Raw genomic sequence first — 112,481 nt, forward strand, 5'->3', positions numbered from 1 at the left:
GACAGACCCAGCAGCAGACCGAGCAGCGTCGTCTTGCCCGCACCGTTCGGCCCGACCAGACCATGGATCTGACCCTGCGCCACATCCAGGTCCACACCATCGAGCGCGACGACCTCGCCGAAACGTTTCTCGATGCCGCGCGCCCGGACTGCCGGGGATGTGTCCATGAGTCCCTTCCTGACGGCCCTTCCTTCGAAAGCCTCAGGAACCTTAGGTGGGTCACACAACGTTTGGCATGGACAGCTGATTGAACGTTCGCGGAACGGATCGTCAAGGAGGGTCAAGAATTGGCAAGGTGTCCACAGAAGCGGCTTGCAACGGGCCTGGCTTGGGCAAACGTGCCGGGACCTGTCAGCTCAGGGACCCGGATCCCGCAACGGATTTTGCATGGGCGGGGTGGGGGAAACGATGTCGGTCACCCGGGCGGCCCGACAGCCGGCCGGCCGACCGGCCCGTGATGCCGGACCCGGTTCGGCATCACGCGCCGGATGTGGCCCTGCCCGGCTACGGGCGGTGTACGGCGAAGGTCCAGCGGTTGGCGGCCAGGGCGTCGTGGGGTTCCGGACGGGGGCCGCGGCCCAGGCGGTGGCTGTGGTCGAAGGGCGTACAGGTCTGCGTCTGCCAGCCGTGGTGGGTGAGATCGGCAGCCGAATCCGGCCTCGGGTCCGGGTCGAACAGGGCCAGGAGATCGATTCCGATGCGCTCGCGGGCCGCGGTGTAGACCGGGGAGTTGCGGACCGCCGCCGTCTCGGCGATCCGTTTCACCTCGTACGCGAAGGTGCTCCCGGCGGCGCTGTGGGCGGTGACGGCGGCAATGACGCGGCGTTCCGCGGCCGACGGGAGATAGAGGAACAGGCCCTCCGCCAGCCAGGCGGTCGGGCGGGCGGGGTCGAAACCCGCCGCGGTCAGGGCGTCCTGCCAGGTGTCCAGGCACAGGTCAGCGGCGATCGGCACGCGGCGGACGCGGGGCGTGGCCCCCAGAATGTCCAACGTGCGCTGCTTGAAGGCGAGTACCGGTTCCTGGTCGATCTCGAAGACGGCGCTGTCGTGCGGCCAGGGCAGCCGGAAGGCACGGGTGTCCAGTCCGGCGCCGAGCAGGACCACCTGGCGGATGCCCGCCTCGGCGGACTCCAGCAGGTGGTCGTCGAACACCCGGGTGCGCAGCCCGAAGTAGCGGCCGAGTCTGCCCCACAGCGGGTCGGCCTCCCCCTCGGGCACCTCCTCCGGGCGTATCGGCCAGCCCGCGCAGGCGGGGGCGGCGCGCACGAAGTGCCCGGCGTACTCGTCCCGGGCCAGCGCGTCCGGTCTGCCGGTCTCGATGGCCCGTGCCGCGGCCACCATGAGCGCGGTCAGCCCGACGCCTCCGTCGATGTCTGTCGTGTCCGGGACGGTAGCGGCCATGGCTCCGCCTCCTCCTCTTCGGGGTGTCGGGTCCATACGGCGGTGCGGTCGTACGGGGTGACGCGGGCGCCGTAGAGACGGCGCATGAACCGCAGGATCTGCTCATCTGGGGTGTGCAGTGCGGTGGTGCAGTCGCCGAGGACCGTGATGTGGAAGCCCTTCTGGAACGCGGTGCGGGCGGTGCTGTCCACGCAGACGTCGGTGAAGAGGCCGGCGAGGACCAGGTGCCCGGCGCCGCGGTCGACGAGGTGCCGCTCGAAGCCGTCGGAGAGGAAGGCGTCGAAGCACGCCCGCTTGGTGAACACCCGCTCGCCGGGTGCCGGTTCGAGCGGGGCGGAGAAGTCGGCGCCCCAGGTGCCCTCCAGGCATTTGGGCGGCCTGTCCCGCCGGGCTTCCCGGTGCCGCCAGGCGGGCCCCTGATGGACCGGGTCCCCGATGAAACGGACGTACACCACCTCGGTGCCGTGGGACCGGGCCGCCGTCACCGCGCGTGCGGTGTTGGCCACGACGGTGCCCAGCGCCGCCGGGTCGCCGGGGTACCGGGAGGCGGCGAGCGGGCCGGAGCAGAAGTCGTTCTGGAGGTCGACGACGACCAGGACCGTACCCCTGCGGCCGGCCGAAGCCGTAACCGGGAACGAAGGCGGGGACGAGGACGGAGAAGGCGAAGGAGCAGAAGAAGAAGACGAAGGAGAAGAGGGCGGAGACGGGGATGTCATGAGCCGGCCGCCGATGGTGCGGTGGACGCGGAAGCCCGCGCTTCCGCGCCGGGCTCCAGGGCGTCGAGCAGCTCGGTCACCACCTCCGTCGTCGTGTGGTGGCCGCCGAGGTCCGGGGTCCGGATGCCTGCCTGCCGGACGCGGACCAGGGCCCGTTCCGTCGCGGCCACCGCGCCGGGGCAGTCCGCGTACCGCTCGGCGATCGCCGCGGCGGCCCGTACGGTGGCCACCGGGTTGACCAGGTCGGGCCCTTCCAGGTCGTCGGCCGAACCGTGCACCGTCTGGTACTCGACCAGTCCGTGCACCTCCGGGTGCAGATGCACATTGCGGGTGCAGTGGTCCTCCTGGCGCCCGGCGCCGAACCGGTCGAGCAGGACGACGTGCATGATGTCCGCCCACTCGTTGCCCGCCACCAGGACCGTACGGTCGGCCGGACCGTGCGCGATCAGGTTCCGGTTGACCGTGTCCGGCTGGAAGACCCGTACGTCGATGCCGTGCCGCTCGGCGAACTCGCCCGCCCAGTCGTCCAGCGCGCCGTCCAGCAGATGGAACTTGTACGCCATGACGATCCGGTCCGGCCCCTCGCCCGGCCACTCCCGCCGGGCCCGGGCAAGCGCGTACTCCAGGACCTGCTCGGTGATCTCCCGGCTGAACTCCGTGACCCGCCGGACGTGTCCGGGCCGGTGCTCGTTGTCACCGGTGTAGAAGCCCTGCGCCTGGTCCCGGACCAGCAGCAGCCGGGCTCCCCCGGCGTTCAGCGCGTCCACCTTCACGGCCCGCAGCCGCTGCCGCACCAGGTACAGGGTCTGGGCGTTGATCGCCGTACGGAAGATCACCGGGGTGCCCGCCGCGCCCCGTTCGCGGACGAACCGTTCGTAGTGGTCGGCGTCCCGCAGGGTCAGCCGGCGTACCTCCTCGGTGCCGCGGCTCTCCCCCTGGGCGGCGCACGGCCGCAGGGAGAGGTACGAGTGGTAGGTGCGCGCCGAGCGCACCACGGTTATGTGGCTGCCGTACGAGCGGGCGAGCCGGTGCAGGACCCGTTCGAAGACCGCCGCGATCTCCGCACCCGTACCCCGGCCGACGGCCAGCCCGACGACGTGTTCCGCGCTGTTCATGACGCTCCCGGCAGCCGGCTCAGGCCGCCGAGCCGGACCCGGTCCCGGTGACCAGGTGGTCCCCGGGGATGCCCGCCTTGTCCGGTGCGTAGTAGTCCCGGATCCCCTCCACCCAGGTCGGCACCGGGATGCGGTCCTCGGCCGTGGGGCCGAAGGCGTCGAAGAGGGCGTCGATGTTGCCGGGTTCGAAGCCGATCGCCGTCATCAGGGCCATGAAGTCCGGGCGTTCGATGAGTCCGTCGCCGTCCGGGTCGCCGAGGGTGGCCAGGGCCTCGGCGAACGCGGTGATCGTGGCGTCGAAGCGCTCCGGCGAGAGCACGCAGGCGGTGTACTCCTCGAAGCTGATCACGCCGTCGCCGTTGGCGTCCAGCTCGGTCAGCAGCGTGGTCCAGTAGCGCTCGAAGGCGGCCCGCATGGCGTCCTTGGCCGCGTCGTCGGACCGGGATGCCACGGCGACCACCCGGTCGCCCATGAGCGTGAAGTCCTCGGCATCCAGAACTCCGTTGCCGTTCGCGTCCAGCAGGGAGAAGACGAGTGCGACCCGCTGGGTGGCCTCTGCGCGCATGACTTCGTGACCTCTCGTTACGCCGCGTCGCGGAGCGGGCGCGGACGCCGCCGGCACCCCGCTCCGTACGGCCGGACGTCGCCCGGCCCGAGGGATGGATGTCCCCGGGCCGGAGGCGTATGCGAGCGAGCCGTCCGGTTCCCCGAAAAGGCTGAACTGGTGTGCCTTTTCTGTGTGTTCGGGTTTCAGCGGCGGGCGGGTGCGCGGATGACGTGGTCGCCGTCGCCGAAGGGGAGCACGCCGCGGGTACGGACCTACCGGCCGCGACGGCCCCGGAGCCCGATCGAGCCTGAATGGATCAGCTCAGCGCGGCAGCCGGCAAGACCACCGCGCCGAGCGGCGTGCCGGCGAAACCACCGCCTTCTGACGGGCAGATCGCCGACATGATGCGGCTGTCAGCGCGCAGGACCCCGACTGGCCCTGTGCCGATGAGTGTGGTCGGCCGGAGGCGTCTGCGAGTGCCCCGTTACTCGCCGAGCATTGTTGGAGGGGCCCGCCGCGGCATAGTGCGCCCCCGCATCCTGGTTCAGGATCGCCTTCCTCCTCCGCTCGTACGCCAACCCGGCTTCCAGCCATTGGTCCGTGGCATTAATATGACTTGCCTGGACGTCCGCGAACCACTGCTGGAACTGCATCTGCAACTCAGCGGATCGCCCCTTCTGATTCGAAGGGTGCACCTCCGCCAAGCTCCGGTCGAGCGACTCTGCGGTGCTCTTGAAATGGTCACGCCAGCTTTTCGCATCAGATTCCATTTGCGTGGTTTGGCCATCCCATGTGTACTTGCCCGCACTCCTGTCTTTGTTGGCTGATTGCAAATCTTTGAGTTCGCGCATCTTGTTCCGTTGTTCTTCGGTGTAAAAACTCTTGGGGGGCACTGTTCTTGCCTCTCTTTCTGTGACCTGCGGCGGTGCGCAGCCGCCTCTGTGCTCGGCCTTCTGGTCGACAACGTGCGAGAAGCAGATCTGGGTTCAATCGGGGGCGGGGTCGGAGGCGAGAAGAACACGGCCCGCGGACCCGTGCGTCACCCGGCAGCGGTCCGGCCACGGGACTGCCATGCGCGACATCCGACAGCACAGCCGCCACCGGACCACGGACCACGGACCACGGACCACAACGCGGGTCAACCGACCGGGTTACGAGGCACCCTGCCGGCACGCTTCCCGCCGCCGCGGCCCGCCGCCGCCAGCGCCAGCGTGACCGCGAGAGATGCCGCCGCCAGCACCGTCATCGCCGTGCCGGGCGAGGTGAGTTGGGCCGCCGAGCCGGCCAGCGCGGCGCCCACGCCCTGCATGGTCAGCATGCCCGCCGAGTGCAGCCCGAGGGCGTGACCGCTGAGTTCGTCCGGAGTCAGCGCCATCAGTTGCTCCTGCTGCACCAGGCTCGCGCCGAAGCCCACGGAGGCCACGGCGACGCAGACCGCGGCGAGCGGGAGAGCCGGATGCAGGGCGAACACCGTGTACGGCACCGCGAGCAGCACGAGCAGCGGAGTCGCCAGCCGGGCCCGCACCCCCTGGGGCAGCAGCCTGCCGACGGTCAGGTCGCCGACGAGCATGCCCAGCGCCCCGCAGGCGAACAGGGTGCCCGCGGCGCTCGGGGCGTACGACACGTAGAGGGATTCGCAGCCGACGACCAGACCGTTGGGCACCCACAGGCCCAGATAGGTCAGGCGGCGCGGGCGGGTCGACCACAGGACCGCGTTGGTGCGCCAGGTGGCCGCGACCGAGGGGCGGCCGGTCGCCCGGGGCGGGCGCACGCTCAGACCGAACCGCAGCACGAGGGCCCCGGCCAGGTACAGCACGGTGGACAGCAGCAGCGAGGCGCGCGGGGAGAGGACGGCGACCAGGAGCCCGCCGACCGCGTACCCGGTGATCTGCATGATCCCGCTCATCATGTTGAACACCGACCGCCCCAGCAGATAGCCGTCCTTGCTGAGGATCTCGTTCAGCAGGCCCCAGCGGACCCCGCCGCCGAGGGACGCGACCAGGCCGAGGACGAGGACGACGCCGAAGACCCCGGCGATCGGCAGGCCGGGCAGCGCGAGGGCCGCCGTACCGGCCGCGAAGGCGAGGGAGATGCCCACCAGGGCGGCCCGTGGGCGCAGCCGGTCGGAACCCGACAGGAAGAGGGTCGCGCCCAGCACCTGGGCGAGCGACGGACCGAACATGCTCAGCGCGGACAGCAGCGGCGAGTCCGTCGCCCGGTACACGAGCGTGCCGAGGGCGAGACCGCTGACGGTCTGCGCGGCGGTGTGCGCGGCGGTGGAGAAGAAGAGGGGGGCGAACTCCGGGGTACGGAAGAGGGTCCGAAATCCCGGGCGGACGGAAGCCGCGCCGCCGGATACCGGGTCGGCGGCGGACATCGGGTCCGTGACGGAGATCGAATCCGAGGCGGAGACCGGGTCCGTGGCAGATACCGGGTCCCCGGTGGGGTGTGTTGCGCGGGCGGGAGGTTCGGTGCTGGGCATGGACGGAGTCTTGGGGGCGGGTGGCGCCGGCCGTTATTGTTTCGCTGGAGCGCGAAACGTCGTACGGGAGGAGGCAGCCGTGGGCTGGTGGCAGGTGAACGCCGACACGCTCGCCCGCAGCCGGTTCCTGCTCTCCCCGCTCGACGAGACCTTCGCCGCCCTGAAGCTGCTGCACGTGGGCGTGGGGGCGCATCCCGGTGAGACGGAGTGGCTGCGCACGCATCGGCCCGCGTACCGGGCCCGGCTGGCGGCCGACCCGGTCACCGCGCTGCTGGTGAAGGCGGGTCTGCCGCGGACGACCGCGCGGCGCCCGCGCGGCGCGGGCGGCGGATCGTGGGCCGGCCGGGAACCGGAGGGATGGATCGCGGACTTCCTCACGCCCCCGCCGCGCGACGGCGAGACCTTCGAGGAGGCCGTGGCCCGGGTGCGGGCGGCCCGCCCGGAGGCGGCGCGCGCGCAGCTGCGGGTGTCCCTCGGCGGCCCGGTCCCCGCCGAGCTGCACCGCGACGACCTGCCCGACCGGGCGGCCACCCTGCTGGAGTACGTCTGGGACCAGACCGTACGGCCGTACTGGGCCCGGCGCAGGCGCATCCTGGAGGCGGACGTGGCCGCGCGGACCGCGCAGGTCAGCCGGGGCGGCTGGGCGGCGGCGCTGGACACGCTCGTGCCGGGGCGCACCCGCTGGCTCGGCGAGAACCGGCTCCAGGTGAACCTGCACGAGTTCCCGCCCCGGGAGATCTCCGGCGCGGAGCTGGTGTTCGTGCCGGTGACCGTGCAGACGGGGTGGGTGTCCTGGGCGGACGGGGACCGGTACGCCGTGATCTACCCGTGCGCGGGCGCGCTGGCCGACGCCGGGGACCGGTCCGTGCCCGCGAGCCTGGGCGCCCTGCTCGGCGCGGCCCGGGCCGAGGTCCTGGTGCTGCTCGGCTCCCCGATGAGCACGACCCAGCTGACGGCGGTGACCGGGCAGGCGCTCGGGTCGGTCGGGCGGCATCTGAAGGTGCTGCTGGACGCGGGTCTGGTGACCCGGCGGCGGGCCGGGCGGTCGGTGCTGTACTCACGGGCCGCGGCGGGCCAGGTCCTCATCGAGGCCGGCGCCCCCGGACCCTCGGCCACCGTCCCGGCGCCCACCGGAGCTAGCATCCGGTCATGACGACCACAGATCAGAACAATTCCGTGCTGAATGTCGAGATCGGCGCCCTCCAGGGCGGCACCGCGGATCTGCCGCAGTACGCGGGCAGGGCCGTGCTCATCGTGAACGTGGCCTCCAAGTGCGGTCTGACGCCGCAGTACGCGGGTCTTGAGCGGCTCCAGGAGCGGTACGCCGCCCAGGGCTTCACCGTGCTCGGCGTGCCCTGCAACCAGTTCCTCGGGCAGGAGCCCGGCACCGCGGAGGAGATCACCGAGTTCTGTTCCGCGACGTACGGGGTGACCTTCCCGATGACTGAGAAGGTCGAGGTGAACGGGGCGGGACGGCACGTGCTGTACGAGCGGCTGACCGGGTTCGCCGACGCCGAGGGGCACAGCGGGGACATCCGCTGGAACTTCGAGAAGTTCCTGCTCGGCCGGGACGGCACGGTCGTCGCCCGGTTCGCGCCGCAGACCGAGCCGGAGTCGGCGGAGGTCGTCGCGGCCATCGAGGGCCAACTCGGCTGAACGGCTGCTGACCCCGCCCCTCGGGCAGGGCGGAGCGGACCGGCCCGCCGCCCACTGGGCGAAGGCCGAGGGGCGGCGGCCGGCGCCGTACGACGGAGAGCGGCGGCCGGCACCGTACGGCGGGAAGCGGAACGGCAGCGGGAAGCGGGAGAGCCGCGGGGAGCCGGAGAACGGCGGGGAGCCGGGGAGCCGGAGAGCAGCAGGAAACGGGACCGCCACGGGGAGCGGAAAAGGGGCGAGCCCCCTCGGCAAGGACGGCGATCTGGTCGAGAGGGCTCTGGGTCGAGCTTGTGCAGTTATGGCTTGTGCAGTTGTCGTCGGAATCCGGCAAGGTCAGGAAGGCTCCCTACGCCTTGACCGTTGCCACGAAGGCGTTCCACGCGTCGGCGGGGAAGGCCAGGACGGGCCCCTCGGAAACCTTGGAGTCGCGTACGACGAGTCCTGCGGTCGCGGGCGACTTGACCTCGACGCACGCGCCGTTCCCAGCGGAGTAGGAGGACTTCGTCCACGTCGCCGTGGCGCCCTGAAGCAGTGCCATGTTCACTCCTGTTGCGAGTTGCTCTGGTGTGATTCACGCCAACCCGGTCTTCCCGACTGGCGTGATCGACGCTACTCGTCAACTTCCGCGTCCGGAGGCGCCGTTCACCCGACCGGATGGCTTATTCGAGGAGTCGCTTCCGGTTATTCGGCAGCCCCGTGTACGATGCCGCGCCCTGCCCGGCACACCACTCAACTGGCGTACCTCTTCGCCGCATTCCAGATGAACTGCCGGGACTGTTCCACATTCAGGGACTGTGCCCGCAGATGTTCGTACATCACCGCGTACCGCTGGACGTCGTGAGCCTTCTCCAGGTACAGGTCGCTGGTGACGCCCTCCAGGTACACCACGCTGGAGTCGGCCGCGTCCGCGAACTCCAGGATCGCGTACTGCCCGTTGAGCCCGGGATGCGCCCCGACCTCGAACGGCAGCACCTGCACGGTGACGTGGGGCAGCTGGGACATCTCGATCAGATACTCAAGCTGCTCGTGCATCACGCGGTCGGTGCCCACCCGGCGGAGCAGCGCCGCCTCGTCCAGCACCACCCACAGGCGCAGCGGGTTGTGCTCGGCGCTGATACGTTCCTGTCGCCGCATCCGCACCTGGACCCGCTTCTCGATGTCCTCGGTCGACGTCTCCGGCAGCGCCCCCTGCACCAGGGCCTCCGCGTACGCCCGGGTCTGCAGCAGCCCGGTGACGAGCTGGGGTTCGTACACGCGCAGCGACTCGGCGTCGGTCTCCAGGCCGATGTACACGCTGTACGGGATGTCCCCGAACGCATGCCACCAGCCCTGCTGCCGCGAGTCCCGGGCCATCTCCATCAGCGAGTCGACGATCCGCTGGTCCTCGACCTCGTACACCCCGCACAGGTCGCGCACGTCACGCTGGCTGATGCTGCGCCGCCCGTTCTCCAGCCGGCTGATCTTCGACTGCGACACCAGCAGTCGCTCCGCCACCTCCTCCGCCGTCATGCCCTTGAGCTCGCGGAGCCTGCGCAGCTCCTGGCCCAACCGGCGTCGTCTGACGGTGGGATTGACATGGGACGCCACGGGTCGTGCACCTCCGGCTGACTGCCTGTACCTGGCACTTTGCGTATCTGCTGTTGAGCAGACTGCCACCAAGGTGCTTGCTACCGCTGGGAAACCGTGGATATACGGCGCGTACGCATCAGTTCAACGGCGCACGACAGACGGTCGAGCGGGGCGGCGAGACAGACAGTGTCTCACCACCCCGCCCCGACCAGCGGCTCCCGAACCGGGTCCGGGGACTGACGGTGCGGCATATGTTGACGCTGATGCTTGGCGCTGACGCGCCGCACGGCCGGGCGTCGCGCGGTGCCGTGGAACTGCGGCTCAATGGACCGCGGCACGCGCCATCGAACCGTGGTGCGGCTGCATCGGAACCCCGCGCGCGGGTTCCGCCCCCGGCCGGGCACCTGGTCCTGCCGGGCGGCCGGCAGGCGCGGTACCGCGGCGCGGCTGGACGGCCACACCGTTCTGGACGTCCATCACGGCGTGCGCCACGAGGCCGCCCATCGGGTCGTGCCTGATCAGATCCCGCAGCCGGGAACGGGACGAGCGTCCCTCGTTGCCCGGATACAGGTGCTTGCCGAGGCCGACCGCGTGCGCCAGGGCGGCGAGCGCCGCGGTCCGCGGGTCCGGCGGTACGCCGGTGCGGATCGCGCAATCCAGCCGGGAACGGATCTCCCGGCTGATGGCGGTGTCCGTCGCCTGGTAGCGAGTCGTCGGCAGCACCCCGCACATCTGACCCGGTACGGCATGCACCATGCCGCACCGCTCCAGATGTGACAGGTAGGTCTGGCGGAGCCCCAGTCGTGGCCCGCCGATCCAGTGGACGGCGCGTACCGGAGCGCCGCGCCTGCGCAGCAACTCCAACGCACTGTCCAGAGTCGGATCTCCTGTCGGCCGTGGTACCACCACGGCGATACGATCCCCGTCTGGGGCTATCCGTCCGGCCAGCGCCAGCTCCACTAGCTGTGCTCCGGCCAGACCGAGATCGAGCGACTGCGGCTGTGCAGTGGTACCCGTGGTCGGGTCCAGTGCCAGCAGCAGAAGCTCCTCCGGAATAGTTCTGCGGCTCCTGCCCATCCATGCCTCCCCGCGTGGATGAATGACAGGGTGACCCCTCTCACATTGGTCTGTCGAGAGTGCGTGACCGGTTCGTAAGGGAACCGGTAGGTATGTCGTTCTCGTCTACCGCTTTGGTTTGGTTCACACACAGGACACTGGTACATGGTTCGGACAGCGGCAGGGAGGCGTGGTCCGAGCGGGATTTGCGGTCAACAGCGGTCGGTTCGGCACACGCACGGAGGACGTGCGGCACATGAAGGAGGCATCGGTGGCGGGCGAGTCCCCCGACAGGTCGAAGCAGCGCGAGTCGTCGGCAGAGCAGACGTCGGGGAGCGGGGGTGCGGTTCCCGAGCCACGTGATCCCCGGTTCGCGGTGGCCCGCGAGTCGGAGTCGCGCGGGGGCGTGGACACGGTGACCAAGGTGCTGTCGGTACGGGAGGCTCCGGCCGAACGGGAGACTCCGGCCGACGACGGGAACGGCGACGAGCACGACGCCGCGCACGGCGACACGCACAGCGGCGAGAACAGCGGCGAGAACAGGTCGGGGGCGGCCGACGGCGGCTCCGAGACCGACGGAACGGGTGAGACCGGCCTGCGGGCGGCTGTGGCGGCCTGGGTGCGCCCCGGGGACTCCGCCGACGCGGAGCCCGCGGAAGACGCCGCCGAGTCGCGTCCCGGGGCCTCTGAGCCGGAAGCGGAGGGCTCCGTCGACATCCCGGCCCCCTCCCGGCCGGCCAACGCCCCTCAGGCGCCCACGGCCTCCGAGGACGAGACCGGGGCCCCGGAAGCGGAAGCGGACGTGGAACCGGACGCAAGTCCGATGGAAGACGCGGGTCCGGAGGCGGATGCGGGCCCGAACACGGGTCAGGCGGACGCCGGTCCGGACGGCGACCGCGAGGACGATGCCGGGCCCGCCGAGGGCAGCGCCGACGAGGACGCCGGCAACGGCTCAACGGCCGCCCGGGCAGGCGCCGATGACCCCGAGGACGGCGACAAGGCCCCCAAGGACGGCGGAAAGAGTCCCGACGGCGGCAGGACCGCCGAGGATGACGGCAAGACCACCGAAGGCGGCGACAAACCCGCCAAGGACAGCGGCAAGACCGCCGGAGACGGCGACAAAGCCCCCGAGGGCAGCGGCGACACCACCGGCGACGACGGCAAGTCCGCCGAGGACGACGGCAAGGCTGCCGCGCCCGTGCAGGATTCGCCGACCGCCGTTTTCAAGGCCGTACGGGCGCCCGAGAAGCCGCAGGTCGATCAGCCGACGACCACGCTCAAGGTCGGCGGCACCGGGAAGCCCGCCGCACCGGAGCCCGAGTCCGAGCGCACCAGCACGTTCGTCGCGCTCAAGCCCCTCGACGACCCGGCCGCCCGCAAGCCCAGGCCGGCCCCCGCCGAAGCCACCGCCCAGGCCCCCCGGCTCGGCCCCGAGCGCACCGCGCAGCAGCCGCTCCCGCCCAAGCCCCCGCTGGACCTGCTGGCCGAGTTGACGAACACGCCGCCGCCTCCGCAGACCCCGGTCCGCACGCTCATCCGCCGGGTCAAGATCTGGACCCCGCTGGTCCTGCTGCTCGTGGTCGTCTTTGCCGTCGTACAGGCTTTTCGCCCGCTGCCCTCCCCCCGGCTCGACCTCACCGCGCAGCAGACGTACACCTTCGACGGCGGCAAGGCGTCGCTGCCGTGGCCGTCCGCCGGGGAAGGTGCGCTCGATGTGCAGGGCATCGGCTCGTTCGGCTCGTCCGGCACTCAGCGGTCCGTGCCGATCGCCAGTGTGGCCAAGGTCATGACCGCGTACCTGATATTGCGCGACCACCCGCTCAAGGGCAGCGGCGAGGGACCGAAGATCAACGTCGACAAAAGGGCCGAGGACCAGGCGACCGCTGACGGCGAGTCGACGGTGGAGGTCCGCGCGGGCGACAGCATCACCGAACGGGAGGCCCTTGAGGGCGTGCTGATCGCTTCCGCGAACAACGTGGCGCGACTGCTCGCCCGGTGGGACGCGGGTTCGGAGAAGGCGTTCGTGGCGAAGATGAACGCCGCCGCGAAGGACCTGGGCATGACCCGGACGACGTACACGGACCCGTCGGGCCTGGAGAAGACGACGGTCAGCACGGCCGTGGACCAGGTGAAGCTGGCGAAGGCCGCGATGCAGGACCCCGCCTTCCGGGAAGTCGCCCAGATGATGGAGTACACCGACTACAAGGGCACCACGCACAGCAACTGGAACCGTCTGGTCGGCTCCAACGGCGTCATCGGCATCAAGACCGGCACCACCACCGCGGCCGGCGGCAACCTGGTCTTCGCCGCGGTCAAGGAGGTCGGCGACGAGACCAAGACCATCGTCGGTGCCGTGCTCGGCCAGGGTCCCGGCGGTGCGGACAACACGATCCTCAGCGGCGCCCTCGACGCGGCCGACAAGCTGATCCGGGCCGCGCAGGACGCGCTCCAGGCGGCGACGATCCTGAAGAAGGGCGATGTCGTCGGGTACGTCGACGACGGGCTCGGCGGCCGTACCCCGGTCGTGATCACCAAGGACGTCCCGGCGGTCGGCTGGGCCGGTCTGCAGGTCCGGCTCTCCTTCGCCGCCGACAACGTGCCGCACACCGCGAAGGCCGGCACGACGGTCGGCACCCTCACGGTGGGCGACGGTACGAGCGGCGCGGTGAAGGTTCCGGTCGCGTTGCAGCAGGATCTGGCGGAACCCGGCTTCACGGACAAACTCACCCGTATCACCTGATTCGCGGCGCCGTTCCGTCGGCGCACGCGGCCCGTGCCCGCCTCCGCTCTGCCCCCCGCACCCCGTCGCCGGGGCCCCCACCCGGGAGCCCCGCGGCGGGGTGCGTGCTAGCGTCACGAATCGGGGCAGGCCGCCGGTCAAGGGACACGGCCGCGAACTGGCCGCCAAGCAGCCGGAAACACTGGGGAACCCGGCCGAGAACGGAAGACGGGACACGGGGAGTGCCTTCAGGTGGCCACTGCGGAGCCGACACACGCCGACGACGCCGAACCGGGCCTGGGATCCGGCCCGCGAATACGCCCGCCCGCGACTGACCCGGACGCCCCTCCTCCGCTGGGCTCGGCTCCGACGGACGACATCCCCTCTCCCGCGGACGACAGCTCCGGCCCCACGGCCGACGGCTCCCGCCGCATACCCGACAGCTCCAGCCCCGCAGCCGCCGACTCCACTCCCCCAGTCGCCGACTCCGCCCCCGCAGCGGCCGACTCCGTCCGCATAGCCGACGGCCCCGCCCCCGCGGACGGCCGCGCGTCCCGCCGGGCCCGGCCGGCCGCCCTCGCCGAACCCCTGCGGCAGCGCCTGCTCCGGCATCCCGTGCTGTCCGTCACCGCACTCGCCGGTGTGCTGCACGTCATCTGGTTCTTCTCCTTCGCCAACAGCGGCGGCGACCTCGCGGCCCAGGACGCGTGGGCCGAGTTCGTCGGCCGGCACCCCGACTCGGCGTACAACCTCGCCTGGTACGGCGGCATGCACCCGGTGTCGTACAGCGTGGTGTCGCCCTACCTGATGTCGGTCCTCGGCGTCCGTACGACGATGATGATCGCGGGGACCGTGTCGGCGGGCCTGCTGACCATGGTCCTCATCCGCAGCCGGTCGGTGCGCAATCCGCTGTGGGCGGGACTGGCCGGGGTGTTCGCGCTGATCTGCAATGCGGTGTCGGGCCGGGTGACCTTCGGTCTGGGCACGATGTTCGCGCTGGGCGCGGTCGCGGCCGTCCACTGCTGGCCCTACCGCTGGCGTCACAAACGGTGGGCGAAGGCCCTGGCCGCGGCGCCGCTCGCGGCGCTCGCCACCATGGCGTCGCCGGTCGCGGGCCTGTTCGTGGGGCTGGTCGCGGTGGCGCTGTTCCTCCAGAAGCGGCGGCCCGGCGCCTGGGCGCTGGGGCTCGCCCCCGCCGCGGTGGTCGCCGTCTCGGCCTGGCTGTTCCCGTTCTCGGGCACCCAGCCGATGGGTTTCGGCACGGTGATCCTGCCGCTGCTGTACGGGCTGCTCTGTGTGTTCGTGGTGCCCAGGTCGTGGCAGACGGTGCGGCTGACGGCCGCGGTGTACAGCCTGGCCGTCGTGCTGGTCTGGCTGGTCAGTTCGCAGATCGGGTCGAACATCACGCGGCTGGCGATGCTGTTCGCGGGGGTGGTCCTGGTCGCGGCGCTGCCCTTCGCGGTGCCGCGGTCCCGCAAGTGGTACGTGATCGTCCTGTCGTTCCTGGGGTTCGTCGGGTGGGTCGGCTTCAAGTCGGTCGACGACATCGTGCACACCACTCCGGCGGCGTCGTGGGCGCGTGAGCTGGCACCGCTGGTCCACCAGTTGCAGCAGGTCGGCGCCGAGAAGGGCCGGGTGGAGGTGGTCCCGGCCCGCTCCCACCGGGAGGCGTCCGCGCTGGCGCCGTACGTGAACCTGGCCCGCGGCTGAACCGGCAGGCCGACATGGAGCGCAATCCCCTCTTCTACGACGACACGCTCAACTCGGCGAACTACCACGAGTGGCTGCAGCGCTGGGCCGTGCACTTCGTCGTGCTGCCCAAGGGCGAGCCGGACGGCGCCGGCGGCGAGCGGGAACGGGAGCTGGTCCAGCGCGGGATGCCGTATCTGACGCAGATCTGGGGCGACGCCACCTGGCAGCTGTTCCGGGTGACGGACCCGGCGCCGCTCGCCGAGCCCGACGCGGTCGTGCAGCGCGCGGAGCAGGGCGAGATGACCATCGAGGTCCGCCGGGCGGGCAGGATACTCATCCGCATCCCGTACTCGCCGTGGCTGAGCATCGTGGACGCCGACGGCAAGAGCCTGAAGCCGCCGCAGGAGACGGAGGCGTCCAAGCACCGCGCCAAGGATCTGCCGAAGACGTACGACAACGTCAACGGCTGTCTGCTGGAGACGACCGAGGACGCCCAGGGCGACAAGTGGACCGCGCTGCTGGCGCCGCGGGCGGGGACGTACCGGCTGGCCTCGCCGTACCAGCTGCCGCGGGGCACGCCCTGCCCGGACGAGCTGAAGAAGTGACGGCGGCCCGGGCACCTCGGCGGCACCGCACCCTTCCCAATCTGATGGTCCGTCAGCTAGACCTGAGGTATGACTGACGACGCGGTGCAAGCTGACGGAACCCGCAGTCACCTGTATGCGGAACTGGCCGCCGTCGGCCCCTACGGGGCCGATCTCGGGCACGCGCTGATCACCATGGTCGAGCCGCACCCCGGCCACGAGCACGGGTACAACCGGTGGTACGAGGACGACCACTACATCGCGGGCGCCATGGCGATGCCCTGGATGTACGCCGGGCGCCGGTGGGTGGCCACCCGCGAGTTGCAGTTGCTGCGCTACCCGCAGGAGTCGGCCGTCGCGCAGCCCGTCACGGCGGGGTGCTACCTCTCCACCTACTGGATCACCGCGGGCCGCTACGCCGACCACATGCGGTGGACCGTCGGCATCAACAAACGCCTCAACCGGGACCATCGCGTCTTCCAGGACCGTACCCACGTCTTCACCGCCTTCCAGGACCACGCGACGACCGTCTACCGCGACGGCGGCCGGGGACCGCGGGACGTGCACGCCCTCGACCACCCCTACGCCGGGCTCGTCGTCCAGGTCGTCGAGGCCGGCTCGCCGGACGGCCGGGCGGACCTGCTCGCCTGGCTGCGCGACGACCACCTGCCGAAACGGCTGGCCGGCTCGCCCGCGGCCATGGTGACCGTCTTCACGCCGACGCCGCTGCCGCTGGACCGGATGACCTACGTCAAACAGGTCGAGGGCGTCGGGACCCGCCTCACCCTGCTGTGGTTCCTCCAGTGCGATCCCCGCGAGGTGTGGCAGGAGCACTTCACGGACCTGGACACGGCGGTCGCCGCCGGCGGGCTGGGCCGCGTGGAGTTCGTCGCACCGTTCCTCCCGACGGTCCCGGGGACGGACCGGTACGTCGACGAACTGCGGTGAGCGGTGGCGGGCGGCGTCCTCCGCCGTGAACCGCGCGGACACCCCGGGTGCACCGGCGGCAACGGTGGGCATCATGGGGGCATGGCCGATCACCTGTCGCCCGCGCCGTCGCCTGCGGTGCGGCTCACCCGATACACCCGTACCGAGCAGCAGGAGATCCTCGGCGACGGCGAAGATCCTTTCGGGGTCGCGCACGTGGGCCTCACGTGGCTGCCCAAGGAGGACCATTTCGGTATCAGGCTGGGCGGCCGTCTCGTAGCGCATGCCGGGCTGGTCCGGCTGCCCGTGTCGGTCGGCGGTGCGCGCGGCGAGGTCGTGGGCGTCGGCGGAGTGGCCGTCGCCCCGGAGGTGCGGGGGCGCGGACTGGCGCGCGAGGTCGTCGCGGCGGCCCTGGACCAGGCGCGGACGCTGGGGCCCGGGCATGCGCTGCTTTTCTGCCGGGACCCCCTGGTCCCCTTCTACGGGCGGCTCGGCTGGCGGGCGTTGGACCAGGACGTCCGGGTCGAACAGCAGGAGGGTCCGGTGGTGATGCCGCTGCGGACCATGGTCACGCCGCTGCACGACGGAGCGGTCTGGCCGACCGGCGCGGTGCGCCTGCTCTCCTTCCCCATGTGACCGAGGTCCGGGCCTCCTCCCTTTCTTGCACCGCCGGTCCCGGCGCCGTCCTTTCCAGCACCCCCTCTTCCGTACTCCCACCCCCGCCCATATTCTGACGCACCGTCAGGTTCGTCCGGGCCGGGGCGGGCCGGGAGAGGGAGGAGGGTCGTCATGTCGCTGCTCGCGGGCAAGACCGTCGTGGTGTCGGGGGTGGGAGCCGGACTGGGACACCAGGTCGCGGCGGCCGTCGTACGGGACGGGGGCAACGCGGTACTCGGGGCGCGCACCGAGGCGAATCTCGCCAAGAGCGCGGCGGAGATCGACCCGGCGGGCGGGCACACGGCGTACCGGGCGACCGACATCGGCGACGAGCGGCAGTGCGAGGCGCTGGCCGGGCTGGCGCGGGAGCGGTTCGGGCGGATCGACGCCTTGGTGCAGGTGGCCGCGTGGGACTCGTACTTCGGCGGGGTTCAGGACGCGGACTTCGCGACCTGGCAGTCGGTGCTGGACGTGAACCTGCTGGGCACGCTGCGCATGACCCGGGCCTGCCTGCCGGCCCTGAAGGTGTCCGGCGGTGCGGTGGTGTTCATCGGGACGCAGTCGGCGGTGGCGGCGCCCTCGCAGGTGAAGCAGGCCGCGTACGCCGCCTCGAAAGGGGCGCTGACCAGCGCGATGTACTCGCTGGCGCGGGAACTCGGGCCGCACCGGATCCGGGTGAACACGGTGCTGCCGGGCTGGATGTGGGGGCCGCCGGTGCAGGCGTACGTGCAGTTCACCGCGCAGACGGAGGGGGTGCCGGAGGCGGAGGTGCTCGGCCGGCTGACGGAGCGGATGGCGTTGCCGGAGCTGGCGACGGACGGAGACGTGGCCGACGCGGCGGTGTTCCTGGCCTCGGACCGGGCTCGGGCGATCACGGGGCAGTCGCTGCTGGTCAACGCCGGGGAGCTGATGCGCTGAGCCTCATTGTCCGACTTCACCTCATGTTCAGGTACGTGAATCAAGGTCAGTAAGCCGAACATCTTTACCTGCCCTTGACCTTCCGTCGACTTGTCGTGCCCTCCTCAGCACACCCACGATGAGCGGGCACTTCGCGGCCTTCCCAGTCCCCACTCCGCTCATGCGAAGTGCCAGCCAGCTGAGCGGGGTTCACAAGGCGGACCCTGGAAGGGGGGCACATGAACGGTCTCGACTGGGCCGTGCTCATCGCCTACTTCGGCGTGATGGTCGCGATCGGCGTGTGGTCGCACAAACGCGTGGACAATGTGAGCGACTTCTTCACGGCCGGCGGCAAGATGCCCTGGTGGCTCTCCGGCATCTCGCACCACATGTCGGGCTACAGCGCCGTGATGTTCACCGGGTACGCGGGCATCGCCTACACCTACGGCGTCACCTCCTTCGTGACCTGGTCCTTCCCCATCGCCCTTGGCATCGCGATCGGTTCGAAGCTGTTCGCGCCGCGGATCAACCGGCTCCGCTCACGGCTGCACGTGGCCTCCCCGCTGGAGTACCTGAAGAACCGCTACAACCTCCCCACCCAACAGGCGCTCGCCTGGTCCGGGATGCTGCTGAAGATCGTGGACGTGGGCGCCAAGTGGGCCGCCATCGCCACCCTGCTGTCCGTCTTCACCGGCGTCTCGCTGAACCAGGGCATCCTCATCACCGGCGTCATCACGGCGGTCTACTGCACCATCGGCGGCCTGTGGGCGGACGCGCTGACCGAACTCGGCCAGTTCGCCATCCAGTTGCTGGCCGGCATCGCCATGTTCGTCGCGGTCGTGGTCGAACTGAGCGACCGCAACATCGGGTTCCTCGGTGCCTGGGACGAGCCCGCGCTGCACGGCCACGGCAAACCGCTGGTCGGCCCGTACGGCACAATCTTCCTGCTCGCCTTCCTGTTCATCAAGCTGTTCGAGTACAACGGCGGCATGCTGAACCAGGCCCAGCGCTACATGGCGACGAACAACGCGCGCGAGGCGGAGCGTTCGGCGCGGCTGTCCGCGGTGCTGTGGCTGGTGTGGCCGGCCGTCCTGTTCTTCCCGATGTGGATGTCGCCGCTGCTGGTCCACGCGCAGAAGCCGGACGGCTCCGACTCCTACGCCCTGATGACCGAACAGCTCCTCCCGCACGGCCTGCTGGGTCTGGTCATCGTCGGCTTCTTCTCCCACACCATGGCCATGTGCTCCTCCGACGCGAACGCCATCGCCGCCGTGTTCACCCGGGACGTGGCACCGGTGCTGTCCGCCCGGGCGCGTGGCTGGGGCGAGCGTTCGGGCCTGATCGCGGCACGCATCACGACCGTCGTCTTCCTCGGGCTGTCCATGGCGGTGGCCACCCAGGTCAACTCGCCGGCATTCAAGGACATCATCACCGTCGTCATCAAGTGGGTCGCCGGTCTGATGGGGCCGATCGCCATCCCGATGATGCTGGGTCTGCTGCGCACGTTCCGCAGGTCGGGCCCGACGGCCGCACTCGTCAGCTGGGCGGCCGGGCTGCTCGCCTTCTGGCTGGTCAACTACCCGATCAACTGGAGCGTCGACGGCGGCGTCCCGCTCCAGTACCAGGTCTCCATCCCGCTGGCCGTCTCCCTGGTGCTGTACATCCTCATCGGCTACCTGAGGCCGGAGGACACCCCGGAGCGGATCGCGATCATCGAGCGGATCAACACGGACGACGACAGCACCGCCGGCGCCCTGCCCACTCCCGCACAGGCGGGCGACGACGTGCTGGGCACACCCGTCGAGGACTGACCCTCAGCCCCTCGGGTACCGGGCCAGCCAGCCCGGCGAGGACCCGGCGGGCCCGTGCAGTGCGGGCCCCTGGGTCATCTCCATCGCGAAGTCGTCGGCCAGTTCCAGGATCGTCCGACGGCCCTCCAGCTCGGCCAGCCAGGCCGGCGGGAGGGCCGTCTCGCCGTGCAGCGCGCCGAGCAGCCCGCCGGCGAGCGCGCCCGCCGCGCCGGAGGGGCCCGCCTGGTTCACCGCCAGGCACAGCCCGTGCCGTACGTCCTCCCCCACCAGCGCGCAGTACACGGCGGCGGCCAGCAGCCCGTCCGCCAGGCCGTCCCCGGCCAGCTCCTCCACCCGCGCCGGGCTGGGCATCCCCTGCCGCACCGCGCCGAGGGCGTGCTGCAGGGCGGCCGAGACCGCCTCGTGGCCGGGGCGCGCGGCGAGCAGGGAAAGGGCCCGCTGGACGGCGCCGTCCAGGTCGTCGCCGCGGGCCAGCCCGTGCACGATCACCGCGTACGCGCCCGCCGCCAGATACCCCGTGGGGTGGCCGTGGGTCTGCGCCGCGCACTCCACGGCCAACTGGACCACGAGCTGCGGTTCCCAGCCGACCAGCAGCCCGAAGGGCGATGACCTGACCACCGCCTCCGGGCCCTGCTCACCCGGGTTCTTGGGCTTGTCCAGCGTTCCCATCTGCTGGTCCCCGAAGCCGGCCAGCAGCGCCCGCGACGGATCCCGCCGGGCGTACAGCCACTCCTCCCGGGCCAGCCAGCCGTCCTCCTCGCGGCGCTCGTCCGGGCCCCACTCGCGCTGGGTGACCGCCCAGCGCAGATACGCCCGGTGCAGATCGGTCGGCGGATGCCAGGCGCCGGTGTCCCGGCGGACCTGGGCGCGTATCAGCCCGTCCACCGTGAACAGCGTCAGCTGGGTGTGGTGGGTGATCGCGCCGCGTCCGGCGTCGGAGACGGCCAGGTCGGCCAATCCCTCCGCGCCGTGCGAGGAGCGGATCTCCTCCAGCGTGAGCCCGTCGGCCGGACTGCCCAGCGCGTCACCGAGGGCCGACCCCAGGAGGGTGCCGCGCACCCGGCTGCGGAAGTCCTGTTGTTCGGCACGGCCCCAGACCACACCGGCTGTCGTACCCACCCAGACCTCCCACGGCACCGACCGCACGCACGACAGCTCAGCACTTTAATCGACCGCGAACGGTCCGTTCAGGGGGCGGAACGGGCGGAACGGTATGCGGCAAGTGACAGGTATGGCGGGGCCGTCCCGTTTTGCCGTCCCGTCCGCACGGCGCCGGTACGCCGAAACGCCCCTCGGCCCCGGCCCGCCACGGTGAGACCTTCGTCACTCCCGGCCGCGCGGCCCGAACCGCACCCCGTGCCGAAAGATCTTGCCCGGCGTGCAACGGGGAACCCGCCTGCCCCGTATGAGGGGTGACCAACGGCAAGGGCCCCGCGAGAGAGAGTGCGTATCCGTGAAATCTGCTTCCGAGCGGGACCACGAGTTCACCGAGTTCGTGCGCGTTCGGCGCACGGCGCTCGTGCGCGTGGCGTCGCTGCTGCTCTCGGGCGACCAGGCCAAGGCGGAGGACGTCGTGCAGGTGGCGCTGACCCGCCTGTACCTGGCGTGGCCTCGGGTGCGTCCCGACACGCTGGACGCGTACGCGCGGCGTTGCGTGGTGAACGCGGCGATAGACGACCGGCGGAGTCTGTTCCACCGCCGCGAGCAGGTCCGGGCGGAGCTGCCCGACGTCGCAGCCGTGGAAGCCCCGTACACGGACCGGAGCGCGGTGCTGGCGTTGCTGGCGACCCTGCCGAAGCGCATGCGGGCGGCGGTCGTCCTGCGTTACATCGAGGGGCTCAGCTCCGCCGAGACGGCCGCGGCGCTGGGTTGCAGTGAGGGCACCGTCCGGAGCCAGAGCGCCCGGGCCCTGGAGCGCCTGCGCGCGCGCCTCCCCCAGCCCTCGCACCACCCCGTCTGATCCACCACGCCGTCCGGTCCACCGCCCCATCCGATCGACCACCTCCTTCATCCGCCATCCCATCCACCACCCCGTCCGACCGGTGCGAACCCGTCCGGTCGATGTGACGAACAAGAAATTGGAGCACTGACGTGCAAGACGTGACGAATGTTCTGAGCACCCTGCGCGGCACCGATGACGTCCCGGCCGACGCCGAGACCGTCGCCGCCGATGTCACCCGCGGGCAGGGCGCGCTGGTCCGCCAGCGGCGTCGCCGGGTCGCGGGCGTCGCCGCCGTGGCCGCGGTCGCCGCGGTGGCCACCATCGCCGTGGGCACCGCCGGCCAGTCCGGCGGCCGGTCCTCCGGCCAGAGCGTCGCGGCCGCCGGCCAGCGCAGTGGCCAGTCCTCCGGCCCGAGCGTGGCGGCGGACCAGCAGAAGACGCCCCACCTGCAGCTCGCCGCGTACCACGGCCCTCAGCCGGCCGGTTTCACGGTCACCACGGTTCCGGCGGGCTGGAAGGTGACGTCGTCGAGCACGAGCGTGTTCGTGGCCGTCCCGCCCGGCACGCACAACCCCAAGCCGGTTCATGGTGTCACCGACCTCAGCAGCGGGATCGCCGTCATGCTCCAGGGAATGTCGCGGCTGCCCGCCGACGCGTCCGTCACCAAGGTGACCGTCAAGGGCAAGACCGGCTCGCTGGGCCTGACCGAGGACAAGGGCGCCAAGTGGCTGGTCTACCCGGACAACGCGGGCCACAACGTCCTCGTCCAGACGCCCGTCAAACTGGGCCTCACCGACAGCCAGATCGTCCAGTTCGCGGAAGGCGTCACCGTCACCAGCGAGGCGCAGGCGGCGGTGGGCTGAATCCCGGTGGGTCCGGGGCGCGGGTCCTGTTCCTCCCGGCGGCCGAACGCCACCGGCGCGGAGCGGCCGGGGGTTGCGCCCCCCGCGAGCGGGCCACGGGCGCTACGCGTCCGGAGGTACGCCCCCTGCAGGCGTGCCGCACGGGCTGAGCGGCAGGAGGTATGCCCCGCGCGGGCGTGCCGCCTGCGCTGAGCGTCAGGGGGTATGTCCCGCGCAGGCGTGCCGCCCGCGCCGAGCGTCAGGGGGTACGCTCCGCGCGGGTGGCGGCCTGCTGCTCCCGCGCCCTCGGGTAGTCCGGCCTGAGTTCCAGCGCGCGGTCCAGGTCGGCCACGGCCTCCTCGTAGTCGGCCAGGTCGCCGCGGGCCATGGCGCGGCCGAGGTGGGCCGGGACCAGCCCGGGGTCGAGCGCGACGGCCCGGTCGAACTCGGCCAGGGCCGCCGCGTGTTCCCCGCCGCACCGCAGTTCCCGGCCGCGCACCACGTGGGCGTGGGCCCGTACCGGTGCGTCGAAGTCGGCCCGGCGCAGCAGGAGAAGCAGCGCGTCCGGCGTGCCCCCGGCGGCCAGGGCCAATGTCAGGTCCTTGCGGAACGTCGCACTCAGGGCCGGGCTGGTCCTTCCCGACGTGGCCCGAGCCACCGACAGGAGAAGCCCCCCGGATTTATCCGGTGGGAGGAGTCACTCTGGCTCAATGCGTACGGGACGTGCCCGGGCCGGCCGGGAAGGAACCGGTCATGTCCACCACCAACACCACACCCACCGCCGGCCCCCACAGAACCGCCGGCTCCGGGGCGCTGACAGCGGCCGCCGGCCTGCTCACCGGCACCGTCGCGCTCTACCTCACGCTCGTCGCCCTCGGGAACGTCGCGGACTTCGGTACGAACCAGCAGTTCGTACGACATGTTCTGGCCATGGACACGACGTTCCGGGACGTGGACCTGATGGGCCGGGCCGTCACGAGCACCGGGCTCCAGGACGCCGCCTATGTCGCGATCATCGTCTGGGAGTGGGCCGCGGCCCTCGTCCTTCTCGCCGGTACGTGGCTGTGGGCACGCCGTGACCACGGGCGTGCCCGGCAGGTGTCGACGTACGGGCTGCTGATGGTGATGCTGCTGTTCGGCGCCGGGTTCGTCGCGATCGGCGGCGAGTGGTTCGCCATGTGGCAGTCCAAGACGTGGAACGGCCTGGACGCGGCGACCCGGGCGTTCCTGATCAGCGGGGTGGTACTGGTCATAGTGCAGCTACCGCTGCGGGACGCCGGGGCGGCCAAGGGGCGCTAAGTGCCGCAACAGGCAACGGCACTAGCGGACGACGACCACCGGCGTCTTCTCCGTCCCGAACGCCCACAGCTTGGTGCCGTCCGCCTTGTGCAGCCGGATGCCGCTGGTCTGCTTGCCGGCGGCCGGCGGCGGGGAGGACCCGTCGACGGCGTTGGAGAACGCGATCGACAGCCCCGCCTTGTTGGCGAAGTACAGGATGTGCTCGATCGGCACACCGTCGCCGCCGGTGGTGGCATCCGACCGGCTGGAGACCGCAAAGGTGCCGAGGTCGGGGCTCACCGTCCCCGGCCACACGGCGAAGGTGCCGGTCGCCTTCCCCTTCGCGTCGGCCAGCCAGATCCGCTTCTGGCCGAGCGAGTAGACGATACGGCGGCCGGTGCCCGAGGCGGCCGGCAGTGCGGGGGGCGCCGTCCGCGTCGGTGCGGGCGCCGGGTGCGCGCTCGCCGACGCCGAGGCGGCGGGCCGGGCCGCCGCCGTGGGGTGCGCCCCCTGGTCGGCCTGGACGGCGAGAGTGGTCACGGCCACGGTCGCCCCCACCGTCAGACCGGTGACCCAGACCCACGAGGGCAGTCGGGCAGGCACGGGTACGCATCTCCTCCGCTACGGGCCCCCGTCGCTCGGGGGTCGGATCATCGTACTGTGACCTTCTCGCCCGGCCGCTCCCCGAGGGGCCCGGTCCCCGGTCGTTCCAGCGGTCAGTCCAGCACCGGCAGCAGCTGCGGCAGATGCCCGTCGGAGGCCGCCGCCGCCCGCTGCCGCTCCTCGGGCACCTCCCCGTACAGGGTGGTGCGGGGCTTGGCGGGGCGGCCCGCCGCCTCGGCCACCGCGACCAGGTCGCGCACCGACTTGTACGAGCCGTAGGAGGAGCCCGCCATCCGGGAGATGGTCTCCTCCATCAACGTGCCGCCCAGGTCGTTCGCACCGGAGCGCAGCATCTCCGCCGCACCCTCCGCACCCAATTTGACCCAACTTGTCTGAATGTTCGGGATGTGCGGGTGCAGCAGCAGCCGGGCCATCGCGGTCACCGCCCGGTTGTCCCGCACCGTGGGGCCCGGCCGGGCGATGCCCGCCAGGTACACCGGCGCGTTGGTGTGGACGAACGGCAGTGTCACGAACTCCGTGAAACCGCCGGTCTCCTGCTGGATGCGGGCCAGCGTGCGCAGGTGGCCGAGCCAGTGGCGGGGCTGGTCGACATGGCCGTACATCATCGTCGAACTCGACCGGATGCCCAGCTCGTGCGCGGTCGTGATCACCTCGATCCAGGTCGCCGTGGGCAGCTTGCCCTTGGTGAGCACCCAGCGCACCTCGTCGTCCAGGATCTCGGCGGCCGTACCGGGGACGGAGTCCAGCCCGGCGTCCCTGGCCGCCGTCAGCCACTCCCGGATCGACAGGCCGGTGCGGGTGGCGCCGTTGACCACCTCCATCGGCGAGAAGGCGTGCACGTGCATCCCCGGGACGCGTTCCTTCACCGCTTTCGCGATGTCGAAGTAGGCGGTGCCGGGCAGGTCGGGGTGGATGCCGCCCTGCATGCACACCTCGACCGCGCCCACCTCCCACGCCTGCTGGGCGCGGTCGGCGACCTGGTCGAGGGAGAGGGTGTAGGCGTCGGCGTCCGTACGGCGCTGGGCGAACGCGCAGAACCGGCAGCCGGTGTAGCAGACATTGGTGAAGTTGATGTTGCGGGTGACGATGTAGGTGACGTCGTCGCCGACGGCCGCCCGGCGCACGTCGTCGGCGATCCGGGTGAGCGCGTCCAGCGCGGGGCCGTCGGCGTGCAGCAGGGCCAGCGCCTCCGCGTCGGTCAGCCGGGTCGGGTCGTCGGCCGCGGTCGCCAGCGCCGTCCGCACGTCCGTGTCGATCCGCTCCGGGACCATCCCCGGCGCCGCCGCCTCCCGCAGCGCGCCCCAGTCGCCGTACACCTCGTCGAAGTCCTCGCGCCGGTCGCCGGTGCGGCCCTCGGTGTCGATGGTGCGGTGCAGGTCGGTGCGGCCGGTGGCGGTGAACGCCTCGTCGGGCTCCTGCCAGGGCAGCCCCGCCGGCCGGACCCCGGAGCGGGCGAGGCCGGTCTCCGGGTCGGCGAGCGCGGCCACGTGCGGCCGCAGCCGCGGATCGAGCCAGGGCTCGCCGCGCCGCACGAACTCCGGGTACACGCACAGCCGCTCGCGCAGTTCGAAGCCGGCCGCCGCGGACTTCGCGGCCAGTTCCTCGATCTGCGGCCAGGGCCGCTCCGGGTTGACGTGGTCGATGGTGAGCGGCGAGACCCCGCCCCAGTCGTCGATGCCGGCGCCGATCAGCCGCTCGTGCTCGGCGTCGACCAGGTTCGGCGGGGCCTGGAGGCAGGCGCTCGGGCCCATGAGGTGCCGGGCGAGGGCGACCGTGGCGACCAGCTCGTCCAGTTCGGCGTCCGGCATGCCGCGCATCGCCGTGTCCGGCTTGGCGCGGAAGTTCTGGATGATCAGCTCCTGGATGCCGTGGTAGGCCCGGGAGACCTTCCGGAGGGCGAACAGCGACTCGGCCCGCTCCTCGTACGTCTCCCCGATGCCGATGAGGATCCCCGAGGTGAAGGGCACGGAGGAGCGTCCGGCGTCCTCCAGGACCCGCAGCCGCACGGCCGGTTCCTTGTCCGGGGAGCCGTGGTGCGGGCCGCCCGGCTCGGACCACAGCCGGGTGGCCGTCGTCTCCAGCATCATGCCCATGGAGGGCGCCACGGGCTTCAGCCGCTGGAAGTCGGTCCAGGTCAGGACGCCCGGGTTGAGGTGCGGGAGCAGGCCGGTCTCCTCCAGGATGCGGATGGAGACGGCGCGGACGTAGGCGATGGTGTCGTCGTAGCCGTGCGCGTCGAGCCATTCACGCGCCTCGGGCCACCGGTCCTCGGGCTTGTCGCCGAGCGTGATCAGCGCTTCCTTGCAGCCGAGCGCCGCGCCCTTGCGGGCGATGTCCAGGACCTCGTCCGGGGACATGAACATGCCGTGCCCGGCGCGGCGCAGCTTGCCGGGGACGGTGACGAAGGTGCAGTAGTGGCACTTGTCCCGGCACAGCCGGGTGAGCGGGATGAAAACGCTCTTGGAGTAGGTGATGACGCCGGGCCGGCCGGCCGCGTCGAGCCCGGCGTCCCGCACCCGGGCAGCGGACGCGGCCAGATCGTCGAGGGCCGCGCCCCGCGCCTGGAGCAGCACGGCCGCCTCGGAGACGTCGAGGGCGACGCCCTCCCGGGCACGTTTGAGGGCGCGACGCATGGAGTTCTCGGTCGGGCCGGTTGTCGTGCCGGTTCCGGAGGTCTCGGAGGTCGTCATTCTTTGAGCATACGTTCGGACTCCGCTGGTCAAGCGGGGCCCGAGGCAGCTTCATGCCGCGCCGACAGCACCGTTCGTTTTCAGTCATGAACCCAGGGGAGGGGACCGGTCTCGGCCAGTCTCACCGCATCACGAACTTCCGCCGCAGAGTTTGCATCTGGAACTCATGAAGAACGCGCACGGCACCGACGGCCCGCCGGCCGGGGCACCTCTGCGGAGGAACTGTGCGCGGGAAATCCGAAGACGGCTCTACCGTGTGGAGGAATCATGAGGCCCACGAGGTCCTTGCGTTTGCGTGTCGGCGTCGGCCTTGCTGCCGGTATGGCGGCGATCGCCATTCCGCTGACCAGCACCAACGCCTTCGCCGCCGATCCCCCCGGGGCCGGCTGGGTCCCCATCGGCGCCGAGGCCTACCCCTCGAAGGCGGCGTGCGAGGCGACGGAGCTTCAGTACGCCCATGAAGCCGGATACAACGAGGTGTGGTGCGACGACAGCAAGCGGATCATGCCGATCTACTACCGCTGACCTCGCCGCCCGGTCTTCGCTCAGCGGGAATTCGCCCCGCTGACGTCGCGCCGAGAAGGTCCGCTGCCCCCGGTGTGCCGCACCAGGGGCAGCGGGCTTCCCGCCCGGGAACTGCGACCCGCGGCACCCTCGCCGACTCCGCCCGACCGGTCACGACGGGACGCACCCGTCCCCGGCATACATCTGGACGCGCACCATATGGTCGAGTTCCGCGATGCATGGACCACAGGCGTACACATCGCCCGTCGCGCCCGGCGTGGTCACCGAACCGACCCACAGCACGGCCACGCCCGTACGACGGCAGTACAGCCAGCACGTCCCCGCCACCCAGGCGTTGCCGTCACCGGGTCGCGCGGCCAGCGGCCAAGCGTCGCGCCACCGCCGCTCCGCGGCCGGGACGAACATCACGGCTCGCGCCCGGCCGGCCGTACGCGCGCGACCAGTTCCGGCGGTGCGACCGGCTCCGACGACGGACACAGCACCGCATAGTCACCGAAGTCCCGCCGGTAGCGCCGGTGCCCGGTCTCCTGCGTGTGCTGGCGCTGCCACTCCTCGACCGGCCCCGGGGCGCTGTACGTACCGGACCGCGCCCCGCACTCGGACTCCTCCCCGGACACACAGCGCGCTTCGTACTCCGGTTCCGCCGTCTGGTCCTGCACGATGGTGAACGGCACGTAGCGGAACACCCGCCGGGTCACCGCGCCGCCCCCTGCTCCCTGCGTGCCGCCTCCTTCACGTGCAGGAAGCCACCGGCCTTCTCGATCTCACGGGCCACTTCGTCGTACTCCTGCGGAACGGACGAGATCATCGAACGCCACGCCGTGAGCACCGCCCCGGCCTCCCCACTCCTGACGCACTCGACGGCACACCCCAACCCGGCACGCCCGTGCGGCGGCAGCAGCCCCGCGCGCTCCTCGATCACATCCGTGATCTCCCACCCGAACGCCTCCGCATACTCCGTGCACTCCTCGCGAGGCGCCGCGAAGTCCGTGCGGGGAGCACCGCACAGGTAGATCACGCAGCGGAACCGCTCGATCTTCGCGGCCACCACGGGTACGTCAGCCTCCCCCGGGAAGACTCCCGCCGCCGCGTCGGCGAGCGCCTGACGCCTCCTCAGATCACGTTCGGTCCGACGGACGCCGGTCCGTCCCTGCCTCTGTCCACTCTCGGTGCTGACCATGCGTCAATCGTGCACACACGATCACTGACAGTGAAGAGACGAGGAATACCACCGGTCGAGGTTGCCCGACCCGCACCCGTACGTTCCGTAGTACTCACACGATCAGGACCCACGCGGTCAGGGCTCACACGATCAGGGGCACGCCGATCAACTCGCCGATCCTGCGGACGCGCGCCGTCGAGACCTTCGCGAGGCGCTTCCCGATGACACCGGGCAACGCCTGATGCCTGACCCACTCCGGGGCGTCGAGGCCCACCTCGACCAAGGTGTCCCCCGCCTGGTCGTGAAGGCCGGCTGCGCACTGGGCGAGGGCGACGTCGAGTTTGTAGCGGTTGCGGGCGAGTTTGGGCATAGAACTCGGTAGTTCTGTGCGGGATGCCAGACTGAGCGCTTTTCCGTAATTCCCGAGCGCCACGGCGATTCCCACGGCTTCCGTGTTCGCCGCTGTGGGACCGAAGTGCGTGCCGTACAAGGCCTCGTCACGACCGAGCCTCGCCGCTGCCGCATGCGCCTGTGACAGATAATCATCGGCTGATACGGCGTCCCCGCTTCGCGAGGAGGCCACGGCCGCGGAGATCATCAGTCGCCCGTACGCGAGGAGTCGAGGGCGGGATGCCTTGCTGAAGGACGGTTCGATCTGCATGGCCGCACGCTCCGCGACGGCAATCGCCCGGGGAACCTTTGCGCTGCGGAGGTGAATCCATGACAACGTCGACTCCAGGAGCGCGGACAGCACGACGTCTCCGGAATCCTGTGCCAGGCGACGAGCGGAGGTGAGAGCGCTCAGCGCGAGGTCACGCTGCCCCAGCAGAATCGCGGCCGAGGAAGCAAACTGGTAGGTGCTCGCCAGAATCGCACCCAGTTGTTCGCTCTCGCGGCCCGTCACCTGCCCGTATCGTCTGCTTCCTTCGAGCAGCACCTTGGCGACGAGTTCGCTCAACTCGGCGTAATCACCCCGCCAATAGGCAGCACAGATTCGATCATGAGCAGCAGACAGCTCGGTCAGCGTGCTCGGTTCCGCGATGCCTTCCCAGTCCCCCAACGCACTTTCGTGCACCGCGTCGGAAAGCCGCCGCAAAGCGGCCCTGGTGTCCCGGTTCGTTCCCCGTCGCGGCGCCTGCTGCCCCAGTATCACGGATACGTCCGTGTTCAGCGCGTGGGCGAGTTTCAGCAGCGAACCCACGGACAACTCGCCGCGGCCCTGCTCGGCCTTCTGCACCAGGGCGAGGGACAGCCCCGCAACATCGGCGAGCCCCTGCTGTGTCAGATCGGAGCCCCGCAGGTGCTTGATGCGCTCACCGTTCGTCAGGTCTGCCCAGTTGCTCACGGTCACCTACCCCAGTGCGTTTGCTCAGGCTGCTGTACTTCGATGGTAGGGCCCGACGTACGGAAGCCAGGAGCGAACGGACACCGGCATCGGTCCGAGCGGGATCCGACCAGCCTTCAGGGTGAACTTGCCAGGGAGCTTCCGCCCTTGGAGCTGGGCTGCGCTCGAAAGCCGTCTTGACGCTCACGGCCGCCGGAGGTGAAGGTCGTGGAACGTCATGGAACCCACACGAGGGCGGAGGCAGTCATGACCTTACGGTTCATCGCAAAGGATCCGAACACCAACGGAACGCAGTGTCCAACGGCCTGGGTGGACGACGAAGCGAAGGAGATCGTCATTCAGGGCTGGAAGGCCGGGCAGACGCTCTTGGCAGAGTGCCTGGAGACGGGCCCGGTCCCGGAGTCGGAAGCGGTGGTGAGGCTCCCCATCCGCATGGTGCCCGTTCTGAGGGAGGCGTGCGATGTCGCAGACCGACTTGGCGTTCACTGACCTACTCGCCAACACTCACCACTCGGCCGTCCACTTGGAGATGCGCGACTCCTACGGGATCCAGGAGGAAGGGGCCGAGTTCGAGCGGTGGCGATCGGGCTGGCGGCCCGATCCCGACCCGAGCACCTGGTGGAACGACTTCCACACCTGGGTCCGCGACGCGACGGCCCGAGGGGTTGAGTTCCGCCGCGCCCGCATCGTGTCCGAGCCGGTGAGCGAGTACATCCGCTATGAGCACGCCTGCACGTACCAGAACGTGGCAGCCGGGGAACTGGTCCGCTGGCTACCACGTCGGAGGGCATCGGACATTGCGCTTCCCGGGAACGACTTCTGGCTCTTTGACAGTCGTTCGATCCTGTGGAACCACTTCACCGGTGAGGGCGGTGCCGTCGGCCCTGAACTGGACGAACGACCCGAAGTGGCCAAGCTGTGCGCGTCGGCGTTCGATGCCGTGTGGGAGCGCGCGGCACCGCACGAGGTCTACCGGATCCGATAGACAGAACGTCCGTACATGCCCGCGTCCCCCTCATCAAGCATTCAGGCTGCCCGCAAGGCGGTCGCCGACCGGCTCCGGGAACTCCGCAGGGACGCGGGACTGACCGGCCAGGCACTGGCCGAGAGAGCCGGTTGGTACAAGTCCAAGGTGTCCCGGCTCGAAAACGCCGTGACCCCGCCCTCGGACGACGACATACGCCGATGGTGCGCGGCCTGTGAGGCGGCAGACCAAGCCGCCGACCTGATCGCGGCGGCCCGGTCGGCCGACAACATGTACGTGGAGTGGCGCCGGGTCCAACGCACCGGCCTGCGCAGGCTCCAGGAGTCGTACGTCTCCCTGTACGAGCGCACGCGGGTGTTCCGGACCTACTGCGCCAACGTCGTCCCAGGCGTTCTCCAGACACACGAATACGCTGCGAACCTGCTGCGCTCCATCAGCAGGTTCCACGAGACGCCGGACGACGTCGCGGATGCTGTGGACGCCCGCCTGGCCCGCTCGGCGCGCGTCGTGCGAGCGGGGGACCACCGGTTCGCCCTGCTCCTGGAGGAGTCGGTCCTCCGGCACCGCGTGGGGAATGCGGAGACGATGGCCGGCCAACTCGGCTATCTGCTGTCCGCCATGGCGTTCCCGTCCGTCTCCCTCGGTGTGATCCCGTTCTCCGCGGAACGCCGCATGTGGATGATCGAGACCTTCACCGTCTACGACGACGACCAGGCCGAAGTGGAGTTGCTGACGGCCCGGGTGAACGTGACCGCGCCTACGGAAGTCCGCCAGTACCTGAAGGCATTCGCGGAGTTTTCCCGGCTGGCCGTGTACGGAGCCGAAGCGCGCGGCCTGATCACTTCGGCCATCGACGCCCTGGAGTGATCCGCGTGGAACTCTGCGGAACTTCCTTCGTGCAGGTCTGCCGCCCTCCCTAACGTGACTGTCACGGATGTCCCACCGGCTGAGGTGCAAGGAGGAGAACGATGAAGGTACGTATCGGGCCGGCCGCGCAGGACGGCGACGTCGGAGACGACGACCACCCGGGTCAGCCGTGGCAGCCCCCGCAGGACCCGCCGAGTCCCGACGGTTCGAGCCCGAAGGGTGACGGGAAGCACCGCAAATGACACCTGACGTTCTTCGTACGGACCGCCCCGGCCGCAAGGAGCTGGGGCGGGTCCTCATGGAATCCGGCGCGTTGTCCCCGGGCTGGGCCCCGACGTTCGCGGCCGTGGACCGGGCGGGGTTCCTCCCGGACCGGATGTGGCCCTACGACATGGCGTCCCGGGCGAGCGTCACCGTCGACAAGCAGGAAGACGCGGATTCCTGGTACGCGGCGGCGGACAGCAACGTCCCCATCGTCACTCAGTGGGATGACGGAGTCCGTCCGTTTCGTGGCCCGGGGAAGCTGTCCACCAGTTCGTCGTCCATGCCGGCCACGGTGTATTCGCTGCTCCAGGACCTGGCGGTGGAGGACGGCGCACGGGTACTGGACGTGGGCACGGGCACCGGCGAGACGGCCGGCGCACTGGCCCATCGCCTTGGGTCCGACAACGTGACGACCATTGAGGTGGACGGGACGGTCTCCGCGGCGGCCGGTGAGCGGCTGCACCAGCTGGGCCTGTTCCCGGAGGTGGTCGTGGGGGACGGGTTCGAGGGTCGTCCCGGCTCGGCGCCGTACGACCGCATCCTGGCCACGGCAGGGGTCCGGGAGATCCCCGGCGCCTGGATCGGGCAGACCCGTCCCGGAGGGATCATCCTCGCTCCGTTCGGCACCCACTACGGCAACGCGGACGCCATGATCCGGCTGGTGGCCGACGGTGATGAGGCCGAGGGACGGTTCACTCGCCGCGTGGAGTTCATGAAACTCCGGACGCACAGAGGCCCCAAGGTCGTCCCCGGGGACTACCTGTCGGCAGGCCCCCTGGAAGACGCCGACAGATCCAGGACCCCCCTGACCGAGCGACAGTTCCTGACCGGTCAGTGGTCCGACCTGCCGTTCGTGCTGGGTCTGCGGGTGCCCGCCTGTCGCCAGGCTGTGGCAGACAGGCGCGACGACGCGCGTCCGGTGTGGTTCTACAGCCTCTCTGACCTGTCGTGGGCGTGCGTGATGTTCCGGGATGGGCAGGCGGAGGCACAGGTCTGGCAGTCAGGCCCGCGTCGTCTCTGGGACGAGGTGTCCGGCGCCTACCACTGGTGGCGGAGCCAGGGGTCCCCCGACGTGACGCGGTTCGGGCTCACCGTCACGCCGGATGGCCACCGCGCCTGGGTGGACGATCCGAATGGCTCGTGGTCCCTCTGATCACCGCAGCGCCATGCCGTGAGCAGCGGCTACGTGGCCGTGATCGGCCGCGATCTCCCCGACCACTACCGGTCACGTCTGCCGGACGGGGTGAACCTGGGGCCGGACGAGCGGTTGGTCGTCATCCCGGGCAACATGCTGAGTGCAGCGAAGGCGGACATTCCTGATGCTTGATCTCCTCGCCCCTGAACACCCTGACGAGCTGGGCAAGCGGCTTGCACGCGAGGAGTACAAGCGGGACTTCCGGGAGCGGCGGGCGGCGATCCGCGATGGCGTGGCCTGGAAACTTGAGCGGTTACAGCACTTCGAGGAGACGAACGACGCCAGCCGGGAGGCACTCCGCCAGGGGGACTGGCCTGCTGTGCTGCGGCTGTTCGAGGCCGAGCGTGACGCCTTGGTTCGACGGGCCCGGGACGATGCGGCGCGAGGGGCGGTCTTCCACCGCATTCGGGTGGTCGAGACGCCGCTGACACCGTACGTGCAGTGGGAGTTGCACTGGCTCCGGCTGAGCGCGGAATGCGGGCATCCTGTGCGCGTGCTGCCTGCTTCCGCCGTCGCGGCGGCCGAGGCGGATGCGCAGCTACCGGAGCTGAATCTGCTCGATGGACGGACTCTCTACCGGGTGCTGTACACCGAAGCCGGCCGACCGGACGGTGCAGTCCGGTTCACCGACCCCGACACGGTGCGGAACTGGTCGGAATATCTGGGGGAGCTGTACGGGGCTGCCGAGGACATCCAGGCGTACTTCGACCGCGCCGTGGCCGCCCTGCCCCCGCCACTCCCGGCCTGACCAGGCTGCTTGCTGACCACCGGGTCTGATCGCCCACGGGGGCCCCTCTCCGCCCCGCGCCCCCCGTCAAGCGGCCGAAGCCCCGCCGAAGAATTCGATCAGTTCCCGGCTCAGCTCCCCCGGGCGTTCCTCTGCCAGATAGTGGCCTGCTCCGGGGAATTGGACGAAGCGGATGTCCCTGGCCCGGTGCTCGTTCGACGCGCGGGAGAGTTCCAGGAAGTTTCCGCCCGGGACCAGGACCGGCATGGTCAGTTCGGGGAATCGGGTCGCTTCCTCGATGTCCTGTGAGAGCGTCCGGTACCAGCCGGCGACCGCCCGGATCGCCTCGGGTGAGTCGTACGCCCGCGCATAGATCGCGCGGCTTTCGGCGTCGATGGCCCCCGGATCACCGGCGATCTTGTCGGCGTACCAGTCGATCAGGATGCGGTACCGGCCGGCGAGCAGGTGCTCGGGGAGGCCGTCGAGCTGGTTGAACCCGAAGTGCCAGGCGTTGGCCTCCGCCGACGCGGGCAGCACCGGCAGGGCGGCCAGTACCGGGTCGGGTGCTCCCGGGTCCCACATCGCCAGCTTCGCCGTGCTCTGTGGATGGGTGGCGGCGAAGAAGTACGCGATCCAGGAACCGACGTCCTCGCCCGCGATGTTGACCCGGTCGTGGCCGAGGTGCCGGACGAGTTCGTAGACGTCCTGGGCCATGTTGGCCTTGCCGTATCCCGACTCGGGTTTCTCCGATTCGCCCATTCCCCGGTACTCGCAGACGATGACGCGGAAGTGCTCCGCGAGGGCGGGCAGCATCTTCCGGTACTGCCACCAGGTGCGAGGCCACCCCGGGAGCAGCACCAGCGGGTCTCCCGAACCGCCCGTCACATAGTGCAGTCGCACCCCGTTGACGTGCGCGTAGGCGTGTTCGAAGCCGTCGAGCCCGGTCGACACGTTCGCTTCCTTTCTTCGCGGCTGGAACCGGCGGCGCCGTGCGGTCGCGGCGCCGCGCGGGCAGGCGGGCAGGCGGGCAGGCAGGGCGTCCCTCAGGATCCGGCAGGATCCGGCAGTTGCTCGGTGGCGTAGCGCACCATCAGTTCCGCCATGGGTGTCGGCCGGAGTTCCTGGACGGACGGGGCCACCCCGGGCGCGGCGGGTGTCGACGAGGCGACCAGGAGTTCTTCTATGCCGCCGGGGGTGAAGAAGAAGATCATCCGGGCTGCGTGGTACCCGCGATTGATGAAGCGGTGCCTGGTGCCGCGGGGCACGAAGAAGAATCCGCCCGCGCCTGCCGTGATCCGCTCGTCGCCGTTGAGGAACTCCAGCTCGCCGGAGAGCAGGTAGAAGGCTTCGTCGTGGTCGTTGTGCACGTGCGGGTCCGGTCCGCCGCCTGGCGGAACGGTCGCTTCCAGCAGGGCCAGGGACCCGTTGGTCTCCTCGGCCCCGACCTTGAGGGTGTAGGTGTCCCCGGCGGCCCAGATGTGCTTCCCTCCCCCGGCGGGGACGTAGACGGCGTTCCTCTTCGTGTAGCGCGGGTCGGACGTGTGCGGGTCCACCAAGCTCACGGCGCTTCCTCCTCGACGGACGGCGAGTTTTGTAGCGATCGCTAGCAAACTATGGGCCGACTGACGGCACGTCAAGGCCGCAGGGCGGGCCGATCCCCGAAAGGGCGCACGGGAGTTGGGTTAAAGCCACCGTGTTACGGTGGCCGGATCTGCTGGAAAGGTAGTGAATCGCCATGCCAGGTGGCCGTCCGCGCAGGTACGACCCGGATACCGCGCTGGACGCGGCCATGCTGGTCTTCTGGGCCCGTGGCTACGAAGGCACGTCCATGTCCGACCTGACCGCCGCCATGGGCATGAGCACCCCCAGCATCTACGGGGCCTTCGGCGACAAGGAGACGCTGTTCAAACGCGTCGTGGAGCGCTATCTCGCCGGGCCCGGCGGATATCTGGAAGCCGCCCTGGAGCAACCGACGGCCGCGGCGGTGGTCCGCACCCTCCTGGACTCCGCCATCGACACGGTCGCCGGTGAGCACACCCCGCACGGCTGCCTCACCGTCCACGGCGCCCTCGCGGTGGGCCCCCGCTCACAACCCGCCCAGCAACTCCTCGCCCACGTCGGCAGGAACAAGGTCCAGCTGCTGACCGACCGGCTCCAGGCGTTCCGTGACTGCGGCGACCTCCCCCCGCAGTGCGACCCCGCCACGCTGGCGCAGCTCCTCATCACCGTCATCCAGGGTCTGGCCGTCCAGGCGGCCTCCGGGGCACCCCGGGAAGCGCTGCACCGCATCGCCGACCAGATGTCGGCCCTGCTTCCCCCCGGGACCCGCCCGACAGCCCCGGCATGATCCGCGGTGGGGCGCAACAAGCCCCGCCCCGCACCTCAGCCGACCCTCACCCGGCCCTCACACGGCGGCCCTCACACAGCGCCGGTGACAGGCGCCCCCAGCAGCGCGCCGTACGCGTCGAGGGCCCGCAGCACCTCCGCCTCCCCGGCCGACGGCAGTTGCACCACCGTCTCCTCGATGCCGAGTTCCGCGTAGTGGGCGAGCTTGCCGGGGGTCGGCTGGACGGCGTACGGCACGACCTGGAGGGCGGCCGGGTCGCGGCCCGCGTCCGTCCACGCCGCGCGCAGCACGGGCAGCGACTCGGTGAGGCCGCGCCCGCCGATCGGCAGCCAGCCGTCGGCGTACTCGGAGATGTGCGCGAACAGCTTGGGCCCCGCGGCCCCGCCGACCAGGGTGCGCGGGCCGGTCACCGGGCCGCGCGGCTGCTGCGCGGGCTTGGGGTGGGCGTAGCTGGCCCGGACGCTGCCGAACTCCCCTTCGTAGGCGGTGGGTTCACCGGCCCACAGCGCCTGCATCAGCCGCATCCGGTCGCGGATCAGTTCCCTGCGGGCACGCCACCGCACACCGTGGTCGGCGGCCTCCTCCACGTTCCAGCCGAAGCCGACGCCCAGGGTGAAACGGCCGCCGGAGAGGTGATCCAGGGTCGCGATCTGCTTGGCCAGGGCGATCGGGTCGTGCTGGGCGACCAGCGTGACGCCGGTCCCCAGGCCCAGATGGTCGGTCACCGCGGCGGCCTGCCCGAGCGCGACGAACGGGTCGAGGGTGCGGCCGTACTCCCGCGGCAGTTCGCCGCCCGACGGGTTCGGGGTGGTCCGCTCGACCGGGATGTGGGTGTGCTCGGGCAGGTACAGCCCCGCGAAACCGCGCTCCTCCAGTTCCCGGGCGAGGCGGACGGGCGTGATGGTCTCGTCGGTGAGGAAGATCGTGGCGGCGATACGCATGCCCCATCTGTACCCGGGCCGCCGCCATCTGTCCATACCGACCGGTCGGCATTCGGTCGCTCCCGGCCCGGCACCGCCCGCCTCGGAATGGCAGGCACCCGACCGCGATCGATCCCCTTCCCTTGTCCCGCGGTTCACGAGCGTGTACGAGGGTGACGCGCGACCCCCCACACACACCACGGCAGCCACCCGCGACGCGAGGGAGAGCAGCATGTGCGATGAGGACCACGGCGGCGGACCCGGCCTGGGCCGACGCGCCCTGTTCGTGACGGGAGCCGCGGCGGCGCTTACCTTGGGAAGCGTGAGTTTCGCCGCAGCGGACGGACAGCAGGAAGAGACCAGGACCGTGCGCGGCACGCTGCCGCCCGGCGCCCCCGACTTCGTCCACGTACCCGTCGAGGTGCCCTCCGGAGTGCGGGAACTGAAGGTCTCCTACACCTACGAGAGACCGTCGGTGCCGGCCGGTGTCCAGGGCAACGCGCTCGACATCGGCCTGTTCGACCAGCGCGGCACCGACCTGGGCGGCGAGGGCTTCCGGGGCTGGTCGGGCGGCGCCCGCACGGAGTTCTTCGTCCGGGCGGACGACGCGACCCCGGGCTATCTCCCGGGCCCGGTCGCCAAGGGCACCTGGTACGTCGTCCTCGGCCCTTACACGGTGGCGCCGCAGGGCCTGGCCTACGAACTCACCGTCACGCTGACCTACGGCCCGCAGGGGCAGGCGGTGCGGCCGGTGTATCCGCCCGAGCGGGCCAAGGGGCGCGGCCGGGCCTGGTACCGGGGCGACTGCCACCTGCACTCCTGGCACTCCGACGGCCGCCGCACCCCGGCCGAGATCGCGGCGCTGGCCCGGGCCGCGGGCCTGGACTTCATCAACTCCTCGGATCACAACACGCACTCGGCGCACGCGCACTGGGCGGACGCGGCGGGCGACGACCTGCTGGTCATGCTGGGCGAGGAGATCACCACGCGCAACGGCCACGTGGTGGCCCTCGGCACCGACCCGGGCACCTTCGTCGACTGGCGCTACCGGGCCCGGGAGAACCGGTTCGGCCGGTTCGCGCGGCAGATCCGCAGGTCCGGCGGCCTGGTCGTGCCGGCCCATCCGCACGCCACCTGCGTCGGCTGCGGCTGGAAGTTCGGCTTCGGCGAGGCGGATGCGCTGGAGGTGTGGAACGGCCCCTACACCCCCGACGACGAGGTCACCCTCGCCGAGTGGGACAACCAGCTGGTGGCGTCGGTGCGGGAGAACCGGCGGTGGCTGCCGGCGATGGGCAACAGCGACGCGCACCGCAACCCGGACCCGGTCGGCTCGCCCCAGACGGTCGTCCTCGCCGACGACCTGACCCGCGAGGCCATCCAGGAGGGCATCCGCGCGGGCCGCTCCTACGTCGCCGAGTCGAAGGACGTCACGATGACGTTCACGGCCACCGGCGGACGGGCCCGGCAGGCGGGCATCGGCGAGCGCCTTGAGGTGGACCCGGACACCCCGGTGACGGTCCGTCTGGAGGTCTCCGGCGCACCGCGCTGCACGGTCCGCCTCGTCACCGACGAGGGTGTCCTGCTGACCGGCGACCCGCTGCCGGTGAGCGGTTCGGGGGTCGTCCAGTGGCGGACGACACCGTCGTACGCGGCGTACGTACGGGCCGAGTTGCGGCACGAGACGGCGGCGGGCCCGGTGCCCGGCGCGCTCGCGGGCTTCACGAACCCGATCTTCCTCGGGCGGGTCTGAGGCCGAGTGCGGCGGCGGGGAGCCGGCTCGTGCGACGGGCCGCCGAGTACGGCCCCGTCACCCGGAGGCGGCCCCGCCGCCGCACTCGGCCCACAGCAACTTGCCGCCCTTGGACGCGCCCAGCTCGCGCAGCACCGACGCGCCCCAGGCATCCGCACAGGCCCGCACCAGGGGCAGCCCGCGGCCGTGCTCGGCGTCCGGCGGGGGCAGGGCCAAATCCGCGTTCGAGAAGCCCGGCGGGACACGGGGGTCCGTGTCCCATACGGCCACCCGGAGGCGGCCGGGCTCGGCCGAGCGCACGCGAAGGGCGTACGGCCCCTTGGTGTGGCAGTGCGAGTTGGCCAGCAACTCCGCCGCCAGCAGCTCCGCGGTGGGAGTGAGTTCGGGCATCTCGTGGGCGGCGAGAATCAGCCTCAGGGCGCCCCGCGCGATTCCCGGTGCGCGTGGATCGTGCGGAAGATGCAGGGTGTAGTTCCAGGGCGGGGATACGGTGGCCATCGGAAGTCTCCGGTCACTGAGGGGGGGGTTGGACAGGTGCCTGGTGTCTCTGCCGTGGCGTCCCACGGTGCGCTTCCAGGTGGGGCGCCCAGCAATGACGATAGAGGCATCGCAAAGCTGCTTTGCGAGCTTTCGAAGAATCTCAGCCCTATCTCCCTCGTGTGGGTGACGAGTTCGCCGTACGCCGATTAGAAAGGAGTCGTTATGGCGTCAAGGCCCGCGCCAACGGCCCGACGCATCCGACTCGCTGCTGAGCTGCGCAAACTCCGCGAGCGGGCAGGCCTGAACTCCACCGAGGCCGCACAGATGCTCGGCACCAGCTCGGGTCAACTCAGCAATGTGGAGTCAGCCAGGTTCGGGGTGAGCCCCGAACGCGTCAGAGCAATGGCCAACGTCTACTCGTGCACGAACCAGCCCTACGTCGATGCCCTTGTGGACATGGCCGGCGAGAAGACGCGTGGCTGGTGGTGGGAGGCCTACCGCGAGGTGCTTCCGTCAGGGTTGCTCACCCTCGCCGAGTTGGAACACCACGCGACGGCCATCCGTACCGCCTTCACCGCGCACGTCCCCGGCATGCTCCAGACCGCCGAGCACGCCCGGGAGATCTTCAGCAAGGCGATCCCGGCTCCTACACCGCCGGAAGTGGAGCACCGCGTCTCGCACCGCGTCAAACGTCAGGACGTGGTGTTCCGGAAGAACCCGAATCCGTACAGGACCGTCATCCACGAAGCAGCCCTGCACATGCGGGTGGGCGGCCGACGGGTGGCCCGCGACCAGCTCAGGCATCTGATCAGCATGAGCCTGCGGGACCACATCACCATTCGGGTACTTCCCTTCGACATCGGGGCCTTCCCGGGGTCGGGCCAGTCCATCAACTACCTGTGCGGTCCCGTACCTGAACTGGACACCGTGCAACTGGACCAGTTCCACGGTCCCCTGCTGGTCGATGCCGAGGCCCACTTGGAAAAGTACCGACGGCTGCTGGACGTGGTGGAAGCCTCTGCACTCAGCCCCGAGAAGTCCCGAGACCTGATCCAGGTCATCACTCAGAACCTGTAGTGGAGGAACCGGTATGTCCACGCGCCACTGGCAGAAGTCGTCCTACTGCCAAGAAGGGGAAGCCTGCGTCCACATATCCACCACCCCCGCCGCCGTCCACCTCACCGACCGCCCCACCCCGCCCCGAACCGTCCTCACCACCAGCCCCGCCGCCTTCACCGCCCTCCTTCACGCGCTGCGGACCCGCGCGCCCCTGGCCCCGGCCACCGGACGGTGATCGGGCCCACCCGTCGCGTCCCGCCGTTCCGCCGTCCCGCCGCCTCCCAGGAGCCCCCGTGTCCGAGCAGACCAGCCGTTCCGAGCTGAAGCACCGCATCGTCACCCGCTTCCAGCGTCATCTGGCCAATCCGCTCACGCGGCGGCTTCCGTTGCAGACGGTGCTGGAGACGACGGGCCGGACCTCGGGCCTGCCCCGGCGGACGCCGGTGGGCGGGCGGCGGGTCGGCGACTCCTTCTGGCTGGTGTCGGAGTTCGGCCTGAAGTCCCAGTACGTACGCAACATCCAGGCCGATCCCCGGGTCCGGGTCCGGATCGGGGGCCGCTGGCACACCGGCACCGCACATCTCCTCCCGGACGACGACGCCCGGGCCCGGCTGCGCCGTCTGCCCCTGCTGAACAGCACCGCGGTCCGTGCCTTCGGCACGGACCTGCTGACAGTCCGGGTGGATCTGACGGGGTGAACGGCCCGCCCTCCCCCGTCACTCAGCCCGGCCAGACCAGCGCCTGGACCTCGCTGTAGGCGTGCAGGGCGTAGGAGCCGACGTCCCGGCCCACTCCGCTGCGTTTGAAGCCCCCGAACGGCGCCTCCATGTTGCGGCCGACGGTGTTGATGCCGACCCCGCCGGCCCGCAGCCGCCGCGCCACCCGGAACGCCCGGGCCACATCGCCGGACCAGACGTAGTCGAGCAGGCCGTAGTCGCTGTCGTTGGCCAGCCGGACGCCCTCCTCCTCGTCGTCGAAGGGGATCACCGACACCACCGGGCCGAAGATCTCCTCGCGGGCCGACCGCATGTCGTTCGTGCAGTCGGCCAGCAGGGTCGGCGCCACGTAGAAGCCGTGCTCCAGCGGCGGCCGTTCGCCGCCCGCCACCACCGTCGCGCCCTCCTTGCGGGCCAGTTCGACGTACGACTCGACCCGGTCCCGGTGTTCGGCCGAGATCACCGGCCCCACCACCGTGCCCGGCTGTGCCGGGTCGCCCACCTTCAGCCGCGCCGCGTACGCCGCGAGCCCGGCGACCAGCCGGTCGTACACCCCGCGCTGCGCCAGCACCCGGGTCGGCGCGGTGCAGATCTGCCCGCTGTAGAAGGAGAACGTGGTGCCGATCCCGGCGACCGCCGAGGCGAGGTCCGCGTCGTCGAAGACGAGCGCCGCGCCCTTGCCGCCCAGCTCCATCAGCTGGCGTTTCATCGTCCGGCCGCACACCTCGGCGATGCGCTGCCCGACCGCGGTGGACCCGGTGAAGCTGACCATGTCGACGTCGGGCGAGTCGACGACCGCCTCGCCGACGGCCACCGCGCGCCCCGAGACGACGTTCACCACTCCCGGCGGCGCACCCGCCTCCTGCAGCGCGCGGGCCATCCGGTACACCGACAGCGGGTCCTGCGGGGCCGGTTTCACCACCACCGTGTTGCCCATCGCGAGCGCCGGGGCGACCTTTCCGGCCGGGTTCGCCCACGGGTTGTTGTAGGAAGTGATGCACGCGACGACGCCGACCGGCTGCCGCACCGCGAGGGCGCCCAGCACGGCGGCGGGACCCATCGGGCCCGCCTCGTTGATCTGCGGCTCGATCGCCCACTCGGCCGGTTCGACGCGGGCGTAGCGGCGGAACCGGGCCGTCGCCACCGCGACCTGCATGCCGCGCGCCGTCCCGGTCGTGGCGCCGGTCTCCGCGCGGGCCAGGTCGGCGTACGGGACCAGCCGGCCGCGGATGAGGTCGGCGGCCCGCGCGAGCACGGCGGCCCGTTCCTGCGGCGGCGTGCGCGACCAGGGTCCGGCCGCCTCGCGGGCCGCCGCGCAGGCCGCCCGCACCTGGTCCGCCGACGCCTCGGGCGCGAGGCCCACGGTCCGTTCCGTCGCCGGGTCGGTCACCGGGTAGTGGCCGGCGGCGGGTTCGACCCACTCGCCGCCGATGAACAGCGGCTGCCGGTCGTCCGGGCCGCTCGCCCCATGCCCGCCCTCCCGGCTCACCGCGTGCTCACCGTCTCGGTGTCCCGGCCCGAGCGCAGTACCCGGCCGGGCACCGCCCCGCTCACCTTGTCGTCGCGGATCGCCTCCACGCCGTTGACCCACACCGCCCGGATCCCGATCGCCCTGGAGTCCAGGCGCGGGCTGTCACCCGGCAGGTCGTGCACCAGGGTGGCCTGGCCCGCGTCGATCCGCTCCGGGTCGAAGAGGACCAGGTCCGCGTGCCAGCCCTCGCGGATCCGGCCGCGTTCGCGCAGCCCGAACAGCCGCGCCGGGTCGTCCGTCAGCATCTTCACCGCTGTCTCCAGGCCGACCAGCCTGCGACCGCGCAGGCAGTCGCCGAGGAAGCGGGTGGTGTACGGGGCCCCGCACATGCGGTCCAGGTGGGCGCCCGCGTCGGAGCCGCCGAGCAGCACGTCCTCGTGCTGCCAGGTCTGCGCCCTGAGCGTCCAGGAGGCCGGGTCGTTGTCGGTGGGCATCGGCCACAGGACCGTACGCAGGTCGTCGGCCGCGCAGATCTCCACCAGGCACTCGAAGGGTTCCTGGTCCCGTTCCCGGGCCAGGTCCTGGACCACCCGGCCGGTCAGTCCGCGGTTGTGTTCGCTGTAGGTGTCGCCGATGACGTACCGCCCGAAGTCCGTCAGCCGCCGGAAGACGCCCGCCTCCTTGGACTGGGCACGGCGCAGCATCTCCTCCTGCACCCCGGGGTCGCGCAGCTTCGCGATCCGTTCGGGCACCGGCAGGCCGAGGATCTCGCCCCAGCCGGGGATCAGGTTCAGGGCGCAGAAGGTGCCCAGGGACATGTTCATCGGCGTGAGGATCGGCATGGTCAGCGCGACCACCCGGCCGCCCGCCGCGCGGGCCCGTTCGCTCGCGCTCAGCTGCCGCGGCACCCGTTCCGGGACGGCCGCATCGACGGTGAGGACGTTCCAGTTCAGGGGCCGGCCCGCGGTCGCGCTCAGCTCCACGAACAGATCGATCTCGGCATCGCTGAACTGGTCGAGGCAGCCGGCCACGATCGCCTCGATCTGGGTGCCCTCGTGCTCCCCCACCGCCCGGGCCAGCGCCAGCAGTTCGGCGGGCCGGGCGTGCCGGGACGCCACCGGCTGTCCGTCGCCGTCGGCGTGCGAGGAGGACTGGGTGGTGGAGAAGCCCCAGGCACCGGCGTCCATGGCCTCGTGGCACAGCCGGACCATCTCGGCCAGTTGCTCGTCGGTGGGCTGGCCGCCGACCGCGTCCGGGCCCATGACGTGGCGGCGCAGTGCGCAGTGGCCGACCATGAACCCGGCGTTGACCGCGATCCGGCCGTCCAGGGCGTCCAGGTACTCCTTGAAGGAGTGCCAGCTCCAGGGCGCACCCTCCTCCAGCGCCACCAGGGACATGCCCTCCACCCTGGACATCATCCGCCGGGTGTAGTCGGCGTCCTGGGGGCGCCCGGGGTTCAGCGGCGCCAGGGTGAACCCGCAGTTGCCGGCGGCCACCGTGGTCACCCCGTGGTTCAGGGAGGGGGTCGCGTACGGGTCCCAGAAGAGTTGGGCGTCGTAGTGGGTGTGGGGGTCGACGAAGCCTGGGGTGAGGACGAGGCCGGTGGCGTCCTCGGTGCTGCGGGACTCCTCGGTGACGGTGCCGACGGCGGCGATCCGGCCGTCCCGTATGCCGACGTCGGCGGTGAACCCGGGCGCACCGGTCCCGTCGACGACGGTCACGCCCTTGATGACGTGATCAAGCATGGGGCTCCCTTCTCGATTGCGGGGCGGCGTCCTCCCTGGCGGGGCGCGGGGAACCGGGGTCCCCCGTTCTTCGGGCGAAGCCGAGAACCGGGGGGAGCGGCCGGCCTCACGCAGGCCGCACCCCGCCACGGCGCTCACCTCGGGTCCCGGAACCGGGACCAGCGATCACGCCGCCGCCCGGAACCGCGACGTCCGGTGCACCGGGTCCGTGTCGATCTTGGGGATCACGTGCTCCCCGATCAGCCTGATCGACTGGAGCGTCTCCTCCTTCGGCACGCCCACCGGCAGCCCGAAGCTGATCTGGTCCGCCCCCGCCTGCTCCCAGCGCTTGCACTGGCTCAGCACCTCGTCGGGGTCGCCGCAGATGAGCAGTTCCTCCTCGATGAGGACCTCGACGAACTCGGCGGTGTACTCCGGCAGCGTCTCCGGCCACTCCGGGAAGCCCTCGGGCCGCGGGAAGGTGTCGTGGTAGCGGAAGACCAGCGAGGGCAGGTAGTGCAGCCCGCCGTTCACCGCGATCTCGATCGCCTCCGCGTGGGTCGGCGCGCAGATGGCGGTGGTCGTCACCATCACGTTGTCGTTCACGAAGTCCCCGATGGGTTCCGCGTTCACGATCGCCGTCTTGTACTGGTCCAGCACCCATTCCATGTCGGAGACCTTCTGGACGCTGAACCCGAGGACGCCGAGGCCCTTCTTCGCGGCCATGGCGTACGAGGGCGGGGAGCCGGCCGCGTACCACATCGCCGGGTGCGACTTCCCGTACGGCTTGGGGAGCACCTTCCTGGGCGGCAGCGACCAGTGTTTGCCCTGGAAGCCCTGGTACTCGTCCTGGAGCCACATCTTCGGGAACTCGGCGATCGTCTCCTCCCAGATCTCCTTCGTGTAGTTCATGTCGGTGATGCCGGGGATGAAGCCGAGGATCTCGTGGCTGCCGGCGCCCCGGCCGCTGCCGAACTCGAAGCGGTTGCCGGTGAGGTGGTCGAGCATGGCGACCTTCTCGGCCACCTTCACCGGGTGGTTGACCTGGGCGAGCGGGTTGAAGATGCCCGAGCCGAGGTGGATGCGTTCGGTGGCGTGGGCCAGGTAGCCGAGGTAGACGTCGTTGGCGGACAGGTGCGAGTACTCCTCCAGGAAGTGGTGCTCGGACGCCCAGGCGTACTTGAAGCCGGACTTGTCCGCCTGAATGACGTACTCGGTCTCCTCCATCAGCGCCTTGTGCTCGGCAAGCGGGTCGGTCTCGGCGCGTTTGCCCACGTATCCCTGTACAAAGAGCCCGAATTCCAAGGAGGTTCACCGTCCCCTGTCGTCGTCCCTGTCATCCATTTCTGACGATCCGTCAGATATGGCTTGCCGCCGACTGTGGCACCGGCGGCCCGGACCGTCAAGAGGCTGACGGCCAGTCAGCCAAGGCTGTGCGCGTGGTCGGGCTACGGCTGTGCGGGCGCTCAGCCACGGCCGTGCGGGTGCTCAGATGACCGAGACCCCCGCCAGCCAGCCGCCGTCGACCACGAACGGCTGCCCGGTGACGTACGAGGAGTCCGCGGAGGTCAGGAACAGCGCCAGCCGCGCCACCTCCTCCGGGCGTCCGATCCGCCCCAGCGGTACGAGCTTGCGGTACAGCTCGTCCAGCGCCCGGCTCATCTGTTCCGCGTCGGCCGTGGGATCCAGCTGCGCCGGGTTGGACATCGCCGTGTCGATCGCGCCGGGGCAGACCGCGTTGACCCGGATCCCCCGGTCCGCCAGCTCCAGCGCGGCCACCCGGGTGAGCCCGAGGATCGCGTGCTTGGTGGCGGTGTACGTGCCCACCCCCGCCATCCCGGTCAGCGCCGCGTAGGACGCGGTGTTCACGATCGTGCCCCCGTCCTCCAGCACGGGCGCGACCGTCTTGATCCCGAGGAAGCAGCCGACCTGGTTGACCCGCAGGACCTGGAGGAACTCCTCCAGCGGCGTGTCCACCAGGGTGTTGAAGCGCAGGATGCCGGCGTTGTTGACCAGCCCGTCGACATGCCCGTACGCCTCCTTGGCCGCGGCCACCGCCGCCCGCCAGCCGTCCTCCTCGGCGACGTCGAGGTGGACGTACAGCGCGCCCAGCTCCTCGGCCACCGCCCGCCCCTGGTCGTCGAGGACGTCGGCGACGACGACCTGGGCGCCCTCCGCCCGGAAGAGACGGGCCTCCTGCTCGCCTTGCCCGCGTGCCGCGCCGGTGACGATGACGACACGTCCGTCCAGCTTGCCCATGCCTGCTCCTCCTGCTGTTAGAGGTCGGGGGCCACGTCCGCGCCGAACGCGGCCATCTGGTCGGTCAGTTCGCTGCGGCTGCGGCAGCGGAACCGCACCTGGATCTGGTCCACACCGATCGCCCGGTAGGCCCGCAGCGACTCGGCCAGGGCGTCCGGGGAGCCGCTGAGGGTGCGGCGGCCGACGTCCCAGGCGGGACGGCCGACGTACAGCGGTTCGGTGATGGCGCCGACGGTCAGCGGCGCCTCGATGCCCGCCTCGGCGCGCAGCCGCCTGAGTTCGGCGATCAGCTCGGGCAGCCGGCCGCGCGGATCGCCCTGCGGCAGCCAGCCGTCGCCCTTGAGGGCGGCCCGGCGCACGGCGGGCGGCGAGGACCCGCCGACCCACACGGGCACCCGTTCCTGGGCGGGCCTGGGCCGCTGCCCGAGCCCCTCGAAGTCGAAGAACTTCCCGTGGTGCACGGGGTACTCCTCGGGCCCGAGAGCGGCCCGCAGGGCGTCCACGCACTCGTCGAGCACGGCCCCCCGTTGCCGGAAGTCCGCGCCCAGCACGGCGAACTCCTCCGCCACGTGCCCGGCGCCCACGCCGAGGACCAGCCGTCCGCCGGAGAGGTGATCGAGGGTCGCGTACTGCTTCGCGGTCAGCAGCGGGTGGCGCAGGCCCACGATCGCCACATGGCTGAGCAGCCGGGTGCGGGTGGTGACGGCGGCGAGGTGGGCGAGCGTGGCCACCGGGTCGTACCAGACCGTGCTCATCGCCGGGGCGAGCCGGCGCGGGATGGCGACGTGGTCGCAGGAGGCGATGTAGTCGAAGCCGGCCCGGTCCGCGGTGCGGGCGATCTCGACGAGGTCGGCGGGCCCGGCGTCGGCCTCCCAGCTCTCCGCGTAGATGGTGCTCTGCGACTGCACGGGCAGCTGGATGCCGTACGCGAGGCCCGCCGGGGACCCGGTCACCGCGGGCCCGCCCAGCGGCCGTCCGCCGCAAGCCCCAGCAGGTCGATCGCGTTGCCCCGTACGATCCGCTCGACGACGTCGGCCGGCAGGTGGCCCATCTGGGCCTCGCCGACCTCGCGGGACTTCGGCCAGGTGGAGTCGGAGTGCGGGTAGTCGGTCTCGTACAGGACGTTGCCGACGCCGATCGAGTCGAGGTTGCGCAGCCCGAAGGCGTCGTCGAAGAAGCAGCCGTAGACGTGCTCGGCGAACAGCTCGGACGGCGGCCGGTGCACCTTGTCGGCCACCCCGCCCCAGCCGCGGTTCTCCTCCCACACCACGTCGGCGCGTTCCAGGATGTACGGGATCCAGCCGATCTGCCCTTCCGCGTACATCACCTTCAGGTTCGGGAAGCGCTCGAACTTGCCGCTCATCAGCCAGTCGACCATCGAGAAGCAGCAGTTGGCGAAGGTGATCGTGGAACCGACGGCGGGCGGGGCGTCGGCGGAGGTGGACGGCATCCGGCTGCTGGAGCCGATGTGCATCGCCACCACGGTGCCGGTCTCGTCGCAGGCGGCGAGGAACGGGTCCCACTCGTCGGTGTGCACCGACGGCAGGCCCAGGTGCGGGGGTATCTCCGAGAAGGCGACGGCCCGCACCCCGCGGGCCGCGTTGCGCCGCACCTCCTCGGCGGCGAGCCGGGCGTCCCACAGCGGGATGAGGGCGAGCGGGATCAGCCGGCCGCGGGCGTCGGGCCCGCACCACTCGTCCACCATCCAGTCGTTGTAGGCGCGCACGCACAGCAGCGCGAGGTCCCGGTCGGCGGCCTCGGTGAAGGTCTGCCCGCAGAACCGGGGGAAGGTGGGGAAGCAGAGCGCGGACTGCACGTGGTTGACGTCCATGTCGTCGAGCCGCTGCGGCACGTCGAACGAGCCCGCGCGCATCTGCTGGTACGTGATCACCTCCAGCTTGATGTCGTCCCTGCTGTAGCCGACGGCGGTGTCCAGGCGGGTCAGCGGCCGGTGCAGGTCCTCGTACACCCACCAGTCGCCGACCGGGCCCTCGTCGCCCGGGGCGCCCATGACGGGCTTGAACCGGCCGCCGAGGAACGACATCTCCTTCAGCGGCGCGCGCACGATCCGCGGACCGGTGTCCAGGTACTTCCTGGGGAGCCGGTCCTGCCAGACACGGGCCGGCTCCACGGTGTGGTCGTCGACGGAGATGATCTCCGGGAAGGGGGCTGCGGGTTGGGTCTCCATGAAGTCACGGTAGCGCCGATCTGACGGTCCGTCAGCTAGCGTGCGGGGGGCGGTCGGCGCGGCCTTGGGCTTCGGGGCGGCGGGGCGGCGTCCGTACGGATCTCACGCCTGGCCGGACGCGGACTCGCGGAAGTGCCGGAGCAGTTCCCGAGCGGGAGCGCTGTCGGGATCAAAGCTGTGGATCCCTTCCTGTCCGGCCGGCACGTCCGGCCCCCACAGCCGTACTCCGTGGCAGTCGAAGCAGAAGGCCAGCTGAAAGAGGAGTCCGGTGGCACCGCGGACCCGGATGCCCCATCCCGGGAAGAAACAGCGGTACAGCTCGCTGCCCGGGATGTCGCCGATCAACGCCAGGACCCGGTCGACCTGGGCCGCCCCCCAGAGAGCGACATCGTCACCGGCCAGGACCTCCGTGCCGCAATGCGGTGCCGGACCGGCGATGCGGACGACTTCGATCAGTTCGGCCTTCTCATGAGGCACTGGAAGCAGCATGAGCGAAGGGTCACCGATGAGGTCTGCGCACACCAGGCACGGGTCGGTCATCCCTGACGTACCGTCTCCCATGACGCGCCGTCACCCCATCGAGTGAGCGCACAACCCGGGGCGTGCGGGCCGTGCGGGACCCCACGCCACCCCCAACGACTCCCGCCCCGCCCCGAACCCGGCAGTACGACCTTGTTCGCCGCCTCGCCCAACAGGTATGACAAGTCAGGGAAAGTCCGCAAACAGGAGGAGGGTTCGCCGATGAGGGCACCGATCATGTGGAACACCGGCGACGGGGGCAGCGGCGAGGACGAACTCCCCGGCCAGCCCTGGACGCCGCCTCCGCCGCCGCCCCCGGACGGTGACACGCCGGAAGGCGACGGGAAGCACCGCAAGTGACGTCCGCCGCCGATCAGGAAGGCCGCGCCGGTGACGAACCGGCGCGGTCCCTCCGCGAAACCGGAGCCCTGGCGCCCGCATGGGCAGAAGCCTTCAGGGCCGTACCCCGCGCACGCTTCCTGCCGGACCTCGTCTGGGCCTACGACATGGCCACCGGCCGCAGCCTCCCCGTCTCCCGCACCGACGACCCCGAGGCGTGGGAGCGGGCGGCCCGCGCGAACGTCCCGCTCGTGACCCAGTGGGACGACGGCGCGCACAGCGGCGGCACCGCGCCGGGCACCGTGGCCACCAGCTCCGCGAGCATGCCCTCCGTCGTCGCCGCCATGCTCCGCGACCTGGACGTGAACGACGGCATGCGGGTGCTCGAAATCGGCACCGGGACCGGCTGGAACGCGGGACTGCTCACCCGCAGGCTGGGCGACGGCAACGTGGTCAGCGTCGAGATCGACGCGGCCGTCGCCGCGCGGGCCCGCGCGGCGTTGCAGCGCGCGGGACTCGGCCCCGAGGTCGTGCACGGCGACGGCCGGGACGGGTGGCCGGCCGGGGCACCGTACGACCGGGTGATCGTCACGGCGGGCGTGCGGGCCGTCCCGTCCGCCTGGCTCGCGCAGACCCGGCCGGGCGGGATCGTCCTCGCCCCGTGGGGTACCCACTACAGCGATCAGGACGCGCTGGTCCGGCTGACCGTGGACGAGGACGGCCAGGCGTCCGGACGGTTCCTGCGCATGGTCGAGTTCATGAAACTACGGGCCCAGCGTCTCGACTGGGACCGGTTCCGCGCGCACGTCCCCGCCTTCCCGGGCGACGCCGAGATGTCCCGCACCCGGCTCACCCTGGCGGACCTGGGGGACCGCTACGAGCCCGCGCGGTTCGTGGCGGGGCTCTGCGTGCCCGACTGCGCCCACGTCGTCAACAAGCGGGGCGACGATGCGGGGAAGGCGTGGTTCTTCGACCTGACGAGCCGGTCCTGGGCGGCCGTCGGGTTCCGCGGCGGAGAACCGGGCGGCACGGTCCACCAGTCGGGGCCGCGACGCCTGTGGGACGAGGTGGAGCGGGCCCTGGCGTGGTGGGTCGAGCGGGGCAGGCCGGGTGTCGACCGGTTCGGCCTCACCGTCGGACCGGACGGGACCACCCGGGCGTGGCTGGACCGGCCGGCCGACCTGCTCCCGGCGGCGGCGCCGACCTGACGTACGGCCGCTCCCGGCGAACGCGTCACCCCTGCCGTACCCGGACATCCCTGATGTACCCGGACATCCCTGGCGCACGCGGTCACCCCTGACGTACATCGCCCCTGACGCGCGGTCACCCCATCGGGCGGGCGCGGAACCCGGGGCGTACGGGCCGTGCGGGACCCCGCGCCGCCGCAAAGAGAACGTGAAGAGGTTGTGGACTCCCGCGCGCCCGCTGTGATCGCCGTCTCGCACGGCTGACGCATCCGCCCTGTACAAGGCAAACTGACGTAGTTGTTCGGGATGCCTAGGGGGACGAACGGATGGACGGTGGACCGCGAGTACCGGAGCAGCGGCGTCCCGGCTCCTTGGGGCAGGAGTCGGCGGTGCTGCGCTTCAGCGTGCTCGGTCCGGTGCGCGCCTGGCGCGAGGGGGAACCGGTCAACACCGGCTCCCCGCAGCAGCGCGCCCTGCTCGCCGCCCTGCTGCTGCGCGAGGGCAGGACGGCGACCGCGCCGGAGCTGATCGACGCGCTCTGGGGCACCGAGCCGCCGCTGCAGGCCCTCGCCGCGGTGCGCACGTACGCCTCGCGGCTGCGCAAGGTGCTGGACCCCGGCGTCCTCGTCAGCGAGTCCGGCGGCTACGCGGTGCGTGGCCTGCGCACGGGCGCGCTGGACCTGGCGGTCGCCCAGGACCTGGCGGCTCAGGCGGAGAAGGCGCGCAACGCTGGTGGCCTCGGCCCCGCGCGGGACCTGCTCAGGCAGGCGCTGGCGCTGTGGGACGGCGAGCCGCTGGCGGGCGTGCCGGGACCGTACGCCGACGCGCAGCGGGTACGGCTCGACGAGTGGCGGCTGCAACTCGTCGAAACCCGTCTCGACCTGGACCTGGAGCAGGGCGGTCACGCGGAGGCGGTGTCGGAGCTGACGGCGCTCACGGCGGCGCAGCCGCTGCGGGAACGCCTGCGCGAGCTGCTGATGCTGGCGCTCTACCGCAGCGGCCGGCAGGCGGAGGCGCTCGCCGTGTACGCCGACACCCGGCGGCTGCTCGCGGAGGAACTCGGCGTCGACCCGCGCCCCGGTCTGCGCGACCTCCAGCAGCGCATCCTCCAGGCGGACCCGGCCCTCGCGGAGCCCTCCGCCTCCCTCGCCGAGCCCGCGCCCGCAGCGGTCCGCCCGGCCCAGCTCCCGGCGACCGTGCCCGACTTCACCGGCCGTGCCTCCTTCGTCACCGAGCTGAGCCAGATCCTCGCCTCCGCCTCGGAGGCCGAGGGCCGGGTGATGGCCGTCTCGGCGCTCGCCGGGATCGGCGGCGTCGGCAAGACCACCCTGGCCGTGCACGTGGCGCACCGCGCCCGGACCGCCTTCCCGGACGGGCAGCTGTACGTCGACCTCCAGGGCGCCGGACCGCGGGCCGCGGAACCGGAGACGGTCCTCGGCTCGTTCCTGCGGGCGCTCGGCACGCCGGACACGGCCATCCCCGACTCGCTGGAGGAACGGGCCGCGCTGTACCGGTCGGTGCTGGACGGCCGGCGGGTCCTGGTCCTCCTCGACAACGCCCGCGACGCGGCGCAGGTGCGCCCGCTGCTGCCCGGCACGGAGGGCTGCGCCGCGCTGGTCACCGCCCGGGTGCGGATGGTGGACCTGGCCGGCGCCCACCTGGTCGACCTGGACGTGATGTCCCCCGACGAGGCGCTGGCGCTGTTCACGAAGATCGTCGGCGCGGAGCGGGTGGCGGCGGAGCGCGAGGCCGCGCTCGACGTCGTGGCGGCCTGCGGCTTCCTGCCGCTGGCGATCCGGATCGCCGCGTCCCGGCTGGCCTCCCGGCGCACCTGGACGGTGTCCGTCCTCGCGGCCAAGCTGGCGGACGAGCGGCGCAGGCTGGACGAGTTGCAGGCCGGTGACCTCGCGGTCAAGGCGACGTTCGAGCTGGGCTACGGCCAGTTGGAGCCGGCCCAGGCCCGCGCGTTCAGGCTGCTGGGCCTGGCCGACGGTCCGGACGTCTCGCTGGCCGCGGCGGCGGCCGTGCTGGGTCTGCCGCCGGACGCCACCGAGGACCTGCTGGAATCCCTGGTGGACACATCCTTGCTGGAGTCCGCGGCTCCCGGCCGCTACCGGCTGCACGACCTGGTCCGGCTCTACGCCCGCGCCTGCGCGGAACGCGACGAACAGCCGCCGGGCGAGCGGGCGGCGGCGCTGTCGCGGCTGCTGGACTTCTACCTGGCGACCACCGCCGGCGTCTACGCGATCGAACGGCCCGGCGACCGCCTGGTCGACGACCTCGCCCCCACCGAGTACCCGGGCCTGCGCTTCACCGAGGGCACGGCGGCCCTGGACTGGCTGTACACGGAGGCGGCCCCGCTGCTGGCCTGCGTACGCCAGTCCGCCGGGACCGAGCGGCTGCGGCGCGGGGTGGACCTGCTGTGGGCCGCCAAGGACCTGACCGAGTCGGGCGCCAACTCGCACCAGTACGAGACGACCGCGCGGGCGATGTGCGAGGCGACGGCGGCGGCCGGGGACGCGCGGGCCCAGGGGCGGGCGCGCACCGTCCTGACGGACGTGCTCCTGGTCTCCGGCCGTATCCAGCAGGCCGAGGAGGAGGCCCGGGTCGCGATGGAACTCGCGGAGGCCGAACGGGACTCCACGGCGGTGAGCTGGGTGGCGAACAACCGGGGTCTGATCTGTCTGCACCAGGGCCGGTTCGCGGACGGCAAGGTGTTCTTCGACCGGGCCATCGCGGGTTTCCGCGCGAACCGCAACCGGCCGGGAGAAGCATCCGCCCTGTCCAACCTCTCCCGTGCGCAACTGGGCCTGGGCCGTGTCGCGGACGCCGTGGAGATCGCCCAGCGCGGACTCGCGGTCTACGTCGAGCTGGGCCGGACCATGCGTCTGGCCAACGGGCATTTCGCTGTGGGCGTCGCTCTGACGAGCGCCGGCCGGTACCGGGAGGCGCTCGGGCAGTTCTCCGAGGCCCTGGACATCTTCGGTGACCACCGGCAGCGGCTCTGGCAGGGAGCGACCAACTTCCGGATCGCCGAGGTGCACATGGCCGCCCGCCATCCGGCCCAGGCGGCCTCGCATGCCGAACAGGCCCTCGCCCTGGGCTGCATCGGCGGAGACCGGATGCGGGGCAATGTCCTGGCCCTCCTCGGGCAGGCGCTGACCGCGCTGGGACAGATGGACCGGGCGAAGGCGTGCTGGCGCGAGGCCCTCAACCTCTACGAACAGAACGCGGCGCCGGAGGCCGACGCGGTGCGGGCCCTCCTCAACTCGGCCGCCGCCGCCTAGGGAACCCTTCCCAGCAGGCCGTTCCGGTCGTTCAGCATTCGTTTATCGCGACCCGGCACCCTCGTACCTGTCAGACCGTCGCGTCGGGGGGCAGACGGTCCGGTCCGGAGCCAGAGCGGTTATCGTGCGGCTTCGAACGCCCGTCCGGCAGCCCTCGGGGGAGCTTCCGGGCGGGCGTTGTTCACTCCTGACCACAGCAGAGGACCCAAGCGCATGAGCGACACGAAGAAGAACGCGGACGCCGCTCCAGCGGACAACCACCTGCCGAGCGAGCCGAAGTCCGACGCGACCGTCACCACGCTCGACAACCACATGCCGAGCCAGCCCAAGCCGGACGCGACCGTCACCACGCTCGACAACCACATGCCGGCCGAACCGGCCAAGGACGTCATCACGTCCATGGACAACCACATGCCCGCGCCGCCTGCCCTGGACCTGGACGGCAAGTAGACCTTCTCCGCACGGGGATCGGCCGCGGCGGCGCGGAGGGGGGCCGCCGCGGCCGACGTGTGTCCGAAACGACCGCGGGCGACGCCACCGCGCCACTGCCCGCAGGGCCCCGTCACCGCCCCCGCAACTCCCCCTTGAGCACCTTCCCGCTCGCGTTCCGCGGCAGTTCCGCGACGAACTCCACCGACCTCGGCACCTTGTAGTTGGCCATCTCGCGGCGGGACCAGGCGATCAGGTCGTCGGCGGTGAGCCGGGCGCCCGCGCGGCGCACCACAAACGCCCTGCCGACCTCGCCGAGCCGTGCGTCGGGGACGCCGATGACCGCCGCGTCCGCCACGTCCGGGTGCAGGCCGAGGAGTTGTTCGATCTCCGCCGGGTACGCGTTGAAGCCGCCGACTATGAACATGTCCTTGATCCGGTCGGTGATCCGGAGGTTGCCGTCCGCGTCGAGGACGCCGACGTCGCCGGTGCGCAGCCAGCCGTCGGCCGTCACCGCCTCGGCCGTCGCCGCCGGGTCCTGGTAGTAGCCGCGCATCACGTTGAAGCCCTTGACCAGCACCTCACCAGGGGTTCCGGTGGTCACCGGGGTCCCCGCCGGGCGGACGACCCGGACCTCGGTGCCGGGGATCGCCCGGCCCGACGTCGAGGCGATCACCGCCGGTTCGTCGCCGCTGCGGCACATCGTCACCATCCCGCTCGCCTCCGACAGCCCGTACGCCGTCAGGACCGTCGCCACGCCGAGTTCGCCCCGCAGCCGTTCCACCAGCCGCAGCGGCACGACCGCCGCGCCGGTCACCACCAGGCGCAGCGCCGACAGGTCGTGGGTGTCGCGGGCCGGGTGGTCGAGCAGGGACTGCAGGAGGGTGGGCGGTCCTGGCAGGACGGTGATCCGTTCCGCGGCGATGTTCGCCAGCGCCGTGTCCACGTTGAACACGGGCTGCGGGATCATCGTCGCGCCCCGGGTCAGACAGGCGATCACGCCCGCCTTGTAGCCGAAGGTGTGGAAGAAGGGGTTCACGATGAGGTAGCGGTCGCCGGTGCGCAGGCCGGCGAGGCCGGCCCAGATGTCGTAGGTGCGCAGCGTCTGGGCGTGGGTGATCATCGCGCCCTTGGGGTGGCCGGTGGTGCCCGAGGTGAAGATGATGTCGGAGAGGCTGGTGCCGTCCAGCTGCGCGGCGCGGGCGCGCAGTTCGGCTCCGCGAACGCCCTCCCCGCCCGCCAGGAAGTCCTTCCAGGTCCGGAAGTCGGCGGGGGCGTCGTCGGCGAGGACCACGACCTCCGCCAGTTCGGGCAGGCCGGGCAGCGGTCCCGCGGTCCCGGTGCCGGCCGCCGCCGCCCGGCGCAGCGACGCCACGTACGAGGTGCCGAGGAACGTACCGGTCACGAACAGCAGCCGGGCCCCGCTGCGCCGCAGTACGTCCGCCGCCTCCGCCCCTTTGAAGCGCGTGTTGAGCGGGACCAGGACCGCCCCGGCGGACACCGCGCCGAGCGCGGCGACGATCCAGTCGAGGGAGTTGGGCGCCCACAGCGCCACCCGGTCGCCGACGCCGATGCCGCGGGCCACGCAGGCCGCCGCCGCGCGTTCGACGCGGGCGCCGAGCTGGGCGTACGAGACGCGGGTACGGCCGTCGACCACGGCCTCGGTGCCGGCGTACCGCCGCGCCGCCGCGCGCACCAGTTCCGGGATGCTGCTCCACTCCATGTCACGCACAACCGCCTCGTCACCGTCCACAACTGCCTCGTCACCGTCCACAACCGCCTCCACGGGCCTCCCGAACTCATAGCTGACTGACCGTCAGATTAGCTGTAACCTGACGGACTGTCAGCAGAGCGGCAGCGCGGCGCCGGTCCGGCATTCCGGTCCGCCGCCGGGCGACCAGCGTGCGGAGGTGCGTGCACCAATGACAGGAAACGGCCTGAAGGACGCCACCGCGATCGTCGGCATCGGGCAGACGCCGTTCGCCAAGCACCTGCCCGAGGACGAGAAGACCCTCGCCTGCCGGGCCGTCCTCGCCGCCCTCGACGACGCCGGGATCGCACCCGGCGAGGTCGACGCGCTCGCCTCCTACACCATGGAGGAGACCGACGAGGTCGAACTCGCCAAGGCCGTCGGCTTCGGCGACCTCACCTTCTTCAGCAAGGTCGGCTACGGCGGCGGCGGTTCCTGCGCCACCGTCGCCCAACTCGCCGCCGCCATCACCGCCGGACAGGCCACCGTCGGCGTCGCCTGGCGCTCCCGCAAGCGCGGCAGCGGCCCCCGGCCCTGGACCAACACCACGGTCCAGCTCCCCACGCCCGCCCAGTGGACCCGCCCCTACGGGCTGCTGCGCCCGGCCGACGAGATCGCCATGCTCACCCGCCGCTACCTGCACGAGTACGGCGCGACGCGCGACCACCTCTTCAACGTCGCCCTGGCCTGCCGCAACCGCGCCAACCAGAACCCGGCCGCCGTGATGTACGAACGGCCGCTGACCCGCGAGATGTACATGACCTCCCGCTGGATCAGCGAACCGCTCTGCCTCTTCGACAACTGCCTGGAGACCGACGGCGCGCTGGCCTGCGTCGTCGTCTCCCGGGAACGCGCCAGGGACTGTCCGCGCACCCCCGTCTACGTCCACGCCGCCGCCCAGGGCCTGCCCGCCCAGCACCACGGCATGGTCAACTACTGGAACGACGACCCGCTCACCGGCCCGGCCTGGGCCGCCGCCCGGCACCTGTGGAAGCACGCCGACCTCACCCCCGACGACGTGGACGTCGCGCAGATCTACGACGCGTTCACCGCGCTCATCCCGCTCTCCCTGGAGGGGTACGGCTTCTGCGGGCGGGGCGAGGGCGGCGCGTTCACCGAGGGCGGCGCGCTGGAGACCGGCGGACGGCTGCCCCTCAACACCGGCGGCGGCGGCCTTTCGGAGGCATACGTCCACGGCTTCAACCTGATCACCGAGGGCGTGAAGCAACTGCGCGGCACCAGCACCGCCCAGGTCCCGGGCGCCGCCACCTGCCTGGTCACGGCGGGCGAGGGCGTGCCGACCTCCGCCCTCCTTCTGACGAACAGGAGTTGAGACCGACGTGCTGTCCCCCGTCACCGACACCGACGGCGCCCCCTTCTGGGAGTACGCCGCCCGTGGCGAACTCCGCGTCCAGACCTGCGCCGACTGCGACGAACCCCGCTTCCCGCCGCGCCCCTGCTGCCCGCACTGCCAGTCCTTCGCCCACGAGTGGCGGCCGGTCTCGGGCCGCGGACGCATCTGGTCGTACGTCCTGCCCCATCCGCCGCTGCTGCCCGACTACGCGGCGGTGGCGCCGTACAACGTGATCGTCGTCGAACTCGACGACGCGCCCCGGATCCGGCTCGTCGGCAACCTGGTCACCGGGCCGGGCGCTCCGATCGACTCCGTGCCGCCGCAGCGGATCCGGATCGGGGCCCGGGTGCAGGTCGTCTTCAGCACCCTCGACGACGGCACCTGCCTGCCCCAGTGGACCCTGGAGCGCCCGTGACCGCGGTCCGGGTGACCACCGAGGCGGACACCGGCGTCGCCGTCGTCACCCTCGACCGGCCGGACCGGCTCAACGCCGTCGACCTCGCCATGGCGGACGAACTCGCCGCCGTCTGGCGGGCGCTGCGGTTCGACGACACGGTACGGGCCGTCGTCCTCACCGGGGCCGGCGAACGGGCCTTCAGCACCGGCATCGACCGGGACGCCGTCGTGCCGCAGCCCTCCTCGCCGTACATGCAGGACGATCCGCTGCTGACGATCGGGCCGAAGGCGAACGACCTGTGGAAACCCGTCGTCGCCGCCGTGGCGGGCATGGCCTGCGGCGGCGCCTTCTACCTGCTGGGCGAGGCGGACTTCATCGTCGCGGACACCACCGCCGCCTTCTTCGACCCGCACACCTCCTACGGCATGGTCTGCGCCTACGAGTCGGTGCTGATGGCCCAGCGGATGCCGTACGGGGAGGCCGCCCGGATGATGCTGATGGGCACCGCCGAACGGATCTCCGCCCGGCGGGCGTACGACATCGGCCTGGTCTCCGAGCTGACCGGGCCCGGCGGGGCGACGGCCGCCGCCCGGGACTGCGCCGCCGTCATGGCCGGATATCCGGCCGAGGCCGTGCAGGGGACGGTACGCGCCCTCTGGACGACCAGGCAGGCGGCCGTGGCCCAGGGATTCGCCCAGGCCCCGCACCTGGTGGCACTCGGCAACCTGCCCGCCGACCGCCAGGCGGACTTGTTCGCCGCCCGCCGCCCGGGCGGCTTCCGCACCCGCTGAGGACTCCGCCGGAGGCCGGGCCCCCGGCTTCCGGCCCGCCCCCCATCACCGCGCGGACCGCGCGAACTTCTCGACGGCCGCCGGGGTGAGGGGGGTGAAGAAGTTGACGAGGTTGCCGTCGGGGTCGCGCAGCAGCAGCGACCGGTTGCCCCAGGGCATCGTGGTCGGCTCGGTGACGAAGCCGTCGGCGAATTCGGCGAGGTGCCGGTGCACCCGGTCCACGTCGTCGACGAGGAATTCGATGATCACGCTGTGGTTGTCCGCCGGACGGGCGGAGTCCGGGGCGAACAGCGGGACGGTGCGGGTGCCGGCGATGGCGAGGGTGGCGTGCGGCGTCCTCAGCTCGGCGAAGTCCTCGGTGGCGCGGGCCGCCCGCACCCCCGTGGCCCGCTCGTAGAACGCGACGAGGCGTGCGACGTCGCCGGTGATGACGCGGATCGAGACGAAGTCCATGGTGATCTCCTTGGCTGGGGAACCCTTCGGGTGCCTCGCAGGCTAGGAGAAATAGCGGACAGAAACGGTCCGGTATGCGCGTTAGGGTGGGGACATGTCCCGCCCTGCCGGCCGCGTCCTGGCCCTCCTGGAACTGCTCCAGTCGGGCGGCACCCGGACCGTTGCGGAACTCGCCGACCGGCTCGGCGTCGACGGCCGCACCGTGCGGCGGTACGTGGACCAGCTGACCGACCTCGACGTACCCGTGGAGTCGGTGCGCGGCCGGTACGGCGGCTACCGGCTCGGCCCCGGCTACCGGCTGCCCCCGCTCATGTTCAGCGACGAGGAGGCGGTGGCCGTCCTGCTCGGCCTGCTCGCGGGCCGCCGGGCGGGGCTGATGACCGCGCAGGACACGGCGGGCGAGACGGCGGCGGCCAAGATCCGGCGGGTACTGCCGAAGCACGTCGCCCGCCGGCTCGACACCCTCCTGGAATCCCTGGCCTTCACCGACCGGCCCGGCCCGTTCGCCGCGCCGGACGCCGGGATCCTGCTCACCGTGGCCGACGCGGTACGCCACCGCCGGCCGGTCTCGATCAGATACGCCGACCGCGACGGCCGGCGCAGCGAACGCACGCTGCACGCGTACGGGATCGTCGCGCACGCGGGCCACTGGTACGTCACGGGCGCGGACGCCGGGACCGGCGAGGAGCGCACCTTCCGGCTCGACCGCATCGCGGACGCGCGGACCCTGCCCGGCTCGTTCGAGGAGCCCGCGGGTCCCCCGCCGGCACAGCGCGTGGTGTCCGGGTTCGCCACCGCCGCATACCGGCACGAGGTCACCTTGCGCATCCACGCGACACCGGACCGGATCCGCACCCACCTGCCCGCCACCGTCGCCACTCTGACGGAACACCCGCCCGCGACGGCGGAGGACCGGCGGGCGGAGGACCGGCCACCCGGCAGCCCGGCGGCCGAGGGCCCGCCGGGCACGCGCTGGCTGCGCGTCGAGCTACGGGTGGAACGGCTCGACTGGCTGCCTCCAGTGCTGGCCGCACTGGACCGCCCGTTCGTCATCGAACGCCCCGAGGCCCTGCGCCCCCTGGTCACCGCCCTGGCCGACCGCCTCGCATCAAACGCCCAACACCGTTGACCGGAAAGGATCGCGGGGAACTCCGCGACCAGGCACATACGTCGACGGCCTGGACGGCCCGCAGCCGTGGACCCCGAATCGGCTGCGCGTCAGCTGCTGCCTCCTCTTGCACGTCCTCCCGGCTTCGGCCGACTGCCGTGGTTCACCGCATTGCTCCGACCCAGCCTTGGTGCATTGGGGTCCGTCATGGGCGCAGACGCGGCCGCATGCGGATCGAATTGCGACAGGCTGTCGTTGGCGGGACCGGCAAAAGGATTGATTTGCGCGCCCGGGGGAGGCGTGTACGACTGGGCCTCATTGGACCGGGCCGACTGGGCCGACTGGACCGGCTGGACCGGCTGGACCGGCTGGACCGGCTGGACCGGCTGGGCCGACTGGGCCGCCTGGAAGTCCATCGGGAAAGCGGACGCCGAAAACGCCTGGGCCTGGTTATAGGCCCGCTGGATCAGCGCCTCTCTCACCGGGTCCGGCAGGGGCTGGTCTGCCGAGTACGACTGAGACTGGGCCACCTGCTGGGAGAAATACGCGGCCTGATCCACACTGAGCGTCGTGCCCCCATACCCCTGGGACTGCTGAGACTGGGCCACCTGCTGGGAGAAATACGCGGCCTGATCCGCACTGAGCGTCGTGCCCCCATACCCCTGGGACTGCTGAGACTGGGCCACCTGCTGGGAGAAATACGCGGCCTGATCCGCACTGAGCGTCGTGTCCCCCGCATACCCCTGGGACTGCGGCTGTTGGTCGCCCCCCGAGTATCTCTGCGAGGCATCCAACGTGTACGTCGGGGGCAGATCACCCGGATAGTTCTGCGAGGATCCCGAAGACTGAGCCGGGGCCGACGTTTCTTGCCACATCTCGGCCCACGCCGCTGCCTGTTGCGGGTCCAGGCTTTCGCGGTCGAACCGGTTAGGGTCCTCCGCTTCAGGCGTCCCGCGGCCTTGTTGCCGGTTCCAGTCCCGCAACTGGTTCTGAGCATCCTCTTCGTATGCGGCCACAAAGGTGTCCGAGGGCTGGTCCTCGGCAGCGGCCACCGTCTGGTAGCCAGGCAGTGACGACTCCGGCCCTGCCGGCTGCGCCGGTCCCGTCCGTCTCTGAAGCCGTCTGAACTCCGCGTCCATGAGCCGTTGCGCGACCACTGGGTCGATCTCGCCGCTCTGCGGAGCTTGTCCTCGCTCCACCTCTCGCAAATGGGCCCGAGCCCGGCGCCCATGAGGGTTGTTCGAAGGGAGACCGTCCCCCTGATCCCGCTGACCCTCACCTGCCATGCCTGCCACCTTCCCGTGATCGCTTCAGGCGCTGCCAAGACCTGCAACGGTCACCGAGGCAGTCCTCCACCGGCCCGCTGTCGCCCGTGCGCTCCGCTCGCCCGATCCGGTCAGGCCGGACACCTCCCCAACGGACGGGGCGCGGACATGGTTCAAATCCCGGGCATTCTGGAGGCCTCCTCCGGCTGCGGCTGCCGCACCCGAAATCACCATCGCCCAGCCCCGCCCACCCGCACCGAACGAACAACCCCACCCAGGGGCGCGGGGAACTGCGCGAAAACCCCCACCCGCCCGCACCCGAAAACCAACCCCGCTCCCCCGACCCGGCGGAGCGAACCGTCACGCCGTGCGCGCCGTCCCCGTCCCCTTCTCCGCGTCCAACGCGTACACGCACCGGTCCTTGCTGCACGCGTAGACCACCCCGTCCGTCACCACCGGGGATCCGGTGATCTCCCCGCCGGTGGCCAGCTTCCACCGCAGTCGGCCGTCGTCGGACTTGAGGGTGTACAGCAGGTGGTCGGTGGAACCGAAGTGGATCCGGCCCTCGGCGACCGTCGGGGAGCCGACGATGTCGCCGCCCGCCTGGAAACGCCACTTGGGCGTGCCGGTGACGGCGTCCAGCGTGTACAGGCCCTTGCCGCTGCCGACGTGCACGTGCCCCCCGGCGACGAGCACCGGCTCGATGGACGACCGGGCCTCGGTGGCGATGCGCCAGCGGTCGCGGCCGTCGGCGGCGTCGAGGGCGTAGACCGTGCCCAGGTAGTCGGCCAGGTAGATGCCGCCGCCGGTGACGGCGGGGCCGGGCACGAAGGCCGGCGGGCAGAGGAAGACCGCCGGGGCCTCGAAGTGCCAGCGGACCCTGCCGCTCGCCACGTCGATGGCGAGGACGCGGGAGCCGGCGGAGACGTACACACAGCCGTCGGGGGCGTGGGTGAGGCGTACCGGGACCCCGCCGCAGGAGGCGGCGTCGCCGATCGGGTAGGACCAGCGCTCCTCGCCGGTACGGGCCTTGAGGGCGCGCAGCCGGGCGTCCTGCCAGATGAACACGGTGCCGTCGTGGACGACGGGCCCGGCCTCGGCCTCGGGGGACTCGAAGTCGGTCTGACAGCCGCTGGTCTCCCACAGCTTTTGGCCGTCGGACGCCTCCCACGTCTGGACGCCGCCGCCGCGGGTGCCGGTGACGACCGTGCCCCGGTCGACCTTCAGGGAGTACACCCAGGCGTCCGTGGACACCCGCCACAGGTCGGCGCCCTCGCGGGCCTCCAGGGCGAACAGGGTGGGGCCGTCGGAGGCGTGGATACGGCCGTCGGCGACCGCCATCGCCCAGGCCACGTCGCGGGTCTTGAAACGGCGCCGGCCGGTGGCCACGTCGAGCGCGTGCACCTCGAAGGAGGTGACGTAGACGAGGTCGCCGGTCACGGACGGGGTGCCCCAGACGTCGTTGGACATGCGGAACCGCCAGGGCCGCCAGCCCGCCGCGGTCTCCGGCGGCGCGGGCGCGGGCGCCGGTACGGCCGGGTCGGCGCCGGTGACCCCGGTGCGGGGGCGGGACCAGTGGGCGGTCAGGCCGGCCTCCGGCGGGGGTGCCTTGACCGCGGCGGCGCGGGCGTCGGAGACCCGCGGGCCGGGGCCGATGGGCACCTGGCCGCCGGCCAGCCGGACCGGCCCGGCGTCGGGGGCGGGCGCGGGGCCGGGGACGCCGGCCGGGCCGGGGGCGGTCGGGACCACCGGGTCGTACGAGGGCGGCGGCGGCATCGCGGGCACCGCGGGCCGGCCGCCGCTGCGCGGGCCGACGGGCGCGGGTCTGACGGCGGGCCGCCCGCCGCGGCGGGCCTCGATGAGGGCCACGGCCTTCTCGGGCAGCCACGCGGAGGCGGTACCGCTGTCGTCGGACCCCGAGCCGTACAGATGCGGAGCGAGCTGGGCCTGAAGGTCGGCCGGATTCGGCCGGCCCGTGGCCTCCATCTGCATGCAGGACTCGATCAGCGGGCGCAGCTCGTCCGGCAGGCCCGCCAGGTCGGGGCCCTCGCGCAGCAGCATGAAGACGGTCTCGACCGGGTTGGCGCCGTGGAAGGGCGGATGCCCGGTGGCGGCGAAGACGAGCATCGACCCGAGGGAGAACACGTCGCTGGCGCCCGTGACGCTGCGCGAGTCCTTGGCCTGCTCCGGGGACATGTAGGCGGGCGTGCCGACCGCGACGTTCGTCATGGTCAGACGGGTGTTCGAAACACCGGAGGCGATGCCGAAGTCGATGACCCGGGGGCCGTCCTCGACGACGAGCACGTTGGACGGTTTGAGGTCGCGGTGGACGAGACCCGCCCCGTGGATGGACTGGAGCGCCTCGGCGACGCCCGCCGCGAGCCAGCGGACCGCCTGGGCGGGCAGCGGCCCGCAGTCGTTCACGATTTCTTCCAGGGAGGGTGCGGGCACGTATGCCGTGGCCAGCCAGGGCACCGCGGCCCGCGGGTCGGCGTCGACGACCGCGGCGGTGTAGAAGCCGGACACCGCGCGGGCCGCCTCCACCTCGCGCGTGAACCGGACCCGGAAAAGCTGGTCCTCGGCCAGCTCCGTGCGGACCGTCTTGATCGCCACCCGGCGCCCGGACGCCGAGCGGGCGAGATAGACCAGCCCCATGCCGCCGGCACCCAGCCGCCCCAGCACTTCGAACGGCCCGATCCGCCGTGGGTCGTGCTGTGTCAGCTGATCCACCACTTGCCTGCCACCTCCCCGTACGGGCCGCGCCGCCATGTGTGCGCGGCCCAGTGCAGCGTCTCACCACCGCACCGCCGTGGCGGCACGCACCCCGATTCTTCCTGGCGCGGGCACAGGTTGCGAACCCGCCGACATCCGGGGTGTCTGCCAATAACTAGGACATTTTGTCGATATGTCAGCGCTCCAGCAGCGCAAAGGACGCCCCTTGATTGTCCGTGACGACGGCCACCCGGCCGTACGACGCCTCGAAGACCGGCGCCTGCACCCGGCCGTCCAGCCGTTGCACCGCGGCCACGGCCGCCGCGCAGTCCGCCACCCGGAAGTGGACGAGGAAGTGGGGCGGCATCTCGGCGGGGAAGACGTCGGAGACGGGGGCCCGGCCGACGTCCGGCTCGATGTCGGTCCCGAAGAGGGCGTCGTGGAAGAGACCGCCGTAGAAGGCGTTGGCCGCCTCGGTGTCCCGGGTGTACAGCTCGGCCCAGCCGAAGGTGTCGGTCTCGTGCCGGCGCCCGAAACCGCGGTGGCGGCGCATCTGCCACAGGCCGAAGACGGCGCCGTCCGGGTCGGCGGCGAGGGCGGCCGTGCCGAGGTCGCCGACCGGTTCCGGGGGCGTCACGACCTGCCCGCCGACCGCGATGATCCGCCCGCAGAGCCGCTGGGCGTCGGGCGTCGCGAAGTACAGCGTCCACACGGTGGGCATCCGACCGTCCGCCTTGTGCGTGAGCCCGGCGACCGGCGAGCCGTCCTTGCAGCCCCACACCGTGGCCTCGGTCCCGGGTGTGACCTCGTCGAAGGTCCATCCGAACAGCTCACCGTAGAACCGCCGGCCCGCCGCCAGGTCGGGAAGCTGCGCGTCCACCCAGCACGGGACGCCCTCTGCGTACACCGATGCCCTGTTTTCGGCCATGCCGCCAAAGTAACCGCGTCCCGCGCACCCCGCAGACCAGGCACACCACTCTCCGTACTCGCGTGCACCCCATTTGCAGTCGGCCGAATCGCGCTCCGATCACCCCTCGGTAAGCTGACGGCATGACAGGACAAGTGCGTACCGTCGACGGCCGCGTGGCCGGTCGGCGTGGGCAGGCGACCCGGCAGAAGCTGCTCGACTGCCTCAGCGAGATGCTCAGCTCCTCCCCCTACCGGGACGTCAAGGTCATCGATGTCGCCCGGAAGGCGGGCACTTCGCCCGCGACCTTCTACCAGTACTTCCCGGACGTCGAAGGTGCCGTCCTGGAGATCGCCGATCAAATGGCCGCCGAGGGCGCCGGGTTGACCGAGCTGCTGGCGGGGCGGTCCTGGACCGGCAAGGCCGGTTGGCAGACCGCACAGGAACTCGTGGACGGATTCCTGGACTTCTGGCGCAAGAACGACGCGATCCTACGGGTCGTGGACCTCGGCGCGGCCGAAGGGGACAAGCGGTTCTACAAGATCCGCATGAAGATCCTCAACTCGGTGAACAACTCCCTCTCCGAGTCCATCGCCGAGCTCAAGGCGAAGGGCCGGGTCGACAAGGACGTGAACCCCGCGGCGGTCGCGGGCTCACTGGTCGCGATGCTCGCCGCGGTGGCCTCGCACCAGAAGGGCTTCCAGTCCTGGGGCGTCAAGCAGGCCGAGCTGAAGCCGAACCTGGCGCTGCTGATCCATCTGGGCGTGACCGGCAAGAAGCCCACGAGGTAGGCCACTTCTCCGGCACGTTCTCTTATCGGGCGCCCCAAGTCCTGTCTGGCGGGCGGTGGTTCACTCGTTGCGGGTGGGCCGCCGCCCGTCGTGCCATGCGGACCGGCCCTCGGTGGGCAAGCCTCGTCGGAACGGTTGCTTACCGGCGCCGGCGGCGTTGGGCCGGGCGCTCCTGCGTGGTGGCGCTGAAGGAGGAATCGGACGGCGACGAGGCCGCCTCGGACCGGGGGCGTCGCTGGCCTGCGAGCGCGGCGACGGACGTCCTCGCGGGGTCGAACCGGAGCCGTACCTGCGGCTGATAAGCATTTCGGTCCACCGTCACCTGCCCGCGGTCGACGGCCGTCGGAATCCCGTGACGCGCGAACGCGGCACCTATCGCCGGCATACGCGACCAGTTCGCGAGATTCAGCCCCGGCCGTTGCATCTCGCTCAGCAGGCGCGAGAGGGATTCGTGAAGGACGGGGTCGGGCCACACTCCAGGATTGCTCGCGAAATGGGTGTCAAGCTCATGAACGAGCTGATCCTCCCAGCCACTGGGACGCGAGGCGGCGTCGAAACGCATGTAGACGCGCCGGACACCATCGACACAGTCGACGTCGGCCAGCGGCATCCCGTGGTAGTCGAACGTGTTCCGCAGGTGCTCCGACATCCACGCCGCTTTGACCTTGGGGCCGTTGTTCAGGTGGTCCACCAGTCGGCCGAGCGGAACGCCCCGGCCCTCGACCAGGCAATCATCCTCCGACTCAGGGATGCGACCGCGCGCGCCGTGCATGTCACACCAGTCCTGGACAGCACGAGCGTAGTACTGCTGGAGGAGCGACTCTTCGCTTGGGGGTTCGATCCAGGGCATCCGCGACTCCATTCTTTATTCTTTTCCCGCTTCGAGGGTGGGGAGCGGGCGTGCATGCATGCACGCCCCGTGAGAAATGACGACGGGCCCACGCCGCAAAAGGTTCAACGCGGAGGCCGTTCCGACCCCCAGGTCCGCGCGCGCCCCGCATGAGTCAGGACCCCTTGGGTGTCACCTCGCGGGTGTCACCTCGTGGATGTCACCTCGCGGGTGTCACCCTCGGCGCCCGGGAAGCGGACGGCGCCGGCCTCGCCGGACCTGCCGGGGGCGGGGTGGTCCGGGGCTGTTGCCCGGCGGGGGTGAGAGCCATCACCAGGGCGGCGTTCACCGGCGGGACAGGGCCACGGTCGGCCCCCCGGCCGGGCTGCTCCTGCGCTGTTCCGGGAGAAGACCGAGCCGGGTTGTGGGGCGCGGCGCCGACACTGTTGTTCCACGTGGGCAGCAGCGGCACCCCCGCGGGACTTGCCGCCGCGACGCGAGCCGTCACCTCGGATCCGATGATCACGCCGTACGAGATCGCTTCCACTGTCGCGGATGCCGCACGAACGAGGTCGATGGATCTGTGCGTGAGCACGCCGTCGAGCGCACCGGAACTGCCTATGGCATAGCCGAGCGCACCCGCCATGTTGAGCACTCCGCCGAACATTTTGCCGTAGTTCGGCTTCGGTAGATTCTCGTCCGGGTTCTTGTACGTCCGCACGCAGGCCCGGAACTCGTCGAAGAATGCCTGCGCCCCTACGAGTCCGTTGATCGCGAGCCCCGCCGAATACCACGGCTTGCTCTGAATTCCGGTGCCGTAACCCTGAAGCATGTACGAGTATCCTTCGCGCCCGGCGTCCATCGCCCTCCGGGCGAGGGAGACCCTGGCACGTTCCGGATCCCCGGAGGATCCCTCTATGACCAGGTAGGCTCCGCCTGCGAGCTGTGCCCCGGCCCCGGCCCACGACGGGCCGACCGCCCCCACATTCGACGCGGCATATACGCCGAGCCCCGCCATATTGGCAATCCCGGCACCGACTTTGTAGTAATTGAGGTCCGAGTTCTCGCTGTCCCGCGCCCATCGGACGACCTCTTCCAGGACGGCCTTGGCTCCCACGTCCCCGTTCACGCCGACTCCGATGGCGTACACCAGGGGACTCTGCGCAAAGATACCTGCCGCCTGAATGGCATGCGGAGCACCCTCAAGACCGGATTTCCCCATGATCTCGGCGATCGTTTTCCACGGCATCTCCGCGATAGTCTTCCGAGTCAGCTCGATGCTGAATTTCCAAGGCGATGTGAGATAACGGACCACCTGAGAACCCGCCACGACCGTACACCCCTACCTGATCTTCATTCCGGTGAGTCACGCCACCTCAGAAGACGTGGGGAGCCACGATCCGGGATCAACCCCTTGCGGCTTCCATACACGGAAGGGATTTTTATTGACGGATTCCGAACACGAAGCCCGAGCGGCGCCCCGCCCCGAAGGCGCGGGCGATGACCTCGCGCCGGGTCGTTTCGGCCCCGCGGGTCAGCGGCGGGGAACGCCCCACTCGTTCAGCCGTTCCGCGACCCAGGCGTGGCCGACATGGAAGGAGCGGGCGAGGGAGGCGATGGACTCGCCGTCCCGGTAGCGGGTGACCACTTCGGTGCGGCGGTCGGTGAACTCGGCCTGTGCCGCGCGTACTTCGGTTCTCGTCCGGCGGGGCATGCGCCCGCGGAACAGCCGCCTGGCGGGGCGGCGGTGCAGGTGCGCCCCGTAGCGCTGGCGGCGCGGAACACCCCACTCGTCGAGCCGGAGCGCGAGCCAGCCCGGGGTCACTCCGTACGCGTCGGCGATCCGGGCCAGCGGCTCCCGGGCCCCGTACCGCTCGATGATGGTCTGCCGGTCCGCCCGTGCGGCCTGGCGCGCGGCGGCCTTCTCGGCGGAGGTCGGGCGGCCCATGCGCCTGCCTCCAGGGGGCCACGGCGAGTCGGCGGGCCGTACGGAGAGGATGAATGTGCCGCCCGCATCGGGCACCCGGACCACCAGCGGACCCCCGGCCCTGAGCTGCTCACGAGCCGCGCGCTGCTCGTCGGGGTCGGTGGCCCACACCCGGAGTTCGGCCGGACAGTCGGGGGCGGGTCCCGGCGCGGGTACGGGTTCGGGCGGGGGTAGGGATTCGGGTTCGGGCGCGGGTTCGGACGCGGGCACGGATACGGGTTCGGGTGCGGGCACCGGTCCGGGTGCGGGCACGGATGCGTGCGCGGGCGCGGACACAGGCGCCGTACGCATGGCCGGCCGCACCCACGCCGACCGCTCCGGATCCGGGTCCAGCCGGTCCGCGATCCGCAGCGCCTCGCCGCACAGCCAGCCGAGCGCCGGTTCCGCGGAGGTGGTCCGGACCGCGCCCAGGACGTACTGCACGGTCCCGGCCGCGCCGAACGCCGGCCCCGCAACCCGTACCTCCGCCCGATAGCCCGCGGGTTGCGGACCACCGCTCACAACACCTCACCCCGGCTCCGTGCGTTCGCGCGGGCGGTTTCGGCACGCAGCCGCTGCGCGGGGCTGGCCAGGCGTACGGCCGCCGGGTCAACGGCCCACTCCCGTCCACCCGTTACGGCACGCAGATACCAGCGGCCGAGCAACTCCCCTCGAAATTCGCCGACTTGTTCGTGCACGTCCACCAATAGCGTTCCGATCGGCGGTACCTGGGGAGGCTGCTGCCGCTTGGTGGGATTGTTCGTGATGGACACGACGACTCCTCTCTGTAGTGACTCCACTACCGGGCGGATCCAGCGTGGCCCACAGTCGGAAACCCTTCAAGTAACCGAGATTGAAGGAAGGACCTGGTGGTGACGTGGTCAACCGCAAGGAGTTGAACCCCGAGAGGAGCCCGCAAGCGGCCTACGGGGCACGTCTGCGCAGCTTGCGAGAGAAGCGCGGGTGGAACCAGGAGGAGCTGGCCGAGCGTCTGGAATATTCCAGCCAGCATATTTCGGCCGTTGAAACTGCTCGCAAACCGCCGACCCTCCCCTTTTCGCGTAAGGCCGACGTCGTCTTCGGGACCGCCGGGAGCACCAACTCGCTCGAACGCGAGTGGCGCGACCTGCGGCACGGCAACCTGCTGGAGGGCTTCACGGAGTACGTCGGGTACGAGGGCCGAGCGGTGGAGATCCGGTTGTACGAGATCGGGATCATCCCTGGTCTGTTGCAGACGCCGCAGTACGCACGGGTGCTGGCAGACGCCGCCCTGCAACGAGGGGCCATCACGCCCGAGCAGGCCGCCGAGCGCGTGTCGTTCCTGGCGGAGCGGCAGGCGCTGCTGGAACGGGAGCGTCCGCCCATGGTGTTCCTGGTGATGGACGAAAGCTGCATCCGCCGACCGATCGGCAGCCCGGGAATCATGAACGCCCAGCTTGAGCGACTGATCGAATTCGCCGCCCGGCCCAACACCGTGCTCCAGGTCGCGCCGTTCGACATAGGAGAGCGCCGCCATCTCAACCTGCCGGTCAACCTGCTGACGCTGTCGGACCGGTCCGTGATGTGCTACGCGGAGTCCCAGACCCAGGGACATCTTGATCGCGAAATCGCTTCTGTCGTACCCATCTTGACGGCCTACCATCAACTACAGGCCGAAGCGCTCTCCCAAACGGCATCCGTGTCCATGATCAACCAGGTACGAAAGGGCATCCTGTGACGACCGAATCCCCCCGCTGGTTCACGTCCTCCTACAGCGACAACGGCGGCAACTGCATCGAGGTCGCCACCAACCTCGCCACCCCCCACGGCCTCATCCCCGTCCGCGACTCCAAGAACCCGCACGGCCCGACCCTCACCCTCCCCACCCACGCCTTCACATCCTTCCTGACAGGCGTCAAGGCGGGGGAGTTCGCCACCGCCTGACCGCCCGGCCGCCCGGCAGTCCGGCCCCAAGGCCCCGCCACGCCTGACCCCAAGACGTCCGGCACGGCGGGGCCTCCCGTGCCGCCCCGGGTGAACCGCACCGCCCAGAGCCCTCTCTCCCCCGGGACTCAATGACCCCGCATTGGCCCCGCATACGGTTCACGCACCGAACCGCCGCCGTCCCGCGCCGCCATCCCGCGCCGGCGTTCGATCAGCCGGCCTGATTCACTCGCCCCTCTCTGTTGACCTTCGACGCAGCAGTGAACCGCAGGAAGCCTCCACCCGTAGTGTCTGCACGCAAGCCGATATGAGAGGACGCGGCCGTGAGGACTCCGCAGGAGATGGACGTCATGCAAAGACGTCTGGACGCCGACCGCGACACACTTCCGGTTACTCGCGACCGAGTCGCGCAACAGCAGCGGAACTTCGGCTACAACGACGCCCAGATCGCCTCTTTCACCGACGCCGCCAGCAGACTCGTCGCCTTGAACGAATACCGGGGCAGGGGGATCGAGTGGACCGAGCGGGACCCGGCGGGCAATGAGAGATTCAAGCAGCTGCGTGAGCAGGAGCAGCAGGACCGTGCAACGGTGATCTCAGCGCTTTCGGGAGTCATCTCGTACGCAGAGGGCACCGGACGCCCGGAGGTCGCGGCCACCGCCGCCGACCTGCGCGTTCACCGCGCTCGTTTCGAGTCGATCCCCCGGCAGCAGGACGGACTGCACCAGGCCCGCCGGGAATACGCCGAGCAGATCACCCGCAGTACCAAGGACGCGATCCCCTACTCAAGTAACCAGATCGTCGACTACGCCCGTAGCGGTGGCCGGAGTTACGAGCTTTACCAGGAATACTTATCGGACGACGATTACCTGCAGCCCGGCGACACGGACGAGATAGCGGTCGCCCAATCCGCGGTCATCGGCGCTCACTTTGGGACCGGCACCTGCCACGAGCACAGCGCCTATGCCTTCACGGAGGCGATGAGGACCATGCCGGGCACCCACGTGACAATGGCGAACGTCCCGCCGGAGCATGGAATGGTGATCATCGGGCCACCGAACCGCCCCGAGTCGGCGCATGTGGACACCTGGCCCCTGAACCCGAGCGTCACGTCCCCGGAAACATACGGGATCGACAACATCCAGGAAGGTTTCGAGGTCGTCAGGGCCGTGGCCGACGGGCGGGACCTCCGTGCGGAAGCACGACAGCATATTCAACCGCTCCCGGAGCGCCCAGCACCCCTACCGCCCATCTCGCCGGCACAGGCTGCCGCCCGCATGCGGACCATGGACGGCATCGACGAGCTGACGCACTTCATCACCCGCACGTCCGACCACCGCGCCGACAACAGTCGTGAGCAACTTCAGCAGGGCGGCCTCACGCTGAGCCGGGAGGCGTTCAGCGCCACTCTCGCCGCGCGGGCGTCGCTGAGAACTCCTGACTCGCTTACGCACGCGAACCCGCTCGGCCGCCTTGTCCACACCGGCCTGGCAGGCGTCAAGGCGGCGGGGCCTCCCACGGCGGCCCGAGCGGGCAGCACTGTCCCCAATTGATTACGGTCGTACCTCCGGTGGGATAACAAGCAGGAAAGCACGGACCACAGCCTCATCGAGGATGAATGAAAACCAGCCCGAACCAAAAAACGGAGGAAACATGTATGGGGAGCAGAAGGAAGAGTTTTGGAAAGAGTTCAGTAAAGGACTGGACTTCTACTTCGGCAACCGCGACAACCGGGGCACAATTCCGTCACAAAAATACCAGCCCGTAGTAGATGGAACCATCATCCGCAATTTCGGACGAAATCTGCAACGCTTCATAATAAAAGGAAAGATGTCCGAGGATTGCCCGGAACAGGTCCAGGCGCAGGTGAAAGAATACAACCTACTGACCCAGGAGAACAAAAATATTATCGCTGCAAGGAGGTCGTGGGCGAAGGCTCCCCATTCGCGCGTTTCTCTTCCGGGCGGAAAGAGGATTGAAAGGCGGCCCGGACGAGAAAAAGGCGCAGATTACTGGCTAAAATTCAATAAGGGATTGTTCGAGTACGTCGCCATCCCCCCCGACAGGCGAGAAAAATCACTACAGAATTCTGACCCCGAAGCGGATGATGACACTCCCTTCAGATTTTTTGCCCGGGCTTACCAACGCTACATCGAAGGGGGGTTTCCCAAGACTGCCCCGAAGTACGTCAAAAGTAATATGATAAATCACGGTCTACTGAACAAGGAGGGCAAGCTCATCAACTTCCCACAGCCCCTCCTTCCACTGCCGAACCCCGCCACCTCTTCACACAGTGACGTCCCGGGCGTTTCTTTTTCAGGAATGCCAAAAGAAGTAGATTGGAAAAGATTCAATGAGGGATTGCGCGAGTACGCCGCCATCCCCCCCGACAGGCGGGAAATTTCACTACAGAATTCTCACCCCGAAGCGGATGATGACACTCCCCTCAGATTTTTTGCCCGGGCTTACCAACGCTACATCAAATGGGGGCTTCCCAAGAAAGCCCCGAATTACGTCAAAAGTAATATGATAAATCACGGTCTACTGAACAAGGAGGGCAAGCTCATCAACTTCCCACAGGGTGTTTCTTCATATCCGGAAGATTTCATACCCGACCCCACCGCTATCGGCGTGCAGGCGAGCGGAACCCTCGACCCGCCCTCGCCGCACGACGGTCTCGGCGGTCGATTCAGCCCACCGCTCAATTATTTCGTGCCGAACTTCACTCCAGACCAGATGACAGGGACTGCTGACGGAGACAATTGGGAGACCACTCAACTGGTGGATCAACCGCAGGAAATCGCGATGAACGACTACCTGTTTTCACCGTACGAACCCCTGTTTCTGGAAGCTTCCTCGCCGGTGCCCGACCATGGTGACTACCTGCAGACGAGCGAGTTCGGCTTCTTGCCGAACTTCGATGCACAACAGATGCTGCCGACGGCTGATGGAGGATTTGAGACACCCCACCCGGACAGCCCTCGGGTGTTCCCCCATCAGACAGCCCAGTCTCAGGACAACCCGACGGCCAACGGCCTGTCATCTTCCGGATCCATGTCATTGCTTCCGATCAATCCGGCAGCACTGCTTGATCCCCGGTCAGCAGATGCCTTGCCCTATAGCAGCCCTCTGGGCGCCTATCCACATGCGGGAAACTCTATGCAGTATCCCGATATCTACACCCGGCATGCGAGCGGAAACTCTGCCTCCTCCGGTCAAGTCAGCAGCAATAGGCACAGGACACCACCGCCGGGCAATACCCCTCCCAAGGCAGGTAGGAGCAGGTAGGAGACGGAGCCGTTCCTCGTACTGAGCACGGGTGCCGACGCGGAGCGGATCGAGCCGCTGCTGCCGAAGACGGAGCGCCTCTTCCGCCGGCCAAGTCATCGGGGCGCGCGAGCCATGCGCCGAGTCGGGGACGGTCGCACGGGCCGAATTCGGACGCGCTCACGTCAAGATGCCCAGCTTTGCGGAGCTGGTCGCTCTCGCTGAAGTCGATGCCGAGTGCAGATGCGGCCATGTCGTCGGCCTCGTGCTGCCGTTCAGGGCTGGTGGTCTCGTCGGTGAGCACGGAGCGCCGACCGCAGACGGGGATGCACAGCAACCGCTCGGCTGGGAGCCGACCACCTGTAGTCCCTAGGAGTGACGACCTTGGGAACTGGTACCTCTAATGTCGGCCCATGACGGAAGAACCAGGCCGCCGCCGTGTCCGTTGGCACCCGTTATGTGCCCGTGTGGGGCTTGTCGCACTGACGGTGTTCGACCGCTGTTGACGTAGCCGATTCCGGACCTCGCGCAGCAAGCCCTGGCTGGTGAGGGCGTCCGAGATCTGGCCACCGCCGCTGTGCTGATGCGGCACAGGTTTCCGCTGACCGCCTCCCTCGTGCCTGCCCGTGGTGCGCACGGAGACCTTGCGGGCCCGCGCCGAGATCGACGGCCGTCCCCGTGACTGCCCCGGGCAGTCGGGAAAGCGCCGACGGTGACCTCTCGGAGAAGTTTGAAAACCAGCCCGGACGAAACACGGAGGAATCATGCTGTCAAGACGAGAGGCGCCACCGGAAGCGGGGTGGGCGGCATTCAAGAAGGCTCTGGACCAATACTACGAAAAAGAAGCAAACGTAGGTACAATTCCACCATCTAAGTATACGGTCGTAGTGAATGGCATCAAGGTCAACCTCGGGCACGACCTTGACCAATTCAGACTCAGGGGGATTCCTGAGGGCTGCCCGGTAGATGTCCGGAATGCGATCGAGTTCTACGGAGTAGTGGGGCCGGTCGCCCAATTTTTGCACAGCGCAAAGGGCTCGATGAGGTCTGCCGCTCAGTGGGCAGCATTCAAGAAGGCACTGATCCAGTACTACGAGAACAGGAACAACCGGGGCAAACTCCCGGCACAGGATTACTCGCCCGTAGTAAATGGCATCACGGTCAACCTAGGAAAAAGCCTCCACAGTTACAAGGGCAAGGGAGCACCTAAAAACTGTCCGGACGACATCCGGAAGCTGATGGAAAGCTACGGAGTATTGGAGCCGCACGCCTCCCATGCCCCGCGTCGGATAAAGTCTGCCGCTCAGTGGGCAGCATTCAAGAAGGCACTGATCCAGTACTACGCGAACAGGAACAACCGGGGCAAACTCCCGGCACAGTCTTACTCGCCCGTAGTGGATGGCATCACGGTCAACCTGGGACTAGACCTTAGAAATTACAAGCAAAGAGGAGTACCTAAGAAGTGTCCGGACGACATCCGGAAGTTGATGGAAAATTTTGGATTGGTGGGCGATCCCTCTCATCAGATGGCCGCCCCCGCCGCCCCTGACGCGTGGCTTTCAAGACGGGCTGGGCGCGAATCGTCGGGATTCCCGGAAGACCAGGCAGTAGTTGCCCCACCGCTCGACCCGCTGCCGGTGGCGGGTGGAGGATTCGAGACGCTGTACCCGAACAGCGACTGGGAGGTTGCCCGTCCGATAGCCCCCTCTCAGAGCCATGCAATGACCGGCGACCTGTCAACACACAGCCCCACGCCTACATACACGGTCAATCCAGTAGCACCCTTTTTCTCCCCATCAGCAAACACCTTCCCATCCGGCGACATTCCAGGCACATACTCAAACTCGGAGATCTACATACCGGATCCCGCCGTCACCGACACCTGGAATACGAGCGGGCACCTTGACCCCTCCTCGCAGTACGACGATCCGACCGGGCCACTCGACGCCCCACCGACATCCGAATCCCTGCCGGACGGCGACGCACAGCAGCTGGTGCCGATGGTCGTCGGAGACGGGACACCGTACTCAGACGGCGACTGGACAGCCCTCTCTCAGAGCCATGCAATGGCCGGCGACCTGTCAACACACAGCCCCACGCCTACATACACGGTCAATCCAGTAGCACCCTTTTTCTCCCCATCAACAGACACCTTCCCGTCCGGCGACATTCCAGGCACATACTCGAACTCGGAGATCTACATACCGGATCCCGCCGAGATTGACGCCTGGAATACGAGCGGGCACTCTGCCTCGTCCAGCCGGGCGAGCGGCAGCGGCCGGAGGACGCAACGGCCGGTCGGCAACAGGTCCAAGGGACACCGGAGATAAGCCGTTCCTGGTGTGCGCCGTATAAGACGGTGCCTTCGGCTGAAGGACGTTGTAGATTGCGATCTTCATGGCTGGTGAGAGATCTGCCGCTGGTAGTGGCAGGCTCGGGACCGGGCTTGACGGCGCCGTCGCCAGGCGGACCAGCCGAGGTGATGTGCGGCTGGGCGGACGGCTCGGGTGGCGAGCGCGGTGCACAGGCGCTGGATCTCGTTGCAGGTCGGCGACATCAGCTCGTCCGAGGCCGGGTGTTTGCCGACGCCGCCCTGCGACGAGGGGCCATCACGCCCGAGCAGGACATCGAGCGCGTCTCGTTCCTGGCGGAGCGGCAGGCCTTCCTGGAGCGGGGGCGTCCGCCCATGGTGTTCCTCGTGTTGGACGAAAGCTGCATCCGCCGGCCGATCGGCAGCCCGGGAATCATGAACGCTCAGCTTGAGCAGCTGATCGAGTTCGCCGCCCAGCCCAATACCGCGCTCCAGGTCGCGCCGTTCGACATAGGAGAGCGTCGCCATCTCGACCTGCCGGTCAACCTGCTGACACTGTCGGACCGATCCGTGATGTGTCATGCGGAGTCGCAGACCCAAGGGCATCCTGTGACGACCGAATCCCCCGCCGGTTCACATCCTCCTACAGCAACAACGATGGCAACTACATCGAGGTCGCCACCAACCTCGCCGCACCCCACGGCCGCATCCCCGTCCGCGACTCCAAGAAGCCGGACGCCACGGCGGCGCGGGCAGGCAGGCTCATCGGCGGATCCACCCCTACCCGAAGAAAAGGAATAAATCGTGCCCAAAAAGAGTCAAACAATGGACGAGTATTGGGTGATATTCGAGAAGGTGTACGACAACTACTACGCGGACCCAAGCAGGCGAAACCAACTGCCGCCATATTATTACGCCCCCGAAATCGATGGCATCAAATTCCCATTCGGGCGAAACATGCGCAAGTTTCTAAAAAAGGGAGGCGACCACAAAACCTGCCCGGACAGACTCAAGACGAAGATACAACTGGATAACCCAGAATTGTTTAACGACGAATCCAGGGCCGCAACGAATGAAGGGAACAAGGGACGTCGGGCGGCATTCGAGAAGGCAGTCCAAAAACACTACCAGGATCCCGACAATCTGGGCAGTTTGCCATCGAAATCCAAAAAAGACACAATTGACGGCGTCACAGTCAACTACGGACAAAGCTGGAATCGTTGGCGAAAGCACGGGTATCCCAAAAATATGTCCGATCCCCTCAGGAAAACGCTGGACGGCTACGAGCAGGAGGCTGAAGTCGCTCACCTGGCGGCCCTACAGTGGCCGACCGGGCAGGGACTGCCGGAATCCTCCAGCGGCCAGGAAGTGACTGGGGCGGTCGACTATTCGGCAGCTGACGGGGTATCCCAGACACCCTCGGAGTTCACCCATCCGGCAACTGAGCATCAGGGCGACACGATGAGCGCCGGCCTGCCACAGTCCGAACTCACCGAACCTACGTCTCCGTATCCGTTCAGCCAGGTGGCGCAGTTTGCTTCCATGCCAGTGGAAACCCAGCCAACAGATACCTTTTCCTACGGTACTTTTCCAGGCGCTGATTCATCTTCGGCAGCTTTCCTGCCGGACGACTACTACAATCCACAGATGACGGCCGGCGTCGAATTCCAGACACCGGATGCGAACAGTTACTCGCAGGATCATGGCAACATGATGGGCAGCGGCCTGTCACCGTCCGGACACCTGCCGTGGAATCCGACCTATTCGTTGGCGCCGCTTGTTCCCCAGCCGGCAGATTCGGCAGATTCTTTCGCGCCCGAAGACCTGCTGGACACTCAATCATATTCGACGACCGATTACACCGCCGCGCTCAATTTACCGCCGACAGCCCAGACTCAGGCCTACCCGACGGACAGGTACTCGTCACAGTCCGGGCACACGCCTCCGCGTCCGTTCTCACCAGCTCATCGCGGCCAGAGGCACTCCAGCGGCGCCAGAGGCATGCGCCGCTGAGTCGGCCTCCTGGCAACGGCGTACATCACTCCCGGACCAGCCGGCAGGTTGTACGTCCACGCCGGATGCTCCGTACGCCCGAAGTTGGACCCCACCAGCAGCCAACTGCGCCCGTCGTCCCCGGGCATGGAGGCGAGCGGCGTGTGCAGCGGCTGCCCGCTGCGGGCCCCGCGGCGAGCACGACGGCGGCCAGTGCATCGAGGTCGCCACCGACCTCGCCACCCCGCTCGGCCTCATCGAAGAAGACTGAAAACCAGCCCGAACGGAAAAACGGAGAAAACATGCCAAGGTCAGAGTTTTGGGAAGGGTTCAGTAAGGGACTGGACTTCTACTTCGCCAACCCCGAGAACCGGGGAACAATTCCGTCGCAAAATTACCATCCCGTGGTTGATGGAACCACCATCCACTATTTCGGACGAAATGTCCAACGCTACATATTGGGAGGGCTACCTGAAGAAAGATGCCCGGAGTACGTCCGAGAGAAGGTGAAAAAATACAACCTGTTGACCGAGGAGAACAAAGCCATAGTGGTCGCAAGGAATATGAGAAAAAATGCCAAGCGCCCGCAAGCATTCGAGCAGGAGCCGTGGAGCGTTCAGCCTCTGAGCAACATTAGGGACAGCGGCTCGTCACAGTCCGAACTCCAGCATTCGTTTCCGGTCAACCCGGCTGCGCCGCCTGTTTCAACATCAGCGGATCTCTTTCCGTCCGGTGATCTTCCGGGCGGAAATAAGACAGTAAAACGGCCCAGGCGAAAACGCGAAAAAACTAAGTTGCCGAGACAAGATTATTGGCGAAGGTTCAATGAGGGGCTGGACGAGTACCTCGCCACCCCTCCCCACCGGCGCACACTTCCAACACAAACTCCCGCTCTCGCAGCGGATGACACTCCCCTCAAATATTTCGCACGGATTTACGAACGCTACATATTTGCAGGAAAACTGCCCAGCGATTGCCCGAATTACATCAAAGACAAGTTGAGAGGTCATAACCTGCTGAACAAGGAGAACGTGCCTATCAACCCACCGCCCCTCGATGCCCTGCCGAACCCCTCTACCTTTTCGTACGGCGGCCTTCCGAATGCTTCTTCGTATTCGCAAGATTTCATACAGGACCCCACCAATATCGGCGACCCGCATGCGAGCGGAACCCTTGCCCCACCCTCCGCACAGCACGAAACCCAAAGGTTTCTCAAAAGAAATGAGTACTGGGCGCTGTTCGACAAGGCATACGACGACTACTACAGCGACAAAAAGAATTTGGGCACCTTTCCGCCATTCAGCTACGCGCCCAAAATCGATGGCACCACATTCCTATTCGGACGAAACATGCGCAATTACATCAGAGAGGGAGGCTTCAAAGATTGCCCGGATAATCTCAAAGCGAAGATTGAAAGTTCAGGATTGCTGGAAGACGACGTCAGAGCCGCACTGGCCAAACGTAATCAGAAAAAAGGACCTGGAGATTGGGCCGCATTCGAGGAGGCCGTCCGTAGGCATTACAAGAATCGCCTAAATTTGGGCAGACTGCCGCTACGATCCGCATGTACGGAAGTGGATGGCGTCACAGTCAGATACGGAGACAACTGGGCGGATTGGCGAAAGAATGGGTACCCAAGAAACATACCGGAGTCACTCAAGAATCAGCTGGAAGGTTATCAACGGGAGTCTGAACTGTCTGAGTTGATGGGCCCTGGGCGGGCGGCTGAGCAGCCACCGTCGGGAATCTCCGAAGACCGGGAAGTCATCAGCACAGCCGACAACCCGGCGACTGGCGGAGGATCTCAGAGCAACACGGTGGGCGCCGACCTGCCACACTCCGAACTCACATCTTCCTTTACGTTCAACCAGGCAGCGCCGTTTGCTTCCATGCCAGGCGGTACTCAGCCAACAGATACCTTTCCCCACGGTTTCCTTCTGGACGCTGATTCACATGGGGCGGCTCCCCAGCCATACGTCCCCGGATTCGATGTCTGGCCGGACAACTATGCGCCACAGACGGCGCTGGGGACTGACGAAACATTCCAGACACCGTATGCGAACAGTTTCTCGCAGTTTGCCTGTCCGATGGATCCGGACCAGGACAACATGATGAGCAGCGGCCTGCCACCGTCCGGATACATGCCGTGGCTTCCGACCGATTCGGTGGCGCCGCTCGTTGCCCAGCCGGCACAGACTTTCTCGGCGCCCAATGGCCTGCTGGACGCTCATTCGTATCCGGCGGCCGGGTACCCCGCCGCGCTCACTTTCCTTCCGGAAGCCCAGACTCAGGCCAACACGCCGGGTGTCTACCCCTCACAGACCGGGCACATGTATCCACAGCCGTTCTCACCAGTTGATCGCGGCCAGTCGCACTCCGGCAGCGGCAGTGGAATGGGCCGCTGATTCGGCATCCTGGCAACGGCGTGCCTCACTCCCGGACCAAGCCGGAACGCCGGGTGGCAGGCCGAACCGTCCAACCAAAAAAGGAGCAAACATGCAGACGAGGGAAGAGTTTTGGGAAGGCATCAGTAAGGGACTGGACTTCTACTTCGGCAACCCCGACAACCGGGGCACAATTCCGCCACGAAGTTACGAGCCCGATGTGGATGGAACCACCATCCACAACCTGGGACGAAATCTGCAACGCTACATACTAGCAGGAAAGCTGCCCGACGATTGCCCGGAGAACGTCCAAGCGAAGGTGAAGCAGCACAACCTACTGACCCAGGAGAGCAAAGACATAATCGCTACAAGGCGGTGGAAATTTCCCACGTACTCGCGAGCGATAGCTCAGCATCCGATCAACTCTCTGGGCAGTGACCCGTCACAGCCGGAACTCCCGTATACATTTCCGGTCAACTCGGTGGCGCCGCTCGTTTCTACATCAACAAATCTCCATCCGCATGGTCCTCTTCCGGGTGGAAAGAGGACTGAAAGGAAGCGCGGACGAGAACGAGTAATGCCAAATGCAGATTTTTGGCAAAGGTTCAATGAGGGACTGTGCGAGTACGTCGCCATTCCCCCTGACATGCGGAAAACTTCAATAGAGAACTCTAACCTCCAAGATGCAGATGACACTCCCTTCAGATTTTTCGCACGGAATTACCAACGCTACATCGTAGTGAAGGAGATGCCCAAAGCTTGCCCGAAATACGTCATAAATAAGATGAGAGAACACGGTCTACTGAACGAGGAGGGAAAACTTATCAACCTCCCACAGTCCCCCATTCCCCTGCCGATCCCCGCCACCTTTTCATACGGTGACGTTCCGAGTGTTTCTTCATATGCGGAAACTTTGATACCGGCCCCCACGGATATCGGCGACCCGTATGCGAGCGGAACCTTCGACCCGGCCTCGCAGTACGACGGTCTCGGCGGACAATTCGGCACCCATGCACCGCTCAGCTATTTCCTGCCGAACATCACTCCACACCAGCTGACACAGACTCCTGACGGAGACAATTGGGAGACCACCCAAGTGGTGGATCAAACACCGGGAATCGCGACGAACAACTACCTGTTTTCACCGTACGAACCCATGTTTCTGGGAACGTACTCACCGGCGACCACCAATGGTGGCGACCTGCACACGAGCGAGTTCGACTTCCTGCCGAACGTTGCTGCACAACAGTTGCTGCCGACGGCTGATGGAGGATTTGAGACACCCCACCCGAACAGCGCTTGGGAGTTCCCCCATCAGACAGCCCAGTCTCAGGACAACATGACGTCCGACGACCTGTCACTTTCTGGATTCACGTCCTTGCCTCCGATCAATCCGGCAGCACCGTTTGATTCCCAGCCAGGAAATGCCTTGCCCTATAGCAGCCCTCCGGGCGCTTATCCACATGCGGGAACTTTTATGCAGTATCCCGATATCCACGCCTGGCATGCGAGCGGGAACTCTGCCTCCTCCGGGCAAGTCAACAGCAATCGGCACAGGACACCACCGCCGGGCAATACCCCTCCCACGGCAGGTAGGAGCAGGTAGGAGACGGGGCCGTTCCTCGTGCTGAGCACGCGTGCCGACGGGAGCGGGCTCGATCCGCTCCCCCAAGTCGTGCGGCACGATCCACGGTGAAGTCCCCGCGACCCGGACAACGCTCGACTCGTCCACCCACGTCGCCTGTGTGGGACGCAATGCAAGCCCGGACCGAATGAAAACACGGAGAAATCACGCCGATGCCCATTTCAGAAAAACAAGAAAAATACTTTGAGAGGTTCATCAAAGCGTATGGCATTTACTACGGCAAAAGTGAAAATCAGGGCGTGATTCCAAAAAAAGAAGATATTTTCGAAGTTGAAGAGGAGCCCTTCCGCTTCGGAACGCAACTCCACAGGTATATACACGCCGACCGCCTCCCCGAGGGCTTCCCAGAAGAAATAGCTAGTGACATGAAAGCTCGCGGATTGCTGAGCGAAGAAGCGAGAAATGCCCTGACGGAAAGGAAAGGAAGAACATCTTCTGCACCATGGAAAGAACTCGAGAAAGCTGTCGAAGAATTTTACAAGAATCCCAAAAATTTCAGCAGATTTCCAAGTAGAAGGCAACCATTCACGGCGACTGACGGCAGCACCATAAACTTCGGAGCCCTTTGGTACCGGGCGCGCAAAAAGGGATGCTATCCCCACGGAATGCCAAACTCCACCAGGGAGATGTTTGAAAAACATCCAGTTTCGTGGGCGGCATTCGAGGAGGTGATCCGTGGCCATTACCAGAACCCTCGAAATCTGGGCGAATTCCCATCAAAATCTGAAAAGAGCGTGGTGGGAGACATCATCGTCAGATATGGAGAGATCTGGGACTATTGGCGAAAGAACGGGTATCCCAGAGAAATGCCGGAGTCTCTCCGGAAACTGTTGGAAGGTTATCAACGGGAAGTCGAGATCGCCGAGCTGGCAGCCCCGCAGTGGTCGCAGGCGCCGTCGGGCAACACGATGAGCACCGCCGCGTCACAATCCGAACTCACGTCTTCGTTTCCGTTCAACCGGGCGGCGCCGTTTGCATCCTTGCCCCATCAGGGCCCAGCCGGCGCAGCGCTTCCGGCGGAGGACGCTGATTACCCCGCCGCGCTCAATTTCCTGCCAGTACCCCAGACTCAGACCAACACGCCGGGCGACTACCCGTCGCAGCAGTCCGGATACACGTATCGGCATCCGTTCTCAACAGCTCATCACGGCCAGTCGCACTCAAGCGGTGGCAGGGGCATGCGCGGCTGAGTCGGCCTCCTGGCGACGGCGTGCCTTACTCCCGGACCAGCCGGAACACCTGGATCCGACGCGCCACCCGGTCCTGATAGGCCGCGTACGGCGGCCAGAACGCCAGCAACGCCCGCCAGGCCGCCGTCCGTTCCTCCCCCTCCAGCAGCCGCGCGGTGACCGCGATGTCCCGGCCCTGCCAGTTGATCGACGCGTGGGGCCGGGCCAGCAGGTTGTACGTCCACGCCGGATGCTCCGTACGTCCGAAGTTGGACCCGACGAGCAGCCAACTGCGCCCGCCCTCCTCGGGCATGCAGGCGAGCGGCGTGTGCCGCGGCTGCCCGCTGCGGGCGCCGGTGGACGTCAGGACCGCGCCGGGCAGCATCCGCGAGCTGAGCAGGACCCGGCCGCGGCTGAGCCGGTGCACGGCCCGGTCGAGCGCGGGCACCACGTGCGGGGCGACCTGCGCGAACGTCCTGGTGGCGGACATCTTCTGCACCAGCCGCACACCGATGCCGGCCATCAGACGGCCACCTTTCCCTGCTCGAAAAGCCGCGCGTCGTCGGCGGCCCGGGCGCGCAGCCGGTGCACCGGGCCGAGGAGCAGTTCGTCGCCCGCCGCCCGCTTGAAATACAGGTGGGCCTCATGCTCCCAGGTGAACCCGATCCCGCCGTGGAACTGGATCGCCGCACCGGCGGCCGTCCGCAGCGCCTCCAGCGCCTGCGCGAGGGCCAGCCCACCCGCCCGCTCGCCGTGGACGGTCGCCCAGGCCGCGTAGTAGGCCGCCGAGCGGGCCGCCTGGATCTTTACGTACACGTCGGCCAGCCGGTGCTTCACCGCCTGGAAGGAACCGATCGTCCGCCCGAACTGCTCGCGCTGTCCCACGTACTCGACCGTACGCTCAAGCGCCCGGTCTGCGGCCCCGACCGCCTCGGCGGCGAGTACGACGGCGGCCGTGTCACCGACCGTGCGGAGTGCGCCGAGCACGTCCGCCGCGCCCTGGTTCTCCGCAGAACTTTCCTCGCCGACTGTCTCGCCGGCTGTCTCTCCGGATGACTCGCCGGCTGTCTCTCCGAGCAGTTCGGCCGGCACGTCCCGCAGTTGCACCCAGCCCTGCGGCCGGGTCGCGTCGAGCGCCGTCTGCCGTCCGCGGGTCACTCCGGGCGCGTCCCCGGCCACCAGGAAGACCAGGGTCCGCGACCGGGCGAACCCGCCGGTGTGCGCGGCGACCAGCAGCAGACCGGCGCTGTGACCGTCCAGCACCTGGCGGACCTCCCCGTACAGCCGCCAGCCGCCGTCCGCCCGCCGGGCCTGTACCCCGCCCGCCCGGCCGCCGCCCGCCCAGTCCCCGGCGTTGTCGCCGGTCAGGCCGAGGACGGTGGCGAGCACGGTACCGGGTACGGCGAGCGCGGCGGTCAGCGTCCCGGAGGCGATGCGCGGCAGCAGCGCGGCACGCTGCGCTTCGGTGCCGAGGGCGAGGACGAGCGGTGCGGCGAGTACGGAGGTGGCGAGCAGCGGTGAGGGGGCGAGGGTGCGGCCCGTCTCCTCGCAGGCGAGGGCGAGTTCGGTGGCCGTGCAGCCGACACCGCCGTACGTCTCGGGGAGGGCGAGTCCGGGCAGCCCGAGCCGGTCGGCGAGCGCCTGCCACAGGGCGGGGTCGTGGCCCGCGGGGGTGTCGAGGGCGGCGCGCAGGTCCTGCGGACCGCAGCGGGCCTGGAGCAGGGCGCGCAGGGTGCGCCGCATCTCGTCCTGTTCGGCGGTGAGGCGTGCGTCCATGGCTGTTCCCTCCAGATCTGACGGTGCGTCATATTAGGTGCCTCGGGACCGGATGCCCAGGGCCACGACACCTGCCACGGACCCCCATATCTGATGTACCGTCAGATTCATGGCAGCGGAGCATACGGAAGGCGAGCACGCGGAAGCCGAGCACACGACGGAACGCACCGCTACGGAGCACACGGCGACGGAACGCACGGCTACGGCGGAACGTACGGCTACGGAGCGCAGGACATCGGGCGGCAGGGCATCGGGGGGCAGGGCATCCGGCGGCTCGCCGGTGGCGGTGGTCGGGGTGGCTCTCTCGGACTGCGGCCGGGTGGACGGCACGACCGCCTACGCCCTGCACGCCCAGGCCGCCCGCCGCGCCCTCGCGGACGCCGGACTCGACCGCTCGCTCGTGGACGGCTTCGCCTCGGCGGGCCTCGGCACGCTGGCACCGGTCGAGGTCGCGGAGTATCTGGGGCTGCGCCCCACCTGGGTCGATTCCACCTCCGTAGGCGGCTCGACCTGGGAGGTGATGGCCGCGCACGCGGCGGACGCGATAGCGGCGGGCCACGCCCGGGCCGTACTGCTGGTCTACGGTTCGACGGCCCGCGCGGACATCAAGGCGGGACGGCGTACGGGCAATCTGTCCTTCGGGGCCGGCGGCCCGCTCCAGTTCGAGGTGCCCTACGGGCACACCCTGATCGCCAAGTACGCGATGGCCGCCCGCCGGCACATGATCGAACACGGCACGACCATCGAGCAGTTGGCGCAGGTCGCGGTGCAGGCGCGGGCGAACGCGGCCCTGAACCCGGAGGCGATGTTCCGCGACCCGATCACGGTCGACGACGTCCTGTCCGGACCGATGATCGCCGACCCGTTCACCAAGCTGCACTGCTGCCTGCGCTCGGACGGGGGCGCGGCGGTGCTGCTGGCGGCGCCGGAGTACGTACGGGACTGCCGCACCGACCCGGTCTGGATCCTCGGCACCGGCGAGCACGTCTCGCACACCACGATGTCCGAGTGGCCGGACTTCACGGTCTCCCCGGCCGCGGTGAGCGGACGCCTGGCCTTCGAGCGGGCGGGGGTGCGCCCCGAGGAGATCGACTTCGCCGAGATCTACGACGCATTCACCTATATGACGCTGGTGACGCTGGAGGACCTGGGTTTCTGCGCGAAGGGCGAGGGCGGGGCGTTCGTGGAGAAGGGGCGGCTGCTGGTGCGGGGCGGGGAGCTGCCGGTGAACACGGACGGCGGCGGCCTGTCCGCCCAACACCCGGGCATGCGGGGTCTGTTCCTGCTGGTCGAGGCGGTACGGCAGTTGCGCGGCGAGGCCGGTGAACGGCAGGTGCGCTCCCCGGACGGCCGGCTGCCCCGGCTCGGCGTGGCCTCGGGGACCGGGGGCTGGTTCTGCTCCTCGGGGACGGTGGTACTCGGCCGGTGAGCGAGGGGCCCGGCGGACCGTCAGCCATCGGCGGGCGGCACGGAGGAATCCAGGTGGTGGCGTGCGCGGCCCCGGGCCGGACCGGCAGAGCGGAGGCCGGCCCGGGACCGCGTTCAGGAACGTGTCACGGGGCCATGGATCACGCGATCACAGGGCCACGGGTCACGCGACCGTGAATCACGGGACTGCGGGTCACGGGGTCACGTTGATCCGGGGGCTCTGAACGTCCCCGAAGTACTGGAGGGCGCCGTTGGCGGCGTAGCCCCAGAACCCGGCCGATATCACGTAGGATCCCGTCCCCAGGTCCTTGAAGTTCCTGGGGTCCCACGTCCAGTCGGTATTTGTCTTCCAATCGTCGGCGCACTTGTAGTCCCAGGCCCACTCGCCCGGTTTATCCACGTTGATCGCGTGCGCGCAGACGAAGATTCCCACACCGTACGGATTATGGATCTTGACCTCAGGAGCGACCCCGTAGGCTCCGTTGCCGATGGAGCAGGAGTCGAGGCTGACCTTGAAGGCGACCTCGGCATTGTTGCCCGTGGCCTCGCTGCGGCAGGTATAGCCCGTGGGGTGAATGGTCTGCGCCGAGGCGGACTGGGCCGACGTCAGTGCCGCGATGACGGCCGTCCCGGCGACGACCGCGGGTACACCGAAGCGGCGGACACGGGATCTGGTTCGGGTCGAGCGACGCATGCGCTTGTTCCTTCCCTTGGGGTTCGTGGTGCGGATCGTCCGCAGCCCCACAGCGGTGACCAGGCAGAACAACCGGAACAGAGACCGGCAGTGCTTCTCCTTCCGACCGTCTGTCCGTCGGGTCCGGTGGGTGCTGTTGCCCGTGGTCCGCCAGGCGGCGCCGGGCACGGGAACCAAGAGAACCGGATGACATGTCCACCGTCGAATGATTCGATTTCTTTCGAAGACAGTCGTGTTACGGGGGGCTGTACATGATCCGGATCAACCTGGGCGCGCACGGTTTGGGCAAGGTCCACTTCGCCCTGTCTCCGCTGGACACGGCCAAGGACCTGCTGTTCACCCTCGGCCGGTCTCCGCAGACCCTCGCCCCCACCTGGCGGACCCGCACGGTGGACGCGCTGTCCGCAGGGCGGTTGGGGCTGCTGGCCGTGGTCGCGGGCGGCGGGCCGGGTGGCTACGCCCCCGACTTCCTGCGGCCCGAACCCACGGGATTCCAGGCCACCCCGGACAGCGCCCTGCACCAGGTGGCCACCACTCCGCGCGAGCGGGTCCGCTACGAGTTGGCGGCGGCCATCGGCGGCCACTCCTGGGGCAGTACCGGGGCCCACCGGCCCCCACGGCTGCTTCTGACGGCCGTGGAACGGGGCGAGGATTATGTGGTGCAGCGCCTCGCCACGGAGCTGGAGCAGTTCTGGCATGCCGTGCTCGCTCCCCACTGGCCCGGCATACGAGGCAGACTGGAAGGCGATGTCGCCGCCCGCGCCGCCGTGATCGCCCGGCAGGGCATCGCGGATGCCGTCAACCAGCTCGCCCCCAACCTGGAGTGGCACGACGGCGCCCTGACAGTCCACCTGCCGGCCGGCAGTCCGCACCGTCTGAGTCTCGATGCCGACGCCGCGATCCTCGTACCCAGCGTCTTCGTGGGCCGGGCCATCTTCTGCGCCGCCGAACCCCCGGGCGCGCCGGCCCCCCGCACCCCGCTGATCGTCTACCCGGCCGGGCACCACGACTGGCGTCCGGCCGCGCCCGGTGACGAGCTGATCGGCCCGTCCCGCACAAAGCTGCTGTCCGAACTGGCCCAGCCCCGGAGCACCGGAGAACTCGCCCAGCGCCTCTCCCTCAGCCCCTCGACCGTCTCCTACCACCTGCAGATCCTGCACCGCGCCGGGCTCGTGCAACGCACCCGCCGATCCCGCACCGTCTTCTACCAGAGGCTCGCGACGACCCCCCGCTTCGCCGCCGGTCCCGAATGACCACGAGCGGCACCACTCGTCCGCACCGCCCGCCTTCCCACGCGTCCGGCGCGGGGAGCCGGGCGATACTCGGGCCATGGGAACGGAAACGGATCTCCACGAACTGTTGCGGTCACTGCGAGTGTGGGACCCGGCGGTCACGGAACTGCCACCCTTCGACCCGGCGACCGCCCCCGGCACCCCCCTCGCCCTGTTCACCACCTGGTTCGCGGAGGCGGTCGCGGCCGGGCAGCCCGAGCCGCACACGATGTCCCTGGCCACGGCAGGCGCGGACGGCCTGCCCGACGTACGGATCGTGATGCTGCACGGCGCGGACGAAACCGGCTGGTCCTTCGCCACGCACGCTACGAGCCGCAAGGGCCGCCAGCTCACCGACCGGCCGTACGCGGCCCTCGGCTTCTACTGGCCGGTGCTGGGCCGTCAGGTCCGGGTACGGGGTCCGGTCGCGCCGGCCCCGCCGGAGCAGAGCCGGGCAGACCTGCGCGCACGGACGACGGGCGCGCTGGCCGCGGCGCTCACCGGCCGCCAGAGCGAGCCCTTGTCGTCACCGGCGGAGTTGCAGGCCGCCTCGGAGGCCGCCTGGGACCGGGCACGCGAAGACCCGGAGACTCCGGTTTTGACCTGGACGCTGTACCGGCTGCGCCCGCAGGAGGTCGAGTTCTTCCAGGGCGACCCCGACCGCAGGCACATCCGGCTCACCTACCTGTGCCGGGAAGGGCATTGGGAGCGGCAACTGCTGTGGCCGTGAGCCGCGCCCCTGTGCCCAAACGCCCCACGCCGACCGTGGGCGGCAGCCCCGAGTCCGGCCACCCTGCGCCCCGCCCCTGCGCGAGGCTGAACCGGCGGAGTCGGTGCACACGTTGTACAGGAGCGAGGACGGTCTCGCTCGTAAGCTCTTTCGGTTCAATCTGGAGGAATTCATGGAGAACCATCCAACAGATCCTCGGGAAACCACAACGAGGCCCATAAATGAGAAAATAGATGGGGCCGACGCGGAAACCGCAAAAATAATCGAGAGTGATTCACGGACCGAACCCGCCCAACTCGCGGTACAGAAACGACGAGCGGCAAATCCGGACAACCTCGAAGATGAATACAGAAATCGGCACGGAGATTGGACGCACGACTCAGGACGCCGCGAGGAGGGAATCGGAACACAGCAGGAGCCACGGGCAGAAAAACCACGCGACCGCGCGAAGGAATACGCACAGCGGCGGAAACTGTGGGCGGAAAGTCCAGAATACCGCAGAAAGAAACTCGAAGAACAAAAAACACGACGGGCGAACAACCCGGGCGGCCGCAAAGAGGAATACAGAAGACATAAGGCAAGTCGGGCGGACGACGAAGAATATCACGAAAGGAGGAAAAAGCAGCAGAAAAAATGGCTGGCAGCAAACCCACGCGACCACAGGAAGGAACGCGAAAGGCGGCAGAAAAATCGGCAGAGTTTTCAAATTGATGCCGGGCAGGGGGTGCAGGAACGAGTGGGGCAGGGATCTCTGACTGAGGCGGTTGCCGAATACTCTCTCAGGCCGGAAATTGCTGCGTCGATGATTTACGAAGAGTATTGGGTCCCGGGCTTGCCGGTCTTGCCTCCGACGGGTTTGAAGGTTGCGGTGCATCCCGAGTCGGCCGGGCAGGGGCAGGACGCCGTTGTGGTGACGGTGACACTGCGCACTCCGCACCAGGCGGGAGCGTCAGGGTCGTCCGTGCCACCCTTCCTCGCCGATCCCTCACTCGATCTGGACGATCCCGCCGTCAAGCAAGCCATCCTGTCCCAGGGCGTGTCCGAAGAGGATTTCCAGGAGGCGAAAACCTTTCATAGCGTCCTCCTCGACGTCCTTGCCGACCAGGACCCCGGTCTCCCGGGAGCGGACTCCGCCCTTGCCACATCGGCCGGTTTCACGAACCTTCCGGACTCGGCCCCCTCGTTCCACTCCTACCAGGACTTCGGGTACCACGCGCAGGGACAAGCCATGCCCCCTGCCGCCCAGTACGGGCACGCAATACCCCACCCCGCCAAGGAACAAGGGCCGCCATACCCCATATCAGAGCCCCCTTCAGTGAATTCCTTCGTGGCCGCCTACACACTCTGGCCCGCCGGACAGACACTCCCCCGCACCCAGCACCCACAGACCACGCAGACGCCGCCCAGTACCCAGCACACGCAGGGCAGCCAAAGACGCGCAGCCCGATGAACCGACCCTCGGCACGATCGCTCACCCGGAAGGACTCACTGGTACTGCCCACGCGCCCCCTCCCTCGCACCGAACCAGTACACCGCGAAGTCGGCTTCGGTGATCCAGCGGTGGACGCCCTGGCCGGAGCCATGCTCGCTGCCGCGGCCGGCGCAGACCGACCGATCAAACGCACCGACAAGGAGAAGGCATGCCATACTCCGACGCCCAGAAGAAAGCTCTCCTGGAGGAGTTCAGAGAAAGCGGTCAAAGCCAGAGGAAATTCTGCGAAGGAGAAGGTCGGCCGAGCCAGGGGCAATTTAGCAAATGGGTAAAACATTCGGAAGAATACGGTGTTGACCCCGAGAGTCTGAAGAACCGCGAGCGAGTCAAAGATGACGCCGAAAGGTACGCGGGGGTCAGCAGGAAATTGGCGGGAAAACCTATCGGATCAAAGTATCCCGACGCTAAAATCGCAGACATGATCATCGCACTGTACTCCCCCAGGGACGGGAGACGTTCACTGGTGGAGTCAGGCTTCCTCCCAAGCGCTCGCGATAAGTTTCCTGACGTGCAAGACAGCGATTACATCGTGCTGCACCTCCGCCATCTGAAGGCCGGGGTTGTCACGATGGGCCCTTTGACGCAGCAAGCTTTGGAATACGCGGGAATCCCCCTGGAGGACCGGACGATTTCCCTAAAGAATGGCGAGACAATAATTTCCGGCAAAAAGATTGCCGACGTGGCAAAATACGCGCCGCGGGGAGGATTGCGGGACGAGATGGCGAACACGACCGTCTCAGCGTATGCGTCACCTTTCGGGCCCGGCTATCCGGAGACCGATTCCTTCCTGTATTACCCGGCGAATATTGCCGTCTCGCCCTACACATATAATTCCGGGTCCGGCTATGCGCAGACCGATTCCTTCTCGTATTACCCAGCGAATACGGCTGTCTCGCCGTTCGTGTTCGATTCCACGTCAGACTATTCGCAGAACTATCCTGTCGCGACGGGTGGGCATGAAGGCGAGTCGTCCGAGCAGGTTCTCGATGGGGATCAGTTGCGGCAATATTATGCGTCGTTGGCAGCGGGCGAAGCGTCTGCCTCGCATCACTCGATGACTGGAAAGTCCTCACGACACAAGCACAGCCACAGCCACAGCCACGCCGGCAAGCCCCCACGACGTTGAGCGACCCACCCGCTCCCCAACGCCGAGGTCACTCCCCCCAAACCGACAGCCTGGTGAGCCCGTTAGGAGGGCGGAATGGTTCTCGCTCTTGGGTCCTGGCGCTTCTACGACGTGGAGGAAATAGTGCAGAACCGGAGACATCACCGGATAGGCAAGCCCATCACGAGAGGGTACTCCGATGCAGAAATTGCGGAGATGGTCAGGAGGCTATATGTTCCCGAGCCCGGAGCAATTAGGTCCCGAGTGCAGCCAAGATTCCTTCCGAACACGGCTGACGTGTTTCCCGACATGAAAGGCGGTGAATACATTGCAGGCCGTCTGGCTAGATCACGACAAGAAAACGGCACCATTTTGGGTAAACTCACAGAGGAGGCTCTGAAGAGTTACGGGAAGATCCCCTCGGTGGAGCGAAAAATTACCACCAAATACGGGTGGACAGTGACCGCCGGCAAAAAAATTCCACTAACAGTGCTATTTGCCCCGAGGGGAGGGTGGAACACCTCTCCGCATCCGACGCACACGACTGCCGCGTCGCATGCGCAGACTTCGGTACCCGGCTATCCGCAGGCCGGCCCCGCCCCTCGTTCTCCAGCGAATTCGGACAACTACGAGAATCTCGTTAATTGGTCGCCGCCTGCCTCGCCGACACCCCCTGCCGTCACACAAGACAGGGGAAAAGCCCCCGAATATTCAGAAACCGCCCCTGTCCGCGCCCTTGGTCAGGATCCTGGTTCATCAGCGAACGAGACCGTCTCGTCGTACACGTGGCCCCCGAACTCCGGCGATCCGCAGTTCGGTTCCGTCTCCGACTATCCGGCGAATACGTCCGTCGCATCGTACACAATGCCTTACAGATTTCATCCGCCGACCGATACTCACGAGCCAGACTCACATGATGCCAGGGGTCAGGCAGCGGCCTACGCCGAATTCTTGAGCGAGGGGGGTGGGATGTCTCCCTCGCACACAAGAATCGAAACCCAGAGCGCACAACACGCACAGCGCCCCTTCCCCCAGCCCCCCAAAAAAAAGAAAAACAAAATCAGGACCCCACGACATTGACCGCCCCGCCAACTCCCCAACGCCGAGGTCACTCCCCCAGGTCGAACCCGTACACCGCGAAGTCGGCCACAGGCCGGTACCCGATCCGCTGGTACAGGCCGTTGCTCGTCGGGTTGGCCAGGTCCGTGAACAGCAGCACCTCACCAGCACCCGCCTCCCGCGCGGCCCGGCTCACCGCCACGGTCACCGCACCCGCGTAACCGCGCCCACGCAGGTGGGCCGGGGTGTAGACGGGCGCGACACGGATCTGCCCGGCGATCCGCCGGGTGACGCCCGCCAGGGCGACCGGGGTGCCGTCAGGGGTTTCCCAGAGGGTGACACCGCCGTACGCGATACGACTGTCGGCCCACTCGGCGGAGGAAGCGACGGAGGCGCTCTGACCGACCGCCGCCACGAACTCCTCGTACCAGCACCGCACCAACTCCCGGTCCCGCGGCCCGACGACCCGGGCCCGGCCTTCCGGCACCGGCTCCGGAACCGTCAACTCACCCAACCGATAAAGCCGTTGGCGCTGCCGCAGGCTGCAGGTGACGCCGGTCGCGCTGCGTTCCCAGGCCGCCGTGAACGCGGCAGCCGTCTCCTGCGCGGCCGACACCCCCGGCACCCGATGGCCGCGGGCGAGCAGGAGCGCGGCCAGCGGTTCGGCCTCTCCCGGTGCCAGCGGCGTCAGATTCAGCGGGTGCGGAGGCGTGTGCATCAGGATCGCCCGGACCCCGCCGGACTCCTCCCCCAGCACGCCGTACAACGGGTTCTCCGTGCCGTAGACGTGCGGTCCGCGGCTGCGCAGGGCGTCGGTCACCGTCAGCTGCACCGTGTGCAGGGCCGGACGGGAGCGCAGGAAGTCGCCGGCCCGGGTCAGGAAGTCGCCGAGGTCTTCGGTCAGGTACCAGGCATGTTCGCAGGACATGGCGGTCAGATCGCCGATCCCGGATCCGTAACCGATCCCGGGTCCGTGACTGATCCCCGGCCCATGGCCGACTCAGGGTCCGTGACCGGCTCCGGGTCCAGTTCCGTGATCGGCTCCGGGTCCGGGTCCGTGGCGAGGCGGCCGTGCAGGTGTACGTCCCGGAAGGCGTCGTGCCGCCCCGACGCGAACATCGCGTCCCGCAGTGTCCCCTCGTACCGGAACCCGCACGTCTGAGCGATCCGGCAGGACGCGTCATGGCCGAGCGCGTGCCCCAGTTCCAGGCGGTGCAGGCCCAGTTCGGTGAAGGCCCAGCGGGCTGCGAGCCCGAGCGCCCAGGTCGCGACCCGCTGTCCGCGCGCTTCCGGGAGCACCCAGTAACCGACCCGTGCCGTGCTCATTACGCGGTCGATCAGATTGATGCCGACGTGGCCGAGCGGCGTACCGGTGGCCGCGTCAGCTATGCAGAAGGGCGCGTTGACGCCGTCCGCCGCGCTCCGGATCTGCCCGCGCAGGGATGCGCGGGCGCTGTCCAGGTCGGTGTCCACCCGGAGCGGGGTGTTCCAACGCCCGAATTCGGGATCGGTCCGGCCCCGGAACCAGGCCGCCAGGTCGGCGTCGGACCCCGCGTCCCAGCGGCGCAGGAGCAGACCGTGGCCGTGCGGTGCCCGGTCCTGCGGGGCGGCAGCGGTCGGCCGTACCGGGACGGAGTTGCGGGCGGGGACTGAAGGGTTCTCGTGCGTCGGGGCCATGAGGGTCATTGAATCCCGTCGGCCGCCCGCCCCCGGCCCGGGGTCGGGTCACCCGCCCGCCGGCCGGAACACCGGAATCCGCTCCCGGAACGTCACCGCCAGGTCCGTACCGGCCCGCAGCTCCCCGGCCACGCAGTCCACCACCTCCGTCATCATCCGCGGCCCCTCCGCGAGGTCGACGACGGCGGCGACGTACGGGGTGCGGGCGCCGAACGGCGCCAGGTCGTTGCGGTGGACCACGGACCAGGTGTAGAGCGTGGCCCGGCCGCTCGCCTCCGTCCAGGCGACGTCCTCGCTCCAGCAGTGCGGGCAGAACTCCCGTGGGTAGTGGTGCGCCCGGCCGCAGGCACCGCAGCGGCGCAGCAGCAGCCGGCCCTCGGCCGCCGCGTCCCAGTACGGCGCGGTGAACGCGTCGCTCTCCGGTACGTCGAAGCGCTCGGCGGGCATCAGAACCACCCCACCGCGGCATCGACCGACCAGGACTGCCAGGCCATCCCGAACAGCCCGACCGCCGAGATGAGCGCCATCATCGAGTTCTGCCCCTGCTCGGCCCAGTCGTGGATCATGAGGATGAAGTAGACGAGGTTCAGCAGCAGGCCGCCGACCAGTGCGACCGGGGTCAGGAAGCCCGCTATCAGGCCCAGGCCGAGGGCCAGTTCCGCGTACGCGACGACGTACGCCATCATGCGCGGGCGCGGCGCCACCACGGTCTCGAAGCCCGCCCGGACCGCCGGCCAGCGGTGCTTGGCCGCGATGTCCGCCGCCCAGGCGATCCCGCTGCCCCGCTCGAACCACGCCTTCTTGTCCTTGTGCCGCCAGCTCTCCAGCCACCACAGGCCGAGTCCGATGCGCAGTACCGCCAGCCACTCCGCACCGCTGAGCCAGATCGTGTCCATGGACTCTCCGCCCGCCGGTTGAATCTGACGGTACGTCAGTTCAGCGGACGCCGGGCGCCGGCGCAAGAGCGGTGACAGGACCGACCGGCGACAGGACCGGCGGTAGGACCGGGCGGTGGGCAGGGGCGGCCGGAGCGGGAAGGCCGCCGGGAGGGAAGTCCGCCAGGAGGGAAAGCCACCAGGAGGGAAGGTTCCGCGCGCCGATGTTCAACTTCGCGCACAACCCGGCAGCTTCGGCCACACATCCCGACCGCTCTCCCCACACGCGTGATCAATCCGCAACCAATTCCGGTCTTGACCGAGACCCATCAACGGAGGGCGGGATTACGCTCGCGCCCATGGCAGTCCCCGGCGCCTCCGCGCAGCCCCCCACGACCTTCACCGACCGCCCGGTCTATGTGATCGGCGCCGGTCCGGGCGGCCTGGCCGCCGCCCAGGCGCTGCGGGCCCGCGGCGTACGGGCCGTCGTACTGGAGAAGACCGCCGAGGTCGGAGCGTCCTGGCGGCGCCACTACGACCGGCTCCATCTGCACACCACCCGCCGGCTGTCGGCGCTGCCCGGGCTGCCGATCCCGCGCCGGTTCGGGCGCTGGGTGGCGCGCGACGACATGGTCCGGTACCTGGAGAAGTACGCCGAGTTCCACGAACTGGAGATCGTCACCGGGGTCGAGGTCTCCCGGGTGGAGCGGTCGGCCGACGGGACGGGCTGGCTGCTGCGCGCCTCCGGCGGCCGGGAACTGACCGGCAGCGCGGTGGTCGTCGCCACCGGGTTCAACCACACCCCGCGCGTACCGGACTGGCCCGGACTCGACGCGTACGCCGGGAAGTTCCTGCACGCCGGCGAGTACCGCAACGCCGAGCCCTACGCAGGGCGGGACGTGCTGGTCGTCGGGGTGGGCAACACCGGCGCGGAGATCGCGGCGGACCTGGTCGAGGGGGGCGCCGCGCGGGTACGGCTGTCCGTGCGCACCCCTCCGCACATCGTGCGGCGGTCCACCGCGGGGTGGGCCGCCCAGTACTCGGCGGTACTGGTACGGCGCCTGCCCGTCACGTTCGTCGACCGGCTCGCCCGGCACCTGGCCAAGGTGAGCGTTCCCGACCTGTCCGGACAGGGGCTGCCGCGGCCGGACTCCGGGCTGTACAGCCGGGTCAACGCAGGGGCCATCCCGGTGCAGGACGTGGGCCTCGTCGACGCCGTACGGGCGGGCCGGGTCGAGGTCGTGGCCGCCGTCGACGGGTTCGAGGACGGGAAGGTCGCCCTCGCCGACGGCAGCCGGCTGTCGCCGGACGCCGTGATCGCCGCGACCGGGTACGAACGCGCCCTGGAGGGCCTGGTCGGCCACCTCGACGTGCTCGACGAACGCGGCAGGCCGGTCGTACACGGCGGCCACAGCCCGCGCAACGCCCCCGGCCTGTACTTCACCGGCTTCACCAACCCCATCAGCGGCATGCTCCGCGAGCTGGCGATGGACGCGGAGAAGATCGCGACGACGCTCGCGAGGAAGGCCGCGCGGGGAGCGTGAGACGCGGCAGGTGGCATGGGGGGCGTACGGCCCCCACCACCGCCCCCGCACCACCGCACGACCACCTCACCCCATCTCCCCGCCGCGCCACCGCCACCGTCACCGCTCCCGCCCCCGCCACTTCACCGCCCCGCCGCACCCCGTTCGCCGACTTTGCCTGCACACCCGTTCCTGACGCTGCGTCAGTTCCAGTAATCTGACAGAGCGTCAGTTAATTGTGCTGTCACACAGGAGCGGGCGGAACGATGCTTGGATCAACCCACGGCACCCTCACCACCGACTCCCGCCGGGCCCGGATCATCGCCTGCGGTGAGCAACGGCCCTCACCCGCCGTCCACGGCCGGGCGACCGACCCCGACGACCCCGACGACCTCGACGTCAGCGGCCGGCCGCTGCACGCGGACGTACCCGATCTGGACCGGTTCTTCCGGCCCCGGTCCGTCGCCGTGATCGGCGCCTCGGACGCGGACGGGCGGCCGAACACCGGGATCACCCGGCAACTGCTGGCCTGGGCCGAGCGGGTGGGGGCGCGGGTGCACCCGGTGCACCCGACCCGGCCCGCCGTCTTCGGCATCCCCTGTGCCGCCACCGTCGCCGACCTGCCCGAACCGGTCGATCTCGCGGTGCTGCTGGTCGCCGACCCGCTGCCGCTGGTCGCGGAACTCGCCGAGGCCAAGGTGCGGTTCGCGGTCGCCTTCGCCTCCGGGTTCGCGGAGACCGGCGCGGCGGGCGCCGCGGCCCAGGCCGAACTGGCGGACGCGGTCCGGGCGTCCGGGCTGCGGCTGCTCGGGCCGAACACCAACCTCAACGCCTTCGAACGGTTCCGGGACGACCTCGACGGGCCCGCCATCGCCCTCATCACCCAGTCCGGCCACCAGGGGCGGCCGGTCTTCGCCCTCCAGGAGCTGGGCGTACGGCTCTCCCACTGGGCACCCACCGGCAACGAGGCCGACCTGGAGACCGCCGACTTCATCTCGTACTTCGCCGAGCGCCCCGAGGTCGGCGCCATCGCCTGCTACGTGGAAGGGCTCAAGGACGGCCGTTCCTTCCTGCTGGCCGCCGACCGGGCCGCCCGGCACGGGGTACCAGTGGTCGCGGTCAAGGTCGGGCGCACCGAGGCCGGCGCCCGCACCGCCGCCTCCCACACCGGCAAGCTGACCGGCGCGGACGACGTGATCGACGCGGCGATGCGGCAGTACGGGGTGATCCGGGTCGACGGGCTCGACGAACTCCAGGACACCGCCGCCCTGCTGGCCCGGGCCCGCGCACCGCGCGCCGACGGCGTCGTCGTCTACTCCATCTCGGGCGGCACGGGCGCCCACGTCGCCGATCTCGCCACCGGTGCGGGACTGCGGCTGCCGATGCTGTCCGAGAGCCGGCAGGCCGAGCTGCACCAGTGGATACCGGAGTACCTGAGCGTGGCCAACCCGGTCGACAACGGCGGCCATCCGGTCGGCGACGAACGCGGCCGGAAGATCATCGACGCGATCCTCGCCGACCCCGAGGTGGGGGTGCTCATCTGCCCGGTCACCGGGCCGTTCCCGCCGCTGAGCGACCGGCTCGTACGGGACCTGGTGGACGCGGCGGAGACCACGGACAAGCTGGTGTGCGTGGTGTGGGGGTCGCCGGTGGGCACCGAGCCGGCCTACCGCGAGGTGCTGCTCGGCTCCTCCCGGGTGGCCACCTTCCGCACCGTCGGCAACTGCCTCACCGCGGTCCGCGCCTACCTCGACCACCACCGCTTCACCGCCGCCTACCACTCCCCGTTCGACGAGGCGCCGCGCTCCCCCTCGCCCTCCTTCCGCAAGGCACAGGGGCTGCTGCGGCCGGGCGAGCAGCTGAGCGAGCACGCGGCGAAGCAACTGCTGCGCGCGTACGGCATCCGGGTGCCGCGGGAGCAACTGGTCAGCAGCGCGGCGGGCGCCGTGCGTGCGGCGGCGCAGGTCGGCTATCCCGTGGTGATGAAGGCGTCCGGGACGCGGATCGCGCACAAGACCGAACTGGGCCTGGTACGGATCGGACTGACGTCGGCCAGCCAGGTGCGGGACGCCTACCGCGAGCTGACCGACACCGCGCGGTACGAGGACGTCGCGCTGGACGGAGTCCTGGTGTGCCAGCTGGTCGAGCCGGGCGTGGAGATGGTCGTCGGCGTCACCCACGACGACCTGTTCGGGCCGACGGTGACCGTGGGGCTCGGCGGAGTACTGGTCGAGGTGCTGCGGGACACGGCCGTACGCGTGCCGCCGTTCGGCGAGGAACAGGCCCGGGACATGCTCCGCGAGCTGCGCGGACGGGCCCTGCTCGACGGGGTGCGGGGACGGCCGCCCGCCGATCTCGACGCGCTGGTCGAGGTGGTCCTGCGGGTGCAGCGCATGGCCCTGGAACTCGGCGGCGAGCTGGCCGAGTTGGACATCAACCCGCTGGTGGTGCTGCCCAAGGGGCAGGGCGCGGTGGCACTGGACGCGCTGGCGGTGTGCCGGTGACGCCGGGAACGCCCGAAGCGGCGGAAACCCCCGAGGCCACGGAGACCGTGCGCGGCACGGGGGACACGGCAGGGACGGCGCGTACGGCAAGCCTTGCAGGCACGGCAGGCACGGCAGGCACGGCGGACACGGCAGGGAAGGCGCGTACGGCAGAGACGGCATCGACGGCATCGACGGCGGGGGCGGAAGTCATGGCAGACGGCCTCCGGCACGAGATGCGTGACGGCGTCTCGCACATCACGCTCGACCGGCCCGAGGCGCTGAACGCCCTCACCCCCGACCTGCGCGACCGGGTCATCGAGTTGCTGGCGCAGGCGTCCGCCGACCCTCGGACCCGGGCCGTCGTGCTCACGGGGACGGGGCGCGGCTTCTGCGCGGGGGCGGATCTGCGGGGCGGTGGCGCGGCGGGGGGCGAGCGGGTCGCCGGTGACGTGGCCCGCATGCTGCGGCTCGGGGCGCAGCGGCTGATCGCGGCCGTGCTGGACTGCGAGAAGCCGGTGCTGGCCGCGGTGAACGGTACGGCCGCCGGGCTCGGCGCACATCTCGCGTTCGCCTGCGACCTGGTCCTGGCCGCCGAGTCCGCCCGGTTCATCGAGGTGTTCGTACGGCGCGGTCTCGTACCCGACGGCGGCGGCGCCTACCTGCTGCCCCGCCTGATCGGTCCGCAGCGGGCCAAGGAGCTGATGTTCTTCGGCGACGCGCTGCAGGCGGCGGACGCGGAGCGGCTGGGGCTCGTCAACCGGGTCGTACCGGACGGGGAGCTGGCAGAGACGGCCGGGGCGTGGGCCACGCGGCTGGCCGCCGGGCCGACCCGGGCGCTGGCGCTCACCAAACAGCTCGTCAACGCCTCCCTCGACGGCGACCGCGGCACCGCGTTCGCCGCCGAGGCCACCGCCCAGGAGATCAACATGACGACGGCGGACGCCCAGGAGGGCGTGGCGGCGTTCGTGGCACGCCGGGACGCCCGGTTTCGGGGACGCTGACCCGGTACCACCCCTTCCTATCTGATGCTCAGTCAGCTTCAATGATGGGGTGATGGGACACGCAGGGATGGCGGCAGCCGCCGTCCGTTACCTCAGGGCCGTACCGCGCACCGCCGACCCGGTCGAGCCGCTGCCGCGCCCCGACCTGCGGTGTGTGCGCGACGACGAGCCGGCGCCGGTGGACCGTACGGAATTCCGCAGGGTGCTGGGGAACTTCGCGAGCGGCGTGACGGTGATCACGGCACCGGCCGCCGACGGCGAGACCTCCCCGGCGGGCTTCGCCTGCCAGTCCTTCTCCTCCCTCTCCCTCGACCCCCCGTTGGTCGCCTTCATGGTCGGCCGTACGTCGACGACCTGGCCGCGCATCGCCCGCGCGGGCGTCTTCTGCGTCAACGTGCTCACCGCCGGCCAGGGCGAACTGTGCCGCTCCTTCGCGGTGAGCGGCGCGGACAAGTTCGCGGGTGTGCCCCACGACGCGGCGCCGGTCTCCGGCTCCCCCCGGCTGACCGGCGTCGCCGCATGGATCGACTGCACGATCCACGCGGTGCACACCGGAGGCGACCACCTGATCGTGGTGGGCCGGGTGACCGCTCTGGGGGCACCCGAGACGGAGTGCGCACCCCTGCTGTTCCACCGGGGGCGGTTCCTTTAGCACCGGCCAGGACCGGCTGCGCGGGTGCGGCAGGCGTCCGAGGCGCACGACGCACACACGCCGGGCGGTGACTCCGGCCGGTGACTCCGGGCGGCGCTGATCCCGGTCCCGGCGGGCCGTACGCCGGTCAGGCAGGCTGTGACAGGCAGGCCGACCGTGCCGGTCACGCGGCCCGTGCTGCCGGTGCGCCCCCCGGCCCCGGCTGCGGGATCTCCGGCCGGCGGCGGATCACCAGGGCCATCAGGGCCGCCGCCGCGCACAGGGTGCCGGAGGCGTACCAGACCATGTCGTAGCTGCCGAAGACGTCGCGGGCGACTCCGCCGAGGAAGGCGACCAGGGCCGCGCCGATCTGATGGGAGGCGAGCACCCAGCCGAAGACGATGGCGCTGTCCGCGCCGTACTGCTCGCGGCACAGGGCGAGGGTGGGCGGGACGGTGGCGACCCAGTCGAGGCCGTAGAAGACGATGAAGAACACCATCGGCGGATGGACACTCGGCCCCAGCAGCATCGGCAGGAAGAGAAGCGAGATCCCGCGCAGGGCGTAGTACACGGCGAGCAGGCGGCGCGGTTCGAAGCGGTCGGTGAACCAGCCGGAGGCGACCGTGCCGACCACGTCGAACACGCCGACGACCGCCAGCAGGGAGGCAGCCGCCGTGATGGGCATGCCGTGGTCGTGGGCGGCGGGCACGAAGTGGGTCTGGACGAGGCCGTTGGTGGAGGCGCCGCAGATCGCGAAGGTACCGGCCAGCAGCCAGAACGGGCCGGTGCGCACGGCGGAGAACAGCAGGGTGACCGCACGCCGGGCGGCGCCGGTGACCGGGTCCGGCTTGGCCACGAACTCCCGTGCTCCGTACGGCTTGAGGCCCACGTCGGCCGGGTGGTCGCGCAGCAGCAGCCAGACGAACGGGACGACCGCGAGCGCGGCGAGCGCGACCGTCACGGCCGCCGGCCGCCAGTCGTACGTCTCGACCGTCCAGGACAGCACCGGCAGGAAGATCAGCTGGCCGGAGGCAGAGGCGGCGGTGAGGATGCCGGTGACCAGGCCGCGGCGCTCGGTGAACCAGCGGTTGGTGACGGTGGCGGCGAAGGCGAGGGCCATGGAGCCGGAGCCGAGCCCGACCAACAGGCCCCAGCACAGCAGCAGTTGCCAGGCCGTCGTCATGAACACGGTCAGACCGGAGCCCAGCGCGATCACGGTCAGCGCGACGGCGACCACCTTGCGGATGCCGAAGCGGTCCATCAGCGCGGCGGCGAACGGCGCGGTGAGCCCGTACAGCGCGAGGTTGATCGAGACCGCCGCGCCGATGGTGCCGCGCGTCCAGCCGAATTCCTGGTGCAACGGATCGATGAGCAGACCGGGCAGGGAACGGAAGGCCGCCGCTCCGATGATCGTGACGAAGGTGACGGCGGCGACGAACCAGGCGCGGTGCACCGGCGTCCGGCCCCGCCACGGGCGCTTCGTCCTGGCCCTACCCGGCTGCCGGACGGACGCTGCGGCATCGCTTGTCTGAGTCACGTCATAGAGCTTCCGGCGCGGGCCCGCCGTCGGCGAGTGGCCCGAAGGACAGCATTCACTAGGATCGGGCCATGACCGTCGCCCCGGACTTCCGCCCGCACCGCGTCGTCGTGCTCGCACTGGACGGGCTGCTCCCCTTCGAGCTGGGCATCCCGCACCGGATCTTCGGCCGCCCCGAAGACGCCCTGGGACGGCCGCTGTACGAGGTCGTCACCTGCTCGGTCCGGCCGCCGGGGCCGGTGACGACGGACGCCGACTTCGCCGTCCACGTCGCCCACGGGCCCGAGGCCCTGGCCACCGCCGACACGGTCGTCGTCCCGGCCTCGTACGAACCCGGACCCGTCTACGATCAGGGTGTTCTCACCGAGGAGCTGGCCGCGGCGCTCGCCCGCATCCGGCCCGGCACCCGGCTCGCCGCCATCTGCACCGGCGCCTACGTCCTGGCCGCGGCCGGCTACCTCGACGGCCGTCCGGCGACCACCCACTGGGCCGAAGCCGACCGTTTCCAACAGCTGTTCCCGCAGGTCGAGGTGGATGCCAACGTGCTGTTCATCGACGACGGCGACCTGCTGACGTCGGCGGGGGTCGCCGCCGGGATCGACCTGTGCCTGCACATCGTGCGCCGCGACCACGGCACCGCCGTCGCCAACGAGGTGGCCCGCCGCACGGTCGTACCGCCGCACCGCGACGGCGGGCAGGCGCAGTACATCCACCGCCCGCTGCCGGAGCCGCAACTGGCCACCACCACCGCCGCCCGCGCCTGGGCGCTGAGCCGCCTGCACGAGCCGATCCGGCTGCGCGACCTGGCCGGGCAGGAGGCCATGTCCGTACGCACCTTCACCCGCCGCTTCCGCGAGGAGGTCGGTGTCAGCCCCGGCCAGTGGCTCACCCAGCAGCGTGTCGAACGCGCCCGGCACCTGCTGGAGTCCACCGGCCTCTCCGTCGACCAGGTGGCACGGGAGGCGGGTTTCGGTACGGCCCAGTCGATGCGCCAGCACCTGCAGACGGTACTCGGCCTCACCCCCACCGCCTACCGGCGCACCTTCCGCCCCGGTGGTCAGAAGGTCAGCACCGCCCGGGCCAGCCGTCCCGCCTCCGCGTCCGCCCGGGCCTTGTCGAAGTCCTCGACCGGATAGGTCCCGGTCACCAGCTCGTCGAGCCGCAGCAGCCCCTGGCGGTACAGCTCGGCGTACAGGGCGATGTCGCGCTGGGGGCGGGCGGAGCCGTAGCGGCAGCCGAGGATGGACTTGTCCAGGTACATGGACGAGACCAGGAAGGACGCCTCGGCCGTGGCCGGCGGCACCCCGAGCAGGATCGCCTGGCCGTGCCGGTCGAGGAGGTCGACCGCCTGCCGGATCAGCTCGGTCCGGCCGACGCACTCGAAGGCGTGGTCCACGCCGTTCGGCAGCACCTCCCGTACACCGTCCGCCGAGGTCAGGAAGTCGGTCGCGCCGAATTGCCGGGCCACCGCCTCCTTCGCCGGGTTGGCGTCCACCGCCACGATCCGCAGCGCGCCCGCGATCCGGGCACCCTGGATGACGTTCAGGCCGATCCCGCCGGTCCCGATGACCAGCACGCTGTCGCCGCGCTCCACCCGGGCCCGGTTGAGTACGGCGCCCACGCCGGTCAGCACCCCGCAGCCGATCAGCGCGGCGCTCGGCAGCGGGACGTCCGCCGGGATCCGGACCGCCTGCACCGCCTTGACGATGGTGCGTTCCGCGAAGGCCGAGTTGGACGCGAACTGGAACAGCGGCTTCCCGCCCCGGGTGAACGGCCGGCCCGGGCGGCCGATGGCCCGGCGGCACATGGTCGGCCGGCCCCGGTCGCAGTCCGCGCAGGTCCCGCAGTTCGCGAGCGTGGACAGCGCCACATGGTCGCCGGGCGCCACATGGGAGACCCCGGCGCCGACCGCCTCCACCACCCCCGCGCCCTCATGGCCCAGCACCACCGGAACGGGGAAGGGTATGGTCCCGTCCACCACGGACAGATCGCTGTGGCACAGCCCGGCCGCCGAGACCGCGACCAGTACCTCACCGGGTCCCGGATCCCGGATCTCCAGGTCGTCCACGACCTGGACCCGCTCACCGTCGAACACCACACCGCGCATCACACGGCTCCCTTCGGCTCCCTCGGCAGGCCGAGCACGCGCTCGGCGATGATGGTGCGCTGGATCTGGTCCGAGCCGCCGTAGATGGTGTCGGCCCGGGAGAACAGGAACAGGTGCTGTGCGGGGTCCAGTGCGTACGGTTCCTGCGGGGACCAGTCCGCCGGCCCGGCGGAGGCCGCCGCGCCCCGCACCCGCACCGCCAGCTCGCCCAGCCGCTGGTGCCAGCCCGCCCACAGCAGCTTGGCCACGCTGGGCGCACCCGGATCGCCCGAACCGCCCAGGGTGCGCAGGGCGTTCCAGCGCATGGCGCGCAGTTCCGCCCACTGCCGGACGATCAGGTCGCGGACGACCGGGTCGGCCGCCGCACCGTTCTCCACCGCGGTGCGCACGACCTGCTCCAGTTCCTTCGCGAAGCCGATCTGCTGGGCGAGCGTCGACACCCCGCGCTCGAAGCCGAGCAGGCTCATGGCGACCCGCCAGCCCGCGCCCTCGCCGCCGACGACGTGCTCCGCCCGCGCAACCGCTCCGTCGAAGAAGACCTCGTTGAACTCGCTCGTGCCGGTCAGCTGCCGGATCGGGCGGACCTCGATCCGGCCCGGCTGGTCCATCGGGACCAGCAGGAAGCTGATCCCGTGGTGCCGGCGGGAGTCCGGGTCGGTACGGGCCAGTACGAAGCACCAGTCCGCCTCGTGGGCCAGGGAGGTCCAGATCTTCTGGCCGGTGATGCGGTAGCCGTCGGGCCCGCGTACGGCGGTGGTGCGCAGGCCGGCCAGGTCGGAGCCCGCGCCGGGTTCGCTGTAGCCCTGGCACCACAACTCCTCGCCGGCCGCGACGGGCGGCAGGAAGCGGGCCTTCTGCTCGGCACTGCCGTGCGCGATGAGGGTGGGGGCGAACAGGTTCTCGCCGATGTGCCCGGAGCGCGGGGGTGCGTCCGAGCGGGCGTACTCCTCGGCCCAGGCGACCTGCTGGGTGAGACCGGCGGTGCGGTTGCCGTAACCCGGCTCCGGCCAGCCCAGTCCTATCCAGCCGGCCTTGCCGAGCGTGCGTTCCCAGGAACGGCGGTCCTGGGCGGTGTGGACATGCGCCGCGAGCCAGTCGCGGGCCTCGGCGCGGAATGCTTCGTCTTCGGCCGTGAACCCGAACTCCACGCGTTCCTCCGGAGGTTTGCAGGGGTTTGGTGGGTGAGGTGGGCGTGACTTGGGCAGTGCGGGTCTTTGGGGCTGGGCTGCGGCTCGCCGTGAAGGTGTTGTCGGTTGGCGGCTGCGGCATCGTCGTGGTTGCTCGCGCAGTTCCCCGCGCCCCCAAAACGGGGGCGCTGCCCCGCGTGGCGGAGCCGCATGTCAATCGGTCCCGCGGGCGTCGGCCGGTGGGGGTCATGCGTTCGGGCGGGTTCCTGAGCGGGCCGCCTGTTCCATGGCGGTGAGTCGTTCCAGCATCGGCATGGGGTCGACGCCCACCGTGCCGGGGAGGAAGTCCGCGATCCGTTCCGGGGTCCAGGTGCCCTCGGCGTAACCGGCGCGCAGTTCGCGTGGCTGGGCCCAGACGGCGATCTTGGGTCCGGCGATCGTGTACACCTGGCCGGTGATGGGGTGCTCGCGGGCCCGCTCGGACAGCAGGTAGACGACGAGCGCGGCGACGTCCTCGGGGTCGCCGATCTCCGTCAGTTCCGTCGGGACGCCCGCCGACATCCGGGTCCGGGCCACCGGTGCCACCGCGTTGGCGGTCACCCCGTACTTGTGCAGGCCGAGCGCCGCGCTGCGCACCAGCGAGATGATCCCGCCCTTCGCGGCGCTGTAGTTGGCCTGGGAGACCGAGCCCTGGTGGTTGCCGCTGGTGAAGCCGATCAGGGTGCCCGACCGCTGTTTGCGCATGACCGCGGAGGCGGCGCGGAACACGGTGAAGGTGCCCTTGAGGTGGGTGGCGAGGACCGGGTCCCATTCCTCCTCGGACATGTTGAACAGCATCCGTTCGCGCAGGATCCCGGCGACGCAGACCACCCCGTCGAGCCGCCCGAACTCCACCAGGGCCGTCTCGACGACCCGTGCGCCGCCGGCCATCGTGGAGATGTCGTCGGCCACCGCCACCGCCGTGCCGCCCGCCGCCTCGATCTCCTTGACCACGGCATCGGCGACCGCGCTGGTCGGCTCGGTGCCGTCGGTCGCCACGCCGTAGTCGTTGACGACGACCCGTGCTCCCTGTGCTGCCGCCGCGAGCGCGACCGCGCGGCCGATGCCCCGCCCGGCGCCCGTCACGGCGACGGCCTTGCCTGCCAAGAAGTTCCCCACGCCCGGCCCCTTCCCGCGGTTTCTGACGGACCGTTAGATTTTATGGCGCCACAGACAGTCCGAGACAACCCCCGGGAGGCCACGATGTCCCTGCCCGACGAGTTCCATGCCATCGCGAAGCGGGTGAACAACTGGGGCCGCTGGGGGCAGCACGACGAGATCGGCACGCTGAACCTGATCACCGACGAGGTGGTCCGGCAGGCCGCGGCCACCGTGCGCTCCGGGCGCCGCGTCCCGCTCGCGCTGCCGCTGCGGGCCGACGGCGTGCAGACCGGGATGATCCCCGGACGGGTCAACCCGCTGCATGCGATGGTGCAGATCAACCAGGAGATCTTCGGCCCCGGGACGGTCGCGTGCAGCGACGACGCCGTGACGATGGGCCTCCAGGCCGGCACGCACTGGGACGCGCTGACCCACGTCTCGCACTCCGGGAAGCTCTACAACGGGCGGCCCGCCGGCACGGTGACCGCGCACGGCGGCGCGGAGTTCGGCGGGATCGACAAGATCCCGCACCTCGTCTCCCGCGGAGTGCTGCTGGACGTGGCACGCGCGCGGGGCGTGGACCGGCTGGCCGGCGATCACGCGGTCACCCCCGAGGATCTGGACTCGGCCGAGGAACTGGCCGGCACCCGGGTACGGGCCGGCGACGTCGTCCTGGTGCGGACGGGACAGGTGCAGGCGTACCTGGCGGGCGACAAGCACGCCTACGCCTACCCGTCGCCGGGACTGTCGGTGCGCACCCCGGAGTGGTTCCACGCGCGCGATGTCGCGGCCGTGGCGAACGACACGCTCACGTTCGAGATCTTCCCGCCCGAGATCGACGGCCTGTGGCTGCCCGTGCACGCCCTCGACCTGGTGGAGATGGGGATGCTGCAGGGCCAGAACTGGAATCTCGAAGAGTTGTCCACAGCCTGTGGACAAACAGGCCGGTACGCGTTCCTGCTGTCGGCGATGCCCGAACCGTTCACCGGGGCCACGGGTACGCCGGTCGCCCCGGTGGCCGTCCTGTGAGGCTTTTCCCGGGGCTCCGGCCCGACCCACACTCGACGAGGGCTTCCGTCACCGAGCCCTCGCCGTCCCCTCGCGGCGAATCGCAGACCACAAGCGTGATCAGGCCGTGACGAGGCGTCAACACCCGTTCAGGAATTTATTACCTATGCCCTCTTCCTGCCGGGTGCACGCGGACGGACGGCCCGGCGCATCGCCGTACGCCCGGACTACACCGCCTCGAAGGCCAAGCCGTCGTAGGCGGACATGCCGCCCCCGTACGCCACCGCCGCGCTCCCCCGGGGCCGGTCGCACCGGTCGAGTTCGCACCAGATGCGCTTGCCCGCGCCCTCGGGGCTCCAGCCCCAGCGGTCGGCGAGGCCGTCGACGAGCGCGAGGCCCCGGCCGCCGGTCGCGTCGCCCTCCGCACAGCGCGGCACCGGGGCACGCGCGCTGGTGTCGGCCACCTCCAGACGCACCGTCGCCGATTCCGCCGCCGTACCGGGCAGCGAGAGCCTGACGACGGCGGGGCAGCCGGTGTGCACGACGGCGTTGGTCACCAGCTCGGAGACGAGCAGGATCAACGTCTCGGCCAGCGGCTCGTCCACCGCTATCCCGGACCCCGCGAGCCGCGAACGGGCCCACCGTCGGGCCCGCCCCACCTCCGCGGGGTCGGGCCGGATCTCCAGTTGCACTTGAAGCACCTGCACCTGCACCGCTCACACCATCCGAACCGGCGGACACATGACCCGACGCCGCGTGACCGCCACGGCGAGGGCCGTGACGAGCATCACGACGAAGGCCACGATCGTAGCCATTTTCTGCATGGCCAGGACAACGACCACAGCAAGGGTCACGGAATGTGATTCCCTTGAGAGACAGCATGGTTGACGTACAGTCACCCCAACAAGCGCTTCGGGCATATTCCAGCGCGAAGGAGTACGCGTGCGGCATACTGTGCGACGCTCGCCGCGAGGGGTCGCACCGGCAGGGGAAAAAGCCCTGGTCGCCCCGGAATCAGCGGCATATACCGCCGCATACGGAGCCGCCCCCTGGGCATCACCGGCATGGCTCGTACTCGGAACCATTCGCATCTCACACAAGGTACCGGAGCGGACGACTGACTCCAGGCCGTGACGAGTCACGCATAGGGAACAACCCGATATCAACGCTCCGTGACACGACATTGCCACGCTCTGCAACATCCGCAGCACGCGTCACGGCACTCCCACGCTCCGGCGGGGTTCCGGACCGCTCAGGCGGTCAGATCGGCGGCGAGCAGTTCCTCGCTCTCCGCGCCACCGCCGCGACGCCGGGCCCGCAGCCACGCCCGTTTCAGGTGCAGATGTACCTCGGACTCCCAGGTGAAGCCCATGCCGCCGTGTACCTGGAGGCAGTCGCGGGCGCCGCGCACGGCCGCCTCGTCGGCGAGCAGCCGGGCCGCCGCGACGTCCACCGGATCCCCGGTGACGGCCGCCGCGTACACCGCGGCACGTGCCGTCTCGGCCCGTACCAGCATGTCCGCGCACAGGTGTTTGACCGCCTGGAAGGCCCCGATGGGCTGACCGAACTGCTCCCGTGTCCGGGCGTGTTGCACGGCGAGTTCACACACACGGGTCGCCGTACCGAGCTGTTCGGCCGCGGTGAGCAGCACGGCCGTGGGATCCGGCGGGGGCGGCAGCGCCTGGGCCAGCAGGGTCGGTGGGGCCGGGGAGGGCGGACCCGGGACCCGGTGCAGCGGCGTCAGCGGGTCCACCGACCGGACCGGTACCGCGCCGGACGCGTCCCCGCGTACCACGTCGGCCGCTGCCAGCCACTCCACCAGCGGGCCGTCCACGGCCGTCACCACGGTCTCCCCGGTGGCCGCGCCCGGCACGGTGCCGGCCGCGAGGTGCGTGGCCACCAACGGGCCGGGCAGCAGCGCCCGGCCGGCCTCCTCGAAGGCGAGGACCGCCTCCGCGAGCCCGGCGCCCGCCCCGCCGTCCGCCTCCGGCAGCCGCAGCGCGAAGAAGCCCGCGGCGCCCAGCTCCCGCCACAGCGCCCGGTCCAGCTCGGGCAGGGCGACGGACGGGGATTCGGACGGGGATTCGGACGGGCCGGGGGGAGGTGCCAGGGGCGGGTCGAGGGCGGCGGGCGCCCGTCGCACGTCCCAGCGCCGGGCCAGCAGCTGCCGTACCCCGTCCCGCAACGCCCGCTGCTCCTCAGTGAGTTGGAAACGCACTGGGCCGTTCACCGCCCCTTCGGCAGGCCGAGGATCCGCTCGGCCACGATGTTCCGCTGAATCTGCGAGGTACCCGCGGCGATGGTGTACGACAGGGAGGACAGCCGGTCGAGCACCCACGGCCGGTCGAGGTCGAGGCAGTCCGGGCCGAGCACGTCGGCCGCCGTGTCGTACAGCTCCTGGCGGGCGTGCGAGTAGCGCAGCTTGAAAACCGAACCGCCGGTCCCGGGCACCCCGCCGCCCTGCTCCGCCTCGCTCACGTTCCACTGGGTCAGCCGCCACAGCGCCCGGAACTCCGCGTTCAGCGCGCCGAGCCTGCGGCGCGCCCCCGCGTCGTCCCAGCGCCCGCCCGCCTTGGCCGCGCGGGCGAGTTCGCCCAGCACCCGGCGGCAGGCGACGACCTCGCCGACGAAGGCGGTGCCGCGTTCGAAGGACAGCGTCACCATGGTCACCCGCCAGCCGTCGTTCTCCGCACCGACCCGGTTGGCCACCGGCACCCGCACCTCGTCCAGGAAGACCTGGGCGAACTCCGCCGACCCGGCGAGCGTGCGCAGCGGCCGTACGGTGATGCCCGGGGCGTCCATGGGCATCGCCAGCCAGGTGATGCCCCGGTGCCGGGGTGCGTCGGGGTCGGTGCGGACCAGCAGTTCGCACCAGTCGGCGACCTCGGCGTGCGAGGTCCAGATCTTGGCTCCGCTCACCACGTAGTCGTCGCCGTCCCGCCGTGCGCGGGTGCGCAGCGCGGCCAGGTCGGATCCGGCGTCCGGTTCGCTGAAGCCCTGGCACCACACCTCGTCGCCGCGCAGGATCGGCGGCAGCCAGCGCTCCCGCTGCGCCGCGGTCCCCTCGGCGGCGATCGTCGGGCCCGCGTGCAGCAGCCCGACGAAGTTCGCGCCCACATAGGGTGCGCCCGCCCGCTCCGTCTCCTCCAGGAAGATCATCCGCAGCGTCGGCGACGCGTCCCAGTGCACGTCCGCGTAGCCGGCGTCGTGGAGCATCCGCTGCCAGCCGAGGTCGTAGGCGCGGCGGGCGGGCCAGTCCGCCGGGGACGGCTTGGCCGGCAGCGTGGGCAGCGCCTTGGCCAGCCACTCCCGCAGCCGCGCCCGGAAGTCCTCCTCCGCGGGCGTGTACGACAGGTCCACTAGCGGTCCCGGTCGAGGTCGAGGCCGAGCATGCGGATCGCGTTGCCCCGCATCAGCTTGTAGACGGTCTCGTCGTCGAGGCCCTTGACGTGGTCGAGGGCGACCTCCTTGGTGTGCGGGAAGGTCGAGTCGACGTGCGGGTAGTCGGTCTCGAAGGTGGCGTTGTCGCGGCCCACGGAGTCGATGGACGCGACGCCGTGCTTGTCGCGGAAGAAGCAGCAGAACATCTGCCGGTAGTAGTACGTGGACGGCGGCTCCGGGATCAGGTCGCGGACCCCGCCCCAGGCGCGGTGCTCCTCCCAGACGTCGTCGGCGCGTTCGAGGGCGTACGGGACCCAGCCCATCTGACCCTCGGAGTAGGCGAGTTTGAGCCGCGGGAACTTGACCAGGACACCGCTGAACAGGAAGTCCATCATCGAGGCCATCGCGTTGTTGAAGCTGAGCGAGGCCTGGACGGCGGGGGGCGCGTCCGGGGAGGCGGCGGGCATCT

At 69.8% G+C, this 112,481-nt stretch carries 105 protein-coding genes and 5 pseudogenes (1 of these 110 running past the window's edge); 55 read left to right on the forward strand and 55 right to left on the reverse strand.

The window, feature by feature from the left end; all coding sequences use genetic code 11:
* The 7 genes from ACFYPJ_RS16665 to ACFYPJ_RS16695 all read right to left on the reverse strand — a co-directional run.
* The coding region (locus ACFYPJ_RS16665) for an ATP-binding cassette domain-containing protein (protein WP_389017561.1) at positions 1 to 167 on the reverse strand (167 nt) is incomplete at its 3' end.
* Positions 168 to 504: 337 nt separating this feature from the next.
* Positions 505 to 1,401, reverse strand: a complete 897-nt coding sequence (locus ACFYPJ_RS16670; RefSeq protein ID WP_389016807.1) for an SAM-dependent methyltransferase — start codon at positions 1,399 to 1,401, stop codon at positions 505 to 507.
* Positions 1,350 to 2,117 carry a cysteine hydrolase family protein gene (locus ACFYPJ_RS16675; RefSeq protein ID WP_389016810.1) on the reverse strand — a complete coding sequence of 256 codons (768 nt, stop codon included), beginning with the start codon at positions 2,115 to 2,117 and terminating at the stop codon, positions 1,350 to 1,352. The genes ACFYPJ_RS16670 and ACFYPJ_RS16675 overlap by 52 nt, the downstream gene beginning before the upstream one ends.
* A complete protein-coding gene (locus ACFYPJ_RS16680) occupies positions 2,114 to 3,232 on the reverse strand; it encodes an isocitrate/isopropylmalate family dehydrogenase (RefSeq protein ID WP_389016813.1) in 1,119 nt (372 codons plus the stop codon). The genes ACFYPJ_RS16675 and ACFYPJ_RS16680 overlap by 4 nt, the downstream gene beginning before the upstream one ends.
* 19 nt (positions 3,233 to 3,251) lie before the next feature.
* The gene (locus tag ACFYPJ_RS16685) at positions 3,252 to 3,797 is read right to left on the reverse strand and encodes an EF-hand domain-containing protein (protein WP_389016816.1); all 546 of its coding nucleotides are present in this window, start codon (positions 3,795 to 3,797) and stop codon (positions 3,252 to 3,254) included.
* A 395-nt stretch (positions 3,798 to 4,192) separates the two neighbouring features.
* Positions 4,193 to 4,672 (reverse strand): hypothetical protein, encoded by a 480-nt coding sequence (locus ACFYPJ_RS16690; protein ID WP_389016819.1) that lies wholly within the window; start codon positions 4,670 to 4,672, stop codon positions 4,193 to 4,195.
* A gap of 245 nt (positions 4,673 to 4,917) precedes the next feature.
* Positions 4,918 to 6,156, reverse strand: coding sequence for an MFS transporter (locus tag ACFYPJ_RS16695; RefSeq protein WP_389017563.1), 1,239 nt, complete (start codon positions 6,154 to 6,156; stop codon positions 4,918 to 4,920).
* Between the two features lie 184 nt (positions 6,157 to 6,340).
* Between ACFYPJ_RS16695 and ACFYPJ_RS16700 the strand changes: the two genes are divergently transcribed.
* Together ACFYPJ_RS16700 and ACFYPJ_RS16705 are read left to right on the forward strand one after the other, a co-directional pair.
* Complete coding sequence (locus tag ACFYPJ_RS16700) at positions 6,341 to 7,414, forward strand: ArsR/SmtB family transcription factor (RefSeq protein ID WP_389016822.1); 1,074 nt, start codon at positions 6,341 to 6,343, stop codon at positions 7,412 to 7,414.
* Entirely contained in the window at positions 7,411 to 7,917 is a 507-nt protein-coding gene (locus ACFYPJ_RS16705) for a glutathione peroxidase (RefSeq protein ID WP_389016825.1), read from the forward strand. The genes ACFYPJ_RS16700 and ACFYPJ_RS16705 overlap by 4 nt, the downstream gene beginning before the upstream one ends.
* 346 nt (positions 7,918 to 8,263) lie before the next feature.
* Here the strand turns inward: ACFYPJ_RS16705 and ACFYPJ_RS16710 are convergent, their stop codons facing one another.
* The 3 genes from ACFYPJ_RS16710 to ACFYPJ_RS16720 form a co-directional block, all read right to left on the reverse strand.
* Positions 8,264 to 8,455: a DUF397 domain-containing protein gene (locus ACFYPJ_RS16710; protein ID WP_389016828.1), complete on the reverse strand. Its 192-nt coding sequence runs from the start codon at positions 8,453 to 8,455 to the stop codon at positions 8,264 to 8,266.
* Between the two features lie 191 nt (positions 8,456 to 8,646).
* The gene (locus ACFYPJ_RS16715) at positions 8,647 to 9,504 is read right to left on the reverse strand and encodes a helix-turn-helix domain-containing protein (protein WP_389016831.1); all 858 of its coding nucleotides are present in this window, start codon (positions 9,502 to 9,504) and stop codon (positions 8,647 to 8,649) included.
* Between the two features lie 303 nt (positions 9,505 to 9,807).
* A complete protein-coding gene (locus ACFYPJ_RS16720) occupies positions 9,808 to 10,563 on the reverse strand; it encodes a GPP34 family phosphoprotein (protein WP_389016834.1) in 756 nt (251 codons plus the stop codon).
* Between the two features lie 235 nt (positions 10,564 to 10,798).
* Between ACFYPJ_RS16720 and ACFYPJ_RS16725 the strand changes: the two genes are divergently transcribed.
* The 6 genes and pseudogenes from ACFYPJ_RS16725 (at position 10,799) to ACFYPJ_RS16750 (ending at position 19,829) form a co-directional block, all read left to right on the forward strand.
* A complete protein-coding gene (locus ACFYPJ_RS16725) occupies positions 10,799 to 13,282 on the forward strand; it encodes a D-alanyl-D-alanine carboxypeptidase (RefSeq protein WP_389016837.1) in 2,484 nt (827 codons plus the stop codon).
* Between the two features lie 231 nt (positions 13,283 to 13,513).
* Positions 13,514 to 15,558 (forward strand): annotated as a pseudogene (locus ACFYPJ_RS16730) (MFS transporter).
* A 69-nt stretch (positions 15,559 to 15,627) separates the two neighbouring features.
* Positions 15,628 to 16,485 carry a hypothetical protein gene (locus tag ACFYPJ_RS16735; protein WP_389016840.1) on the forward strand — a complete coding sequence of 286 codons (858 nt, stop codon included), beginning with the start codon at positions 15,628 to 15,630 and terminating at the stop codon, positions 16,483 to 16,485.
* Between the two features lie 81 nt (positions 16,486 to 16,566).
* Positions 16,567 to 17,100 (forward strand): GNAT family N-acetyltransferase, encoded by a 534-nt coding sequence (locus ACFYPJ_RS16740; RefSeq protein WP_389016843.1) that lies wholly within the window; start codon positions 16,567 to 16,569, stop codon positions 17,098 to 17,100.
* Positions 17,101 to 17,253: 153 nt separating this feature from the next.
* Positions 17,254 to 18,039, forward strand: coding sequence for an SDR family oxidoreductase (locus ACFYPJ_RS16745; protein WP_389016846.1), 786 nt, complete (start codon positions 17,254 to 17,256; stop codon positions 18,037 to 18,039).
* A gap of 218 nt (positions 18,040 to 18,257) precedes the next feature.
* Positions 18,258 to 19,829: a sodium:solute symporter family protein gene (locus ACFYPJ_RS16750; RefSeq protein ID WP_389016849.1), complete on the forward strand. Its 1,572-nt coding sequence runs from the start codon at positions 18,258 to 18,260 to the stop codon at positions 19,827 to 19,829.
* Between the two features lie 3 nt (positions 19,830 to 19,832).
* Here the strand turns inward: ACFYPJ_RS16750 and ACFYPJ_RS16755 are convergent, their stop codons facing one another.
* Positions 19,833 to 20,948, reverse strand: coding sequence for an ADP-ribosylglycohydrolase family protein (locus ACFYPJ_RS16755; protein ID WP_389016852.1), 1,116 nt, complete (start codon positions 20,946 to 20,948; stop codon positions 19,833 to 19,835).
* 334 nt (positions 20,949 to 21,282) lie between these two features.
* Between ACFYPJ_RS16755 and ACFYPJ_RS16760 the strand changes: the two genes are divergently transcribed.
* Entirely contained in the window at positions 21,283 to 21,789 is a 507-nt protein-coding gene (locus ACFYPJ_RS16760) for a SigE family RNA polymerase sigma factor (protein ID WP_389016855.1), read from the forward strand.
* A gap of 140 nt (positions 21,790 to 21,929) precedes the next feature.
* A complete protein-coding gene (locus ACFYPJ_RS16765; RefSeq protein ID WP_389016858.1) occupies positions 21,930 to 22,634 on the forward strand; it encodes a hypothetical protein in 705 nt (234 codons plus the stop codon).
* A 238-nt stretch (positions 22,635 to 22,872) separates the two neighbouring features.
* On the opposite strand, the gene ACFYPJ_RS16770 is transcribed toward ACFYPJ_RS16765, so the two are convergent.
* The gene (locus ACFYPJ_RS16770; RefSeq protein ID WP_389016861.1) at positions 22,873 to 23,205 is read right to left on the reverse strand and encodes a tetratricopeptide repeat protein; all 333 of its coding nucleotides are present in this window, start codon (positions 23,203 to 23,205) and stop codon (positions 22,873 to 22,875) included.
* 161 nt (positions 23,206 to 23,366) lie between these two features.
* Between ACFYPJ_RS16770 and ACFYPJ_RS16775 the strand changes: the two genes are divergently transcribed.
* Positions 23,367 to 23,912 carry a DUF2165 domain-containing protein gene (locus ACFYPJ_RS16775; protein WP_389016864.1) on the forward strand — a complete coding sequence of 182 codons (546 nt, stop codon included), beginning with the start codon at positions 23,367 to 23,369 and terminating at the stop codon, positions 23,910 to 23,912.
* 21 nt (positions 23,913 to 23,933) lie between these two features.
* Here the strand turns inward: ACFYPJ_RS16775 and ACFYPJ_RS16780 are convergent, their stop codons facing one another.
* Both ACFYPJ_RS16780 and ACFYPJ_RS16785 read right to left on the reverse strand, forming a co-directional pair.
* A complete protein-coding gene (locus ACFYPJ_RS16780) occupies positions 23,934 to 24,494 on the reverse strand; it encodes a hypothetical protein (RefSeq protein WP_389016867.1) in 561 nt (186 codons plus the stop codon).
* A gap of 113 nt (positions 24,495 to 24,607) precedes the next feature.
* Entirely contained in the window at positions 24,608 to 27,205 is a 2,598-nt protein-coding gene (locus ACFYPJ_RS16785; protein WP_389016870.1) for a bifunctional FO biosynthesis protein CofGH, read from the reverse strand.
* Between the two features lie 267 nt (positions 27,206 to 27,472).
* Between ACFYPJ_RS16785 and ACFYPJ_RS16790 the strand changes: the two genes are divergently transcribed.
* A complete protein-coding gene (locus tag ACFYPJ_RS16790) occupies positions 27,473 to 27,730 on the forward strand; it encodes a hypothetical protein (protein ID WP_389016872.1) in 258 nt (85 codons plus the stop codon).
* Between the two features lie 404 nt (positions 27,731 to 28,134).
* Here the strand turns inward: ACFYPJ_RS16790 and ACFYPJ_RS16795 are convergent, their stop codons facing one another.
* From ACFYPJ_RS16795 to ACFYPJ_RS16805, 3 genes are all read right to left on the reverse strand, one after another.
* Positions 28,135 to 28,428 (reverse strand): hypothetical protein, encoded by a 294-nt coding sequence (locus ACFYPJ_RS16795; RefSeq protein WP_389016875.1) that lies wholly within the window; start codon positions 28,426 to 28,428, stop codon positions 28,135 to 28,137.
* Positions 28,425 to 28,910 carry a hypothetical protein gene (locus ACFYPJ_RS16800; RefSeq protein ID WP_389016878.1) on the reverse strand — a complete coding sequence of 162 codons (486 nt, stop codon included), beginning with the start codon at positions 28,908 to 28,910 and terminating at the stop codon, positions 28,425 to 28,427. The genes ACFYPJ_RS16795 and ACFYPJ_RS16800 overlap by 4 nt, the downstream gene beginning before the upstream one ends.
* Before the next feature lie 124 nt (positions 28,911 to 29,034).
* Positions 29,035 to 30,237, reverse strand: coding sequence for a helix-turn-helix domain-containing protein (locus ACFYPJ_RS16805; protein ID WP_389017566.1), 1,203 nt, complete (start codon positions 30,235 to 30,237; stop codon positions 29,035 to 29,037).
* A gap of 246 nt (positions 30,238 to 30,483) precedes the next feature.
* Here ACFYPJ_RS16805 and ACFYPJ_RS16810 point away from each other — a divergent pair, with 246 nt between their 5' ends.
* From ACFYPJ_RS16810 to ACFYPJ_RS16840, 7 genes are all read left to right on the forward strand, one after another.
* Positions 30,484 to 30,726: a hypothetical protein gene (locus ACFYPJ_RS16810; RefSeq protein WP_389016881.1), complete on the forward strand. Its 243-nt coding sequence runs from the start codon at positions 30,484 to 30,486 to the stop codon at positions 30,724 to 30,726.
* On the forward strand, positions 30,698 to 31,222 hold the full coding sequence (locus ACFYPJ_RS16815; RefSeq protein WP_389016884.1) for a DUF6879 family protein: 525 nt from the start codon (positions 30,698 to 30,700) through the stop codon (positions 31,220 to 31,222). Before ACFYPJ_RS16810 ends, ACFYPJ_RS16815 begins: the two co-directional genes overlap by 29 nt.
* Before the next feature lie 15 nt (positions 31,223 to 31,237).
* Positions 31,238 to 32,089 carry a helix-turn-helix domain-containing protein gene (locus ACFYPJ_RS16820; RefSeq protein ID WP_389016886.1) on the forward strand — a complete coding sequence of 284 codons (852 nt, stop codon included), beginning with the start codon at positions 31,238 to 31,240 and terminating at the stop codon, positions 32,087 to 32,089.
* Between the two features lie 101 nt (positions 32,090 to 32,190).
* Positions 32,191 to 32,331, forward strand: a complete 141-nt coding sequence (locus ACFYPJ_RS16825) for a hypothetical protein (protein WP_389016889.1) — start codon at positions 32,191 to 32,193, stop codon at positions 32,329 to 32,331.
* The gene (locus ACFYPJ_RS16830; RefSeq protein WP_389016892.1) at positions 32,328 to 33,506 is read left to right on the forward strand and encodes a methyltransferase domain-containing protein; all 1,179 of its coding nucleotides are present in this window, start codon (positions 32,328 to 32,330) and stop codon (positions 33,504 to 33,506) included. Before ACFYPJ_RS16825 ends, ACFYPJ_RS16830 begins: the two co-directional genes overlap by 4 nt.
* A gap of 18 nt (positions 33,507 to 33,524) precedes the next feature.
* Positions 33,525 to 33,680 (forward strand): hypothetical protein, encoded by a 156-nt coding sequence (locus ACFYPJ_RS16835; protein ID WP_389016895.1) that lies wholly within the window; start codon positions 33,525 to 33,527, stop codon positions 33,678 to 33,680.
* Complete coding sequence (locus ACFYPJ_RS16840) at positions 33,673 to 34,296, forward strand: DUF6879 family protein (RefSeq protein WP_389016897.1); 624 nt, start codon at positions 33,673 to 33,675, stop codon at positions 34,294 to 34,296. Before ACFYPJ_RS16835 ends, ACFYPJ_RS16840 begins: the two co-directional genes overlap by 8 nt.
* Before the next feature lie 66 nt (positions 34,297 to 34,362).
* Here the strand turns inward: ACFYPJ_RS16840 and ACFYPJ_RS16845 are convergent, their stop codons facing one another.
* Positions 34,363 to 35,226 (reverse strand): alpha/beta fold hydrolase, encoded by an 864-nt coding sequence (locus ACFYPJ_RS16845; RefSeq protein ID WP_389016900.1) that lies wholly within the window; start codon positions 35,224 to 35,226, stop codon positions 34,363 to 34,365.
* 92 nt (positions 35,227 to 35,318) lie between these two features.
* Positions 35,319 to 35,837: a cupin domain-containing protein gene (locus ACFYPJ_RS16850; protein WP_389016903.1), complete on the reverse strand. Its 519-nt coding sequence runs from the start codon at positions 35,835 to 35,837 to the stop codon at positions 35,319 to 35,321.
* Between the two features lie 173 nt (positions 35,838 to 36,010).
* Here ACFYPJ_RS16850 and ACFYPJ_RS16855 point away from each other — a divergent pair, with 173 nt between their 5' ends.
* Entirely contained in the window at positions 36,011 to 36,622 is a 612-nt protein-coding gene (locus ACFYPJ_RS16855) for a TetR/AcrR family transcriptional regulator (protein ID WP_389016906.1), read from the forward strand.
* Between the two features lie 71 nt (positions 36,623 to 36,693).
* Here ACFYPJ_RS16855 and ACFYPJ_RS16860 read toward each other — a convergent pair whose 3' ends face one another.
* Positions 36,694 to 37,563, reverse strand: a complete 870-nt coding sequence (locus ACFYPJ_RS16860) for a TIGR03619 family F420-dependent LLM class oxidoreductase (protein ID WP_389016909.1) — start codon at positions 37,561 to 37,563, stop codon at positions 36,694 to 36,696.
* Between the two features lie 211 nt (positions 37,564 to 37,774).
* Between ACFYPJ_RS16860 and ACFYPJ_RS16865 the strand changes: the two genes are divergently transcribed.
* Positions 37,775 to 39,292, forward strand: coding sequence for a CehA/McbA family metallohydrolase (locus ACFYPJ_RS16865; RefSeq protein WP_389016912.1), 1,518 nt, complete (start codon positions 37,775 to 37,777; stop codon positions 39,290 to 39,292).
* 57 nt (positions 39,293 to 39,349) lie between these two features.
* Here the strand turns inward: ACFYPJ_RS16865 and ACFYPJ_RS16870 are convergent, their stop codons facing one another.
* On the reverse strand, positions 39,350 to 39,790 hold the full coding sequence (locus tag ACFYPJ_RS16870) for an ATP-binding protein (RefSeq protein ID WP_389016915.1): 441 nt from the start codon (positions 39,788 to 39,790) through the stop codon (positions 39,350 to 39,352).
* Positions 39,791 to 39,994: 204 nt separating this feature from the next.
* On the opposite strand from ACFYPJ_RS16870, the gene ACFYPJ_RS16875 reads away from it, so the two are divergent.
* Genes ACFYPJ_RS16875 through ACFYPJ_RS16885 form a run of 3 tightly spaced genes read left to right on the forward strand, consistent with a single transcriptional unit; the run spans position 39,995 to position 41,529 of the window.
* Positions 39,995 to 40,849 carry a Scr1 family TA system antitoxin-like transcriptional regulator gene (locus ACFYPJ_RS16875; RefSeq protein WP_389016918.1) on the forward strand — a complete coding sequence of 285 codons (855 nt, stop codon included), beginning with the start codon at positions 39,995 to 39,997 and terminating at the stop codon, positions 40,847 to 40,849.
* 13 nt (positions 40,850 to 40,862) lie between these two features.
* Complete coding sequence (locus tag ACFYPJ_RS16880; protein WP_389016921.1) at positions 40,863 to 41,066, forward strand: DUF397 domain-containing protein; 204 nt, start codon at positions 40,863 to 40,865, stop codon at positions 41,064 to 41,066.
* Positions 41,067 to 41,124: 58 nt separating this feature from the next.
* On the forward strand, positions 41,125 to 41,529 hold the full coding sequence (locus tag ACFYPJ_RS16885; protein WP_389016924.1) for a nitroreductase/quinone reductase family protein: 405 nt from the start codon (positions 41,125 to 41,127) through the stop codon (positions 41,527 to 41,529).
* A 22-nt stretch (positions 41,530 to 41,551) separates the two neighbouring features.
* Here the strand turns inward: ACFYPJ_RS16885 and ACFYPJ_RS16890 are convergent, their stop codons facing one another.
* From ACFYPJ_RS16890 to ACFYPJ_RS16920, 7 genes are all read right to left on the reverse strand, one after another.
* Positions 41,552 to 43,036, reverse strand: a complete 1,485-nt coding sequence (locus ACFYPJ_RS16890) for an aldehyde dehydrogenase family protein (protein ID WP_389016927.1) — start codon at positions 43,034 to 43,036, stop codon at positions 41,552 to 41,554.
* Entirely contained in the window at positions 43,033 to 44,763 is a 1,731-nt protein-coding gene (locus tag ACFYPJ_RS16895) for an amidohydrolase family protein (RefSeq protein ID WP_389016930.1), read from the reverse strand. The genes ACFYPJ_RS16890 and ACFYPJ_RS16895 overlap by 4 nt, the downstream gene beginning before the upstream one ends.
* Positions 44,764 to 44,928: 165 nt before the next feature.
* Positions 44,929 to 46,047 (reverse strand): LLM class flavin-dependent oxidoreductase, encoded by a 1,119-nt coding sequence (locus tag ACFYPJ_RS16900; RefSeq protein ID WP_389016933.1) that lies wholly within the window; start codon positions 46,045 to 46,047, stop codon positions 44,929 to 44,931.
* A 183-nt stretch (positions 46,048 to 46,230) separates the two neighbouring features.
* Positions 46,231 to 47,001: an SDR family NAD(P)-dependent oxidoreductase gene (locus ACFYPJ_RS16905; protein WP_389016936.1), complete on the reverse strand. Its 771-nt coding sequence runs from the start codon at positions 46,999 to 47,001 to the stop codon at positions 46,231 to 46,233.
* A 17-nt stretch (positions 47,002 to 47,018) separates the two neighbouring features.
* A complete protein-coding gene (locus ACFYPJ_RS16910) occupies positions 47,019 to 47,954 on the reverse strand; it encodes an LLM class F420-dependent oxidoreductase (RefSeq protein WP_389016939.1) in 936 nt (311 codons plus the stop codon).
* On the reverse strand, positions 47,951 to 49,189 hold the full coding sequence (locus ACFYPJ_RS16915; RefSeq protein WP_389016942.1) for an amidohydrolase family protein: 1,239 nt from the start codon (positions 49,187 to 49,189) through the stop codon (positions 47,951 to 47,953). Before ACFYPJ_RS16915 ends, ACFYPJ_RS16910 begins: the two co-directional genes overlap by 4 nt.
* A gap of 102 nt (positions 49,190 to 49,291) precedes the next feature.
* A complete protein-coding gene (locus ACFYPJ_RS16920; protein WP_389016945.1) occupies positions 49,292 to 49,666 on the reverse strand; it encodes a hypothetical protein in 375 nt (124 codons plus the stop codon).
* Positions 49,667 to 49,930: 264 nt separating this feature from the next.
* On the opposite strand from ACFYPJ_RS16920, the gene ACFYPJ_RS16925 reads away from it, so the two are divergent.
* The 4 genes from ACFYPJ_RS16925 (at position 49,931) to ACFYPJ_RS16940 (ending at position 54,971) form a co-directional block, all read left to right on the forward strand.
* The gene (locus tag ACFYPJ_RS16925) at positions 49,931 to 50,068 is read left to right on the forward strand and encodes a hypothetical protein (RefSeq protein WP_389016947.1); all 138 of its coding nucleotides are present in this window, start codon (positions 49,931 to 49,933) and stop codon (positions 50,066 to 50,068) included.
* Positions 50,065 to 51,255, forward strand: a complete 1,191-nt coding sequence (locus ACFYPJ_RS16930) for a methyltransferase domain-containing protein (RefSeq protein WP_389016950.1) — start codon at positions 50,065 to 50,067, stop codon at positions 51,253 to 51,255. Before ACFYPJ_RS16925 ends, ACFYPJ_RS16930 begins: the two co-directional genes overlap by 4 nt.
* 305 nt (positions 51,256 to 51,560) lie before the next feature.
* Positions 51,561 to 54,521: a BTAD domain-containing putative transcriptional regulator gene (locus ACFYPJ_RS16935; RefSeq protein ID WP_389016953.1), complete on the forward strand. Its 2,961-nt coding sequence runs from the start codon at positions 51,561 to 51,563 to the stop codon at positions 54,519 to 54,521.
* A 213-nt stretch (positions 54,522 to 54,734) separates the two neighbouring features.
* Complete coding sequence (locus ACFYPJ_RS16940) at positions 54,735 to 54,971, forward strand: hypothetical protein (RefSeq protein ID WP_389016956.1); 237 nt, start codon at positions 54,735 to 54,737, stop codon at positions 54,969 to 54,971.
* A 112-nt stretch (positions 54,972 to 55,083) separates the two neighbouring features.
* On the opposite strand, the gene ACFYPJ_RS16945 is transcribed toward ACFYPJ_RS16940, so the two are convergent.
* Positions 55,084 to 56,673: a FadD3 family acyl-CoA ligase gene (locus tag ACFYPJ_RS16945; RefSeq protein ID WP_389017568.1), complete on the reverse strand. Its 1,590-nt coding sequence runs from the start codon at positions 56,671 to 56,673 to the stop codon at positions 55,084 to 55,086.
* A gap of 199 nt (positions 56,674 to 56,872) precedes the next feature.
* Here ACFYPJ_RS16945 and ACFYPJ_RS16950 point away from each other — a divergent pair, with 199 nt between their 5' ends.
* From ACFYPJ_RS16950 to ACFYPJ_RS16960, 3 genes are read left to right on the forward strand one after another with little or no spacing between them, the layout of a single operon-like run.
* The gene (locus ACFYPJ_RS16950) at positions 56,873 to 58,033 is read left to right on the forward strand and encodes a lipid-transfer protein (RefSeq protein ID WP_389016959.1); all 1,161 of its coding nucleotides are present in this window, start codon (positions 56,873 to 56,875) and stop codon (positions 58,031 to 58,033) included.
* Positions 58,034 to 58,040: 7 nt separating this feature from the next.
* Positions 58,041 to 58,469 carry a Zn-ribbon domain-containing OB-fold protein gene (locus tag ACFYPJ_RS16955; RefSeq protein ID WP_389016962.1) on the forward strand — a complete coding sequence of 143 codons (429 nt, stop codon included), beginning with the start codon at positions 58,041 to 58,043 and terminating at the stop codon, positions 58,467 to 58,469.
* Positions 58,466 to 59,242: an enoyl-CoA hydratase/isomerase family protein gene (locus ACFYPJ_RS16960; RefSeq protein WP_389016965.1), complete on the forward strand. Its 777-nt coding sequence runs from the start codon at positions 58,466 to 58,468 to the stop codon at positions 59,240 to 59,242. The genes ACFYPJ_RS16955 and ACFYPJ_RS16960 overlap by 4 nt, the downstream gene beginning before the upstream one ends.
* A 45-nt stretch (positions 59,243 to 59,287) precedes the next feature.
* Here the strand turns inward: ACFYPJ_RS16960 and ACFYPJ_RS16965 are convergent, their stop codons facing one another.
* Positions 59,288 to 59,695: a VOC family protein gene (locus ACFYPJ_RS16965; RefSeq protein WP_389016968.1), complete on the reverse strand. Its 408-nt coding sequence runs from the start codon at positions 59,693 to 59,695 to the stop codon at positions 59,288 to 59,290.
* 94 nt (positions 59,696 to 59,789) lie between these two features.
* On the opposite strand from ACFYPJ_RS16965, the gene ACFYPJ_RS16970 reads away from it, so the two are divergent.
* On the forward strand, positions 59,790 to 60,824 hold the full coding sequence (locus ACFYPJ_RS16970) for a helix-turn-helix transcriptional regulator (RefSeq protein ID WP_389016972.1): 1,035 nt from the start codon (positions 59,790 to 59,792) through the stop codon (positions 60,822 to 60,824).
* Between the two features lie 89 nt (positions 60,825 to 60,913).
* Here ACFYPJ_RS16970 and ACFYPJ_RS16975 read toward each other — a convergent pair whose 3' ends face one another.
* The 3 genes from ACFYPJ_RS16975 to ACFYPJ_RS16985 all read right to left on the reverse strand — a co-directional run bounded on the left by ACFYPJ_RS16975 (position 60,914) and on the right by ACFYPJ_RS16985 (position 65,708).
* Positions 60,914 to 61,819, reverse strand: a complete 906-nt coding sequence (locus ACFYPJ_RS16975; RefSeq protein ID WP_389016975.1) for a hypothetical protein — start codon at positions 61,817 to 61,819, stop codon at positions 60,914 to 60,916.
* Positions 61,820 to 62,428: 609 nt separating this feature from the next.
* Positions 62,429 to 64,801, reverse strand: a complete 2,373-nt coding sequence (locus tag ACFYPJ_RS16980) for a PQQ-binding-like beta-propeller repeat protein (RefSeq protein WP_389016978.1) — start codon at positions 64,799 to 64,801, stop codon at positions 62,429 to 62,431.
* 175 nt (positions 64,802 to 64,976) lie between these two features.
* Positions 64,977 to 65,708, reverse strand: a complete 732-nt coding sequence (locus ACFYPJ_RS16985) for a VOC family protein (protein WP_389016981.1) — start codon at positions 65,706 to 65,708, stop codon at positions 64,977 to 64,979.
* A gap of 122 nt (positions 65,709 to 65,830) precedes the next feature.
* Here ACFYPJ_RS16985 and ACFYPJ_RS16990 point away from each other — a divergent pair, with 122 nt between their 5' ends.
* Complete coding sequence (locus ACFYPJ_RS16990) at positions 65,831 to 66,478, forward strand: TetR family transcriptional regulator (protein ID WP_389016984.1); 648 nt, start codon at positions 65,831 to 65,833, stop codon at positions 66,476 to 66,478.
* Positions 66,479 to 66,617: 139 nt separating this feature from the next.
* On the opposite strand, the gene ACFYPJ_RS16995 is transcribed toward ACFYPJ_RS16990, so the two are convergent.
* The 4 genes from ACFYPJ_RS16995 to ACFYPJ_RS17010 form a co-directional block, all read right to left on the reverse strand.
* Complete coding sequence (locus tag ACFYPJ_RS16995; protein WP_389016987.1) at positions 66,618 to 67,328, reverse strand: hypothetical protein; 711 nt, start codon at positions 67,326 to 67,328, stop codon at positions 66,618 to 66,620.
* Positions 67,329 to 67,527: 199 nt separating this feature from the next.
* On the reverse strand, positions 67,528 to 68,622 hold the full coding sequence (locus ACFYPJ_RS17000) for a hypothetical protein (protein ID WP_389016990.1): 1,095 nt from the start codon (positions 68,620 to 68,622) through the stop codon (positions 67,528 to 67,530).
* Positions 68,623 to 68,841: 219 nt separating this feature from the next.
* Positions 68,842 to 69,795, reverse strand: a complete 954-nt coding sequence (locus ACFYPJ_RS17005; protein ID WP_389016993.1) for a hypothetical protein — start codon at positions 69,793 to 69,795, stop codon at positions 68,842 to 68,844.
* Positions 69,792 to 70,046: a hypothetical protein gene (locus tag ACFYPJ_RS17010; protein ID WP_389016996.1), complete on the reverse strand. Its 255-nt coding sequence runs from the start codon at positions 70,044 to 70,046 to the stop codon at positions 69,792 to 69,794. Before ACFYPJ_RS17010 ends, ACFYPJ_RS17005 begins: the two co-directional genes overlap by 4 nt.
* 104 nt (positions 70,047 to 70,150) lie before the next feature.
* Here ACFYPJ_RS17010 and ACFYPJ_RS17015 point away from each other — a divergent pair, with 104 nt between their 5' ends.
* From ACFYPJ_RS17015 to ACFYPJ_RS17030, 4 genes are all read left to right on the forward strand, one after another.
* On the forward strand, positions 70,151 to 70,990 hold the full coding sequence (locus tag ACFYPJ_RS17015) for a Scr1 family TA system antitoxin-like transcriptional regulator (RefSeq protein ID WP_389016999.1): 840 nt from the start codon (positions 70,151 to 70,153) through the stop codon (positions 70,988 to 70,990).
* A complete protein-coding gene (locus ACFYPJ_RS17020; RefSeq protein WP_389017002.1) occupies positions 70,987 to 71,196 on the forward strand; it encodes a DUF397 domain-containing protein in 210 nt (69 codons plus the stop codon). Before ACFYPJ_RS17015 ends, ACFYPJ_RS17020 begins: the two co-directional genes overlap by 4 nt.
* A gap of 341 nt (positions 71,197 to 71,537) precedes the next feature.
* Positions 71,538 to 72,749 carry a hypothetical protein gene (locus tag ACFYPJ_RS17025; protein WP_389017005.1) on the forward strand — a complete coding sequence of 404 codons (1,212 nt, stop codon included), beginning with the start codon at positions 71,538 to 71,540 and terminating at the stop codon, positions 72,747 to 72,749.
* 61 nt (positions 72,750 to 72,810) lie between these two features.
* The gene (locus ACFYPJ_RS17030; RefSeq protein WP_389017008.1) at positions 72,811 to 74,484 is read left to right on the forward strand and encodes a hypothetical protein; all 1,674 of its coding nucleotides are present in this window, start codon (positions 72,811 to 72,813) and stop codon (positions 74,482 to 74,484) included.
* A gap of 94 nt (positions 74,485 to 74,578) precedes the next feature.
* On the opposite strand, the pseudogene ACFYPJ_RS17035 reads toward ACFYPJ_RS17030, so the two are convergent.
* Positions 74,579 to 74,800: pseudogene (locus ACFYPJ_RS17035) on the reverse strand (recombinase family protein); the annotation flags it as partial.
* A gap of 427 nt (positions 74,801 to 75,227) precedes the next feature.
* On the opposite strand from ACFYPJ_RS17035, the gene ACFYPJ_RS17040 reads away from it, so the two are divergent.
* The 4 genes and pseudogenes from ACFYPJ_RS17040 to ACFYPJ_RS17055 all read left to right on the forward strand — a co-directional run bounded on the left by ACFYPJ_RS17040 (position 75,228) and on the right by ACFYPJ_RS17055 (position 78,787).
* Positions 75,228 to 76,793, forward strand: coding sequence for a hypothetical protein (locus ACFYPJ_RS17040; protein WP_389017011.1), 1,566 nt, complete (start codon positions 75,228 to 75,230; stop codon positions 76,791 to 76,793).
* A 242-nt stretch (positions 76,794 to 77,035) separates the two neighbouring features.
* Positions 77,036 to 77,395, forward strand: a pseudogene (locus ACFYPJ_RS17045) (Scr1 family TA system antitoxin-like transcriptional regulator); the annotation flags it as partial.
* A pseudogene (locus ACFYPJ_RS17050) lies at positions 77,395 to 77,508 on the forward strand (DUF397 domain-containing protein); the annotation flags it as partial. The pseudogenes ACFYPJ_RS17045 and ACFYPJ_RS17050, both read left to right, overlap by 1 nt.
* Positions 77,509 to 77,578: 70 nt before the next feature.
* Positions 77,579 to 78,787: a hypothetical protein gene (locus tag ACFYPJ_RS17055; RefSeq protein WP_389017014.1), complete on the forward strand. Its 1,209-nt coding sequence runs from the start codon at positions 77,579 to 77,581 to the stop codon at positions 78,785 to 78,787.
* Here ACFYPJ_RS17055 and ACFYPJ_RS17060 read toward each other — a convergent pair.
* Positions 78,787 to 78,957 (reverse strand): annotated as a pseudogene (locus tag ACFYPJ_RS17060) (nitroreductase/quinone reductase family protein); the annotation flags it as partial. The gene ACFYPJ_RS17055 and the pseudogene ACFYPJ_RS17060 sit on opposite strands and share 1 nt — an antisense overlap.
* A 111-nt stretch (positions 78,958 to 79,068) precedes the next feature.
* On the opposite strand from ACFYPJ_RS17060, the gene ACFYPJ_RS17065 reads away from it, so the two are divergent.
* The 3 genes from ACFYPJ_RS17065 to ACFYPJ_RS17075 all read left to right on the forward strand — a co-directional run bounded on the left by ACFYPJ_RS17065 (position 79,069) and on the right by ACFYPJ_RS17075 (position 83,985).
* Complete coding sequence (locus tag ACFYPJ_RS17065; protein ID WP_389017017.1) at positions 79,069 to 81,171, forward strand: hypothetical protein; 2,103 nt, start codon at positions 79,069 to 79,071, stop codon at positions 81,169 to 81,171.
* Between the two features lie 91 nt (positions 81,172 to 81,262).
* Entirely contained in the window at positions 81,263 to 82,756 is a 1,494-nt protein-coding gene (locus ACFYPJ_RS17070; RefSeq protein ID WP_389017020.1) for a hypothetical protein, read from the forward strand.
* 191 nt (positions 82,757 to 82,947) lie between these two features.
* Positions 82,948 to 83,985, forward strand: coding sequence for a hypothetical protein (locus ACFYPJ_RS17075; protein ID WP_389017023.1), 1,038 nt, complete (start codon positions 82,948 to 82,950; stop codon positions 83,983 to 83,985).
* A gap of 25 nt (positions 83,986 to 84,010) precedes the next feature.
* Here the strand turns inward: ACFYPJ_RS17075 and ACFYPJ_RS17080 are convergent, their stop codons facing one another.
* Positions 84,011 to 84,487: a nitroreductase family deazaflavin-dependent oxidoreductase gene (locus tag ACFYPJ_RS17080; RefSeq protein ID WP_389017026.1), complete on the reverse strand. Its 477-nt coding sequence runs from the start codon at positions 84,485 to 84,487 to the stop codon at positions 84,011 to 84,013.
* A complete protein-coding gene (locus ACFYPJ_RS17085; protein ID WP_389017029.1) occupies positions 84,487 to 85,740 on the reverse strand; it encodes an acyl-CoA dehydrogenase family protein in 1,254 nt (417 codons plus the stop codon). Before ACFYPJ_RS17085 ends, ACFYPJ_RS17080 begins: the two co-directional genes overlap by 1 nt.
* Positions 85,741 to 86,035: 295 nt before the next feature.
* On the opposite strand from ACFYPJ_RS17085, the gene ACFYPJ_RS17090 reads away from it, so the two are divergent.
* Positions 86,036 to 87,169 (forward strand): acetyl-CoA acetyltransferase, encoded by a 1,134-nt coding sequence (locus tag ACFYPJ_RS17090; protein ID WP_389017570.1) that lies wholly within the window; start codon positions 86,036 to 86,038, stop codon positions 87,167 to 87,169.
* A 192-nt stretch (positions 87,170 to 87,361) separates the two neighbouring features.
* Here ACFYPJ_RS17090 and ACFYPJ_RS17095 read toward each other — a convergent pair whose 3' ends face one another.
* Positions 87,362 to 87,862: a hypothetical protein gene (locus ACFYPJ_RS17095; RefSeq protein ID WP_389017032.1), complete on the reverse strand. Its 501-nt coding sequence runs from the start codon at positions 87,860 to 87,862 to the stop codon at positions 87,362 to 87,364.
* A 251-nt stretch (positions 87,863 to 88,113) separates the two neighbouring features.
* Here ACFYPJ_RS17095 and ACFYPJ_RS17100 point away from each other — a divergent pair, with 251 nt between their 5' ends.
* The 4 genes from ACFYPJ_RS17100 (at position 88,114) to ACFYPJ_RS17115 (ending at position 92,481) form a co-directional block, all read left to right on the forward strand.
* Positions 88,114 to 89,115: an ArsR/SmtB family transcription factor gene (locus tag ACFYPJ_RS17100; protein WP_389017035.1), complete on the forward strand. Its 1,002-nt coding sequence runs from the start codon at positions 88,114 to 88,116 to the stop codon at positions 89,113 to 89,115.
* A 76-nt stretch (positions 89,116 to 89,191) separates the two neighbouring features.
* Positions 89,192 to 89,863, forward strand: a complete 672-nt coding sequence (locus tag ACFYPJ_RS17105) for a pyridoxal 5'-phosphate synthase (protein WP_389017038.1) — start codon at positions 89,192 to 89,194, stop codon at positions 89,861 to 89,863.
* Between the two features lie 172 nt (positions 89,864 to 90,035).
* Positions 90,036 to 91,313: a hypothetical protein gene (locus ACFYPJ_RS17110; protein WP_389017041.1), complete on the forward strand. Its 1,278-nt coding sequence runs from the start codon at positions 90,036 to 90,038 to the stop codon at positions 91,311 to 91,313.
* Between the two features lie 190 nt (positions 91,314 to 91,503).
* Positions 91,504 to 92,481 (forward strand): hypothetical protein, encoded by a 978-nt coding sequence (locus ACFYPJ_RS17115; RefSeq protein WP_389017044.1) that lies wholly within the window; start codon positions 91,504 to 91,506, stop codon positions 92,479 to 92,481.
* 1,087 nt (positions 92,482 to 93,568) lie between these two features.
* On the opposite strand, the gene ACFYPJ_RS17120 is transcribed toward ACFYPJ_RS17115, so the two are convergent.
* The 4 genes from ACFYPJ_RS17120 to ACFYPJ_RS17135 are packed head-to-tail and all read right to left on the reverse strand — an operon-like array spanning position 93,569 to position 96,092.
* The gene (locus ACFYPJ_RS17120; RefSeq protein ID WP_389017047.1) at positions 93,569 to 94,447 is read right to left on the reverse strand and encodes a GNAT family N-acetyltransferase; all 879 of its coding nucleotides are present in this window, start codon (positions 94,445 to 94,447) and stop codon (positions 93,569 to 93,571) included.
* Positions 94,448 to 94,452: 5 nt separating this feature from the next.
* Positions 94,453 to 95,196 (reverse strand): GNAT family N-acetyltransferase, encoded by a 744-nt coding sequence (locus tag ACFYPJ_RS17125; RefSeq protein WP_389017050.1) that lies wholly within the window; start codon positions 95,194 to 95,196, stop codon positions 94,453 to 94,455.
* A 48-nt stretch (positions 95,197 to 95,244) separates the two neighbouring features.
* Positions 95,245 to 95,643, reverse strand: a complete 399-nt coding sequence (locus ACFYPJ_RS17130; RefSeq protein WP_389017053.1) for a Zn-ribbon domain-containing OB-fold protein — start codon at positions 95,641 to 95,643, stop codon at positions 95,245 to 95,247.
* Complete coding sequence (locus ACFYPJ_RS17135) at positions 95,643 to 96,092, reverse strand: DoxX family protein (protein ID WP_389017056.1); 450 nt, start codon at positions 96,090 to 96,092, stop codon at positions 95,643 to 95,645. Before ACFYPJ_RS17135 ends, ACFYPJ_RS17130 begins: the two co-directional genes overlap by 1 nt.
* 338 nt (positions 96,093 to 96,430) lie before the next feature.
* Between ACFYPJ_RS17135 and ACFYPJ_RS17140 the strand changes: the two genes are divergently transcribed.
* The 4 genes from ACFYPJ_RS17140 (at position 96,431) to ACFYPJ_RS17155 (ending at position 101,733) form a co-directional block, all read left to right on the forward strand.
* Complete coding sequence (locus tag ACFYPJ_RS17140) at positions 96,431 to 97,615, forward strand: flavin-containing monooxygenase (RefSeq protein WP_389017059.1); 1,185 nt, start codon at positions 96,431 to 96,433, stop codon at positions 97,613 to 97,615.
* A gap of 245 nt (positions 97,616 to 97,860) precedes the next feature.
* Positions 97,861 to 100,098, forward strand: a complete 2,238-nt coding sequence (locus ACFYPJ_RS17145; RefSeq protein WP_389017062.1) for an acetate--CoA ligase family protein — start codon at positions 97,861 to 97,863, stop codon at positions 100,096 to 100,098.
* A gap of 191 nt (positions 100,099 to 100,289) precedes the next feature.
* Positions 100,290 to 101,081 (forward strand): enoyl-CoA hydratase/isomerase family protein, encoded by a 792-nt coding sequence (locus ACFYPJ_RS17150; protein WP_389017065.1) that lies wholly within the window; start codon positions 100,290 to 100,292, stop codon positions 101,079 to 101,081.
* Between the two features lie 52 nt (positions 101,082 to 101,133).
* Entirely contained in the window at positions 101,134 to 101,733 is a 600-nt protein-coding gene (locus tag ACFYPJ_RS17155) for a flavin reductase family protein (RefSeq protein WP_389017068.1), read from the forward strand.
* Between the two features lie 163 nt (positions 101,734 to 101,896).
* On the opposite strand, the gene ACFYPJ_RS17160 is transcribed toward ACFYPJ_RS17155, so the two are convergent.
* Complete coding sequence (locus tag ACFYPJ_RS17160; RefSeq protein ID WP_389017071.1) at positions 101,897 to 103,249, reverse strand: MFS transporter; 1,353 nt, start codon at positions 103,247 to 103,249, stop codon at positions 101,897 to 101,899.
* 71 nt (positions 103,250 to 103,320) lie between these two features.
* Between ACFYPJ_RS17160 and ACFYPJ_RS17165 the strand changes: the two genes are divergently transcribed.
* A complete protein-coding gene (locus tag ACFYPJ_RS17165) occupies positions 103,321 to 104,385 on the forward strand; it encodes a GlxA family transcriptional regulator (protein ID WP_389017074.1) in 1,065 nt (354 codons plus the stop codon).
* On the opposite strand, the gene ACFYPJ_RS17170 is transcribed toward ACFYPJ_RS17165, so the two are convergent.
* The 3 genes from ACFYPJ_RS17170 to ACFYPJ_RS17180 form a co-directional block, all read right to left on the reverse strand.
* A complete protein-coding gene (locus tag ACFYPJ_RS17170; protein ID WP_389017077.1) occupies positions 104,307 to 105,356 on the reverse strand; it encodes a Zn-dependent alcohol dehydrogenase in 1,050 nt (349 codons plus the stop codon). The two genes, ACFYPJ_RS17165 and ACFYPJ_RS17170, sit on opposite strands and share 79 nt — an antisense overlap.
* Entirely contained in the window at positions 105,356 to 106,504 is a 1,149-nt protein-coding gene (locus ACFYPJ_RS17175; protein WP_389017080.1) for an acyl-CoA dehydrogenase family protein, read from the reverse strand. Before ACFYPJ_RS17175 ends, ACFYPJ_RS17170 begins: the two co-directional genes overlap by 1 nt.
* A 225-nt stretch (positions 106,505 to 106,729) precedes the next feature.
* Positions 106,730 to 107,641 (reverse strand): SDR family oxidoreductase, encoded by a 912-nt coding sequence (locus tag ACFYPJ_RS17180; RefSeq protein ID WP_389017083.1) that lies wholly within the window; start codon positions 107,639 to 107,641, stop codon positions 106,730 to 106,732.
* 84 nt (positions 107,642 to 107,725) lie between these two features.
* On the opposite strand from ACFYPJ_RS17180, the gene ACFYPJ_RS17185 reads away from it, so the two are divergent.
* Positions 107,726 to 108,652, forward strand: coding sequence for a cyclase family protein (locus tag ACFYPJ_RS17185; RefSeq protein ID WP_389017086.1), 927 nt, complete (start codon positions 107,726 to 107,728; stop codon positions 108,650 to 108,652).
* A gap of 206 nt (positions 108,653 to 108,858) precedes the next feature.
* Here ACFYPJ_RS17185 and ACFYPJ_RS17190 read toward each other — a convergent pair whose 3' ends face one another.
* The 5 genes from ACFYPJ_RS17190 to ACFYPJ_RS17210 all read right to left on the reverse strand — a co-directional run.
* Positions 108,859 to 109,323, reverse strand: coding sequence for an ATP-binding protein (locus tag ACFYPJ_RS17190; protein ID WP_389017089.1), 465 nt, complete (start codon positions 109,321 to 109,323; stop codon positions 108,859 to 108,861).
* A gap of 24 nt (positions 109,324 to 109,347) precedes the next feature.
* Positions 109,348 to 109,485: a hypothetical protein gene (locus ACFYPJ_RS17195; protein ID WP_389017092.1), complete on the reverse strand. Its 138-nt coding sequence runs from the start codon at positions 109,483 to 109,485 to the stop codon at positions 109,348 to 109,350.
* A 398-nt stretch (positions 109,486 to 109,883) separates the two neighbouring features.
* Positions 109,884 to 110,849, reverse strand: coding sequence for an acyl-CoA dehydrogenase family protein (locus tag ACFYPJ_RS17200; protein ID WP_389017573.1), 966 nt, complete (start codon positions 110,847 to 110,849; stop codon positions 109,884 to 109,886).
* 8 nt (positions 110,850 to 110,857) lie between these two features.
* Positions 110,858 to 111,991 carry an acyl-CoA dehydrogenase family protein gene (locus ACFYPJ_RS17205; protein ID WP_389017095.1) on the reverse strand — a complete coding sequence of 378 codons (1,134 nt, stop codon included), beginning with the start codon at positions 111,989 to 111,991 and terminating at the stop codon, positions 110,858 to 110,860.
* A protein-coding gene (locus tag ACFYPJ_RS17210; RefSeq protein WP_389017098.1) for an amidohydrolase family protein crosses the window boundary here: on the reverse strand, positions 111,991 to 112,481 show its 3' portion. It continues 709 nt past the right edge of the window; 491 of the gene's 1,200 nt are visible here — the last part of the coding sequence; its start codon lies beyond the right edge, outside the window; the stop codon is at positions 111,991 to 111,993. The genes ACFYPJ_RS17205 and ACFYPJ_RS17210 overlap by 1 nt, the downstream gene beginning before the upstream one ends.

It is taken from the genome of Streptomyces sp. NPDC006012 (assembly GCF_042871185.1).
In the GTDB taxonomy this organism is placed as follows: domain Bacteria; phylum Actinomycetota; class Actinomycetes; order Streptomycetales; family Streptomycetaceae; genus Streptomyces.

Coding starts and splice junctions, on each gene's coding strand:
- ACFYPJ_RS16670 (WP_389016807.1), bottom strand. CDS start 1,401: ATGGCCGCTACCGTCCCGGACACGACAGACATCGACGGAGGCGTCGGG.
- ACFYPJ_RS16675 (WP_389016810.1), bottom strand. CDS start 2,117: ATGACATCCCCGTCTCCGCCCTCTTCTCCTTCGTCTTCTTCTTCTGCT.
- ACFYPJ_RS16680 (WP_389016813.1), bottom strand. CDS start 3,232: ATGAACAGCGCGGAACACGTCGTCGGGCTGGCCGTCGGCCGGGGTACG.
- ACFYPJ_RS16685 (WP_389016816.1), bottom strand. CDS start 3,797: ATGCGCGCAGAGGCCACCCAGCGGGTCGCACTCGTCTTCTCCCTGCTG.
- ACFYPJ_RS16695 (WP_389017563.1), bottom strand. CDS start 6,156: ATGTCCGCCGCCGACCCGGTATCCGGCGGCGCGGCTTCCGTCCGCCCG.
- ACFYPJ_RS16705 (WP_389016825.1), top strand. CDS start 7,411: ATGACGACCACAGATCAGAACAATTCCGTGCTGAATGTCGAGATCGGC.
- ACFYPJ_RS16710 (WP_389016828.1), bottom strand. CDS start 8,455: ATGGCACTGCTTCAGGGCGCCACGGCGACGTGGACGAAGTCCTCCTAC.
- ACFYPJ_RS16720 (WP_389016834.1), bottom strand. CDS start 10,563: ATGGGCAGGAGCCGCAGAACTATTCCGGAGGAGCTTCTGCTGCTGGCA.
- ACFYPJ_RS16725 (WP_389016837.1), top strand. CDS start 10,799: ATGAAGGAGGCATCGGTGGCGGGCGAGTCCCCCGACAGGTCGAAGCAG.
- ACFYPJ_RS16735 (WP_389016840.1), top strand. CDS start 15,628: ATGACTGACGACGCGGTGCAAGCTGACGGAACCCGCAGTCACCTGTAT.
- ACFYPJ_RS16740 (WP_389016843.1), top strand. CDS start 16,567: ATGGCCGATCACCTGTCGCCCGCGCCGTCGCCTGCGGTGCGGCTCACC.
- ACFYPJ_RS16745 (WP_389016846.1), top strand. CDS start 17,254: ATGTCGCTGCTCGCGGGCAAGACCGTCGTGGTGTCGGGGGTGGGAGCC.
- ACFYPJ_RS16750 (WP_389016849.1), top strand. CDS start 18,258: ATGAACGGTCTCGACTGGGCCGTGCTCATCGCCTACTTCGGCGTGATG.
- ACFYPJ_RS16775 (WP_389016864.1), top strand. CDS start 23,367: ATGTCCACCACCAACACCACACCCACCGCCGGCCCCCACAGAACCGCC.
- ACFYPJ_RS16785 (WP_389016870.1), bottom strand. CDS start 27,205: ATGACGACCTCCGAGACCTCCGGAACCGGCACGACAACCGGCCCGACC.
- ACFYPJ_RS16790 (WP_389016872.1), top strand. CDS start 27,473: ATGAGGCCCACGAGGTCCTTGCGTTTGCGTGTCGGCGTCGGCCTTGCT.
- ACFYPJ_RS16800 (WP_389016878.1), bottom strand. CDS start 28,910: ATGGTCAGCACCGAGAGTGGACAGAGGCAGGGACGGACCGGCGTCCGT.
- ACFYPJ_RS16810 (WP_389016881.1), top strand. CDS start 30,484: ATGACCTTACGGTTCATCGCAAAGGATCCGAACACCAACGGAACGCAG.
- ACFYPJ_RS16815 (WP_389016884.1), top strand. CDS start 30,698: ATGTCGCAGACCGACTTGGCGTTCACTGACCTACTCGCCAACACTCAC.
- ACFYPJ_RS16820 (WP_389016886.1), top strand. CDS start 31,238: ATGCCCGCGTCCCCCTCATCAAGCATTCAGGCTGCCCGCAAGGCGGTC.
- ACFYPJ_RS16825 (WP_389016889.1), top strand. CDS start 32,191: ATGAAGGTACGTATCGGGCCGGCCGCGCAGGACGGCGACGTCGGAGAC.
- ACFYPJ_RS16830 (WP_389016892.1), top strand. CDS start 32,328: ATGACACCTGACGTTCTTCGTACGGACCGCCCCGGCCGCAAGGAGCTG.
- ACFYPJ_RS16840 (WP_389016897.1), top strand. CDS start 33,673: ATGCTTGATCTCCTCGCCCCTGAACACCCTGACGAGCTGGGCAAGCGG.
- ACFYPJ_RS16855 (WP_389016906.1), top strand. CDS start 36,011: ATGCCAGGTGGCCGTCCGCGCAGGTACGACCCGGATACCGCGCTGGAC.
- ACFYPJ_RS16860 (WP_389016909.1), bottom strand. CDS start 37,563: ATGCGTATCGCCGCCACGATCTTCCTCACCGACGAGACCATCACGCCC.
- ACFYPJ_RS16865 (WP_389016912.1), top strand. CDS start 37,775: ATGTGCGATGAGGACCACGGCGGCGGACCCGGCCTGGGCCGACGCGCC.
- ACFYPJ_RS16870 (WP_389016915.1), bottom strand. CDS start 39,790: ATGGCCACCGTATCCCCGCCCTGGAACTACACCCTGCATCTTCCGCAC.
- ACFYPJ_RS16875 (WP_389016918.1), top strand. CDS start 39,995: ATGGCGTCAAGGCCCGCGCCAACGGCCCGACGCATCCGACTCGCTGCT.
- ACFYPJ_RS16880 (WP_389016921.1), top strand. CDS start 40,863: ATGTCCACGCGCCACTGGCAGAAGTCGTCCTACTGCCAAGAAGGGGAA.
- ACFYPJ_RS16895 (WP_389016930.1), bottom strand. CDS start 44,763: ATGCTTGATCACGTCATCAAGGGCGTGACCGTCGTCGACGGGACCGGT.
- ACFYPJ_RS16905 (WP_389016936.1), bottom strand. CDS start 47,001: ATGGGCAAGCTGGACGGACGTGTCGTCATCGTCACCGGCGCGGCACGC.
- ACFYPJ_RS16915 (WP_389016942.1), bottom strand. CDS start 49,189: ATGGAGACCCAACCCGCAGCCCCCTTCCCGGAGATCATCTCCGTCGAC.
- ACFYPJ_RS16925 (WP_389016947.1), top strand. CDS start 49,931: ATGAGGGCACCGATCATGTGGAACACCGGCGACGGGGGCAGCGGCGAG.
- ACFYPJ_RS16935 (WP_389016953.1), top strand. CDS start 51,561: ATGGACGGTGGACCGCGAGTACCGGAGCAGCGGCGTCCCGGCTCCTTG.
- ACFYPJ_RS16940 (WP_389016956.1), top strand. CDS start 54,735: ATGAGCGACACGAAGAAGAACGCGGACGCCGCTCCAGCGGACAACCAC.
- ACFYPJ_RS16945 (WP_389017568.1), bottom strand. CDS start 56,673: ATGGAGTGGAGCAGCATCCCGGAACTGGTGCGCGCGGCGGCGCGGCGG.
- ACFYPJ_RS16950 (WP_389016959.1), top strand. CDS start 56,873: ATGACAGGAAACGGCCTGAAGGACGCCACCGCGATCGTCGGCATCGGG.
- ACFYPJ_RS16965 (WP_389016968.1), bottom strand. CDS start 59,695: ATGGACTTCGTCTCGATCCGCGTCATCACCGGCGACGTCGCACGCCTC.
- ACFYPJ_RS16970 (WP_389016972.1), top strand. CDS start 59,790: ATGTCCCGCCCTGCCGGCCGCGTCCTGGCCCTCCTGGAACTGCTCCAG.
- ACFYPJ_RS16985 (WP_389016981.1), bottom strand. CDS start 65,708: ATGGCCGAAAACAGGGCATCGGTGTACGCAGAGGGCGTCCCGTGCTGG.
- ACFYPJ_RS16990 (WP_389016984.1), top strand. CDS start 65,831: ATGACAGGACAAGTGCGTACCGTCGACGGCCGCGTGGCCGGTCGGCGT.
- ACFYPJ_RS16995 (WP_389016987.1), bottom strand. CDS start 67,328: ATGCCCTGGATCGAACCCCCAAGCGAAGAGTCGCTCCTCCAGCAGTAC.
- ACFYPJ_RS17025 (WP_389017005.1), top strand. CDS start 71,538: ATGGACGTCATGCAAAGACGTCTGGACGCCGACCGCGACACACTTCCG.
- ACFYPJ_RS17030 (WP_389017008.1), top strand. CDS start 72,811: ATGAATGAAAACCAGCCCGAACCAAAAAACGGAGGAAACATGTATGGG.
- ACFYPJ_RS17040 (WP_389017011.1), top strand. CDS start 75,228: ATGCTGTCAAGACGAGAGGCGCCACCGGAAGCGGGGTGGGCGGCATTC.
- ACFYPJ_RS17065 (WP_389017017.1), top strand. CDS start 79,069: ATGCCAAGGTCAGAGTTTTGGGAAGGGTTCAGTAAGGGACTGGACTTC.
- ACFYPJ_RS17070 (WP_389017020.1), top strand. CDS start 81,263: ATGCAGACGAGGGAAGAGTTTTGGGAAGGCATCAGTAAGGGACTGGAC.
- ACFYPJ_RS17075 (WP_389017023.1), top strand. CDS start 82,948: ATGCCCATTTCAGAAAAACAAGAAAAATACTTTGAGAGGTTCATCAAA.
- ACFYPJ_RS17080 (WP_389017026.1), bottom strand. CDS start 84,487: ATGGCCGGCATCGGTGTGCGGCTGGTGCAGAAGATGTCCGCCACCAGG.
- ACFYPJ_RS17085 (WP_389017029.1), bottom strand. CDS start 85,740: ATGGACGCACGCCTCACCGCCGAACAGGACGAGATGCGGCGCACCCTG.
- ACFYPJ_RS17095 (WP_389017032.1), bottom strand. CDS start 87,862: ATGCGTCGCTCGACCCGAACCAGATCCCGTGTCCGCCGCTTCGGTGTA.
- ACFYPJ_RS17100 (WP_389017035.1), top strand. CDS start 88,114: ATGATCCGGATCAACCTGGGCGCGCACGGTTTGGGCAAGGTCCACTTC.
- ACFYPJ_RS17105 (WP_389017038.1), top strand. CDS start 89,192: ATGGGAACGGAAACGGATCTCCACGAACTGTTGCGGTCACTGCGAGTG.
- ACFYPJ_RS17110 (WP_389017041.1), top strand. CDS start 90,036: ATGGAGAACCATCCAACAGATCCTCGGGAAACCACAACGAGGCCCATA.
- ACFYPJ_RS17115 (WP_389017044.1), top strand. CDS start 91,504: ATGCCATACTCCGACGCCCAGAAGAAAGCTCTCCTGGAGGAGTTCAGA.
- ACFYPJ_RS17120 (WP_389017047.1), bottom strand. CDS start 94,447: ATGTCCTGCGAACATGCCTGGTACCTGACCGAAGACCTCGGCGACTTC.
- ACFYPJ_RS17125 (WP_389017050.1), bottom strand. CDS start 95,196: ATGGCCCCGACGCACGAGAACCCTTCAGTCCCCGCCCGCAACTCCGTC.
- ACFYPJ_RS17130 (WP_389017053.1), bottom strand. CDS start 95,643: ATGCCCGCCGAGCGCTTCGACGTACCGGAGAGCGACGCGTTCACCGCG.
- ACFYPJ_RS17135 (WP_389017056.1), bottom strand. CDS start 96,092: ATGGACACGATCTGGCTCAGCGGTGCGGAGTGGCTGGCGGTACTGCGC.
- ACFYPJ_RS17140 (WP_389017059.1), top strand. CDS start 96,431: ATGGCAGTCCCCGGCGCCTCCGCGCAGCCCCCCACGACCTTCACCGAC.
- ACFYPJ_RS17145 (WP_389017062.1), top strand. CDS start 97,861: ATGCTTGGATCAACCCACGGCACCCTCACCACCGACTCCCGCCGGGCC.
- ACFYPJ_RS17150 (WP_389017065.1), top strand. CDS start 100,290: ATGGCAGACGGCCTCCGGCACGAGATGCGTGACGGCGTCTCGCACATC.
- ACFYPJ_RS17155 (WP_389017068.1), top strand. CDS start 101,134: ATGGGACACGCAGGGATGGCGGCAGCCGCCGTCCGTTACCTCAGGGCC.
- ACFYPJ_RS17165 (WP_389017074.1), top strand. CDS start 103,321: ATGACCGTCGCCCCGGACTTCCGCCCGCACCGCGTCGTCGTGCTCGCA.
- ACFYPJ_RS17170 (WP_389017077.1), bottom strand. CDS start 105,356: ATGCGCGGTGTGGTGTTCGACGGTGAGCGGGTCCAGGTCGTGGACGAC.
- ACFYPJ_RS17185 (WP_389017086.1), top strand. CDS start 107,726: ATGTCCCTGCCCGACGAGTTCCATGCCATCGCGAAGCGGGTGAACAAC.